108 protein-coding genes, 1 tRNA gene, 1 pseudogene and 1 riboswitch (1 of these 111 cut by a window edge) are annotated in these 112,270 nt (G+C 62.7%); of the genes and pseudogenes, 55 read left to right on the forward strand and 55 right to left on the reverse strand.

All coding sequences use genetic code 11. The features are described 5' to 3' along the window. Positions 1-277: 277 nt before the first annotated feature. Positions 278-1,234: a phosphoribosylaminoimidazolesuccinocarboxamide synthase gene (locus IB279_RS09115; protein ID WP_181529480.1), complete on the forward strand. Its 957-nt coding sequence runs from the start codon at positions 278-280 to the stop codon at positions 1,232-1,234. Positions 1,235-1,266: 32 nt separating this feature from the next. On the opposite strand, the gene IB279_RS09120 is transcribed toward IB279_RS09115, so the two are convergent. The 3 genes from IB279_RS09120 to metG are packed head-to-tail and all read right to left on the reverse strand — an operon-like array spanning position 1,267 to position 4,447. Beyond that, positions 1,267-2,100 carry an MBL fold metallo-hydrolase gene (locus IB279_RS09120; RefSeq protein WP_112770782.1) on the reverse strand — a complete coding sequence of 278 codons (834 nt, stop codon included), beginning with the start codon at positions 2,098-2,100 and terminating at the stop codon, positions 1,267-1,269. 1 nt (position 2,101) lies between these two features. Then, on the reverse strand, positions 2,102-2,881 hold the full coding sequence (locus tag IB279_RS09125) for a TatD family hydrolase (RefSeq protein ID WP_060517162.1): 780 nt from the start codon (positions 2,879-2,881) through the stop codon (positions 2,102-2,104). Between the two features lie 12 nt (positions 2,882-2,893). Next, a complete protein-coding gene (gene metG / locus IB279_RS09130; protein ID WP_034803485.1) occupies positions 2,894-4,447 on the reverse strand; it encodes a methionine--tRNA ligase in 1,554 nt (517 codons plus the stop codon). 176 nt (positions 4,448-4,623) lie between these two features. Here metG and IB279_RS09135 point away from each other — a divergent pair, with 176 nt between their 5' ends. Then, positions 4,624-4,929, forward strand: a complete 306-nt coding sequence (locus IB279_RS09135; protein WP_034803487.1) for a pyrophosphatase — start codon at positions 4,624-4,626, stop codon at positions 4,927-4,929. Here IB279_RS09135 and IB279_RS09140 read toward each other — a convergent pair. The 4 genes from IB279_RS09140 to IB279_RS09155 form a co-directional block, all read right to left on the reverse strand. Beyond that, a complete protein-coding gene (locus tag IB279_RS09140) occupies positions 4,924-5,952 on the reverse strand; it encodes a DNA polymerase III subunit delta' (RefSeq protein WP_034803488.1) in 1,029 nt (342 codons plus the stop codon). The two genes, IB279_RS09135 and IB279_RS09140, sit on opposite strands and share 6 nt — an antisense overlap. Continuing rightward, the gene (tmk, locus tag IB279_RS09145; RefSeq protein ID WP_246801903.1) at positions 5,949-6,632 is read right to left on the reverse strand and encodes a dTMP kinase; all 684 of its coding nucleotides are present in this window, start codon (positions 6,630-6,632) and stop codon (positions 5,949-5,951) included. The genes IB279_RS09140 and tmk overlap by 4 nt, the downstream gene beginning before the upstream one ends. Positions 6,633-6,733: 101 nt before the next feature. Further along, the gene (locus tag IB279_RS09150; RefSeq protein WP_034803492.1) at positions 6,734-7,894 is read right to left on the reverse strand and encodes a D-alanyl-D-alanine carboxypeptidase family protein; all 1,161 of its coding nucleotides are present in this window, start codon (positions 7,892-7,894) and stop codon (positions 6,734-6,736) included. A gap of 63 nt (positions 7,895-7,957) precedes the next feature. Continuing rightward, positions 7,958-8,992, reverse strand: coding sequence for a septal ring lytic transglycosylase RlpA family protein (locus IB279_RS09155; RefSeq protein WP_060517172.1), 1,035 nt, complete (start codon positions 8,990-8,992; stop codon positions 7,958-7,960). A 311-nt stretch (positions 8,993-9,303) separates the two neighbouring features. Between IB279_RS09155 and IB279_RS09160 the strand changes: the two genes are divergently transcribed. From IB279_RS09160 to IB279_RS09180, 5 genes are all read left to right on the forward strand, one after another. Beyond that, positions 9,304-9,393, forward strand: a tRNA-Ser gene (locus IB279_RS09160). 98 nt (positions 9,394-9,491) lie between these two features. Next, positions 9,492-10,157, forward strand: coding sequence for a CBS domain-containing protein (locus tag IB279_RS09165; RefSeq protein ID WP_060600651.1), 666 nt, complete (start codon positions 9,492-9,494; stop codon positions 10,155-10,157). Positions 10,158-10,362: 205 nt separating this feature from the next. Next, positions 10,363-12,819, forward strand: a complete 2,457-nt coding sequence (locus tag IB279_RS09170) for a phosphoketolase (protein ID WP_192339172.1) — start codon at positions 10,363-10,365, stop codon at positions 12,817-12,819. Between the two features lie 124 nt (positions 12,820-12,943). Further along, complete coding sequence (locus tag IB279_RS09175; RefSeq protein ID WP_060600654.1) at positions 12,944-14,263, forward strand: glucoamylase family protein; 1,320 nt, start codon at positions 12,944-12,946, stop codon at positions 14,261-14,263. Positions 14,264-14,288: 25 nt separating this feature from the next. Then, a complete protein-coding gene (locus IB279_RS09180; protein WP_060600657.1) occupies positions 14,289-15,962 on the forward strand; it encodes an SbmA/BacA-like family transporter in 1,674 nt (557 codons plus the stop codon). 91 nt (positions 15,963-16,053) lie between these two features. On the opposite strand, the gene IB279_RS37625 is transcribed toward IB279_RS09180, so the two are convergent. Both IB279_RS37625 and IB279_RS09185 read right to left on the reverse strand, forming a co-directional pair. Further along, entirely contained in the window at positions 16,054-16,179 is a 126-nt protein-coding gene (locus IB279_RS37625; protein WP_255380881.1) for a hypothetical protein, read from the reverse strand. Positions 16,180-16,372: 193 nt separating this feature from the next. Then, complete coding sequence (locus IB279_RS09185; RefSeq protein WP_060520773.1) at positions 16,373-16,615, reverse strand: hypothetical protein; 243 nt, start codon at positions 16,613-16,615, stop codon at positions 16,373-16,375. A 227-nt stretch (positions 16,616-16,842) separates the two neighbouring features. On the opposite strand from IB279_RS09185, the gene IB279_RS09190 reads away from it, so the two are divergent. Both IB279_RS09190 and IB279_RS09195 read left to right on the forward strand, forming a co-directional pair. Beyond that, complete coding sequence (locus tag IB279_RS09190) at positions 16,843-17,757, forward strand: DnaJ C-terminal domain-containing protein (protein ID WP_112770828.1); 915 nt, start codon at positions 16,843-16,845, stop codon at positions 17,755-17,757. A 3-nt stretch (positions 17,758-17,760) separates the two neighbouring features. Next, positions 17,761-18,075, forward strand: a complete 315-nt coding sequence (locus tag IB279_RS09195) for a chaperone modulator CbpM (RefSeq protein WP_112770829.1) — start codon at positions 17,761-17,763, stop codon at positions 18,073-18,075. Here IB279_RS09195 and IB279_RS09200 read toward each other — a convergent pair. Continuing rightward, positions 18,072-18,500: a nuclear transport factor 2 family protein gene (locus tag IB279_RS09200; protein ID WP_060600667.1), complete on the reverse strand. Its 429-nt coding sequence runs from the start codon at positions 18,498-18,500 to the stop codon at positions 18,072-18,074. The two genes, IB279_RS09195 and IB279_RS09200, sit on opposite strands and share 4 nt — an antisense overlap. Positions 18,501-18,699: 199 nt before the next feature. Between IB279_RS09200 and IB279_RS09205 the strand changes: the two genes are divergently transcribed. Then, positions 18,700-19,056 (forward strand): hypothetical protein, encoded by a 357-nt coding sequence (locus IB279_RS09205; RefSeq protein ID WP_112770830.1) that lies wholly within the window; start codon positions 18,700-18,702, stop codon positions 19,054-19,056. Positions 19,057-19,078: 22 nt separating this feature from the next. Here the strand turns inward: IB279_RS09205 and IB279_RS09210 are convergent, their stop codons facing one another. Together IB279_RS09210 and IB279_RS09215 are read right to left on the reverse strand one after the other, a co-directional pair. Then, positions 19,079-20,065: a copper chaperone PCu(A)C gene (locus IB279_RS09210; RefSeq protein ID WP_192339173.1), complete on the reverse strand. Its 987-nt coding sequence runs from the start codon at positions 20,063-20,065 to the stop codon at positions 19,079-19,081. A gap of 95 nt (positions 20,066-20,160) precedes the next feature. Continuing rightward, positions 20,161-20,550 carry a hypothetical protein gene (locus tag IB279_RS09215; protein WP_192339174.1) on the reverse strand — a complete coding sequence of 130 codons (390 nt, stop codon included), beginning with the start codon at positions 20,548-20,550 and terminating at the stop codon, positions 20,161-20,163. A gap of 162 nt (positions 20,551-20,712) precedes the next feature. Next, positions 20,713-20,800: riboswitch (glycine riboswitch) on the forward strand. A gap of 140 nt (positions 20,801-20,940) precedes the next feature. On the opposite strand from IB279_RS09215, the gene gcvT reads away from it, so the two are divergent. From gcvT to gcvP, 3 genes are read left to right on the forward strand one after another with little or no spacing between them, the layout of a single operon-like run. Further along, positions 20,941-22,080, forward strand: coding sequence for a glycine cleavage system aminomethyltransferase GcvT (gcvT, locus tag IB279_RS09220; RefSeq protein ID WP_060520768.1), 1,140 nt, complete (start codon positions 20,941-20,943; stop codon positions 22,078-22,080). Between the two features lie 16 nt (positions 22,081-22,096). Then, positions 22,097-22,459, forward strand: coding sequence for a glycine cleavage system protein GcvH (gcvH, locus tag IB279_RS09225; protein WP_034794310.1), 363 nt, complete (start codon positions 22,097-22,099; stop codon positions 22,457-22,459). Next, positions 22,459-25,323: an aminomethyl-transferring glycine dehydrogenase gene (gene gcvP, locus IB279_RS09230; RefSeq protein ID WP_112770833.1), complete on the forward strand. Its 2,865-nt coding sequence runs from the start codon at positions 22,459-22,461 to the stop codon at positions 25,321-25,323. The genes gcvH and gcvP overlap by 1 nt, the downstream gene beginning before the upstream one ends. Before the next feature lie 141 nt (positions 25,324-25,464). Here the strand turns inward: gcvP and IB279_RS09235 are convergent, their stop codons facing one another. The 9 genes from IB279_RS09235 to IB279_RS09275 all read right to left on the reverse strand — a co-directional run bounded on the left by IB279_RS09235 (position 25,465) and on the right by IB279_RS09275 (position 34,734). Next, on the reverse strand, positions 25,465-25,893 hold the full coding sequence (locus IB279_RS09235) for a response regulator (protein ID WP_146749508.1): 429 nt from the start codon (positions 25,891-25,893) through the stop codon (positions 25,465-25,467). A gap of 11 nt (positions 25,894-25,904) precedes the next feature. After that, positions 25,905-27,410 carry an ATP-binding protein gene (locus tag IB279_RS09240; protein WP_112770835.1) on the reverse strand — a complete coding sequence of 502 codons (1,506 nt, stop codon included), beginning with the start codon at positions 27,408-27,410 and terminating at the stop codon, positions 25,905-25,907. A 92-nt stretch (positions 27,411-27,502) separates the two neighbouring features. Continuing rightward, entirely contained in the window at positions 27,503-27,895 is a 393-nt protein-coding gene (gene sufA / locus IB279_RS09245; RefSeq protein WP_034794319.1) for a Fe-S cluster assembly scaffold SufA, read from the reverse strand. Between the two features lie 93 nt (positions 27,896-27,988). Then, positions 27,989-28,369: an SUF system Fe-S cluster assembly protein gene (locus IB279_RS09250; protein ID WP_034794321.1), complete on the reverse strand. Its 381-nt coding sequence runs from the start codon at positions 28,367-28,369 to the stop codon at positions 27,989-27,991. A 69-nt stretch (positions 28,370-28,438) separates the two neighbouring features. Further along, the gene (locus tag IB279_RS09255) at positions 28,439-29,680 is read right to left on the reverse strand and encodes a cysteine desulfurase (protein WP_034794323.1); all 1,242 of its coding nucleotides are present in this window, start codon (positions 29,678-29,680) and stop codon (positions 28,439-28,441) included. Between the two features lie 129 nt (positions 29,681-29,809). Beyond that, positions 29,810-31,090 (reverse strand): Fe-S cluster assembly protein SufD, encoded by a 1,281-nt coding sequence (gene sufD / locus IB279_RS09260; protein WP_034794325.1) that lies wholly within the window; start codon positions 31,088-31,090, stop codon positions 29,810-29,812. Positions 31,091-31,112: 22 nt separating this feature from the next. Further along, a complete protein-coding gene (sufC, locus tag IB279_RS09265; RefSeq protein WP_192339175.1) occupies positions 31,113-31,868 on the reverse strand; it encodes a Fe-S cluster assembly ATPase SufC in 756 nt (251 codons plus the stop codon). 80 nt (positions 31,869-31,948) lie between these two features. Beyond that, a complete protein-coding gene (sufB, locus tag IB279_RS09270) occupies positions 31,949-33,418 on the reverse strand; it encodes a Fe-S cluster assembly protein SufB (RefSeq protein WP_060585120.1) in 1,470 nt (489 codons plus the stop codon). Between the two features lie 149 nt (positions 33,419-33,567). Beyond that, the gene (locus tag IB279_RS09275) at positions 33,568-34,734 is read right to left on the reverse strand and encodes a cysteine desulfurase family protein (RefSeq protein ID WP_089044090.1); all 1,167 of its coding nucleotides are present in this window, start codon (positions 34,732-34,734) and stop codon (positions 33,568-33,570) included. Between the two features lie 224 nt (positions 34,735-34,958). Here IB279_RS09275 and IB279_RS09280 point away from each other — a divergent pair, with 224 nt between their 5' ends. Together IB279_RS09280 and IB279_RS09285 are read left to right on the forward strand one after the other, a co-directional pair. Beyond that, a complete protein-coding gene (locus tag IB279_RS09280) occupies positions 34,959-35,636 on the forward strand; it encodes an alpha/beta hydrolase (protein WP_034794344.1) in 678 nt (225 codons plus the stop codon). Positions 35,637-35,841: 205 nt separating this feature from the next. Further along, positions 35,842-36,660 carry an alpha/beta fold hydrolase gene (locus tag IB279_RS09285; RefSeq protein ID WP_112770836.1) on the forward strand — a complete coding sequence of 273 codons (819 nt, stop codon included), beginning with the start codon at positions 35,842-35,844 and terminating at the stop codon, positions 36,658-36,660. 11 nt (positions 36,661-36,671) lie between these two features. Here the strand turns inward: IB279_RS09285 and IB279_RS09290 are convergent, their stop codons facing one another. Both IB279_RS09290 and IB279_RS09295 read right to left on the reverse strand, forming a co-directional pair. Next, positions 36,672-37,871: a diguanylate cyclase gene (locus tag IB279_RS09290; RefSeq protein WP_060585115.1), complete on the reverse strand. Its 1,200-nt coding sequence runs from the start codon at positions 37,869-37,871 to the stop codon at positions 36,672-36,674. A gap of 140 nt (positions 37,872-38,011) precedes the next feature. Next, a complete protein-coding gene (locus IB279_RS09295; protein ID WP_112770837.1) occupies positions 38,012-39,133 on the reverse strand; it encodes an anhydro-N-acetylmuramic acid kinase in 1,122 nt (373 codons plus the stop codon). A 100-nt stretch (positions 39,134-39,233) separates the two neighbouring features. On the opposite strand from IB279_RS09295, the gene tyrS reads away from it, so the two are divergent. Beyond that, entirely contained in the window at positions 39,234-40,487 is a 1,254-nt protein-coding gene (gene tyrS, locus IB279_RS09300) for a tyrosine--tRNA ligase (RefSeq protein WP_112770838.1), read from the forward strand. A 150-nt stretch (positions 40,488-40,637) separates the two neighbouring features. Here the strand turns inward: tyrS and IB279_RS09305 are convergent, their stop codons facing one another. Then, positions 40,638-44,030 carry a DUF3971 domain-containing protein gene (locus tag IB279_RS09305; RefSeq protein ID WP_112770839.1) on the reverse strand — a complete coding sequence of 1,131 codons (3,393 nt, stop codon included), beginning with the start codon at positions 44,028-44,030 and terminating at the stop codon, positions 40,638-40,640. 128 nt (positions 44,031-44,158) lie between these two features. Here IB279_RS09305 and IB279_RS09310 point away from each other — a divergent pair, with 128 nt between their 5' ends. The 6 genes from IB279_RS09310 (at position 44,159) to IB279_RS09335 (ending at position 49,319) form a co-directional block, all read left to right on the forward strand. Further along, positions 44,159-44,386 carry a hypothetical protein gene (locus IB279_RS09310; protein ID WP_143034188.1) on the forward strand — a complete coding sequence of 76 codons (228 nt, stop codon included), beginning with the start codon at positions 44,159-44,161 and terminating at the stop codon, positions 44,384-44,386. A gap of 55 nt (positions 44,387-44,441) precedes the next feature. After that, complete coding sequence (locus IB279_RS09315) at positions 44,442-44,909, forward strand: peroxiredoxin (RefSeq protein ID WP_034794362.1); 468 nt, start codon at positions 44,442-44,444, stop codon at positions 44,907-44,909. A gap of 8 nt (positions 44,910-44,917) precedes the next feature. Continuing rightward, positions 44,918-45,745: a ferritin-like domain-containing protein gene (locus tag IB279_RS09320; protein WP_060600703.1), complete on the forward strand. Its 828-nt coding sequence runs from the start codon at positions 44,918-44,920 to the stop codon at positions 45,743-45,745. Positions 45,746-45,849: 104 nt separating this feature from the next. Beyond that, on the forward strand, positions 45,850-47,184 hold the full coding sequence (locus tag IB279_RS09325) for a M23 family metallopeptidase (RefSeq protein ID WP_234824405.1): 1,335 nt from the start codon (positions 45,850-45,852) through the stop codon (positions 47,182-47,184). Between the two features lie 185 nt (positions 47,185-47,369). Then, positions 47,370-48,878, forward strand: coding sequence for a DEAD/DEAH box helicase (locus tag IB279_RS09330; protein WP_034794369.1), 1,509 nt, complete (start codon positions 47,370-47,372; stop codon positions 48,876-48,878). Positions 48,879-48,887: 9 nt separating this feature from the next. Further along, the gene (locus IB279_RS09335) at positions 48,888-49,319 is read left to right on the forward strand and encodes an NUDIX domain-containing protein (protein ID WP_112770841.1); all 432 of its coding nucleotides are present in this window, start codon (positions 48,888-48,890) and stop codon (positions 49,317-49,319) included. 188 nt (positions 49,320-49,507) lie between these two features. On the opposite strand, the gene IB279_RS09340 is transcribed toward IB279_RS09335, so the two are convergent. The 7 genes and pseudogenes from IB279_RS09340 to IB279_RS09370 all read right to left on the reverse strand — a co-directional run bounded on the left by IB279_RS09340 (position 49,508) and on the right by IB279_RS09370 (position 55,352). Then, the gene (locus IB279_RS09340; protein ID WP_034794374.1) at positions 49,508-49,825 is read right to left on the reverse strand and encodes a TfoX/Sxy family protein; all 318 of its coding nucleotides are present in this window, start codon (positions 49,823-49,825) and stop codon (positions 49,508-49,510) included. Beyond that, on the reverse strand, positions 49,818-51,446 hold the full coding sequence (locus IB279_RS09345; RefSeq protein WP_112770842.1) for an NTP transferase domain-containing protein: 1,629 nt from the start codon (positions 51,444-51,446) through the stop codon (positions 49,818-49,820). Before IB279_RS09345 ends, IB279_RS09340 begins: the two co-directional genes overlap by 8 nt. Beyond that, positions 51,443-52,144, reverse strand: coding sequence for an XdhC family protein (locus IB279_RS09350; RefSeq protein WP_112770843.1), 702 nt, complete (start codon positions 52,142-52,144; stop codon positions 51,443-51,445). The genes IB279_RS09345 and IB279_RS09350 overlap by 4 nt, the downstream gene beginning before the upstream one ends. Before the next feature lie 2 nt (positions 52,145-52,146). Then, the gene (locus IB279_RS09355; RefSeq protein WP_112770844.1) at positions 52,147-52,479 is read right to left on the reverse strand and encodes an XdhC family protein; all 333 of its coding nucleotides are present in this window, start codon (positions 52,477-52,479) and stop codon (positions 52,147-52,149) included. Then, positions 52,476-53,771, reverse strand: a complete 1,296-nt coding sequence (locus IB279_RS09360; RefSeq protein ID WP_112770845.1) for a VWA domain-containing protein — start codon at positions 53,769-53,771, stop codon at positions 52,476-52,478. Before IB279_RS09360 ends, IB279_RS09355 begins: the two co-directional genes overlap by 4 nt. Further along, complete coding sequence (locus IB279_RS09365; protein WP_112770846.1) at positions 53,771-54,700, reverse strand: MoxR family ATPase; 930 nt, start codon at positions 54,698-54,700, stop codon at positions 53,771-53,773. The genes IB279_RS09360 and IB279_RS09365 overlap by 1 nt, the downstream gene beginning before the upstream one ends. Before the next feature lie 125 nt (positions 54,701-54,825). After that, positions 54,826-55,352: pseudogene (locus tag IB279_RS09370) on the reverse strand (flavin reductase family protein). A gap of 261 nt (positions 55,353-55,613) precedes the next feature. Between IB279_RS09370 and IB279_RS09375 the strand changes: the two are divergent. From IB279_RS09375 to IB279_RS09405, 7 genes are all read left to right on the forward strand, one after another. Next, complete coding sequence (locus IB279_RS09375) at positions 55,614-56,705, forward strand: branched-chain amino acid ABC transporter substrate-binding protein (protein ID WP_112770847.1); 1,092 nt, start codon at positions 55,614-55,616, stop codon at positions 56,703-56,705. Next, the gene (locus IB279_RS09380) at positions 56,702-57,709 is read left to right on the forward strand and encodes a P1 family peptidase (RefSeq protein ID WP_181529490.1); all 1,008 of its coding nucleotides are present in this window, start codon (positions 56,702-56,704) and stop codon (positions 57,707-57,709) included. Before IB279_RS09375 ends, IB279_RS09380 begins: the two co-directional genes overlap by 4 nt. 76 nt (positions 57,710-57,785) lie before the next feature. Next, a complete protein-coding gene (gene rpe, locus IB279_RS09385) occupies positions 57,786-58,463 on the forward strand; it encodes a ribulose-phosphate 3-epimerase (protein WP_034794395.1) in 678 nt (225 codons plus the stop codon). Then, positions 58,460-59,203: a DUF2259 domain-containing protein gene (locus IB279_RS09390; protein WP_060520748.1), complete on the forward strand. Its 744-nt coding sequence runs from the start codon at positions 58,460-58,462 to the stop codon at positions 59,201-59,203. The genes rpe and IB279_RS09390 overlap by 4 nt, the downstream gene beginning before the upstream one ends. Further along, positions 59,200-59,760, forward strand: coding sequence for a hypothetical protein (locus tag IB279_RS09395; protein ID WP_112770848.1), 561 nt, complete (start codon positions 59,200-59,202; stop codon positions 59,758-59,760). The genes IB279_RS09390 and IB279_RS09395 overlap by 4 nt, the downstream gene beginning before the upstream one ends. 63 nt (positions 59,761-59,823) lie before the next feature. Next, positions 59,824-61,125 carry an adenylosuccinate lyase gene (gene purB / locus IB279_RS09400; RefSeq protein WP_060585098.1) on the forward strand — a complete coding sequence of 434 codons (1,302 nt, stop codon included), beginning with the start codon at positions 59,824-59,826 and terminating at the stop codon, positions 61,123-61,125. Between the two features lie 153 nt (positions 61,126-61,278). Next, positions 61,279-61,584 carry a PilZ domain-containing protein gene (locus IB279_RS09405; RefSeq protein ID WP_034794416.1) on the forward strand — a complete coding sequence of 102 codons (306 nt, stop codon included), beginning with the start codon at positions 61,279-61,281 and terminating at the stop codon, positions 61,582-61,584. Positions 61,585-61,680: 96 nt separating this feature from the next. Here IB279_RS09405 and IB279_RS09410 read toward each other — a convergent pair whose 3' ends face one another. Beyond that, positions 61,681-62,496 (reverse strand): DUF2189 domain-containing protein, encoded by an 816-nt coding sequence (locus IB279_RS09410; RefSeq protein WP_034794419.1) that lies wholly within the window; start codon positions 62,494-62,496, stop codon positions 61,681-61,683. A 260-nt stretch (positions 62,497-62,756) separates the two neighbouring features. Here IB279_RS09410 and IB279_RS09415 point away from each other — a divergent pair, with 260 nt between their 5' ends. Both IB279_RS09415 and IB279_RS09420 read left to right on the forward strand, forming a co-directional pair. Continuing rightward, positions 62,757-63,311 (forward strand): alpha/beta hydrolase, encoded by a 555-nt coding sequence (locus tag IB279_RS09415; RefSeq protein WP_034794640.1) that lies wholly within the window; start codon positions 62,757-62,759, stop codon positions 63,309-63,311. 178 nt (positions 63,312-63,489) lie between these two features. Further along, a complete protein-coding gene (locus tag IB279_RS09420; RefSeq protein WP_112770850.1) occupies positions 63,490-66,012 on the forward strand; it encodes an EAL domain-containing protein in 2,523 nt (840 codons plus the stop codon). 59 nt (positions 66,013-66,071) lie between these two features. Here IB279_RS09420 and IB279_RS09425 read toward each other — a convergent pair whose 3' ends face one another. Continuing rightward, positions 66,072-66,386 (reverse strand): ATPase inhibitor subunit zeta, encoded by a 315-nt coding sequence (locus tag IB279_RS09425; protein ID WP_034794424.1) that lies wholly within the window; start codon positions 66,384-66,386, stop codon positions 66,072-66,074. A 332-nt stretch (positions 66,387-66,718) separates the two neighbouring features. Here IB279_RS09425 and purC point away from each other — a divergent pair, with 332 nt between their 5' ends. The 4 genes from purC (at position 66,719) to IB279_RS09445 (ending at position 69,045) form a co-directional block, all read left to right on the forward strand. After that, the gene (purC, locus tag IB279_RS09430; RefSeq protein WP_034794646.1) at positions 66,719-67,483 is read left to right on the forward strand and encodes a phosphoribosylaminoimidazolesuccinocarboxamide synthase; all 765 of its coding nucleotides are present in this window, start codon (positions 66,719-66,721) and stop codon (positions 67,481-67,483) included. 17 nt (positions 67,484-67,500) lie between these two features. Next, entirely contained in the window at positions 67,501-67,743 is a 243-nt protein-coding gene (gene purS, locus IB279_RS09435) for a phosphoribosylformylglycinamidine synthase subunit PurS (protein WP_034794427.1), read from the forward strand. A gap of 168 nt (positions 67,744-67,911) precedes the next feature. Next, a complete protein-coding gene (gene purQ / locus IB279_RS09440) occupies positions 67,912-68,583 on the forward strand; it encodes a phosphoribosylformylglycinamidine synthase subunit PurQ (RefSeq protein ID WP_112770851.1) in 672 nt (223 codons plus the stop codon). A gap of 54 nt (positions 68,584-68,637) precedes the next feature. Beyond that, positions 68,638-69,045, forward strand: a complete 408-nt coding sequence (locus IB279_RS09445) for a hypothetical protein (RefSeq protein ID WP_192339176.1) — start codon at positions 68,638-68,640, stop codon at positions 69,043-69,045. 93 nt (positions 69,046-69,138) lie between these two features. Here the strand turns inward: IB279_RS09445 and IB279_RS09450 are convergent, their stop codons facing one another. Continuing rightward, positions 69,139-69,393: a DUF1127 domain-containing protein gene (locus IB279_RS09450; RefSeq protein ID WP_246801890.1), complete on the reverse strand. Its 255-nt coding sequence runs from the start codon at positions 69,391-69,393 to the stop codon at positions 69,139-69,141. A gap of 82 nt (positions 69,394-69,475) precedes the next feature. Here IB279_RS09450 and IB279_RS09455 point away from each other — a divergent pair, with 82 nt between their 5' ends. Both IB279_RS09455 and IB279_RS09460 read left to right on the forward strand, forming a co-directional pair. Continuing rightward, positions 69,476-70,894, forward strand: coding sequence for a PLP-dependent aminotransferase family protein (locus IB279_RS09455; RefSeq protein ID WP_112770853.1), 1,419 nt, complete (start codon positions 69,476-69,478; stop codon positions 70,892-70,894). 92 nt (positions 70,895-70,986) lie between these two features. Beyond that, positions 70,987-71,568: an acyloxyacyl hydrolase gene (locus tag IB279_RS09460; RefSeq protein ID WP_034794442.1), complete on the forward strand. Its 582-nt coding sequence runs from the start codon at positions 70,987-70,989 to the stop codon at positions 71,566-71,568. Between the two features lie 43 nt (positions 71,569-71,611). On the opposite strand, the gene IB279_RS09465 is transcribed toward IB279_RS09460, so the two are convergent. Continuing rightward, positions 71,612-71,779 (reverse strand): hypothetical protein, encoded by a 168-nt coding sequence (locus IB279_RS09465; protein WP_156400741.1) that lies wholly within the window; start codon positions 71,777-71,779, stop codon positions 71,612-71,614. On the opposite strand from IB279_RS09465, the gene purL reads away from it, so the two are divergent. The 6 genes from purL (at position 71,766) to IB279_RS09495 (ending at position 78,266) form a co-directional block, all read left to right on the forward strand. After that, entirely contained in the window at positions 71,766-73,997 is a 2,232-nt protein-coding gene (gene purL, locus IB279_RS09470; protein ID WP_112770854.1) for a phosphoribosylformylglycinamidine synthase subunit PurL, read from the forward strand. The two genes, IB279_RS09465 and purL, sit on opposite strands and share 14 nt — an antisense overlap. Positions 73,998-74,222: 225 nt before the next feature. Further along, complete coding sequence (locus IB279_RS09475; protein ID WP_034794447.1) at positions 74,223-74,456, forward strand: BolA family protein; 234 nt, start codon at positions 74,223-74,225, stop codon at positions 74,454-74,456. A gap of 6 nt (positions 74,457-74,462) precedes the next feature. Beyond that, a complete protein-coding gene (locus IB279_RS09480; RefSeq protein ID WP_060600739.1) occupies positions 74,463-74,708 on the forward strand; it encodes a hypothetical protein in 246 nt (81 codons plus the stop codon). 131 nt (positions 74,709-74,839) lie between these two features. Continuing rightward, the gene (grxD, locus tag IB279_RS09485; RefSeq protein WP_192339177.1) at positions 74,840-75,178 is read left to right on the forward strand and encodes a Grx4 family monothiol glutaredoxin; all 339 of its coding nucleotides are present in this window, start codon (positions 74,840-74,842) and stop codon (positions 75,176-75,178) included. A gap of 475 nt (positions 75,179-75,653) precedes the next feature. Further along, complete coding sequence (locus tag IB279_RS09490; RefSeq protein ID WP_060600742.1) at positions 75,654-76,892, forward strand: multidrug effflux MFS transporter; 1,239 nt, start codon at positions 75,654-75,656, stop codon at positions 76,890-76,892. A gap of 81 nt (positions 76,893-76,973) precedes the next feature. Next, positions 76,974-78,266: a multidrug effflux MFS transporter gene (locus IB279_RS09495; RefSeq protein ID WP_034794494.1), complete on the forward strand. Its 1,293-nt coding sequence runs from the start codon at positions 76,974-76,976 to the stop codon at positions 78,264-78,266. 78 nt (positions 78,267-78,344) lie between these two features. Here the strand turns inward: IB279_RS09495 and IB279_RS09500 are convergent, their stop codons facing one another. The 5 genes from IB279_RS09500 to IB279_RS09520 all read right to left on the reverse strand — a co-directional run bounded on the left by IB279_RS09500 (position 78,345) and on the right by IB279_RS09520 (position 82,650). Further along, complete coding sequence (locus tag IB279_RS09500) at positions 78,345-79,169, reverse strand: inositol monophosphatase family protein (RefSeq protein ID WP_034794509.1); 825 nt, start codon at positions 79,167-79,169, stop codon at positions 78,345-78,347. After that, positions 79,166-80,047, reverse strand: coding sequence for a tRNA 2-thiocytidine(32) synthetase TtcA (ttcA, locus tag IB279_RS09505; protein WP_034794511.1), 882 nt, complete (start codon positions 80,045-80,047; stop codon positions 79,166-79,168). Before ttcA ends, IB279_RS09500 begins: the two co-directional genes overlap by 4 nt. Positions 80,048-80,176: 129 nt before the next feature. Further along, positions 80,177-81,124: a glutaminase gene (locus tag IB279_RS09510; protein ID WP_034794526.1), complete on the reverse strand. Its 948-nt coding sequence runs from the start codon at positions 81,122-81,124 to the stop codon at positions 80,177-80,179. A 153-nt stretch (positions 81,125-81,277) separates the two neighbouring features. Beyond that, the gene (gene rpsD, locus IB279_RS09515) at positions 81,278-81,895 is read right to left on the reverse strand and encodes a 30S ribosomal protein S4 (protein WP_034794529.1); all 618 of its coding nucleotides are present in this window, start codon (positions 81,893-81,895) and stop codon (positions 81,278-81,280) included. A gap of 227 nt (positions 81,896-82,122) precedes the next feature. Continuing rightward, on the reverse strand, positions 82,123-82,650 hold the full coding sequence (locus tag IB279_RS09520; RefSeq protein ID WP_060585083.1) for a MarR family winged helix-turn-helix transcriptional regulator: 528 nt from the start codon (positions 82,648-82,650) through the stop codon (positions 82,123-82,125). 117 nt (positions 82,651-82,767) lie between these two features. Here IB279_RS09520 and IB279_RS09525 point away from each other — a divergent pair, with 117 nt between their 5' ends. Next, a complete protein-coding gene (locus tag IB279_RS09525) occupies positions 82,768-83,103 on the forward strand; it encodes a cupin domain-containing protein (protein ID WP_034794649.1) in 336 nt (111 codons plus the stop codon). 77 nt (positions 83,104-83,180) lie between these two features. On the opposite strand, the gene IB279_RS09530 is transcribed toward IB279_RS09525, so the two are convergent. Continuing rightward, entirely contained in the window at positions 83,181-84,698 is a 1,518-nt protein-coding gene (locus tag IB279_RS09530) for an ATP-binding protein (protein WP_060585081.1), read from the reverse strand. A gap of 304 nt (positions 84,699-85,002) precedes the next feature. On the opposite strand from IB279_RS09530, the gene IB279_RS09535 reads away from it, so the two are divergent. Next, positions 85,003-85,188, forward strand: coding sequence for a hypothetical protein (locus IB279_RS09535; protein ID WP_112770856.1), 186 nt, complete (start codon positions 85,003-85,005; stop codon positions 85,186-85,188). A gap of 37 nt (positions 85,189-85,225) precedes the next feature. On the opposite strand, the gene murI is transcribed toward IB279_RS09535, so the two are convergent. The 3 genes from murI to IB279_RS09550 form a co-directional block, all read right to left on the reverse strand. Continuing rightward, complete coding sequence (gene murI / locus IB279_RS09540; protein WP_060600753.1) at positions 85,226-86,071, reverse strand: glutamate racemase; 846 nt, start codon at positions 86,069-86,071, stop codon at positions 85,226-85,228. Then, positions 86,058-86,888 (reverse strand): RNA methyltransferase, encoded by an 831-nt coding sequence (locus tag IB279_RS09545; protein ID WP_060520734.1) that lies wholly within the window; start codon positions 86,886-86,888, stop codon positions 86,058-86,060. Before IB279_RS09545 ends, murI begins: the two co-directional genes overlap by 14 nt. Positions 86,889-86,952: 64 nt before the next feature. Further along, positions 86,953-88,929, reverse strand: coding sequence for an FUSC family protein (locus tag IB279_RS09550; protein ID WP_034794651.1), 1,977 nt, complete (start codon positions 88,927-88,929; stop codon positions 86,953-86,955). A 278-nt stretch (positions 88,930-89,207) separates the two neighbouring features. On the opposite strand from IB279_RS09550, the gene IB279_RS09555 reads away from it, so the two are divergent. After that, a complete protein-coding gene (locus IB279_RS09555) occupies positions 89,208-90,422 on the forward strand; it encodes an NADP-dependent isocitrate dehydrogenase (RefSeq protein WP_090293862.1) in 1,215 nt (404 codons plus the stop codon). A gap of 151 nt (positions 90,423-90,573) precedes the next feature. Here IB279_RS09555 and IB279_RS09560 read toward each other — a convergent pair whose 3' ends face one another. The 4 genes from IB279_RS09560 to recA all read right to left on the reverse strand — a co-directional run bounded on the left by IB279_RS09560 (position 90,574) and on the right by recA (position 96,946). Then, positions 90,574-91,569: a carbon-nitrogen hydrolase family protein gene (locus tag IB279_RS09560; protein WP_112770857.1), complete on the reverse strand. Its 996-nt coding sequence runs from the start codon at positions 91,567-91,569 to the stop codon at positions 90,574-90,576. Between the two features lie 209 nt (positions 91,570-91,778). Further along, complete coding sequence (locus IB279_RS09565; RefSeq protein ID WP_060585072.1) at positions 91,779-92,630, reverse strand: GyrI-like domain-containing protein; 852 nt, start codon at positions 92,628-92,630, stop codon at positions 91,779-91,781. 332 nt (positions 92,631-92,962) lie between these two features. Continuing rightward, positions 92,963-95,626, reverse strand: coding sequence for an alanine--tRNA ligase (gene alaS / locus IB279_RS09570; RefSeq protein WP_034794561.1), 2,664 nt, complete (start codon positions 95,624-95,626; stop codon positions 92,963-92,965). Between the two features lie 231 nt (positions 95,627-95,857). Next, positions 95,858-96,946, reverse strand: a complete 1,089-nt coding sequence (gene recA, locus IB279_RS09575) for a recombinase RecA (protein ID WP_043614579.1) — start codon at positions 96,944-96,946, stop codon at positions 95,858-95,860. Positions 96,947-97,265: 319 nt separating this feature from the next. Here recA and IB279_RS09580 point away from each other — a divergent pair, with 319 nt between their 5' ends. The 3 genes from IB279_RS09580 (at position 97,266) to IB279_RS09590 (ending at position 99,478) form a co-directional block, all read left to right on the forward strand. Further along, positions 97,266-98,213: a carbohydrate kinase family protein gene (locus IB279_RS09580; RefSeq protein WP_089044110.1), complete on the forward strand. Its 948-nt coding sequence runs from the start codon at positions 97,266-97,268 to the stop codon at positions 98,211-98,213. Between the two features lie 31 nt (positions 98,214-98,244). After that, positions 98,245-99,174, forward strand: a complete 930-nt coding sequence (locus tag IB279_RS09585) for a pseudouridine-5'-phosphate glycosidase (protein WP_034794581.1) — start codon at positions 98,245-98,247, stop codon at positions 99,172-99,174. 163 nt (positions 99,175-99,337) lie between these two features. Beyond that, a complete protein-coding gene (locus tag IB279_RS09590) occupies positions 99,338-99,478 on the forward strand; it encodes a hypothetical protein (RefSeq protein WP_181529491.1) in 141 nt (46 codons plus the stop codon). A 62-nt stretch (positions 99,479-99,540) separates the two neighbouring features. Here the strand turns inward: IB279_RS09590 and cckA are convergent, their stop codons facing one another. Beyond that, entirely contained in the window at positions 99,541-102,159 is a 2,619-nt protein-coding gene (gene cckA, locus IB279_RS09595; protein ID WP_090293870.1) for a cell cycle histidine kinase CckA, read from the reverse strand. 267 nt (positions 102,160-102,426) lie between these two features. Here cckA and IB279_RS09600 point away from each other — a divergent pair, with 267 nt between their 5' ends. Then, positions 102,427-103,428 carry a flagellar biosynthetic protein FliO gene (locus IB279_RS09600; RefSeq protein WP_192339178.1) on the forward strand — a complete coding sequence of 334 codons (1,002 nt, stop codon included), beginning with the start codon at positions 102,427-102,429 and terminating at the stop codon, positions 103,426-103,428. Between the two features lie 174 nt (positions 103,429-103,602). Here IB279_RS09600 and dksA read toward each other — a convergent pair whose 3' ends face one another. After that, on the reverse strand, positions 103,603-104,022 hold the full coding sequence (gene dksA / locus IB279_RS09605) for an RNA polymerase-binding protein DksA (protein WP_034794589.1): 420 nt from the start codon (positions 104,020-104,022) through the stop codon (positions 103,603-103,605). A gap of 403 nt (positions 104,023-104,425) precedes the next feature. Between dksA and IB279_RS09610 the strand changes: the two genes are divergently transcribed. The 3 genes from IB279_RS09610 to IB279_RS09620 all read left to right on the forward strand — a co-directional run bounded on the left by IB279_RS09610 (position 104,426) and on the right by IB279_RS09620 (position 107,655). Then, the gene (locus tag IB279_RS09610; protein ID WP_112770860.1) at positions 104,426-104,929 is read left to right on the forward strand and encodes a histidine phosphatase family protein; all 504 of its coding nucleotides are present in this window, start codon (positions 104,426-104,428) and stop codon (positions 104,927-104,929) included. 147 nt (positions 104,930-105,076) lie between these two features. Beyond that, positions 105,077-106,573 (forward strand): YcjX family protein, encoded by a 1,497-nt coding sequence (locus IB279_RS09615; protein WP_112770861.1) that lies wholly within the window; start codon positions 105,077-105,079, stop codon positions 106,571-106,573. Next, the gene (locus tag IB279_RS09620; RefSeq protein ID WP_112984275.1) at positions 106,570-107,655 is read left to right on the forward strand and encodes a YcjF family protein; all 1,086 of its coding nucleotides are present in this window, start codon (positions 106,570-106,572) and stop codon (positions 107,653-107,655) included. The genes IB279_RS09615 and IB279_RS09620 overlap by 4 nt, the downstream gene beginning before the upstream one ends. Before the next feature lie 15 nt (positions 107,656-107,670). On the opposite strand, the gene IB279_RS09625 is transcribed toward IB279_RS09620, so the two are convergent. Further along, a complete protein-coding gene (locus tag IB279_RS09625) occupies positions 107,671-108,462 on the reverse strand; it encodes a molybdopterin-binding protein (protein ID WP_112770863.1) in 792 nt (263 codons plus the stop codon). Further along, the gene (locus IB279_RS09630; RefSeq protein WP_112770864.1) at positions 108,459-109,322 is read right to left on the reverse strand and encodes a cytochrome b/b6 domain-containing protein; all 864 of its coding nucleotides are present in this window, start codon (positions 109,320-109,322) and stop codon (positions 108,459-108,461) included. The genes IB279_RS09625 and IB279_RS09630 overlap by 4 nt, the downstream gene beginning before the upstream one ends. 237 nt (positions 109,323-109,559) lie before the next feature. On the opposite strand from IB279_RS09630, the gene IB279_RS09635 reads away from it, so the two are divergent. After that, a complete protein-coding gene (locus tag IB279_RS09635; protein ID WP_034794604.1) occupies positions 109,560-110,111 on the forward strand; it encodes a hypothetical protein in 552 nt (183 codons plus the stop codon). A 78-nt stretch (positions 110,112-110,189) separates the two neighbouring features. Here the strand turns inward: IB279_RS09635 and folK are convergent, their stop codons facing one another. The 3 genes from folK to folP all read right to left on the reverse strand — a co-directional run bounded on the left by folK (position 110,190) and on the right by folP (position 112,038). Then, positions 110,190-110,714: a 2-amino-4-hydroxy-6-hydroxymethyldihydropteridine diphosphokinase gene (gene folK, locus IB279_RS09640; RefSeq protein ID WP_090293878.1), complete on the reverse strand. Its 525-nt coding sequence runs from the start codon at positions 110,712-110,714 to the stop codon at positions 110,190-110,192. Continuing rightward, complete coding sequence (gene folB, locus IB279_RS09645) at positions 110,704-111,072, reverse strand: dihydroneopterin aldolase (RefSeq protein ID WP_034794609.1); 369 nt, start codon at positions 111,070-111,072, stop codon at positions 110,704-110,706. Before folB ends, folK begins: the two co-directional genes overlap by 11 nt. A gap of 114 nt (positions 111,073-111,186) precedes the next feature. Continuing rightward, positions 111,187-112,038 carry a dihydropteroate synthase gene (gene folP / locus IB279_RS09650; protein WP_034794612.1) on the reverse strand — a complete coding sequence of 284 codons (852 nt, stop codon included), beginning with the start codon at positions 112,036-112,038 and terminating at the stop codon, positions 111,187-111,189. A gap of 107 nt (positions 112,039-112,145) precedes the next feature. Here folP and IB279_RS09655 point away from each other — a divergent pair, with 107 nt between their 5' ends. Next, positions 112,146-112,270, forward strand: partial view of a DUF922 domain-containing Zn-dependent protease gene (locus IB279_RS09655; protein ID WP_034794616.1) — the 5' end (the start) only. 505 nt of this gene lie beyond the right edge of the window; the window shows 125 of its 630 coding nt (coding positions 1-125); the start codon lies at positions 112,146-112,148; its stop codon lies off the right edge, out of view.

Below are 112,270 nucleotides of genomic sequence, written 5' to 3' on the forward strand. Positions count from 1 at the left end.
TCAATCCGCTGCAGGTCACGCTCGCTCATCGCAATCAATCCCATCCGCAATCTCCCAGGTCATCAAAACCCGGGGAGAGTGACATTCCAACTTTGCAGGATCAGGACACTTTAACTTTGCGGCTACATGCAAAGATCACATAAGATAGATTATGGAACTAACGTATATGCCGGAAAGCATGGATTGCGGCTGAACGTTGCCTTGGCGAGCTTGACCCGGCCTTTCCAGCCTGCTTAGCGTTCCCGAACCAAACACCTCATTTTCAAGGCCAGATGTGATGAGCGAATTGCGCGTTCTTTCAGATGCTTTCATTCCGGAACTGCCAAACCGCTACAAAGGCAAAGTTCGCGAAAACTACGACCTGCCCGATGGCAACCGCATCATAGTCGCGACGGACCGCCTCAGCGCCTTCGACGTCATTCTGACGTCGATCCCGAACAAGGGTCACGTGCTGACGCAGACGGCGCGCTACTGGTTTGAGGAAACCGCCGACATCTGCCCGAACCATGTGGTCAGCTATCCGGACCCCAATGTCGTCATCGGCAAGCGGCTCGACATCCTGCCGGTAGAGGTCGTCGTGCGCGGTTATCTCGCCGGAACGACCAGCACCTCGATCCTGACGAAATACCGCAACGGCGAGCGCGAGATGTACGGCATCACCTTGCCGGACGGCATGCGCGACAATGAGAAGCTTCCCCAGGCAATTATCACGCCCACCAGCAAGGCTTTCGACGGCGGCCATGACGAGCCGCTTTCGGTCGAAGCGATCCTCGAGCAAGGACTGCTGACAAAGGAACAGCTCGATACCGTCTGGCAATATGCGCTTGCGCTGTTTGCCCGCGGTCAAGAGCGCGCCGCCGAGCGCGGCCTGATCCTCGTCGACACCAAATACGAGTTCGGAACCGACGAAAACGGCACGATCATTCTCGCCGACGAGATCCACACACCGGACAGCAGCCGCTACTGGATCGCCGACAGCTACCAGGAAAGCTTCGAGCGCGGCGAACGTCCCAGGAGTTTCGACAAGGATTTCGTCCGTGCCTGGGTCACTGCGCGCTGCGATCCCTACAAGGATCCGATCCCGGAAATTCCACTTGATCTCATCGAGCAGACCTCGGCAGTCTATATCGAAGCCTTCGAAAAGATCACCGGCCAGCGCTTCGTTCCGGATCTGTCGGGTGCGACGGTTCTGGATCGCATTCGCGCCAACCTGACGCCATATTTCTCGAAATAAATCAGTATATTAGAGATTTATTCTAATCTGATTTAGGCGCTGAGCGTTGGATCATCGACATCGAATTCGAGCCGCATCAGGTCGTATGCCGGTTCGATATGATCAGGCGTCTCGCCTTGCACCGTGTCGTAATCCAGCGGCACGTGCATGTGTGTCAGCACCGCCCGCTTCGGCTTGAGGCGCTCGATCCAGCCGAGCGATTGCACCAGCGACAGATGGCTCGGGTGGAACTTGTACTGCAGCGTATCGATCACCAGCAGATCGAGGTCGCCGAGCTTGGCAATGGTCTCGGCCGGAAAATCGCTGACATCGCTGCAATAGGCAAAGTCGCCGATGCGGAAGCCCAGAGAATGAATATTGCCGTGAAACTGCATCAGCGGCCGGAAGGCGATCGGCCCGCCGGCGCCTGATATCACCACCGGCGACAGATCATCGGCAATGATGTGCGGCTCGACGATCGGTGGATAGCCGCTGCCTGGCGGTGATTCCAGGCAATAGCCAAACCCCTCGCGAATACGGCCCATCGTATAGGCATCGGCCCAGATCGGCACCCGCCTGCGGTTTTCGATGACGTAACCGCGCAAGTCGTCGATCCCGTGCAGATGGTCGGCATGGGAATGGGTATAGATCACCGCATCGATGTGGCGCACGTTCGTTGCGACCATCTGCGCACGAAAATCCGGCCCGGTGTCGATGACGACGGTCGTCTTGCCGCCGTCGGGCGCGATTTGCTCGACGAGCAAGGCCGCGCGCATGCGCCGGTTTTTCGGATTGTCAGGATTGCAGGCGCCCCAGTCCCCGGTAATGCGCGGCACGCCTGGTGACGAGCCGCAGCCGAGGATGGTGAACGTGCGCCGGAACGCCACGTCAGAGCCTCGGCATCTTGGAGAAGACGCGGAAGGCATTCTCCGTGGTGATCCTTGCAATCTCCTCAGTGGTCACGCCGATCGTCTCGGCAAGCACGGCTGCCGTATGGGCAACGTAAGCCGGCTCGTTGCGCTTGCCGCGGAACGGCTTCGGCGCGAGGTACGGCGCGTCGGTTTCGACGATCATCCGGTCATGCGGCACGGTCTTGGCGATTTCACGCAGCTCTTCGGATTTCGGGAAAGTCAGGATGCCCGAAAAGGACACGTAGCCGCCGAGCTCCACGCCGACACGGGCGAGCTCCGGACCGGAAGAGAAGCAGTGCAGAAGGAAAGGGAAGGCCCCCTTCCCGGTTTCCTCGGTCAGGATCGCCGCCATGTCCTCATCGGCCGAGCGGCTGTGAATGACGAGCGGCAGGCCGGTCTCGCGGGCAGCCGCAATGTGACGACGCAGGCCCTCGACCTGGGCCTCGCGCGGCGCATTGTCATAGAAGTAATCAAGACCCGCCTCGCCGATCGCCACCACCTTCGGATGGGCCGAAAGCCGCACCAGATCCTCGGTGGTGATATCAAGCTCCTCGTCCGCATTGTGCGGATGAGTGCCGACGGAACAGAAGACGTTCGGATAGGCCTCGGCGATCGCAAGGATCGTCTCGAACCGCTTCACGCGGGTCGAGATCGTGATCATCTGCTCGACACCGGCCTCGCGCGCCCGCGCGACGATTGCGTCGCGCTCCGCTTCGAAATCGGGGAAGTCCAGATGGCAATGGGTATCGATCAGCATGCTCAAGATGCCTTACTGCGCTTCGGGTGCCACATAGCGCGGGAAGACCGGCTTCGGCGCCTCGAGCGGCGTGCCCGAGGCGAGACGTCCGGCCTCGCCGAGCGCTGCGAAGTCGCGCTTGTCGGCGGGTGCAGCCACCAGGTCGAGCAGCTTCGCCGAGGATTCCGGCATGAACGGCTGAAGCAGGATTGCGATCTGGCGCACGACTTCGGCGGTCACGTAGAGCACTGTGCCCATGCGCGCTGGATCGGTCTTTTTCAGCGCCCAGGGCTCCTGGCCGGCGAAGTAGCGGTCGGTCTCGGAGACGACGGCGATGATCGCCGCCAGCGCCCGGTGGATCATCTGCTTACCCATCTCGTCGCGCGTGATCTCGTGCAGCGCGTCGGCGGCGGCCAGCATCGCTTTGTCTTCGTCGGTCAGGGGGCCGCACACGGGCACCTGGCCGTCGCAGTTCTTGACGATCATCGACAGCGAGCGGCTCGCCAGGTTGCCGATGCCGTTGGCAAGGTCGGAATTGATGCGGGTCGCGATCCCTTCCTCGCTATAGCTGCCGTCCTGGCCGAACGACACCTCGCGCAGGAAGAAATAGCGGATCTGGTCGAGACCGAAATGTTCGACGAGGTTGAACGGGTCGACGACGTTGCCGAGCGACTTCGACATCTTCTCGCCCTTGTTGAGCAGGAAGCCGTGCGCGAAGACGCGCTTGGGCAGCGGCAGGCCGGCCGACATCAGGAACGCCGGCCAATAGACCGCGTGGAAGCGGATAATGTCCTTGCCGATCACATGGATGTTCGCTGGCCAGAACTTGGCGCGCGGGCCCTTGGGATCGTCGAGATAACCGGTCGCGGTGATGTAGTTCGTCAGCGCGTCGACCCAGACATACATGACATGCGCCGGATCGTTCGGCACCTTGATGCCCCAGTCGAAGGTGGTGCGCGAAACCGAGAGGTCCTTGAGGCCGGACTTCACGAAGGAGATCACTTCGTTGCGGCGCTCGGCCGGGCCGATGAAATCCGGATTCTCTTCGTAGTGCTTCAGCAGCTTGTCCTGGTATTCGGACAGCTTGAAGAAGTAGCTCTGCTCCTCGACCCACTCGACCGGCGTCCCCTGCGGGCCGTAGCGCACGCCGTCGGCGCGCAGCTCGGTCTCGTTCTCCTGATAATAGGCTTCGTCGCGCACCGAATACCAGCCGGCGTAGGAGTCCTTGTAGAGGTCGCCTGCCTCGCCCATGCGGATCCAGATGTCCTGCGACGCCTGATGGTGGCGCTGCTCGGTCGTGCGGATGAAATCGTCGTTGGACGCGTTCAGGGCCACGGCCATCTTCTGGAATTCGGCCGAATTGCGGTCGGCAAGTTCCTGCGGCGTCACGCCTTCCTTGCGCGCCGTCTGCTGCATCTTCTGCCCGTGCTCGTCCGTGCCGGTCAGGAAGAAAACCTCACGTCCGTCGAGGCGCTGGTAGCGCGCCATGGCATCCGTCGCGATCAGTTCATAGGCATGGCCGATGTGCGGCTTGCCGTTCGGGTAGGAAATCGCTGTCGTGATGTAGAAGGGGGACGTGTCTCTCATAGGCGGATTCGATCTATCTCGGATTAAGCTACGCACGCTCTTAGCGCATACGCTGTTAGGAAGAAACATGCGATCCATGAAAAGCCCGGCCGAAGCGGCCGCCGCCACCGCCCTCCTCCTTGCGCGCCCCGCGTGCAAGATTTAGAACAAACAGGAAACAAATGAAGGGGTGAGTCGTGCTGGATCAACTTGGCAGCCAATTTGAAACCGCGTCGGCGGGCTATGCCGCCGCGCACGGGATCGAGCGCGACCCCGACTGGTTCATTTTGAAGATGCAGGAGGAAATGGGGGAACTGACCCAGGCCTGGAACAAGCTGAGCGGTCGCGGGCGGTCCCAGGGGAAATCGCCGGACGACCTCCGGGCACAGATGGCCGACGAGACCGCAGACCTTCTTGGGCACGTCCTGCTCTTCGCGCAACACCACAAGCTGGACCTCCAGGCGGCGATCGAGCGAAAATGGCGTTTTCAGCCGGCGCTATAGCGCCGCTTTCATATCGTCGAGCAGCGACAGAATGGTCTGCTTTCGGTCGAGATTATAGGCATCGCTGACCGTCAGTCGCTCGGTCACGGAGGCTGACAGTCGGGCGAAGCGTTCGGCGCGCATGATATCGCCCGAAACGGCCGCCTCCCGCGCCTCGCGCATGATGCGATCGCTGGCAAGGGCCTGGAAGAAATCGAAGATCGTTTCGCTGTCCTTGCCGGCGAGGGCATCGGCGAGCTTGTGCATGTTTTTCCGGACAGACGGTCCCTGCCCTGCAAGGATGCCCTCGAAGGTTGCCGCGATTTCCAGTCCGCCATAGTTGATCAGCTTCAGCGCCTCGGCGACGCTGCCGCTGGCGGCTGCGATGATGCGCCCGGCATTCTCGCCCTCGAGATCGAAACCGAGATGGGCCAATGCCTGGCCGAGCGGTGCTGCGTCGAGCGGCTTCAGTCGCAGCGGCAGGCAGCGCGAGCGGATCGTCGGCAGCAGTTTTCCGGGTGCATGCGTCAGCACCAGGAACAGCGAGCGGCGCGGCGGTTCCTCGAGGATCTTCAGGATGGCGTTGGCCGCATTGCGATTGAGATCGTCGGCCGGATCGATGATGACGATGCGCCAATTGCCCGTGCCGGAGGTCTGGCTGAAGAACTTGCCCGCGCGCCGGACCTCGTCGACGGTGATCGCCCCCTTCGCCCTTCCCGTCTTTTCATCGATCGGGCGGGCCAGGTGCAGGAGATTGTGTGAGGCGCCGGAGGCAAGCTGCCTGCCGATCGCAGAGGTCGGGTCCGGGTCGGCAAGCGTTTCAGGCGCATCGGCCGGTTCAGGATTTTTTAGGATGTGATGGGCAAAGCGGAAGGCAAGCGTCGCCTTGCCGATCCCTTCCGGCCCTTCGATCAGGATCGCGTGGTGCCCCTTGCCGGAGCGATAGCTCTGCGCCAGGAAGGCTTCCGCCTGCTCATGGCCGAACAGGCGATTGTTCTCAGCGGGCGCAATGGCGCCATCAAGGACCCCGGCTCTTTCGCTCATGACACGGCTTCCTCGGCGGACGTGTCCGTGCCGTCGCCATGCGGCAGAAGTGCTTCGACAAGCGAAAGCACCTCGGCGGCGATGGCCTCAACCGGCTGCGTCGCATCCACCACCCGGCACCGCTCGGAATCGCGTCTGGAAATGTCGAGAAAGGCGTCGCGCCGCTTCTCGTGGGTCTCTAGCTGTTCCTTTTCGAAACGATCGGGATTGTCGTCGCCGGCGCGGCGTTGCGCCCGCTCGAGGCCGACGCTGGCGGGCAGGTCGAAGATCACGGTGCGGTCCGGCACGACACCGTTGATTGCTACGCGCTCCAGGCTTTCGACGAAGCTTTGTTCGAGATTGCCGGTGATGCCCTGGTAGACGCGCGAAGAATCCATGAAGCGATCGCAAAGCACGATGATGCCCTTGTCGAGCGATGGCCGGATGACCTGCTCGACATGGTCGCTGCGGGCTGCGGCAAAGAGAATCGCCTCCATCCGCACTCCGAAGGATTCCGCAGCCCCCGAAAGCAGCACGTGACGCACCGCCTCGGCGCCGGGAGAACCACCCGGCTCGCGCGTCGTCAGCACCTCGTAGCCGCGGGCGCGCAGGGAATCGGCTAGCAGGCGGAGCTGCGTCGACTTGCCGGCACCTTCCCCGCCTTCGAATGTTACGAATAGACCTTTTTTCAGCGACACCATGCTTTCCCGTATCGGCATGCGATTTGGCCCTGTTTAGCCGATTGGTCCTCCGGGCGAAACCGTCAGGTGACGATTTGAAGAGGCATTCCAGTGAGCGCGGCTCAGAGCCAGAAGAAAAGCAGTTCCTGCAGGGCGTCGACCGCGCGGCTCGTCAGGGTTCCCTGCCCCACCGCGCCGGCCGTCTTGACTGGGACCTCGCGCAACAGTTTCTCGCCGTTCCACAGCTTGACGACGCCGACTTCCGTGCCGGCCGTCACCGGCGCCCGCAAGGGCCACTTGTAGACGATGCGCGCCGTCAGCCGCTCGGGATTGTTGACCGGCAGCAGCACGTCGACTGGACCGCCGGCCACCAACGCGACGTGAGATGCATCGCCGCCATAGACGGCCGCCTCGCCGATCGATTCTCCGTCGGCGAAGATCCGCTTCTTCTCGAAGGCGGTCATCGCCCAGTCGAGAACCTTGCGGCTCTCCTCGATGCGTTCCTTGTCGGTTTCAAGGCCGCCCATCGCGAGATAAACGCGGCGGTCACCGCGTTGCAGCGACGCGGCGAGCGAAAAGCCGAAACCTTCGGCAAAGCCCGTTGCCAGGCCGTCCACGCCGATATTGGCGGAGATCAGCGGGTTCTTGTTGCGTTGGAGGATCTTGTTCCATTCGAATTCCGGCTGCGAATAGAGCCGGTAGAGATCGGGATGCGCTTCGTGCAGGTGGCGGACGAGCGTCACCAGTTCGCTCATTGTGATCTTGTTGCCGGGATCGGGCAGCCCGGTCGCGTTGCGGAAGGTCGCGACCGGCATGCCGAGTTCGCGCGCGCGCGCCGTCATGCGCTCGGCAAATGCACCTTCGCTGCCGGTCATGCCCTCGGCGAGAATGATGCAGGCGTCGTTGGCCAGTTGAACGGCTACGCCCTGCAGGAGATCGGCGACCCGGATGCGCGACTTCAGAGCGGCAAACATCGTCGAGGTGCCGGCCGGCGCGCCGCCGGTCCGCCACGCATGCTCCGATACGTCGTAGAGGGTTTCGGGCGAGACTTCGCCCTTGCCGAGCGCCTCGGCGACGACCTCCATGGTCATCAGCTTGGCAAGCGAGGCTGGCGGGATCGGGTCGTTTTCGGCACGCGAGAAAAGCACCGTGCCGGTTTCTGCATCGACCAGCAGGATCTGCTTTGCCTTGGTGTCGAAGGCGGGTGCCGGCGTTTGCGCGAACGCGGCGCCGGCAAACAACGCAAGGCCAAGGAAAGCGGCCGAAAGCATCTTCATGCGCATGGGAAACTCCGGTTTCCCCTCGGGCATAGCAGCGTGGTCATTTTGGCACAACGCCGAGAACTGTTAACGGGCCGAACCGTTCGTTTTCTGGCGCTTGGCGTAGTCGACGATGACTTGCGGCGTTAGCTGCTTCTTGTCGACCATGATCGCTTCGAAGGGCGATTCGGCGTCGCTGACGCGAACTTCGTAATAGGCAGCCGCATAGGCCATGTTGCCGTCGGGCATCGGAATGTACTCCGGCCGCTCGCGCGGGATCGGGCCGATTTCCGGCAGCATGACGAATTCGTTGAACGACGCCGGCTGCTGGGCAAACTGCGGCACGGGCGCGGCCATCGCGGTGACCGGTTCGCTGACGTCGAGCGACGCCTTGGCCGGCACGGTGATGGTGCCGAGGCTTTGCTTGCGGAACGGTTCGTTCGAGGCAACCATCACGCCGGTTGCAATCTGCCCTTCGGGCATGATGCTCGGGCCGCGCTGGCCCTTCTCGACATAGGACGCCATCAGGTAAGGCATGTCGTTACCTTCGAGCGGTGCGCGGCCAACATATTGCACCTTCACCTGTGCGCTGCCCTTGCGCTTGATGTCGAGCAGGTCTGCCGTTTTCGAGGAAACGTCGATGATGCGGCCGTATTCGTAGGGGCCGCGGTCGTTGACGCGCACGATGACCGAGGTGCCATTTTCCATGTTGGTGACGCGGGCGTAGCTCGGCAGCGGAAACGTCGGATGGGCGGCCGACAGATGCGCCTTGTCGTAGACTTCGCCGTTGGCGGTCAGGCGTCCGTGGAAGGCGGAGCCGTACCAGGATGCCATACCCGTCTTGTTATAGCCGAAGTCTTCCTTGGGCTGGTACCACTTGCCCTTGACCTGATAGGCCTTGCCGACCTGAAAGCGTCCGCCGCCCTTCGGGATGTTGTTGCCGGTGGCAACGCGCGGGCTCGCCTTTACGCCATAGACGGATTCAGGAAAGTACTCCTTGCTCCGCGCAGTTTTCTTGACATTCGACGTGGAGCCGCAGGCGGCAAGCGTTACGCACAGTGCCGGGATCGCCGCAAGGCGCAGTCCCTTGACCAGATATGCCGCATTTTTATTGGAGGTCATCTGTCCCACAACATCGATCGATAAAGCCGTACTCGAAACCTTCCGCTTACCCCCAGCGGAAATCTCGACGTCCCGAAACGGAACAGGTGTGTATTCATGACATCATCAAGGCAAAAATGCGAACTCATCCACAGGCCGGCTCCGCATTTCGTGAGTTATGGTTTACGGCTGGTTAACGTGATCGGGCCCGGTGCCTGCTCTTCAAAGCGGTCGAGAAAATCTTGCAGCGACGCATGTTAATTCTTGCAAAGCGCCAAGGCTTCGCGCAATAACGCCGTGCCCGGCACGCAGTCGCGCGGTGCTTCAGGCAAGGACAGGTGGCCGAGTGGTTTAAGGCTCTGGTCTTGAAAACCAGCGTACGGGAAACCGTACCGTGGGTTCGAATCCCACCCTGTCCGCCATTTCTCTTTTCTCCACCCATTAGTTGTCGAACCGACGAGATGGGACTACCTTACGAAGCGTAATGACGGTGCCAAGTCCTTTGGGGAGCGGGATCGACATGCGCGTTAAAGATGTGATGACGACGTCGGTCGTCAAGCTGTCCCCTGACAACAGCGTCAGGCAGGCAGCCCGGATTATGCTCGACAACCATGTAAGTGGCCTTCCCGTGGTCGACGGTGATGGAGCCCTGGTGGGCGTCATCAGCGAAGGCGATCTCATTCGCCGGAGCGAGCTTGGCGGCGGCATTCCGGTCGCCGACCCGACCGGGGCCGCGGACGAGCGGGCGAGCGCCTATGTGCGCCGATCCTCCTGGAGGGTCGGTGATGCCATGACGGCCAATCCCGTGACCATCGATGAGGATGCCTCGGTCGCGCGCGTCGCGTCTCTGATGCGGGAGCGCGGCATCAAGCGTGTACCGGTGCTTAGAAACGGCCTTGTTGTCGGTATCGTCAGTCGCGCCGATCTGCTGCAGGCGATCTTGTCCGCAAAGCAAGACGAGACGGCGGCCGGCGACGAAGCCATCCGGCGCAGTATCCTGGTGCGCATCGGCGAAAATACCGGTCTTGAAGGCCTGGACATAAAGGTCGCCGTGACCGACGGCATCGTGCACCTCTGGGGCAACGTGGATACCGCCGATTGCCGTAAGGCGGCCCGCATCCTCGCTGAGAACGTGCGCGGCGTTCGCGGCGTGGTCGAGCACTACGCCGAGCCCTATCCGCAATAAGATATGCGTCGAGACCGCCGCGGCCTGTGTCCGCGGCGCTGCAAGCGTATTCCTGCTGCTGTCGTTCGAACTTCAAGCGTTCCACCATCCTGCCCGCCGCAGAAAAAACAGCAACGACCGTAGCGAATTCGAGAGACTGCGATGGCTTGCGCGACGGCAAGCTGGAGGGAATTTCAGCATAGGTCCTTTTGACCGGGAGGCTCAGATGGTTTCGCCTGAAACAGCATCGATGAAAGAGACGGCATCCGGAAAATCAGCAGCACCGTTATCGGCCGACGAACTCCGCCTGATGGACGCCTATTGGCGCGCTTCGAACTATCTGTCGGTCGGGCAGATCTACCTGCTCGACAATCCGCTTCTGCGCGAGCCGCTGAAGCGCGAGCACATCAAGCCGCGCCTGCTCGGCCATTGGGGCACGTCGCCGGGCATCAACATGCTCTACGTGCACCTCAATCGCGTCATCAAACGCGACGACCTCGACATGATCTATATCATCGGTCCCGGCCATGGCGGGCCGTCTCTTGTGGCGCATGCCTATCTGGAAGGGACCTATACGGAGTTTTATCCGAACATCGCCGAAGACGCCGAAGGCATGCAGCGGCTGTTCAAGCAGTTCAGCTTTCCCGGCGGCATCCCGAGCCATGTGGCGCCGGAAACGCCCGGCAGCATCCATGAGGGCGGCGAGCTTGGTTATGCGCTCAGCCACGCCTATGGCGCCGCCTTCGACAATCCCAATCTGGTCGTTGCTTGCATCGTCGGCGATGGCGAGGCCGAGACCGGGCCGCTTGCGACGGGCTGGCAGAGCAACAAGTTCCTCAACCCTGCCCGCGACGGCTGTGTTCTGCCGATCCTGCACCTGAACGGCTACAAGATCGCCAATCCCTGCTTCCTCGCCCGCATTCCGCACGACGAGTTGAAGAAGTTCTTCGAGGGCATGGGCTACAAACCCTATTTCGTCGAAGGGCATGATCCGGCAAAGGTCCACCAGCAACTGGCAGACGTGCTCGATACGGCGACGGCCGAAATCCGGCAGATTTGGGACGATGCCCGCATCAGGGGCAATCTGAAGCGCCCGGCCTGGCCGATGATCATCTTCCGCACGCCAAAGGGCTGGACCTGCCCGCCGGAAATCGACGGCAAGAAATGCGAGGACTACTGGCGCGCGCACCAGGTGCCGATGGGCGAGATGGATAAGCCCGAGCACATCCGCATCCTCGAACAATGGATGAAGAGCTATCGCCCGGAAGAACTCTTCACTGACGAGGGCCGGCTGAAGCCCGAGATCGCGGCGCTCGCCCCATCGGGACATCGCCGCATGAGCGACAATCCGCATGCAAACGGCGGCCTGCTGTTGCGCGACCTGAAAATGCCGGGCTTCCGGGACTACGCCGTCGACGTTCCGAGCCCGGGTGCCACGACCGTGGAAGCGGCGCGCGTGATGGGCAAGTTCCTGCGCGACGTGATGAAGAACAACATCGACGCGAAGAACTTCCGGCTGTTCAGCCCGGACGAAAACAACTCCAACCGATGGCAGGATGTGCTCGAGGTCACCGACCGCTGCTACATGGCCGAGATCTATCCCGAGGACGATCACCTCTCACCGGATGGCCGCATCATGGAAGTCTTGAGCGAGCATCAATGCCAGGGTTGGCTTGAAGGCTATCTCTTGACCGGGCGCCACGGCTTCTTCTCCTGCTACGAAGCCTTCATCCACATCATCGATTCCATGTTCAACCAGCACGCCAAGTGGCTGAAGGTCTGCAACGAGATCCCCTGGCGCCGGCCGGTCGCGTCGCTCAATTATTTCCTGAGCTCCCATGTCTGGCGGCAGGATCACAACGGTTTCAGCCATCAGGATCCGGGCTTCATCGATCATGTCGTCAACAAAAAGGCTGAGGTCGTCCGCGTCTACCTGCCGCCGGATGCCAATACGCTGCTGTCGGTCACCGACCATTGCCTGCGCAGCCGCAACTACGTCAACGTCGTCGTCGCCGGCAAGCAGCCGGGCCCGCAATGGCTGACGATGGAACAGGCCGTGCGCCATTGCAGCATGGGTGTGAGCATCTGGGACTGGGCCAGCAACGACGCCAACAGTGAGCCGGACGTCGTCATGGCCTGCTGCGGCGACACTCCGACGCTGGAAACCCTCGCCGCCGTCCAGCTGCTGCGCGAGCATCTGCCTGAAGTGAAGGTCCGGGTCGTCAACGTCGTCAACCTGATGAAACTGCAACCGGCGGAAGAACACCCGCATGGCCTTTCGGACAGCGACTTTGATGGCATCTTCACAAGGGACAAGCCGATTATCTTTGCCTTCCACGGTTATCCCTGGCTGATCCATCGCCTCACCTATCGCCGCACCAATCACGGCAACCTGCATGTTCGCGGCTACAAGGAAGAAGGCACGACCACGACACCGTTCGACATGGTGGTGCTGAACGAACTCGACCGCTTCCACCTGGCCGGCGATGCCATCGATCGCCTGCCGCAGCTCGGCGCGCGGGCGGCCTACTTCAAGCAGGCGATCCAGGCCAAGCTGATCGAGCACCGGGAGTATATCGAGAAGCATGGCGACGACATGCCCTCGATCAGCGGCTGGAAATGGGGCGTTAACGGGGCGCAGCCTGCCAAGGCTGGGACATCGACCGAAGGGGACAATGTCTAAGGCCCGCGCACGGCTGGATTGACGATCACCCTGCCCGGCTTGCCCGAGCTTGCGAGCCGCTCCGCAAGGAGCGTCTCGCGCACACGACACGAACGAACCCTCATCGTCATTGCGGCTGGCTGCCATGTCGGAATTGCTGTCGACAGATCCCGAACTGAACCGCATGCCGACCGAGCAGGATCTTGCCCGGTTGCAGTTCACGACGCTGCTCTACTATCTCCACTGCACCAACCCGGACAACGGCCTGGTCCGTGACAAGACGCAGGAAGACGCGCCCGCAAGCATCGCCGCGGTCGGCATGGCGCTCGCGACGATCCCGGTGTTGGTCGAGCGCGGCATCGTCATCCGCAAGTTTGCCGCAAAGATCGCGCGTCGGCGCTTGCAGTTTCTCCTGGAGTGCCCGCAGGGACCGGAACCCGACGCCTCCGGCTACAAGGGCTTCTTCTACCACTTCCTCGACATCGAGACCGGCAGACGTGTTTGGGAGTGCGAGCTTTCGACGATCGACTCCGCCTTTCTTTTCGCGGGTGCTCTGACAGTGGCCGCCTATTTCGACGGCGATGGCGCCGAGGAAGTTGAAATCCGCAGGGTGGCAAACGCGCTCTATGAACGGGCCGACTGGAACTGGGCCTGCGATCACGGGCTGACGCTCACCCACGGCTGGCGGCCGGAAAACGGCTTCATCCCCTATCGCTGGCGCGGCTACGACGAGGGCCTGCTCCTCTACATCCTCGGCCTCGGCTCACCGACCCACCCGCTCCCGCCGGAAGCCTATGCGGCTTACACCGCAAGCTACGACTGGCGGAACCTTTACGGGCGCGAATTGCTCTATTCGGGACCGCTCTTCACCCACCAACTCTCGCATATGTGGGTCGATTTCCGCGGCATCCGCGACGAATTCATGCGCGAGCACAACAGCGACTATTTCCAGAACAGTCGCCACGCGACCTTCGTCCAGCAGGAATATGCCATCCGCAACCCGCTGAATTTCGTCGGCTACGGCGAGCATTGCTGGGGCTTCACCGCAAGCGACGGTCCCGGCTGGACCAAGCGCACGGTGAACGGTGTCGAGCGGGAGTTCTTCGACTACATCGCCCGCGGCGCCCCCTTCGGTCCTGACGATGGGACCGTGTCGCCCTGGGCAGTCGTCGCCTCCCTGCCCTTCGCGCCGGAAATCGTCATTCCGACGGTCTGGAATTGTGCCCGTATGAATCTCGGCATGACCAGGCTTTACGGCTTCAGGCCCTCCTTCAACCGCAGCTTTCCGGCGGAAGGAACCGAATCCGGCTGGTGGGTCAGCCCCTATCATTTCGGCATCGACCAAGGCCCCGTGGTGCTGATGATCGAGAACTACAGGACCGGCCTGCTGTGGAACATCATGCGCCGCTGCGAGCCGATGGTGGTGGGATTGCGACGGGCAGGCTTCTCCGGCGGCTGGCTCTGACGGCCAAAGCAACAAAGGTACTCTGATGGACAGCCAGCCAGTGCCGATCAGAACAACCGCACTTCGCTTCGCACGGGCTGTCCGGATGCTGCTGACCTCCGAGGTCGGAGGCCGTGCCAAGGTGATGTTGGCCGGGCTTATTGCGCTGCTTTTCGGTCTGAACGGCCTCAACGTCGTCAACAACTACGTCGGCCGAAACTTTATGACGGCGATCGCCGAGCGCCAGATGAACGAGTTCATTCGGCAAGCGGTTTTCTACGTCTGCGTCTTTGCCGTTCTCACCGTCACCGGTGTTATCGCACGTTTTGTCGAAGAACGGCTGGCGCTGCTGTGGCGTGAATTCATGACGAGACGCGCCGTCGATCTCTATTTGGAGGAGGAGACCTATTATCGCGTGGAAGTCTCGGGGACGCTAAGCAATCCCGACCAGCGGATATCGGAGGACATCCAGGCGTTCACCGTCACCACGCTTTCCTACATCATCATGCTGTTCAGCAGCACGCTGACGGTGGTGACGTTCTCAGGCGTGCTCTGGTCGATCAGCCCGCTGCTGTTTGTCGTCGCTGTTTTCTATGCCGCCTGCGGCTCGTATATGACGATCGTGCTCGGTCGGCCGCTGATCGGCCTGAACTATGAGCGGCTCGACAGGGAGGCGAACTTGAGGTCGAGCCTCATGCACCTGCGCGAAAACGCAGAAGCGGTGATGGTGACCAGCGTCGAGGGGCAGCAGAAGACGCGATTGCTAGATCGCCTCGATGCCTTGGTCGTCAACATCCTGACGATTACCGCCGTCAATCGCAACCTGGCCTTTTTTACCAGCGGCTACAACTGGATGATCCAGATCATCCCGGATTTGATCATCGCTCCGGCTTTCATGCGCGGCGAAATCGAGTTTGGGGTGATTACCCAATCAGGTGCAGCCTTCGCCATGCTTGTCGGCGCATTCTCGCTGATCGTCAGGCAGTTCAACTCGATCTCGAATTTCGCCGTCGTCGTTTCTCGACTGAGCGCCTTGCTGGAGGCGATAGAGGAAAGCCGAAAAAGCAGCGTCTCGAGCATCGAACTGGTGAAGCAAGACGGCGATCTGGCCTTTGACCAGGTAACGCTGGGATCGGCAGTCACCCACCCATTGCTTCGCGATCTGTCGCTGTCGATCCCGATGGGAACGCCGGTGCTGATCTCAGGGCCGCATGCGGCCGCGGGGGCTGCGCTCTTCCGAGCCACCGCGGGAATTCCGACCCCCGGCACCGGGCGGATCGAGCGCCCGGAAAGTCTGATGTTTCTGCCGCAACGACCCTATCTGCCGCCGGGTCCTCTTCGGCAATATCTTCTGCCGCCTGGAAGTTCCGAAGGCATCTCCGATAGCCAGGTGCTCAATGTCTTGCGCAGCCTCGGTCTCGATGGGCTCGCCGATGGCGCCGAGAGGCTGGAGAAGGAACAGGATCGGGATATGTCCTTGGGCGACCAGCAGCTCCTGGCCCTCGCCAAGGTGCTTCTCGCCAGGCCACGGTATGTGTTTCTCGACCGGATCGAGGCAACGCTTGGTCGTGAGGCCTTGCGCAACACCCTGAGCCTTCTCCGCCAGAGTTCGATCACCTGCATCAACAACGGCGAGGAAGGCGATACACGCGACCTTTACGGCGCCTTCCTGGATTGCCGGGAGGATGGCAGCTGGACGTGGAAAGACGATCGGACTTGATCAGCCCCATCCCGGCACGCACTCAAGGCCGAGACCTGACCGGCATGCCCCGCCTGAGCGATCGCCCGATGACCGATTCTGACGCCGGCACCTACCGCGGCGCGACGATGCCCTGGTAGTAGTCGCCATCACCGCCGACGACCCGCGGCGGACCATTGTAGGTTTGTGAACAGGCGGCCAGCGTGGTGAGCGCAAGCAACAATACGATCGTTCTCATGAAGTCCCCTTCTGGCCTGCATGCCGGCTATGTCCTTGAGACTTGGGAGAATCTGAGGCGGAGCCGGTTAGAAAACAAGTACTAAAATGGTGGTATAACAAAATCTATGATCGTTGAAGATGCAATCTTCAACGATTGCCGCCCGCTATGGGGCGGCAATCCGGACACGGTCAACAATGGATGAATAGGTCGCCTAGATCGGGCGCTGCCGGTTGGTCTGTTCGCGCTCTCTCCAGTACTGCAGCCGAAGTCGCGGCGCCATGATCCAGGCGATGAACGGCGTGACGAGGAAACAGCTGACGACCACGATCGGGATCGCATATTTGGCGTTGGCCGTGAGGGCCGGTACCGACAGAACGATCAGGATCCCGATGGCGAACAGGATGGCGTTGATCATCAGGCCGACCATGATCGCGAGTTGCAGGCGGACGGACATTTCGACCTCCCGAAGCTTCGGGGCGCTACGCCCCTTAAGCGTGCATTTGCGCGGCGGATTGTAGCAGACCGCTCTCATTCGCGAAATGGTGGAGTTCGCGCGGCGTCTCGCCCCTGTCGCGGGCGCAAATCTGCTCTATGCTTTTAGGCGAGCGATTGAAGACGCACGCGCCGGCCCGGCAAGGCTCGGGGAACGTGGTCGATCCGCGCTCGCCCAAAGGAGATCGCATGACGAGCCCATACGAAACGCTCGGTGTCAGCCGCGACGCGACGCAAAAGGACATCCAGAGCGCCTATCGCAAGCTTGCCAAGAAGCTGCACCCGGATCTCAATCCGGGAGACAAGGGCGCGGAGGACCGCTTCAAGGCGGTTTCAGCGGCCTATTCCTTGCTTGGAGACGAAGACAAACGCGGAAAATACGATCGCGGAGAGATCGACGAGACCGGAGCGGAAACGCCGCCCCGGCACTACTACCGCGACTATGCCCAATCAGGCGATGCGGGGGCACGTTACGAAAGCGCGCATGGCTTTTCTGATTTTGCCGAAGCGGACGATATCTTTTCGAGCTTCTTTTCACGGCGCGCGGGCGGGCAGCAGCAGCGCCAGCGCGGTCGCGATACCCATTTCTCGATGGAGATCGCATTTCTCGACGCGGCGAACGGCACCAAGACCCAGATCACCCTGCCCGGCGGCGGACCGGCGCTCGACCTGACCATTCCGCCCGGCACGCGCGATGGCCAGACGCTGAGGCTGCGCGGCAAGGGAGAACCGGGGCGCGACGGCGTACCGGCCGGCGACGCGCTGATCGACATTCGCGTCCGCCCGCATCCGCTCTTTGCCACGGATGGTGACGACGTGCGCTACGAGGTGCCGATATCGCTGAGCGAGGCCGTGCTCGGCGGCAAAATCCGCGTTCCGACGATCGATGGTGCCGTGAACGTTTCGATCGCTCCGCACACCAACACGGGCAAGACGCTGCGGCTGAAGGGCAAGGGACTGCACAAGCCGGGCGGTGGCCATGGCGATGCCTATGTCAGCCTGAAGATCGTGCTGCCGCAGGCCCCCGACCCGGCGCTTTCCGCCTTCGTCGAAGGCTGGGCCGCCGGCAAGACGGAAGATCCGCGCAAGGGCATGGGAGGATGACCTATGAACGACCGTGAATTTTGCGAACATCTCGATATCGAGGTCAAGGTTCTGCGCATCTGGGTCGAGCAGCGCTGGCTGATGCCCCAGGAGGCTGACGCCGGCTGGCTGTTCGAGGATGCCGACCTTGCGCGCGCGCGTCTGATCCAGGATCTGACGGGCCCCATGGGGGTCAATGACGACGGCGTCGACGTGGCCATGCAACTGCTCGACCAGGTCCACAGCCTACGGGGTCGCCTAGCGGTGTTGATGAACGCCATTCGCTCCCAGGAGCCGGCGGTTCAAAAGCTCATCTTATCGAGCGCCGAGGAGGATTAGGCAACGGCCGCCTCGTTCAGCAGCCCGATCGTTTCGGCGACAAACAGGGTATCGACGAACTCCGTAAGGTCGACGATCCGATCGTCCCGGAACGTGAACTTGTCGATGATCTCGGTTCGCTCGCGGGTCTGCGACGGGATGAAGCGAACAAAGCCGGCGCGGTGGACGATGACGGTATCGCCATCGGCATAGCAGCCGACCATCTCCATCTCGCTCAGGTCCCAGTTCTTGACGAGCGTCGAGAAACTGTCGCGCACTGTTTCCGGCGTGTTGACGGCCAGTGCCAACGTGCCGAGCCTGCCGCTTCCCACGATGCGGAAGCTGAAGTCCGGATCAAGTTGCGCCATCATGGTGTCGAGGTCGTTGACATCGCGGGCGAGATAAAGGGCCCGCACCCTGAATTCCAGCATGCTTCGCTCAGTCATGACAGCCTCCCCGTTTCTATTAGAACGAGTGTGTTTTAACTTTAGCGATCGCGCAAGTATTAGTGGTGTTCCGGCCCGCTTCGCACCGGTCGCAGTGACCATCGTTAGAGTTTTCCTAAAATGCAACCACCAGTTTTTACCCGCCTTCAGGTGAAACTGAGCGACAAGAATGGATTGCTAACGGGAAGGCAGAGAAAACGTGACACAGGTCGTCACAGTATCCGCAACGACGGCGGCTTATGCGGCAGAAGCGCTGAAGCCGTCTGCACGTGTGCGTGGCGACGGTCCGACCGATGAAGCGATCACGTTGCTCTCGGCGCGGCGCACCGAAGAGCCCAAGTTGACGCCGGTCTCGATCCCGAAGACCAAAGGCGCCCTGCCCCTCTCCTTCATGCTGGCCACGGCCGACGGCCGTCTGCCGGAGCGCTCGGAAGCCGAAGCCCTGCGCCGCTATCTCGAATTCATGCGCGATGACGACGGTGGTTCCGAGAAGCAGGAAAACGGAGGCCGGCAGGATGAGCCCGCCGGCCAGGAGGATGAAAGCGACGCCGCCTGAGGCGGTATCGCAATTTCTCGGGTCAATGATGCTTTTGGCCGCCGGCTGCCTCACCGCCCTTGGCCGAGCCGACCGGGAACGTTGCATCGACCTTGCCGGCCTTTTCGAAGACGAGCGTGACGGGAACCGTATCGCCTTCCTTGAAGGGCGTCTTCACGTCCATGAACATCAGGTGCAGGCCGCCGGCCTTGAGCTCCACCGTTTCGCCGGCCGGCAATGCCACGCCGTCGTCGAGCTTGCGCATCCGCATCACGTCGTTTTCCATCTTCATCTCGTGGATCTCGACACGCGCGGCCGCAGGGCTCTCGACAGCAACGAGCCGGTCTTCACCTGCCCCACCGTTCTTGATCGTCAGGAAGCCGCCGCCGACCTTGGCGCCCGGCAGCATGGCCTTCACCGAGCCACCGGAGATATCGAGATCGCCGACCTTCGCCGAGCCGCCGGCCGCAGCCATATGTCCGCCATGGCCGGCGTGCGGATCGGCGGCATCGGCCATCGTCACCGTTACGGTCGGTGCCGGGCTTTTCAGGTCATGTGCGTTCTGGCCCTCGGCAGCCACCTGGTCCCAGACGACCTTGCCTTCGGTGCCGCAAAGCTGCGTGGTCGGGAAGGCCAGCACTGTCTCCTTGTCGAAGCCCGAGACTTTGCCGCGCACGACAAAGGTGTCGTAGTATTCGTTGGGAAGATTGCCGCCCTTCCATCGGATCTCCAGTGGGCCGGACGAGACCTTCTTGCCGTGATTGTCATAGGTCTTCTGGTAATCGCCCTTGATGATCTCGATTTCCCAGCCGGGCTTCGGCTGCGGTTGGGCGAAAACGAAGCCTTCCGGCAGCTTGATCTGTACTTCCGTCGTCGGCTTGCCGTCGCAGCCATGCGGAATCTGCAGCACCGCCTTGAAGGTGGTCTCCACCGGCGCCGTGTCTTTCTCGAAGGTGGCATGGGCGTGGGCGATGCCGCTTGCGGCAAGGGTAAGGCCGAGCGAAAGCGAAACGATCCTGGTCTTTGTCATGTCGTAATCTCCTGACCACGCGCCGGGCTTTGCCCGATGTCCGGTGGTCCAAGCCGCTTGAATGCGGCAAATTGTATTGGGATGCGAGAGGAGAATTACGAACGCGCTGGAGGCCCGCGCGAAGGCGGCAGCAACCGCAGATGCTGATGGGGCGTCGCGTATTCAGCGACAGCTGCCGAAACCTGCCACGCGCCCGTTTCGGCGCGAACGCTCTCAGTTGGTGGAGCCGGCAGCAGGATAGAGCCCGAAAGACGGCAGGCCTCGCAGACCGGGGCCATCGCCTGGCCCTTGCCGCTTTCGTGGTCGACGCCATCCATGCCGAAGCAGATTTCGGCGATCGTTCCGTCAGGCAATTGATAGGCGGAAATTTCGCCCGGGCTGAGCGTCTTGGCGCTGAGCGGCTTGTGGGCAAAGGTCAGGAAAACGAGCGCAAAGACGGCGATCAGCCGCACTGCTATCCCGAATTTTCCGTCGCGCCCTGTCATGGTTATCCCCGGTATCTGTCTTGGGTTATCCTCAACCGGAGAAGAATGCAAAGGCAGAATTGCCGCACCCTGCCCGGCTGCGTCTTTTGGTCATGCGACAAAAATGTGTTTCGGCGCGACACCGCCCCCTTGCCAAGCTCTGGCCTTCGCCGTTATCTGGAGACGATCTTGTTGGGAGAAGCCGGTTCACTCCGGTGCCGAAGGAGCAACCGCCCCGGAAACTCTCAGGCCAAAGGACCAGCAAGGTGCCGGTAGGACTCTGGAGAGAAGCGTTTTACGCTCGCCGAAGGGATAACAATCTCAGGCAAAGGGACAGAGGGGGCTCGAATCGACGGCGATTGACGCCGGAAGTGTGAGCCGGCGCGGGAGCGCCAGACCTGGAGGCCGGATTTGGAAAACAATCCTCATTTGAAACAGACGCCGCTGCATGCGCTGCACCTTTCGCTGGGCGCCCGCATGGTACCCTTTGCCGGTTACGACATGCCGGTGCAGTACCCCGATGGCGTGATGAAGGAACACCAGCACACCCGTGTTGCTGCCGGTCTCTTCGATGTATCGCATATGGGCCAGGTCATCGTTCGGCCGAAGTCCGGCAAGATCGAGGACGCGGCCCTGGCGCTCGAAAAGCTGGTGCCGGTCGATGTGCTCGGCCTTGCCGAGGGCCGCCAGCGTTATGGCCTCTTCACCAATGCCGAAGGCGGTATCCTCGACGACCTGATGATCACCAACCGCGGCGACCATCTCTTCCTCGTCGTCAACGCCGCCTGCAAGGACGCCGACTTCGAGCTCCTGAAGGCCGGTCTCTCCGATACTTGCGACGTGACGATGCTCGACGATCGCGCGCTGATTGCGCTTCAGGGCCCGCACGCCGAAGCCGTGCTCGGAGAACTCTGGGCTGATGTCTCCGCCATGCGCTTCATGGACGTCGCCGAAGCCGACCTGCATGACGTCACCTGCATCATTTCCCGCTCGGGCTATACCGGCGAAGACGGTTTCGAGATCTCCATTCCCGTTGCCTCCGCCGTCGATGTTACCCAGCGCCTGCTCGAACATCCCGATGTGAAGCCGATCGGCCTTGGCGCCCGCGATTCGCTGCGCCTTGAAGCCGGTCTTTGTCTCTATGGCAACGACATCGACACCACCACGACCCCGGTCGAAGGGGCGCTCGAATGGGCACTGCAGAAGGCGCGCCGCGCCGGTGGCGCCCGCGAAGGTGGTTTCCCCGGTGCCGATCGTATCCTCGGCCAGTTCGCCGCTGGCGCCTCGCGCCGCCGCGTCGGCCTGAAGCCCGAGGGACGCGCGCCGGTTCGCGGCGGCGCTAACCTCTTTGCCGATGCCGAGGGCAAGACCCCGGTCGGCCAGGTGACCTCGGGTGGCTTCGGCCCCTCGGTCGATGGCCCGGTCGCCATGGGCTATGTCGATGCCGGCCATATCGAGAACGGCACCACCCTTTTTGCGGAAGTGCGCGGCAAGTACCTGCCGGTGGCGGTCGCCGCCCTTCCCTTCGTCAAACAAACCTACAAACGCTGATCAGGAGAGAGCGCACATGTTGAAGTTCACTGAGGAACACGAGTGGCTGAAGATCGAAGCTGGTGTCGCAACCGTCGGCATCACCGAGCATGCCGCCGGCCAGCTCGGCGATCTCGTCTTCGTTGAACTGCCGGAAACCGGCTCGAACTTTGCCAAGGGCGATAGCGCCGCCACCGTCGAATCCGTCAAGGCAGCTTCCGACGTCTATTGTCCGCTTGACGGCGAAATCGTCGAAGTGAACCAGGCGATCGTCGACGACCCGTCGCTCGTCAACAGCGACCCGCAGGGTGCTGCCTGGTTCTTCAAGCTGAAGCTTGCCAACCCCAGCGATGCCGATGCCCTCCTCGAGGAAGCGGCCTACAAGGAGCTCGTCGCCTGATGAGCATGCCCAAGGATTTCACGTTTACGGACTACAAGCCGTATGATTTCGCCAATCGGCGTCATATCGGCCCGTCGCCGGCCGAAATGGACGAGATGCTGAAGGTCATCGGTTACCCGACGCTCGATGCGCTGATCGACGACACCGTGCCGCCGTCGATCCGCCAGAAAACGCCGCTTGCCTGGGGCGCGCCGATGACCGAGCGCGAGGCGCTCGACAAGATGCGCGAAACGGCCAACCGCAACCAGAAGCTCGTGTCGCTGATCGGCCAGGGCTACTACGGCACGATCACGCCGCCGGTCATCCAGCGCAACATCCTGGAAAACCCGGCCTGGTACACGGCCTATACGCCCTACCAGCCGGAAATCAGCCAGGGCCGCCTCGAAGCGCTGCTCAACTACCAGACCATGGTCTGCGACCTGACTGGCCTCGACGTTGCCAACGCGTCGCTTCTCGATGAAGCGACCGCAGCCGCTGAAGCGATGGCGATGGCCGAGCGCGTTTCGAAGTCGAAGGCCAAGTCCTTCTTCGTCGACGAAAATTGCCATCCGCAGACGATCGCGCTTCTGAAGACCCGCGCCGAGCCGCTCGGCTGGCAGATCGTCATCGGCAATCCCTTCACCGATCTCGATCCGGTCGACGTCTTCGGCGCGATCTTCCAGTATCCGGGCACCTATGGCCATGTGAACGACTTCACCGGCCTGATTGCCCGCCTGCACCAGACCGGCGCGATCGCGACCGTTGCCGCCGATCCGCTGGCGCTGGCGCTTCTGAAGTCGCCTGGCGAAATGGGCGCCGATATCGCCATCGGCTGCACCCAGCGCTTCGGCGTTCCGGTCGGCTATGGGGGTCCGCATGCGGCCTATATGGCCGTCAAGGATGCACACAAGCGCTCGATGCCCGGCCGTCTCGTCGGCGTCTCGGTCGATGCGCGCGGCAACCGCGCCTATCGCCTGTCGCTGCAGACCCGCGAACAGCACATCCGCCGCGAAAAGGCGACGTCGAACATCTGCACCGCGCAGGTTCTGCTCGCCGTCATGGCCTCGATGTATGCCGTCTTCCATGGACCGAAGGGCATCAAGGCGATCGCCCAGAGCGTTCACCAGAAGACCGTTCGTCTCGCCATGGGCCTCGAAAAGCTCGGCTACACGGTCGAGCCCGATGTGTTTTTCGACACGATCACCGTCGAAGTCGGCAAGCTGCAGGGCATCATCCTCAAGACCGCGGTCGCCGAGGAAGTGAACCTGCGCAAGATCGGCGAGACCAAGATCGGCATCAGCCTCGACGAGCGCTCGCGCCCCGTCACGCTCGAAGCCGTCTGGCGCGCCTTCGGTGGCGACTTCAAGGTGGAAGAGTTCGAGCCGGGTTACCGCCTGCCGCAGCCGCTGCTGCGCACCAGCGAATACCTGATGCACCCGATCTTCCACATGAACCGCGCCGAAAGTGAGATGACGCGCTACATCCGCCGTCTGTCGGACCGCGACCTGGCGCTCGATCGGGCGATGATCCCGCTCGGCTCGTGCACGATGAAGCTGAACGCGACCGCCGAGATGCTGCCGATCACCTGGCCGGAATTCTCGGAGATCCATCCCTTCGTGCCGAAGGATCAGGCGGCTGGCTACCAGCACATGATCGAGGATCTGTCGGAGAAGCTCTGCGCCGTCACCGGCTATGACGCGATCTCCATGCAGCCGAACTCCGGTGCACAGGGCGAATATGCCGGTCTCCTGACGATCCGTGCATACCACCTTGCGCAGGGCAACGCCCATCGCGACGTCTGCCTGATCCCGACCTCGGCGCACGGCACCAACCCTGCGTCGGCCCAGATGGCCGGCATGAAGGTCGTCGTCATTAAGGTCAGCGAGAACGGCGACATCGACATGGAAGATTTCCGTGCGAAAGCCGAGCAGTATGCCGAAAATCTCTCGTGCTGCATGATCACCTATCCTTCGACGCACGGTGTGTTCGAGGAGAATGTGCGCGAGGTCTGCGAAATCGTGCACAAGCACGGCGGCCAGGTCTACATGGACGGCGCCAACATGAACGCCATGGTCGGCCTTGCCCGCCCCGGCGACATCGGTTCCGACGTCAGCCATCTCAACCTGCACAAGACCTTCTGCATTCCGCATGGCGGCGGCGGTCCCGGCATGGGCCCGATCGGCGTCAAGGCGCATTTGGCGCCATACCTGCCCGGCCACCCGGAAACGGACGGCCAGGGCGGCGCGGTTTCGGCTGCTCCCTTCGGTTCGGCCTCGATCCTGCCGATCTCCTGGAGCTACTGCCTGATGATGGGCGGCGAAGGCCTGACCCAGGCGACGAAGGTGGCGATCCTCAACGCCAACTACATCGCCGCGCGGCTGAAGGGCGCCTACGAGGTGCTCTACAAGTCGTCGAAGGGGCGTGTCGCGCATGAATGCATCATCGACACCCGTCCGCTGGTCGAAAGCGCCGGCGTGACCGTTGACGACGTCGCCAAGCGCCTGATCGACTGCGGTTTTCACGCCCCGACCATGAGCTGGCCGGTTGCCGGAACTCTGATGATCGAGCCGACCGAATCGGAAACCAAGGCCGAGATCGACCGATTCTGCGAGGCAATGCTTGCCATCCGCGAGGAAGCCCGTGCGATCGAGGAAGGTCGCATGGACAAGACCAATAACCCGCTGAAGAACGCTCCGCACACGGTCGAAGACCTGGTTGGCGAATGGGATCGCCCCTATTCGCGCGAGCAGGCCTGCTACCCGCCGGGCGCCTTCCGGGTCGACAAGTACTGGTCGCCGGTCAATCGTGTCGACAACGTCTTCGGTGACCGCAACCTCGTCTGCACCTGCCCGCCGCTCGAAAGCTACGCGGAAGCCGCAGAGTAACGACATCGACCGGCGGAGCAGCAATGCTCCGCCGGTTGTTTTCTCCGGCGTGGCCGCGCCCGGACGGATGCGCGCCTGTGCGCTCGACCCCATTCCCCAAAAAAAGTGGCGTGTAATACCGATCGCGTGAAGACAACTGGCCTATCGGCGCGCGCTCATGCCCGGTGGCAGGATTGTGCTTTCGACCCAGAAGCGAATGAACGCTTCGGCGAAGCGACGATATTCGATGACCGAAGACGGCTTTGCCGCATAAGCATTGGCGCCGGCACCGTAGCAGTGAAGCACGTCGGCCGGATTGATCGAGGACGTCAGCACGATGATTGGGATGAGCGCAGTGGCACGGCTCTTGCGCACGCGCCTTAGGAGCTCGACCCCATCGCTGCCGGGCAGCTTGATATCCATCAGCATGTAGTCGAAGTGCCCGCTGGAGAGCTGTTCCACGGCCTCGTCCGCGTCGGTCACCAGGACGAGTTCGATCGATTTGTCGATCTGGGCAAAGGCGCGCATCACGAAACGCGCATCGTGCGCGTCGTCTTCCACCAAGAGCAATCGCTTTGGCGTCGAGGTCACCTTGTTCCGCCCTACTTCGCCTTCCTCAGCCACCTCGGAAGCAACACGATGAAACGTGCGCCTTCTCGGAAGCTCGTGTCAAGGCAGATCGAACCGCCATGGCTTTCGGCGATGCGTTTGGCGAGCGACAAGCCGATTCCCGTGCCGCCATAGACCGTCTCATCCTTGTGCAGCCGCTGGAACACTTCGAAGATGCGCGTCGCAAACCGCGGATCGATGCCGATGCCGTTGTCCTCGACGACCAGTTCCACCGTTTGGTGCAAAACGCTGCCGTGGATGCGGATGACCGGGGGGCGGTCGGCGTGCCGGTACTTGATTGCATTGCCGACGAGGTTCTGGACCAGGCGGCGCAGCAGCTCGGGATCCCCTTCCAGTTCCGGCAGTGGGCCTACCTCGAAGGTTGCGTTTGCGTCGTTTGCGTCACCGGCGAGAATCGTCAGCGTCTCCGAGACGACGTCGCTCAGCCGCACCTGGGTCCAGTCGGTGATGCGATGCGCGATCTGCGCATAGTCGAGCAGGCTGTCGACCACGCGGTTCATGCGGCGGACGCTGTCGCGCAGGTGCCGGGCATTTTCCGCAAGTTCGGACTGATTGCCTGCCTTGAGGTCGTCTTCGATCATCTCGGAGAACATCGAGATGTGCCGAAGCGGCGCCTTGAGATCGTGGGAAACGGTGGCGGTGAACTGATCGAGCGCCTCGTTCTTGTGTTCCAGTTCCTGCCGTTGCCGCTCGAGCGCGAGCTCGGCGCGCTTCAGATCCGTGACATCGACACGCGCGACGACCGTGTTGCCATCCTTGGCCTTGATGTTCTCCACCCTCAGCCAGCGGTCGTCGGCATAGCGGTGGATCTTCGGCTTTCCGTCCGGATAGCGGAAATCGCGCAGACGGGAGGCGATCCATTCGTTGCCTTCGCGCGTCCCCGGCAAGGCGTCCGGGTAGTGACCGCCCTGGCGCGCCAAGAGCAGGATTTCCTCGGCGGTGATGCCGGGCTTGAGTGCCGGACCGGCAGGCCCGCAGATCGCCTGATAGGCCCTGTTATAGACGACCAGCCGTTCCTCCCTGTCGAAGATGGCAAAGCCTTCAGGCATTGCTTCGAGGGCTGCATTCAGCATCTCGGAAGCCTTCTGCCGTTCGCTCACCGCTTCGGTCAGGTCCGAAACGTCTCTGATGATACCGATAAGCGCCAGTTCCTCGCCTTGGTCGTTGATCAGGGGCGTGGTGCGCAGATGCCCGGAAAATGTCGATCCGTCACGCCTGATATAAAGATAGTTCGAAGTCCGGGGGGCGGTTTCGTCCACGCGCGCCGCCCGGTTCTGCAGGCGCTTGGCATATTCCGCATCGGTCGCGTAGATCAGGCGCACGGATCTGTCGATGAACTCCGCGGACGGATAACCGAACTGGCGAAGTGCTGCATTGTTCGCGGAACGGATGATACGCTCGGCGTCGATGATGATCACGGGATCGGGAAACGTTTCGTAGAGCGCCTTGAAGACGAGATCTTCGTTCAACGCCGCCATGTCCCTCTCCCTATTCCATAGATGTGTATCTCAGCAGAAAAAAGGCCCGGCGAAAACCGGGCCGACCTATTCAATTGAAGGAATGGTAAAACTCAGTTGGCGCGCACTACGGCGTCACCCTGTGCCGCAAGTGCGGCCAGATCGGCCGGCTTCAGCTCGACCGATTCGCCACATCCGCAGGCGGATGTCTGGTTGGGATTGTGGAAGGTGAATCCGGAGCGCAGCGTTGTCACTTCGAAATCCATCTGCGTGCCGAGCAGATAGAGCACGGCTTCCGGCGCAATCCAGACCTTGGCGCCCTGATGCTCGATCAGGTCGTCCTTGGGGTTCGGCTCGGTCACGAGATCGACGGCATATTCCATGCCGGCGCAGCCACCCTTCTTGATGCCGACGCGAATGCCCTTGGCATCGGCGCCGGAATTCTCGACGATCGCGCGCACGCGGCCGGCAGCGGCATCGGTCAGGCTCATCACGGCAAAGCCCATGGGCTCATTCTCCTTGTCGTCACCGGGGTAAAGGCCCGGCGCCTTACAGAATCAAATGTAGTATCCGTGCCTTAACGGATCAATACGCGAGGCTCAGTACCACCCGACGGCGACCTGTGCTTCCTCGGACATGCGGTCCGGCGTCCACGGCGGATCGAAGGTCATTTTGACTTCCACACCCGAGACGCCCTCGACGGCGCCGACGGCGTTCTCGACCCAGCCCGGCATCTCGCCCGCCACCGGGCAGCCGGGTGCTGTCAGCGTCATGTCGATCTTGACCATGCGGTCGTCTTCGATGTCGATCTTGTAGATGAGACCGAGTTCGAAGATGTCGGCCGGGATTTCCGGGTCGTAGACGGTCTTCAGCGCCGCGATGATGTCGTCGCTGAGGCGCGCAATCTCTTCGGTTGGGATCGCCGAATGCACGATGCCCTCGCGGACGTCGACCTTTTCTTCCGTTGCATCAAGGCTCATGTCGGCCTCCTGGACTTTCTCTAGTGGTTCAGCAGATTGGGATAAGTCCCTGAACCTTTTACAAACTTCTTAGGCGAAGAACTTTCGTGCATGCTCCAGCGCGTCGACCAGCGCATCGACCTCGGCCCGTGTGTTGTAGAGCCCGAAGGATGCACGACATGTGGAGGTCACGCCGAAACGTTTCAAGAGCGGCTGGGCGCAATGGGTACCGGCGCGAACAGCGACACCGGCACGGTCGATCACCATCGACACATCATGCGAATGAATGCCGGCAAGCTCGAAGGCGAAAATGCTGCCCTTGTCGGGCGTGTTGCCGAAGACCCGCAGCGAATTGACCGACGAGAGGCGCTCGCGCGCATAGGCCGTCAGATCGGCTTCATGCGCCTGGATCGCTGCACGACCAAGCTTGTCCATGTAATCGAGCGCATAGCCAAGGCCGATTGCCTGCACGATCGGGGGCGTGCCGGCCTCGAACCGGTGCGGCGGATCGTTGTAGGTAACATAATCCTCGGTCACCACCTCGATCATCTCACCGCCGCCGAGGAACGGTCGCATCTCCTTCAGCCGGTCCGTCTTGCCGTAGAGCACACCGACACCGGAGGGGCCGTAGAGCTTGTGGCCGGTCATCACGTACCAGTCGCAGTCGATGTCCTGGACATCGACCGGCATGTGCACGGCGCCCTGGCTGCCATCGACCAGAACCGGAATCCCGCGCTCGCGGGCGATGCGGCAGATTTCCTTGACCGGAACAACGGTTCCGAGCGCATTCGACATATGAGTGATGGCGATGAGCTTGGTCTTGTCCGTCAGGCACTTGACGAAATCTTCGACGTGCAACGCGCCGTCGTCATCGACGGGGATCCAGACGAGCTTGGCGCCCTGGCGTTCGCGGATGAAATGCCAGGGAACGATGTTGGAGTGGTGCTCCATGATCGACAGCACGATCTCGTCGCCCTCGCCGAGCTTCGGCATGCCGTAGCCATAGGCGACCGTGTTGATCGCCTCGGTCGAGGACTTGGTGAAGATGACGTTGTCGACCGACGGGGCATTGAGGAAGCGGCGCACCTTTTCGCGTGCCGCCTCATAGGCTTCCGTCGCGGCATTCGACAGGAAATGCAGGCCGCGATGGACGTTGGCGTATTCGTTGGAATAGGCATGGGAGATCGCATCGATCACGACCTGTGGCTTCTGTGCCGATGCGCCGTTGTCGAGATAGACGAGCGGCTTGCCGTAGACGGTTTTCGACAGGATCGGAAAATCCTTGCGGATCGTTTCGACGTCGTAGGCGGGCACCGGTACAGAGTGTTCCATGTCTTCAATCCAATTTCGCCACGTCGCCGCGCGTCCCTGAGGACGCGCTAAGCGCACTGCAACATGTTGAAGTCCTGCGCAATTTTACCCCAAATCGACGCCGATTTAAGGAATTACGCAGACAGCCCGTCAGGCGTGCTTGTCGAGCCAGGTCGAGATGACCTCTTCCAGCGCCTCGACCAGCGCCTCGTCATCTTCCAGCTCTTCGACGATCTCGGCAACAAAGGCATTCACGAGCATGGCCCGAGCCTTGTTTTCCGGAACACCGCGCGCCATCAGGTAGAAGAGCTGCGTGTGGTCGATATCGGCAACCGTCGCACCGTGGCCGCACTGCACGTCGTCGGCGAAGATCTCCAGCTCAGGCTTCGCCGAGAGATCGGCGTCGTCGGACAGAAGCAGCGTGTTGCATGCCATCTTCGCGTCGGTCTTCTGCGCGTCCTTGGCAACCAGGATCTTGCCCTGGAACACGCCCTTGGCACGATCGAACACGACGTTGCGGATGATCTCCGTCGACGTGGTGTGCGGTACGTTGTGGCCGAGCGTGAAGGTCACGTCCGTGTGGCTCTCGCCGCCGAGCAGGTTGATGCCGCGCAGTTTGAAATCCGCACCCTCGCCGCTCGTCTTGCCATGGATCTCCTGGCGCACCAGCTTGCCGCCGGCGTTGATCACGAAGAGATGCAGCTTGGCATTCTTGCCGAGGTCGAAGCGGATCTGGCCGAGATGGGTATCGGCAGCGCCCTGCTGCTGCAGGATGATCCAGATGACATCGGCACCGTCGGCGAGCGTAATGTCGCTAACGGAGGAGACGAAGCTCTCGCCGTCTTTGGTCGACAGATGCCGCTCGATCACGGTTGCCTTGGCGTTGGCGCCGAACGTCACCGGGAAGCGCGTATGCGCCTGGCCGACACTCTGTACCAGCTGAATTTCCAGCGGATTTTCGACCGTTGCATCATCGCCGACGGCGATTTCGAGACCGCCGCGCACGAGACCGCCGTTGATGCGGCCGATCGCGTCGTCAAAGCCGAGCACAGCGAGGCCAGCCGTGGCCGAACCGTCGAGCAGGCTGTCGACATAGGAACGGACCGTCACGCCCTCGGGAAGGTTGCCCTTGACCTCGGCCTGGCCGTTTCGGACCGAAAACACCGTCGAGCCCGGAACCAGCGCGTCGACGCGATCGGCAAAAGCCGTCGGATCGGTAGCCGGCACCGCGCGCAGCAGCGTGCGCAGGTCGGTGTAGTGCCAGGATTCGACACGGCGGGTCGGCAGACCCGCAGTCCTCAGTTCGTGCACCAGCGTGTCGCGAACCGAAAGCACCGAACCGTCACCCGGCAGATCGCCGATCTGCGCGGTATAGGCGTCGACGAGCGCCGTCTCGGCCGCCGTCATCTTGATTGCCTGTTGCATATTCATTCGAACACTCCTTCAACAGGCTCTAAGCTGCGGCCTCGATGATATCCGCGTAGCCGTTGGCTTCGAGTTCGTGCGCCAGCGTCTTGTCGCCCGACTTGATCACCTGGCCCTTGTAGAGGACGTGCACCGTGTCGGGCACGATGTAGTCGAGCAGGCGCTGGTAGTGGGTGATGACGACGACGGCGCGATCCGGCGAACGCAGGGCGTTGACGCCGTCGGCGACGATCTTCAGCGCATCGATGTCGAGGCCGGAGTCGGTTTCGTCGAGCACGCAAAGCTTCGGCTGGAGCAGCGACATCTGCAGGATTTCGGCGCGCTTCTTCTCACCGCCGGAGAAGCCGACGTTGAGCGGGCGACGCAGCATTTCCGGTGCGATCTTCAGCTCGGCAGCGGCTTCCTTGACGCGGCGCATGAATTCCGGCGTCGTCAGCTCGTCTTCACCGCGATACTTGCGCTGTTCGTTCATCGCCACCTTCAGGAACTGCATGGTGGCAACGCCCGGGATTTCGACCGGGTACTGGAAGGCAAGGAAGATGCCCTTGGCCGCACGCTCGGACGCGTCGAGTTCCAGGATGCTTTCGCCGTTGTAGAGGATGTCGCCTTCGGTGACTTCGTAATCTTCGCGGCCCGACAGGATGTAGGAGAGCGTCGACTTGCCGGAGCCGTTCGGGCCCATGATGGCGGCAACTTCGCCGGCCTTCACGGTCAGGTTCAGGCCACAGATGATCTCGGTGCCGTCTTCGGCGATGCGGGCGTGCAGGTTCTTGATTTCAAGCATTTCTATCGTCCTCTTGGGAAACGAACGTTCGTTCGCGCGCAAACTCTCGGTGCGCGCCATTCAATTTTCAGTCCAGGGCCTTAGCCCACCGAGCCTTCAAGCGAGATGCCGATCAGCTTCTGCGCTTCGACGGCGAATTCCATCGGCAGTTCCTGGATGACTTCCTTGACGAAGCCGTTGACGATCAGCGCGATCGCCGCTTCGGTCGGGATGCCGCGCTGCAGGCAGTAGAACAGCTGGTCCTCGGAAATCTTCGACGTCGTGGCTTCGTGCTCGAACTGTGCCGTCGAGTTCTTCGCCTCGATGTAAGGAACGGTATGCGCGCCGCACTTGTCGCCGATCAGCAGCGAATCGCACTGGGTGAAGTTGCGGGCATTCTCGGCCTTGCGGTGGGCCGAAACCTGGCCGCGATAGGTGTTTTCCGAGACGCCGGCAGCAATACCCTTGGAGACGATGCGGCTCGACGTGTTCTTGCCGAGGTGGATCATCTTGGTGCCACTGTCGATCTGCTGGTGACCGTTGGACACCGCGATCGAGTAGAACTCGCCGCGCGAACCGTCGCCGCGCAGGATGCAGGACGGATACTTCCAGGTGATCGCCGAACCGGTTTCGACCTGCGTCCAGGAGATCTTGGAGTTCTTGCCACGGCAATCGCCACGCTTGGTGACAAAGTTGTAGATGCCGCCCTTGCCTTCCTTGTCGCCCGGATACCAGTTCTGGACCGTCGAGTACTTGATCTCTGCGTCATCGAGCGCAACGAGTTCGACGACGGCGGCATGAAGCTGGTTCTCGTCGCGCTGCGGTGCGGTGCAGCCTTCGAGATAGGACACGTAGGCGCCCTCTTCGCAGATGATCAGCGTGCGCTCGAACTGGCCGGTGTTCTTCTCGTTGATACGGAAGTAGGTGGACAGTTCCATCGGGCAACGAACGCCCTTCGGCACGTAGACGAAGGAGCCATCGGTAAAGACCGCTGAGTTCAGCGTCGCATAGTAGTTGTCGGTCGTCGGGACGACGGAGCCGAGATACTTCTTGACGAGATCAGGGTGCTCGCGGATCGCCTCGGAGATCGACATGAAGATCACGCCGGCCTTCTTCAGCTCTTCCTTGAAGGTGGTGACGACCGAGACGCTGTCGAAGACGGCGTCGACGGCGATCTTCGACTTCTGTACGCCGGCGAGGATCTCCTGTTCCTTCAGCGGAATGCCGAGCTTCTCGTAGACCTTGAGGATTTCGGGATCGACTTCGTCGAGCGACTTCGGGCCCGTCACGCCCTTGGGAGCGGCGTAATAGTAGATCTCGTTGAAGTCGATCTTCGGATAGCTGACGCGCGCCCAGGTCGGCTCGTCGAGCGTCAGCCAGCGGCGATAGGCCTCAAGACGCCATTCCAGCATCCATTCCGGCTCGTTTTTCTTCTCGGAGATGAAGCGAATGATGTCTTCCGAGAGACCCTTCGGGGCCTTCTCGACTTCGATGGTCGTCTCAAAACCGTATTTGTACTGGTCAACGTCGATCTGACGGACCTGATCAATGGTCTCCTGCACGGCAGGCATGTCGTTCTCCAATCTTGCCGGATCCAAGGTCCGGCAGCTTGTCAACACGATGCGCTTGGCACACCGCTTATGTAATGGCTAAAAGGCGCTTTTCACCCTGTTTGCCAAGCGGAAAATTGCTTTTCCGCAATTTCGTCCGGTCGTTCCGCTCAGGCTGCTTGCCCGGGCGCTCGTCTTCTTGCTGCTACCTTTGCAAAGACCGCGGCGCAACGGTCGATATCAGCCTGCGTCGTGCTTTCGCCGATCGAGATCCGAAGTGCGCCCTGGCGCGGATCGTAACCCATCGCCGTCAGCACGTGGCTCTGCCCGACCTTGCCCGAGGAGCAGGCGGAACCCGCCGACAACGCCACACCTTCGAGATCGAAGGCAATCTGCCCGGTCTCGGCCTTGAGGCCAGGAAGCGTGAAGAAGATCGTGTTGCCAACGCGCGAAACGTCGCGGCCGTGAATAACCACGTCGGTTGCCGCGGCCAGCATCTCGCCTTCGAGCATGTCGCGCAACGCGCTGACCACGCCCATTCGTTGGCCGACATCTTCGCCGACCTTCCGGGCGGCCGCTGCAAAGCCGGCAATCGCCACCGGATTTTCAGTCCCGGAACGGTGCCCCTTTTCCTGTCCGCCGCCGCGGATCAGCGGTGCGGGCATCATAACCTCGCCGCGCGCCACCAGCGCGCCGGCGCCCTTCGGGCCGCCGATCTTGTGCGAAGAGACGATCAGGAAATCGGCGCCGAGGTCTTCAATCGAAAGCGGCACGCGGCCGGCGGCCTGCACCGCGTCGACGACGAGAATGCCGCCATGGGCGCGAACGATCTCGGTGATCTCGGCGATCGGCTGGATGATGCCCGTCTCGTTGTTGACCAGCATGACGGCAACCATCGGCAAGCCGAGCTGGCGATCATGCGCGGATAACAGCTCCCTCAGCACCGGGAGATCGACGACGCCGTCTGAAATCACCGGGATTTCGCTGAGGGCTTCGCGCGGAAAGCGTCCGCCTTCGCGCACAGCCGGGTGCTCGATCGCCGAGGCATAGAGCCGGCCGATCTTCAGCGGCGTGCGGCCCATGCGGAAATCGGGCGTAAGCACCAGGTTGGCCGCTTCCGTGGCGCCGCTGGTAAAGATGACGCTGCCAGGCTTGGCGCCGCAGAGCGCTGCCACGTCGCGACGGGCGTTTTCGATCAGCGTGCGCAACGCGCGGCCCTCTCCGTGAACGGAAGAAGGGTTGCCAAGGAGGTCGAGCGCCGACAGGCAAGCCTCGCGCGCTTCGGGCAGAAGCGGCGCCGTGGCGTTCCAGTCCATATAGATGCGCGAACTCGACATGATTTCCTTCGCTAGATCAACAGGACACAGGCCCGCAACCTCTGGCGATGCATTTTCCTTGAATTTTCCGCGCCGCTTGCCTTATGAGACGAAGCACAAGGCGGAATGCCCGCACAGAAGTTTTGAACGGTTCTAAACTAGGTTTTAGAAAAGCTGACTGCTTTCGTCAAGACTCATCGCGATCTGAACCCAAGATTCGAACCAGGAACACTCCCGGAGAGCCAATGCCCGAAATCATCTTCAACGGACCCGCCGGCCGCCTCGAAGGCCGTTATCAGCCTTCGAAGCAGAAGAGCGCGCCGATCGCCATCATCCTGCACCCGCACCCGCAGTTCGGCGGCACGATGAACAACCAGATCGTCTACCAGCTCTTCTATATGTTCCAGAAGCGCGGCTTCACCACGCTCCGGTTCAACTTCCGCGGCATCGGTCGCAGCCAGGGCGAATTCGACCACGGCGCCGGCGAGCTTTCGGATGCGGCATCCGCGCTCGACTGGGTGCAGAGCCTGCATCCGGATTCGAAGAGCTGCTGGGTTGCCGGCTATTCCTTCGGTGCCTGGATTGGTATGCAGCTCCTGATGCGCCGCCCGGAAATCGAAGGCTTCATGGCCGTCGCGCCACAGCCGAACATCTACGACTTCTCGTTCCTCGCGCCCTGCCCGTCCTCGGGCCTGATCATCAATGGTGATTCCGACAAGGTCGCGCCGGAAAAGGACGTCAACGGCCTCGTCGAGAAGCTGAAGGCGCAGAAGGGCATTCTCATCACCCACAAGACGGTGCCCGGCGCCAACCACTTCTTCAACGGTCAGGTCGAAGGCCTGATGACGGAATGCGAGGACTACCTCGACCGTCGCCTCAACGGCGAACTGACACCGGAGCCGGCCGCCAAGCGTATTCGCTGAAAACCCGGGCCACGTACAGGAGCGCCGCGTACCCCTTCGGGTGCGCGGCGTTTTTTATGGACAAATGCGCCCCATGGTCGTGCGCCCGAAGGCTGCAACAACTCTCACCCGATAGGATGAGTTTCAGCGCCGTGTGATCGGCGTATAGTGCAAGTCTAGGCTGTCTGGGTGGGGCAGAGCCGAGCAGCATTCACGGGAGGGAGCCATGTCGCAGGTGTCGAATGTGTCGGCATGCGAGCCGAGGTGGCTAACCCTGCCCGCCACTCCGCAGCTTCCGGCTGGCGGACGTGAGGGTGTTGTCGAGCTCGCGGACGCCAGGATCTGGCACGCGGTGTGTGGTTCGGGTGCTCCCGTCATTTTGCTACACGGCGGGCTCGGCAATTCCGACTATTGGGGGCTTCAGGTCGCGGAGCTCGCCAAAACCTGTCAGGTCATCGTGATGGACAGCCGGGGTCACGGACGCAGCTCCCGAGGTAGTGGGAGCATGAGCTATGATCTCATGGCAGGCGATGTCATGGCACTGATGGCTCACCTGAGGTTGCCAAAGGCGGTCATCATCGGTTGGAGCGACGGCGCGATTATCGGGCTCCTGCTGGCGATGCGGCATCCCGATCTCATAGCCGGTGTCTTTTCCTTCGGGGCAAACAGCAATCCATCCGGAACACACGATTTTACCAAGAGCGTCGTCTTCAACGCCTATATCGCGCGAACGGGCGAAGAGTACGCCCTGCTGTCGTCGACGCCAGGGGGATTTAAGCGCTTCTTCGACGAGATGATGGCGATGTGGACTTCGCAGCCGAACATCACGGCCGACGACCTTCAGAAAATCCGGGTCCCTGTCTGGGTGGTGGATGGCGACCATGAGGAAGCCATCAAACGGGACGACACGCTGTTCATCGCCGACAACATTCCGGGGGCCGGCCTGTTGATCCAGCCTGAGGTCAGCCATTTTTCGATACTGCAGAACCCGCACCAGTTCACCGAAGACATCCTCCGGTTTCTCCGAGAGAAATGCATCGCCTAGACGCCGGTCGTCTATGACCGCCCGATCCAGTGTGGAACGCTTGGGTTGACGACCGTGGTCGGTGCTTCGGCACATTCGACACGGTTGCGACCGTTGGCCTTGGCTGTATAGAGCGCCTCGTCGGCGCGCTGTATCACCGGATCGAGCGCCTCGCCGATGCCGACGGCCGTGACGCCGAAGCTCGCCGTCACCCTTGCTGCTTCCGGAAGTCCGCCGATCTGCTGGGACATGATCGCCGCACGCATGCCGTGGGCGACGACGCGCGCTTCGGATAGATCCGTGCAGGGCAGAAACACCGCGAACTCTTCGCCGCCGAGACGGCCGGCGACGGCGCGGTTGGGCATCACGTCCATCAGCACCCGGGCGAATCGGCGAATGACTTCGTCGCCCGTGAGGTGGCCATAGGTGTCGTTGACCAACTTGAAGCGATCGAGGTCGGCGAGAATGACTGTTCCCGGCGTCTGGGTGGTGCGGGCGTGCAGGAGCGGCATGACCCGTTCGATGAAGCCACGGCGATTGTAGAGGCCGGAGAGCAGGTCGATTTCCGAGCGCGCCTGCGCGTCGTCGACAATCTCCTTGACCATCACGCCGAGCATGGCAAGGCCGGCGCCGACGATGAGGATCGCACCGAGCGCCTGCGAGATGAGCGCAAACGGGCTGGAAACATAGTCCTGGGCCGTTACGCCCGAGCCTGCGACGACCGCGGCATAGATCTTTACGAGGTAGTAGGCGGCCGAGAGCGCCAGCAGGCCGAACAACAGCCAGTCAAAGAAGGTGCGACGGCCGGAGCGAAGGACGACCGATGCCGTCCACGCCTGGATCACGACAAAGGGCGCCTGGTACGGGATCGCATGCTCCCAGGTGCCTCTCGGCAGGTCGTAGATCGCCAGGTCCAGGGAAACGCCGGCGACGAAGAAGGCGCCGAGCAACGGCACGCGCACCGGCACTTGATAGAAAAGGCCGAGGCCAAAACGCAGAAGACAGAAGCCGCCGAGCACGCAGGCAAAGGCGCTGACGGCAAAGAGCCGCGGGGTCGAGGAAAAGGGAACGATCGTTTCGCAGACGGCTGCAAGCGAGGCGACGGCAAATCCGGCAGCGCACCAGAGCGCCGCACGCCGCTGCCGGCTCTTTGCGGCAATGATGAGAAATGCGGCCGTGAAGATCTGCGCGATGATGAAATTCACGGCCAGCAGAGAAATCGCACCACCCATCGACGAACCCGAAACCCTCGTGCGGCACCAAGCCGCTCCTCGCCACCTCCAGTGGCAGCGGCTGAGATCCTAATTCGCTGTTGCGAAAATTTGATTAATCCGTTGGGATGACGGACTTATGGCGAAACGCGAGATCAACTTCAAGTTCTTGCCGCGCGCCGGCCGCCGCTGACCGGTTGCCGCACGCCCGTCGTTCCCGGATAGGTAAGCGGCAGGCCTCGCAAGGCACGCACGGCGAGGTAGGCCCAGGCCTCGGCCTCCATCGAATCGCCGTTGAAGCCCACCGCCTCCGCCGCAAGCACTGTCGCGCCCTCTACTTCGGCAAGCGAAGCGAGGTCACGCATGATCACCGGATTGAGCCGGCCGCCGCCGCAGACGACATAGGTGACTGGCCGCTGTGGCAAGTGCCCCGCCGATTTGATGATCGCTGCCGCCGTGACATGGGCAAGCGTACGTGCGCCGTCGGCAAGGCCGGCATCGCTTCCGGCCGGTGGTGCAAAATCGTTCCGGTCCAGCGAGCGGCGCGTGGCCGCGGTGAAGAAGGCATTGGTGAGATAGCGTTCGGCAAGCGCCGGCAGCACCGTTCCCTCGCTGGCGATCATGCCGCCCTGGTCGAAGGGGATGCCGGCATGCGCTTCGACCCACTGGTCGATCAGCGTGTTGCCGGGACCGCTGTCATAGGCAATGAGCGTCTCGCCTTCGCCAATGAAGGTCAGGTTGGAAATGCCGCCGATGTTGACGAAGACAACCGGTGCTGGAAGGCCGGCCGCGCCTCGCGCCAGTGCTGCGTGGTAGGCGGGGATCAGCGGCGCGCCCTGCCCTCCATGTTCCATGTCGTTGGCGCGCATGTCGTAGACGACATCGATGCCCGTTTCTCCGGCAAGGAGCGCGCCGTCGCCGATCTGCACCGTCAGGGCCTCGTCTGGGCGGTGCAGCACGGTCTGTCCGTGAAAGCCGAGCACGTCGATATCAGCCGCCGACAGGTTGTTCTGTTTGAGGAAGGTCTTGACCGCTTCTGCGTGTCGCAGCGTCAGATCGCGCTCAAGCGCATCAAGGGCGCCCGGCCTTTGGTCGCGTTGCGTGATCGCCTTCGCTTCGACCAGTCCCTGCTTCAAACGATCCCGAAATTGCGCGTCGTAGGGAAAGCTGGCAGATGGTCCGCGCTCGACGACGGTCTCCCCGTCGGTTCGCAACAGGGCCACGTCGATGCCGTCCATGCTCGTGCCACTCATCAGGCCGATTGCGGTTCTTGTCTGTGTCATGCGGGTCAATATTTCCAGAATCACTTTTGAAGTGATTATGCGCAAAAACAGTGCTAAACGCCCGTTCGTTCAAAAACTCCCCCCGCAAGAGAGACAGATCATGTCCGGTTTCAAGTCCGATTTCCTTCACACCCTCAGCGAGCGTGGCTTCATCCACCAGATCTCCGACGAGACTGGCCTGGACGAACTGTTCCGGAAGGAAACCGTGACGGCCTATATCGGCTTCGACCCGACGGCGCCGAGCCTGCATGCCGGCGGCCTGATCCAGATCATGATGCTGCACTGGATGCAGGCGACCGGCCACCGGCCGATCTCGCTGATGGGCGGCGGCACCGGCATGGTCGGCGACCCGTCCTTCAAGGACGAGGCTCGCCAGCTGATGACGCCGGCGACGATCGACGCCAACATCGCCAGCATCAAGACGGTGTTCTCCAACTACCTCAGCTATGGCGAAGGCCCCAAGGACGCGTTGATGATCAACAACGCCGACTGGCTGCTCGGCATCAACTACCTCGAATTCCTGCGCGACGTCGGCCGTCATTTCTCGGTCAACCGCATGCTGTCCTTCGACAGCGTCAAGACGCGGCTTGATCGTGAGCAGTCGCTGTCCTTCCTCGAATTCAACTACATGATCCTGCAGGCCTACGACTTCGTCGAGCTGCACAAGCGCACCGGCTGCCGCCTGCAGATGGGCGGCTCGGACCAGTGGGGCAACATCATCAACGGCATCGACCTCGGCCACCGCATGGGCACCGAGCAGCTCTATGCCCTGACCTCGCCGCTTCTGATCACCTCGTCGGGCGCAAAGATGGGCAAGTCGGTCAACGGCGCCATCTGGCTGAACCCGGACATGCTGTCGGCCTATGACTTCTGGCAGTACTGGCGCAACACCGAGGATGCGGACGTCACCCGCTTCCTGAAGCTCTACACGACCCTGCCTATGGCCGAGATCGATCGGCTCTCCGAGCTTGGCGGCTCTGAGATCAACGAGGTCAAGAAGATCCTGGCAACCGAGATCACCGCCATGCTGCACGGCCGACCGGCCGCCGAGCAGGCGGCGGAGACCGCTCGGAAGACTTTCGAGGAAGGCGCGCTTGCCGCCGACCTGCCTTCGGTCGAGATCCCGACGGCTGAGCTTGAAGCCGGCCTCGGCCTGCTGACGCTGATCGTACGCGCCGGTCTTGCCGCTTCCAACGGCGAGGCGCGTCGCCATGTCCAGGGCGGTGCCGTCAGGATCAACGACGAGGCCGTCAGCGACGAGCGTCGGATCATCGGCACCGGCGACGTGACCGCCGACAATGTCGTCAAGCTGTCGCTCGGCAAGAAGAAGCACATTCTGGTGCGCCCGGCCTGAACCGGAGCGCCACTCAAGAATTTGAAGGGCCGGCCCGACAGCGCCGCGCGTCTGTTAAGACGCGCAAAGGTCGCTGTAGAACTTTGAAGTGCTGCATGTTTTGTCCTTAAATCGGCGACGATTTAAGGACATGCAGTGCGTCGGCCTTCTTCATTGGAACTCGAAGATGCTGCGGAAGACGCCCGGCGCGATGATCGACAAAGGATTGATCGTCAGCTTCGGCTGGTTGAACGGGCCGTTGAGCTTGAAGGTGATGCCGAGCAGGCCGCGGTCGCGGCCGTTGCCGAGCAGCACGCCGATCAGCGGCAGTTCGCCGAAGATGCGGTTCAGCCCATAGGCCGGCATGAAAGTGCCAGTCATGTCCATGATGCCATTGTTGTCGCGCACCGTTCCCTGGAAGGTCGCGCCGACATCGGTGCCGCGCAGTACACCGCCTTCGACGCGAATCGCGCCGCGATCGAGCGCCAGTTGCGCGAAGCCGCGTTCGAAGCGGGCCGAACTGACGTCGATGTCACGGCGCACGGCCTGGTTCAGGCTTCGGCCGTCGGCACCGGTGGGTGTCGACACCATCGATTGCAGGCGCTGCTCGCCGACCAGCTGGAACTTTCGGATATCGACGCTGCCCCGCCAGGAGCGCCCGCCACGGTCACGCAGTTTGAGATTGAGCAGGCCGCCGCGCATGTTCTGGTAAATGTCGGCAAACCGCGCCAGCGCGCCGGCATCGCCCGTGGTCAGCTCTAGCGTGTTGTCGGCACCGGCCTTGGCGAGCCGGGCAACCAGCGCCTGACCGCTGCTCGTCACGGCCGAGAGGTTCACGTCCTCGATCTGACGTCCGCGCTCGCCGTAGACCAGATTGACGTTCGAGAGCGATTCGCCATTGAAACCGGTGACGCGATCGAGCTGGGCCTTGATGGCAATGTCGTCGCCACCACCCTGGTTCTGGTCGCTTCCGGTCTTCAATTGCGCCAGGATCGGCCTGATATCGGCTGCAGCGCCGCTGAGCGACGCCGTGTAGCCGCCCCTGGTGCGGTCGATGGAGACCTTGAAGTCGTCGCCCTGCGCCAGGCGGACATTGTCGAGATCCGCCGAGAGCAGACCGCCATCGTCGATCTGCAGCTTGCCGCGCGCACCAAAGCCGTCGCCGGCAACCGCGAAATTGCTGATTGTTGCGATCTTGCCGTCCATCGAGGACGTGAACTGCGCCTCGGCCGGAATCCCGACGCCCTTGCTCCAGCCGATCCAGGGAAGCCAGAGCTGGGCTTTCGTGAGGTCGATCTCTGCCGTCTGCCGGCTCGCCTCGTCGATTGCAACGTCGATCGTGATCGGTCCGGAAACGATCCGAGAAAGCCCAGGTATCAGTTTCTGCCAGACACCCTGCTCCAGCGAGCCCGAAATCTCGCGCGAACGCTTGACGGTCGAACCGGAATCGACCGGTTCCGTCAGCGCGACCTTGACCTTCGCGCCTTCGATACGGGCATCCGCATCGAGGACCGCCTGCTGATTGTCGACCCGAAATGTGCCGACGAGATCCTCTACGGCGCGCCCGAACATGGCCTTCTGGACGGTGACCTTGTCGAGCTGCATCTGTACCTGATAGAGCGGTTTCGGCGGCTTCTGATCCGAGATCAGGCCGAAACGGGCGCCCACGACGGCGGTCAGAGGACCGCTGAAATCTTCCGGCAGCAGCGGGGTCTTTTGCAGCGCCTGAATCGGCTTGTAGCTCACGAGCTCGGCGATCGCATCGGCATCGCCGCCAACCTCGATCTTCATCTCCGCCATCAGTGGTTTCGTGTAGACGTCGGGAAGGATGAAGTCGCCGCCGTTGAGCGCGACCGCGCGTCCAGACGGGAAGAAGGCGGTCCCCTTCTCGATCTCGGCTGTCATGCGCTGGCCGCTCAGCTTGAACTTGCCGGAGGTGTCGCGCAGCGGGGGTATCTCGCCGGTGATGTTGATGCGCGTGTCGTCGATATCGAAGTTGATATTGAGCTCCTGCTCGTTGAGCTTGAGCTCGCCTTCGTTGGTGGCGATCCGCCCCTCGGCGACCGATACTTCGATGCGGGCATTGGTGACCGTGCCGCCGAAGAGGTTGGCGATGGCCCAGCGCCGCGCGCCTTTGGCCAACCACCACGGCCACAATTGCTTGACGGCGGTCGCCTCCATGCGATCGCTGACCGAGGCGAAGCTGATCTGCGGTGATGTCTTGCCGAAGGCGACGGAAAGCGATCCGAACATCGAACCGAGCGGGGTCGACACGGCGAGCTGGTCGAAGATCAGTTGGCGCTTGTCCGACACAAACCGGCCATTTGCCTTGGCATCGAAGATCAGTGGCGCGTCGGCGACGTCTTCCGGGGCGGAGCTTGCGTTCTTGAGCAGGAGGTCGATGGCAAACCCCTTCTCCGTTGCGCCGGCAATCTTGTCGAGGTCGATAATCGCCCCGGTAAACGGAAAGGTCGAACGGCCGATCTTGACGGCCGACGGCAGAATTTCGACGGACGAGCGCTCGAAGTCATAGGCGACGTCCATTTGCGAGGCATTGAGCGTCGAGACGAGGTTGCCTGCGTGGAACTCGCCCTTGGACGTGCGCACTGTCACGCGCAGATCCGGTTTCGCATTGCCCGCGGCCCGCGTCGCCTTCAGCGACAGCCCGGCCGATGCGACGACGCCGAAGGGCGGCTCCGAGCCGACTTTACCGTGGTAGAAGAACGGTGCGAGCGGCAGATTGGTGATCGACGCTTCGAAGCCGGTCATGTGCCCCTTGTCGCCAAGGGCGTCGGCGCTGAGATCGACGTCCACCCCGTCGACGGTGACGCTGCCCTTGACGCTCATCGAGCCGCCGGCGTCACGGTTGAACTCGAGCGCGTTGGCGACGACGGGCACGACGCGATCGCGGGAGCCGATGACGGAGAAGCTGAAATCCGACAGCGTGACCTTCTGGCTGCCGCGGCCGGCCGCCATCTGCGATATGCGGTCGACGTGGGAGAAGATTGCCTCCAGCGTATCGCCAACGTCGGCAATGCGGATCTTGGTGAGATCGAGCGGTTCGCCGCGCGGCAGCAACCCGGAATCGAAATCGCCGCCTTCCGCTTCGAGGTTGGAGACGGCGATGCGTCCGGTCATCAACGCCAGCGGGTCGAGCGCGATCGAGATCGCGCGGAGCTTGGCGACCGGCTGGCCTGAGGACGCTTCGCTGAGCGCCACTTCGCGGGCTCTGAGCGCAATCGCGCCGCTCGCGGTCATGCGCACCACAGTGCTGCCGACCTCTACGCGGTAGGCATCGCCGAGCGCTGCATTGAGTGCGGTGCGGGCGCGCGCGTTAAGCGTGCTGTCCATCACCCCGCTTTCGATGACGACAATGAGGATCGCCGCGATGGAAAGCGCGAGCAGCGATGTCAGCAGTGCGATCTTGGCACAGAAGCGCGCGGCTCTGTTCTTGCGCGGCGCGTGCACGATCATGGGTTCGTGCGCCTGCGCCGAAGGCAACGCATGCAACGCGACGATGTCTTTCTTGCGAAAGCCGACTTTTTCGCCGCGGATCTCACTCATCAGCGCGGGCGTCCTCCATACGATACGAGCTTCGTCGTCGCCCTCCGTCTCTGTCATTTCGGGGCGACCACTTCTCGCTTCTTGTAGACCACATGTCATCGTGCCGAGTCACCAAGGGACGCGGGACCATGCTGTGGAAAGCGACCACCTGCGATGGAATTCGCGCGCGCAGGCGACTGCAACGTTTCGTAGCGGCCCATGCCGTCCGAAACCTGTCGAATCTAGCACAAATGCGCTGGACGGCAGTCGACGATTTTCGCTATGCCCAAGAGCGCCGCGCGCCTTGTGGCGCGCAAATGTCGCTCGACTACCTTGAGCACTGCACGTTTTGCCCTCTGGTCGGCAAAGACCAATGAAAACATGCAGTAGCGCCCGATTGTCTGCAAAACTTGGCGGAAGGAAGGTTTAATCATGGCAAGACCCGGTCCCGGAGATGTCGCTCCCGACTTCACCCTGCCGCGTGACGGCGGCGGTACGATTTCGCTCTCGGCCCTGCGCGGCCGCCCGGTTGTTCTGTTCTTCTATCCGAAGGACGATACGCAGGCCTGCACGCTTGAGGCGATCTCGTTTTCGGAACTTGCCGACGACTTCGCCGCAGCCGGCATCGCCCTGATCGGGCTTTCGCCCGATTCGGTGAAGAAGCACGACCGCTTCGCCAAGAAGCACAACCTGACGGTGCCGCTCGCTGCCGACGAGGAGAAATCGGTCGTCGAAGCCTATGGCGTCTGGGTCGAGAAGATGATGTACGGGCGCAAGTACATGGGTGTCGAGCGCAGCACCTTCCTGATCGGCGCCGACGGCGTCGTCGTCAGGGTTTGGGAAAAGGTGAAGGTGGACGGCCACGCCCGCGAGGTCCTTGACGCCGCAAAGGCGATCTGAGCGCGCCGATGACCGAGTTGCCCGTGTTCCACAGCCTGCGGGGCGGTGCCATCGAAGCGATCCGCGCCGCCGACCTCGAGGTCAAGACGGCGCTCGCGCAGGAAGCCGCCCGGCGCTGGCAGCGCCGCACGCTGTCGCTGCGCTCGCCGCTCGACCGGCCGGTGCCGGTGCGCCCGGGCCGACCGGACAAGCCGGTGCTGACGCCACCGACGCAGGTCAAGCGCCGGTCTCTCGGTTCGCTGAAGGGCCGAATCGCACTTCTGCACTCCATCGCCCATATCGAATTGAACGCCGTCGATCTCGCCCTTGATATCGTCGCCCGCTTTGCAACCGAGCCGGTGCCCAACTCCTTCTTCGACGGCTGGATGCGTGTCGCCTTCGAAGAGGCGAAGCACTTCCGCATGGTCCGCCAGCGCCTGAACGACCTCGGCGCCGACTATGGCGACCTGCCTGCCCATGATGGCCTCTGGCAGGCGGCGCACGATACGCGCAACGACCTGACGGCGCGGCTCGCCGTCGTGCCGCTCATTCTCGAAGCGCGCGGTCTCGACGTGACGCCAGCGCTTCAGGCCAAGATGCGCGAAACCGGCGACTTCGAGAGTGCGGCCGTGCTCGACGTTATCTACGAGGACGAGAAGGGCCACGTCGCCGTTGGCGCCAAATGGTTCCGCTTTCTCTGCGCCCGCGAGAAGAAGGACCCGGCAGCGACCTTCCAGCAGCTGGTGCGCGCCAATTTCCGCGGTCCCCTGAAGGCGCCGTTCAACGATATCGCCCGCGCCGAGGCCGGCCTGACGCCGTCGTTCTACCGCTCGATGACCGCTTCGACCAATCGATAGCGGACATCACCTTCCCGCAATCTTGCTTACCGATTGTTAACCCTAACAAAGTGTAATGATCCCCAGGTGATGCGAGGCAACGCGCACATGGCGGGAGAGAACGGGTGTCTGGACATCAGGCAAATCGTACCTTTGGAAAACGCAAGCAGAATCACGTCCTGATCCTGGCCAGCGGCGACAAGGTCCGGCACATGACCGTGCGCCCGTGGATGGCGGCGATCGCTGTCTCCTTTGCAGGCGTCTGCAGCATCGGCTATCTCGCGGCCACTTCCTATCTGGTTTTGCGCGACGACCTGATCGGCGGCACGATTGCCCGCCAGGCCCGCATGCAGCATGAATACGAGGATCGGATCACCGCGCTGCGGGCGCAGGTCGATCGGGTCACCAGCCGGCAACTGCTCGACCAGCAAGTGGTCGAGGAAAAGGTCGAGAAGCTGCTGCGCCAGCAGATGGCGCTGACCTCGCGCAACGGAAAGCTCGGCGCCCTGGTCGAAAGGGCCGAAAATTCCGGCGTCACGACCGCAACCGATGCGCCTGCGGCCGTCGAGCCGCTTGCCTATGAAAAACGCGCCGATGCGAGCAGCAGCGGCAGTGTCAAGGCAATTGAGAAGCTGATGGGACTGACCGTTGCGCCGGTCAGTGCTGCGGCTGTCCCCGCCCTCGCCTATGCAGCACCCGATGCCGGCGAATCAAGTTCCGACCGCGCCGACCGGATTTTCTCAAAAGTGACGCTCTCGCTGAAGGATGTCGAGCGCGAGCAGATGACGCGGGTCCAGCGACTGACGGACGGTGCGGCGAAGACGTCGGATGCGATTCGTTCGATCGTCGGGCGCACCGGTGTCGACCTGCCCGTTGACGATGTCGCCGAGTTGATTCCGGCCAACGACATATCCGGCTCCGCCGAGACGGCGATCGGCGGCCCCTTCGTCGAGCCTGTGAACGATGACGATTTCGGCCGTTCGCTTGCCGCACTCGATACCGCACTCCTGGAGCTCGACCGCACGCGCGCCGAGGTCCGCAAGCTGCCCTTCGGCAACCCCTCGCCGGCCAGCGACATCACCAGCGATTTCGGCAACCGGCTTGATCCGTTTCTCGGGCGTCTGGCGCTGCATGCCGGCATCGACTTTCGCGCAACGGTCGGCACGCGCATCCGCTCGGCAGCGCCTGGAACGGTGACCAATGCAGGGTTGACGGGCGGCTATGGAAACATGGTCGAGATCGACCACGGCAACGGTGTCGCGACGCGCTACGCCCACCTTTCCACCGTGCTGGTGAAAGCCGGCGACCGGGTGAAGGCTGGCGAAGTCATTGCCAAGTCCGGCAACACCGGGCGCTCCACCGGACCGCACCTGCACTATGAAATCCGGCTGAACGGCAATGCCGTGGATCCCATGCGGTTTCTGGATGCGAGCACCAAGCTTGCAAGCTATATGAACTGACGCTACCGCGCGGTTCCGCTTGACAAGAAATGCGACAGATTCGCCACTATTTACCTTTTACTGCTTCAACGTGCTGGATTTCTTGACTTTCGGCGGCGTTCAGCTTAAGAGCGCGGCCACGTGCTCGTGCGTTTTCCATCGATCGATCAGTGTTCTATTGAACCGGAACGGAAACAGATTTCCCTTTGACCAATTTTGCTGACCTTGGCCTGAGCCAAAAAGTTCTCTCCGCTGTCACCGATGCGGGCTACACAATCCCGACCCCGATCCAGACAGGCGCTATCCCGCCGGCGCTGCAGCGTCGTGATATTCTGGGCATCGCCCAGACGGGCACGGGCAAGACCGCTTCGTTCGTGCTGCCGATGCTGACGCTGCTCGAAAAGGGCCGCGCCCGCGCGCGCATGCCGCGTACGCTCATTCTGGAGCCGACGCGCGAACTCGCCGCACAGGTCGCAGAGAACTTCGACAAGTACGGCAAGAACCACAAACTCAACATCGCGCTTCTGATCGGCGGCGTGTCCTTCGACGAGCAGGACCGCAAGCTTGAGCGTGGCGCTGACGTGCTGATCTGCACGCCCGGCCGCCTGCTCGACCACTTCGAGCGCGGCAAGCTGCTGATGAGCGGCGTGGAAATCCTGGTCATCGATGAAGCCGACCGTATGCTCGACATGGGCTTCATTCCCGATATCGAGCGCATCGCCAAGCTGATCCCGTTCACGCGCCAGACGTTGTTCTTCTCGGCGACGATGCCGCCGGAAATCCAGAAGCTTGCCGACCGCTTCCTGCAGAACCCGGAGCGCGTCGAAGTCGCCCGCCCGGCTTCCACGGCTCAGACGGTGACGCAGCGCTTCGTTGCAGCGCATGCCAAGGATTACGAGAAGCGCGCGGTACTGCGTGATCTGATTCGCGCCCAGGACGAACTGAAGAACGCGATCATCTTCTGCAATCGCAAGAAGGATGTCGCCGACCTCTTCCGTTCGCTCGACCGCCACGGCTTCTCCGTCGGTGCGCTGCATGGCGACATGGACCAGCGGTCGCGCATGACGATGCTGGCCAACTTCAAGGACGGCAACATCAAGCTGCTCGTCGCCTCCGACGTTGCGGCCCGCGGCCTCGATATCCCTGATGTCAGCCACGTCTTCAACTTCGACGTTCCGATCCATGCGGAAGACTACGTCCACCGCATCGGCCGTACCGGCCGTGCCGGCCGCTCGGGCGCGTCCTTCACGCTGGTGACCAAGCGCGACACGAAATTCTCCGACGCCATCGAAAAGCTGATCGGCCAGAAGGTCGAATGGCTGAACGGCGACCTTTCCAATCTGCCTGAGCCGATGGAAAGCCACGATACCGGCCGCCGTGAACGCGGTCGTGATGGCCGCAAGGACCGGAAAAAAGATGGGGATCGCGGCTCCAAGGCCCGTTCCGATCATAAATCCGATACCGTACGCGCCGATAGTGAGGCCGAAATTGAAACAGTCGTGGAAAGGGCGGAATCGGTGAAACCGGCACGCAGCGCAGAGAACAAGCAGGCACAGAACAACCGTGGCGATCGTCCGGTGCGTGCATCGAACCCTGCCAACGACGACAATCGCGACCGCCGCAACCGTCACCGCCGCGACTATGACGACGGCCCGACGCCCGTCGGCTTCGGCGACGAAATCCCTGCCTTCATGCTGATTGCCGGCAAGGCCTGATCCGAACGGATGGGCCAGCCGGGCATCGATTTTCCGGGCTTCGGCTGCGGACTTGTCATCGTGCGCGATGGCAAGATTCTGCTCTACAGGCGCGTCAATGCGCCTGAGGCCGGGCATTGGAACATCGTCGGCGGCAAGGTAGATCACATGGAGCGTTCGCAGGCTGCGGCCTGCCGCGAGGCCGAAGAAGAATCCGGCCTCAAGATTGGCTCGACCGAATTCCTCTGCCTCAGCGAACAGGTGATCGACGCCGACCGCCAGCACTGGATCTCTATGATCTATGTGACCCGGGATTTCTCAGGTGAACCTCAACTCACCGAACCGGACAAGCTTTCCGAATTCGGCTGGTTTAGCATCGACGCCCTGCCCCAACCGCTATCCCGCTTTACCGCCGATGCCGCCGAAGCCTTGCGCAGGCATGAACAGGGCGTCGCCGCATAGCAGCCGCCCACCGGGGGGCGGTGTTCTTCGTACGTCCCTCGTTCTGTGCATTGCTGGTGCCGCTGTCGGCGGCGTTCCGCGGGCACCAACGGATCCGGCCGATGTCACTTAGGCGCGCCGATGGGAAACGTGGTGATCGTGTCAATATTTTCATCTGACGCGCAGCTGCCGCGCATAGGCTGGACGGCCTACTTCCTGGAGCGTAGCGCCGCCTCATAGGCAAGCCGCACCCACCGCGCCATCTCGTCGGGATCGTCGAATGCGTCGTCCGGAATGCTCCAATAGGGCATCTTCACCGGCTTGCCCTTGCCGTCATAGGCCCATTGCCGCGAACCGGCCGCTTCCAGCGCCGGCGCTGTTTGCTCGTCGCCCTTCAGCAGAATTTCGCCATCGACCTCAAGGGCGAAGATCACACCCTGGCAATAAATGCCCTTGCCGCCGAACATCCGCTTGATGGTCACCGGCCCGAGGACCGCGAACATGTCTTCGATTGCGGCATTATCCACGCGTCTGTTCCTCCAAGATACCGCCGGCGGCGACGATCTGTTCCGGCGTGTCGAGATCGAGGCGCGCCGCCGCGCCGAGTTCGACATCGATGACCGGCAGCCCGCTCTTTTCAATAATGTGCCTTGCACCAACGTCTCCGACCAGTTGCTTGATCGCCGAAAATGTCTGTCGCGGCAGGATCACCGGATTGCCGCGCTGTCCGCCTGCGGTCGCGCGGATGATGGAGCGGCCACCTTCGGCGACGAAACGTTCGATGAGCCGGCGCAGATCGTCGCCGGTTATCCCGGGCATGTCTGCAAGCATCACCAGCATGCCCGGCGCCCGCGCCCCGACTGCCGAAAGCCCGGCCGTCAGCGAAGAGGCCATGCCCGAAATGTAGTCGGGGTTGGAAACGAACGTCACCGGCAGCCCTTGCAGCGCGTGGCGGATATCGGCCTCGCGGTGGCCGGTCACGACGCTGACCTTGCCCGGAGCGGCCTTAAGCGCGGCTTCGACGCTGCGGCGCACGAGCGGCACGCCATCGAAAGTTGCGAGAAGTTTGTGCCCGCCGTCAGCGCCCATACGGCTGGCCCGGCCAGCGGCCAGAACGACGACTGAAACCGAGCCGGATGACAACTCCGTTGCATGTTCGCGTGGCTGCGGCCGGGTCGGGATCTCACTCAACAAGCCGCCGACGCCAAGTCCGGTAATATCGTCGAAGCTCGGCCACTCGCCGGCAAGGATACGGTCGAGGATCCAGTCGAAACCATTCTCGCGCGGGCTGCGGGCGCAGCCGGGTGCACCGATAACCGGCGTTTCGCCGACGCGGCCGAGAACGAGAAGATTACCGGGGTCAACAGGCATTCCCACATGATCGACCACGCCGCCAGCCCGCCGGATCGCCGCCGGAATGACGTCTTCGGGATCGGCAACCGCCGAAGCGCCGAAGACGATCAGCAGGTCGTGCGTTGATCGCATTTCGGCGATCGCCGCCCCCACGGCGTCTTCCCTATGCGCGACGCGCCGTTCGGTGAAGAGTTCGCTTCCGGCCTGTCGCAGCCGCGCCGCGAGGATGGCATGGGTCTTGTCCATGACCTGGGATTTGAGGTTCGGCAACTCCGTTGCTATCAAGGCCGCGCGGCGCGGCGCAAACGGCTTGACCTCGAAGGCGCGATGGTCGCGCAGAAGCCTCTCCGCCTGCTCGACGAAGGCGCCGGCGACCGCAAGCGGGATGATCTTGATCGTTGCGACCATATCGCCGGGCTGCACCGGCATATGGTCGTCGAGACAGGCGAAGGTGATGGAGGGATCTAGGCGGTTCAAGCGATCGACAATTTCGCGGCTCGCAACGAAGAGGCCGGCGACCTCGGAATAGACGTTGACGCGGCCGGTCGCTGCCCGCGAAAACCGGAGATGATCGGGGGCCACGGCCGCGGCAATGCGCGTGGCCGCCTCGTCTTCCGGGAGGTCGCCGGCATCAAGGCGGGCGGCCACCACCTCCACGACACCTGCAGCGGTCAAAGCGACGATGTCGGCGGCTGTGACCCGGTGCCCCTTCGGCAGCCTGGCATCACCGATCTTCACCGCATGCGCGAGCATCGCGCCCTCTGCTTCTGCGACCTTGATCGGGCCGAACCTCATACTCCACTCCCTGCGGAAGCAACGTCCCGCCGTCGCAGCGCCTCGATGATTTCGGCGAGGATCGCAACCGCGATTTCGGCGGGACTTGCCGCGCCGATATCGAGACCGATCGGCGCACGGATGCGGGCCATGTCGGCATCGGCGACACCCGCACGCCGCAGTCTTTCGATCCGTGTGGCATGTGTCTTGCGGCTGCCGAGCGCACCGACATAGAAGCAACCGGCCGACAGTGCCGCCCGGATCGGTTCGTCGTCGATCTTCGGGTCATGCGTCACGGCTGCAAGTGCCGTGAAGCGGTCGAGCGGTCTGAGTTTCAGGGCGTCCTCCGGCCAATCGGCGATGAGGTCGACGCCGGCAAAACGTTCCGGCGTGGCAAAGGCCGTACGCGGATCGATGATGGTCATGTCGAAGCCGGCAACGGGCGCAAGCTGCGCCAGGGCTTGTGAAATATGCACCGCGCCGATGACGAGGATGCGCGGCGGCGGCAGGTAGACATTGAGGAAGAAGGAGCCCTGCCCGGTCTCGACGATCCCGGCCCGGCCGGACCGCAAGGCACGAGCAACGGCTTCGCGCCAGGGTTCTGGACAGTCGTCGCCTTCGAGGTAGACGCGGACACCACCGGTAAGATCGCTGACGGTGACGGCGGCGCGGCGGGCCGCGCGCGCAAGATTGAGTGTTTCCAGGATCGCCCGTTCCATCGTCAGCCGTTAACCCGTTCCACGAGGACCTGGATCCGGCCGCCGCAGGAAAGCCCGACGCGCCAGGCGGTCTCGTCCGCGACGCCGAAGTCGAGAACGCGCGAGGTGCCAGAGGCGATCACGTCGGCCGCTTCGGTGATGACCGCGCCCTCGACGCATCCGCCCGAAACAGAGCCCTGAAAATTGCCGTCACTATCGATCACCAGATGGCTGCCGACCGGCCGTGGTGCCGAGCCCCAGGTCTCGATCACCGTTGCGATCGCCACCCGGCGTCCTTCCTTCAGCCAGGCCTCGGCGATGTCGAGCGGATCGAGAACATTGACTGCCTGCCTCATGCCTGCCACCTCCCATGCGCGCCGGTCACCGTGGCCCGGCCAGGATCAAGGAACCGCCGCGGGTCCGCCTGGCGGGAGCGCTGCCCGGACAGCGCCTTCACCAGTTCGCCAATCGATTCAAGATTGTGCACGGCCCGGAATTCGTCAACATGCGGCAGCATCGCCCGCACACCGCGCGCCCGCGCCTCGAAGCCGTCGAAGCGCAGCAGCGGGTTCAGCCAGATCAGCCGCCGACAGGATCGGTGCAGGCGGTCGATTTCGATTTCGAGATCGGCGACGTCATCGCGCTCCAGACCGTCGGTGATCAGAAGCACGATCGCGCCCTGCCCGAGCACGCGCCGCGACCAGCGCCGGTTGAACTCATGCAAGGTCTCGCCGATGCGCGTGCCGCCGGACCAGTCCTTGACCGCAGCGACGCAGTCGTCGATCGCCGCATCAGGATCACGATTGCGCAATTGGCGCGAGACATTGGTCAGCCGGGTTCCGAAGAGGAAGATATGAACGCGCCGCCGTTCCTCGGTCAGCGCATGCAGAAAGTGCAGAAAGATGCGGGTGTACTGGCTCATCGAGCCGGAGATGTCGGCGAGGACGACAAGCGGCGGACGGACGACGCGCCGCTCCCGAAACCGCGGCAGGATCAGTTCGCCGCCAAAGCGCATGGCGTCGCGCATGGTGGCGCGCGGGTCGATGCGGATCTGACGCTTCGAGGGGCGGAAGCGGCGCGTGACGACGCGGTCCATCGGTAGCGTAAATGCCGAAAGCGCGCGCTTGGCCTCGGCAAGCTCGGCAGCGCTCATCTGCGCGAAGTCGGCCCGGCGCAAAAGCTCGCGACCGGAGACCGTGAAACGTGCATCGACTTCGATCTCCGGCTCGTCGCGCGGCGGTCGATCGGGCTCGTGGCCAGAAAGCAGCGCGTCGCTGACGCGGGTCTCGCCTGCCCGGCGCTGCTGCCGTTCGCTCTCGCGTTCCGGCGCCAGCGGCGACATCATCGCGATCATTTTTTCGACGAGACCGCGCGACCGCCAGAACAAGCGAAACGCCTCGTCGAAGACCGGCTGGTCCTCGTGACGTTTGACGAAGACGCATTGCAGCGCGGCGTAGAACGCGTCCCGTCCACCGATCCCGATCAGCGCCACCGCATCGATGGCGTCGGCGATGGCGCCTGGCCCGATCTTGATGCCGGCGCGCCGGAGCGCGCGCGCGAAGAAGACAATATTGTCGGCAAGCCGTCCGTCGCCTGCCGCGATTGGCGGGGGAACATCGTCCCTGTGCTGTTCCCGCGCCTCCGTCATCAGCTTGCCGCCAGCAATTCCGCCTTGACCTCGGAGAGCAGCTTTCGCCCCTCTGCCCCCTCTATCCTGGCGATGTCGTCCTGGTATTTGAGTAGGGTGCCAAGCGTATCGGCGATCGTCTCTGGATCGAGCGCCAGCCGGTCGAGTTCCGTCAGCGCCGTTGCCCAGTCGATGGTTTCGGCAACGCCCGGGTTCTTGAAGAGGTCGATCGTGCGCAGCCGCTGCACATAGGCGATGACTTCCCGTGACAAGGTGGCATTGCAGCCGGGAACCTTGCGGCGAATGATCTCCAGTTCCTGCGCCGCCTTGGGATAATCGACCCAATGATAGAGGCAGCGGCGCTTCAGTGCGTCATGGATCTCGCGGGTGCGATTGGTGGTGATGATGACAACAGGCGGTTCGTCCGCCCGGATCGTACCAAGTTCCGGAATTGTCACCTGGAAATCGGACAAAACTTCCAGCAGGAACGCCTCGAAGGCTTCATCTGTCCGGTCGAGCTCGTCGATCAGGAAAACGGGCGCGCGTCCCGAATTGGAGGAAATGGCCTGCAGAACAGGACGGCGGATCAGGAAACGTTCGGAGAAGATGTCGCTTTCGACCCGCTTGCGGTCGACCTTGCCGGATGCTTCCGACAGGCGGATTTCGAGCATCTGCGCCGGATAGTTCCACTCGTAGACGGCCGAGGCGACGTCGAGACCTTCGTAGCATTGCAGCCGGATCAACCGCCGGTCGAGCGCTTTGGCCAAAACCTTGGCGATCTCCGTCTTGCCGACGCCGGCTTCGCCCTCAAGAAAAAGCGGGCGCTTCATCCGGAGTGCAAGAAACAGCACCGTCGCCAGCGCCGTGCCGGCGAGATAATCATGTGCCTCCAGCAGTGCCATCGTCTCTTCGATGGACTGTGGCAGGCCCGTTGCCGCCTGTGTCGCCATGTCTCCTCCACCACGGCCCGAATCGATCGCTGTTTGCTGGAAGGGGGCAAAATCCACCGGCCAACTCAACGACTTAGAGCGATCTTCTCATGTTGCGATGAGCAGTCGACCGCTGAGCAAAAAACTTATAGCGAGTGGTATCCGCGGTCCACATAAATGAGCGGCGGGCGGGACGGCCCGATCGCGACGTCGACGACCTCGCCAAATAGCACCAGATGCGTGGCGATCGTCTTCACCTCGACCAGACGGCAATCGAAAGCGGCGGTGGCATTGACGAGGATTGGCGCACCGGTCCTAAGCCGCGTCCACTGTCCGAGCGCAAAACGCAGATCCATGTCGAGCTGGTCGCGGCCAGAGAAGCCATGGGCAAGCGCCCGGTGCTCGTCGCCGAGCAGGTTGAGTGCAAAGCTGTCGCTGCGCGTGAAGATATCGTTGCGCGGATTGGCGCCGTTCAGGCAGACGAGAACCGTCGGCGGGCTATCGGAAACCGAGCAGGCCGCAGTCACAGTGACGCCGCGCCGCTCGCTGCCGTCAGCGGCGGTGATGATCTGCACGTGACCGGCCAGGCGGCTCATCGCGTCGCGATAACTGATAGGGTCCAGCCGGGTCTTCTCCAACACATCTTTCTCCGGGCGATGTCAGGCACATACATAGACGCTGGCGGAAAATATGAAACCCGCCGGAGGGAGAATCTTGCACATCTGCGACGTGGCCGTGACGCAGATTGAACCTTCTTCGCCAGGAGCGGCATCTTTTCCTTTGACGCCGGGAGGCACATCCTTAAAACATGCGGCAACGACCGTGCCTCGCGTCTGACGCGAGCGGCAACGGAACAGGAAGCTGTGGTGGCTCGCCGTAGGACTTTGCCCCGGATCGGTTCGGTCGGGAAAGCTTGCGGCGGCGGAGTAAGTGAATGCGTCGATCCATTGTCAGCAGCCTTATCCTTGCCGGACTGGTACAGGCAACGCCGGCTTTGGCGGCCGGCATCAAGGTGGCGGTCGTGGCGCCTGTGGAAGGTCCGTTCGCGCCGCTCGGCAAGCAGATTGTCGACGGCGCCGGCTTCAAGGCCGGTGATCGTGGCAGCGAGATCGTCGTCATTCCCGAGACCTGCGATACCGCCGGCAGCGAGGCACTGACCAAAGCGCTGCTTGCCGCAGGTGCCGAGGCCGCAGTCGGCTTTCTCTGCACCGAAAGCCTGGATGCGGCGCTTCCGGCACTGACCGAGGCGGGCTTGCCGGCGATCACGCTCAGCGTGCGCTCCGATATCCTGATGGAAGACGCGCTCAAGAACAAATGGCCGCTCTTCCGCCTCGCACCGAGCGGCAATGCCGAGGCTACGGCGATCGTCGATGCCATCGTCAACCGCTGGAAGGACAAGCCCATCGCGCTCGTCGACGATGGCACAATCCACAGCCGGGAACTGGTCGAGGCGGTGCGCGCAGCACTCGCCGAAATCGGCATGACGCCGGTCTTCAGCGACACCTACCGGCCGGCGCAGGAGCAGCAGATCAACCTCGTGCGGCGCCTGGTGAAAAGCGGTGCAACCCACGTCTTCACCGGCGGCGACCGGCAGGATACCGCCGTGATCGCCCGCGATGCCATTGGCGAAGGCGCGAGCCTTACCTTGCTCGGCGGCGATGCCTTGAATGCGGTCGATCTCACTGTCCCGCTTGCCGATGGCGTGCTTGCGGTAACGCTGCCGGATGCGGCGCAGTCGCCGGAGGGCAAGCCCTTTGCCGACGAAATGCGCGCCGCCGGCATCGAGCCGGAAGGCTATGTGATGCCGGCCTTCGCCGTGATGGCGTTGCTGGAGGAAGCCAAGGATCGGGCAGCACAGGACGACAAGTCGCTGATCGAAGCGATCGCCGGCAAGGGGCCCTACCCGACCGTTCTCGGCCTCACCGCCTTCAACGCTGGGCACGAGCGCGCCGACAATCCCTATCGTTTGATGCAGTGGCAAGGCGGCCATTTCGCACCCGCGGCCTCTGAAGGAGCCGCCCCATGATGCGTCCCGGACCGCTGAACCTGATCACCGATGTCAAAGGTCTGACGGTCGGCAACGCCGAAGACCATCGCCTGAAATCGGGCGTCACCGCGATCGTCTGCAACCCCCCGGCGACGGCTGCGGTCCAGGTCCTGGGCGGTGCGCCGGGAACCCGGGAGACCGACCTGCTCGATCCGCACAATACGGTACAGACGGTCGATGCGCTCGTTCTTTCCGGCGGTTCGGCCTTCGGGCTCGATGCGGCGTCCGGTGCTCAGGCGGCGCTCAGGGAAATGGGTCGCGGCTTCGCCGTCGGCCCACACCGGATACCGATCGTACCGACGGCGATCCTCTTCGACCTCATCAACGGTGGCGACAAGGATTGGGGCCGCTTCCCGCCCTATCGCGAACTCGGCTTCGAGGCCGTCGGGCGGGCCGGCGCGACATTTTCGACCGGTTCGGCAGGCGCCGGCACAGGCGCGCTGACCGCGAGCCTGAAGGGCGGTCTCGGTTCGGCATCCACGGTTCTGCCGAACGGTTTCACCATCGGCGCCCTCGTCGCCGTCAATGCGCTCGGATCCGCCACCGTCGGCGACACCGGGCATTTCTGGTCTGCGCCCTTCGAACTGGAGAGCGAGTTCGGCGGACTTGGCCTGCCCCACCCGATGCCGGCCGATGCGGCCGACATCCGCATCAAGTTCCGCGACCGCCAGGCCGCCGTGGCCAATACAACGATCGCGGTCATTGCGACGGATGCGGTGCTGACGAAGGCCGAAGCCAAGCGCCTGGCGATTGCCGCCCATGACGGCTTCGCCCGCGGGCTCTGGCCGGCGCACACGCCGCTCGACGGCGATCTGATCTTCGCGCTTGCGACCGGCGCCAGCGGCAAGACGCCGACAACAGAGGATTTCATCGATCTCGGCGCCGTTGCAGCCTCGACCATGGCGCGCGCGATCGCCCGCGGCGTCCACGACGCAACGCCGGCGGAAAACGATCTCATGCCCTGTTGGTCAGAGCGTAGCTGACGCAGCTTTGATCGCAGGCATGTTGTTTGCGGGGCTCGGCGGTGCTATTCCCGCGGAAAACACGCTGGAGTGCGCCATGACCCACCCTATCCGCATTGCCCCGTCGATCCTGGCGGCCGATTTCTCCAAGCTCGGCCAGGAGGTTCGCGATGTCGTCGATGCCGGCGCGGACTGGATCCATCTCGATGTCATGGACGGTCATTTCGTGCCGAACATCACTTTCGGCCCGGATGTCATCAAGTCTCTGCGCCGCTACACCGATGCGACGTTCGACTGCCACCTGATGATTTCGCCGGCCGACCCGTTCCTCGAAGCCTTCGCCAAGGCCGGCTGCGATATCCTGACGGTTCACGCGGAAGCCGGTCCGCACCTGCACCGCTCGCTGCAGACGGTCCGTTCGCTCGGCAAGAAGGCCGGCGTGTCGCTCAATCCGGCAACGCCAGAAAGCGCGATCGAATACGTGCTCGATCAGCTTGACCTGATCCTCGTCATGACCGTCAATCCGGGCTTCGGTGGGCAGAAGTTCATCGACGCCACCGCGGAAAAGATCCGTCGCATCAAGGCGATGATCGGCGATCGACCGATCGAGATCGAAGTCGACGGCGGCATTGCGCCTGAAACGGCAGCCATTGCCACCGGCGCCGGCGCCAATGTTCTCGTTGCCGGCTCGGCGATCTTCAAGGGCGGTTCGGTCGAGGCCTATCGCTCGGCGATCGAAGCGATCCGTGCGCCGGCCGAGAAGGCTTATCGATGACGACACGCGCGGCAATTTCCGGCCTTTGTTGCCTGGCCGCGGCCGCCACTGCGTCGCCGGCGCTTGCTGGCGACTATGCCGCGCTTCAGCCGATCGGCTTTTCCGCTGATGGCAATGTCTTTGCCTTCGAGGAATATGGCGTTCAGGACGGCTCCGGCTTTCCCTATTCGACCATCTATGTGATCGACACGCGCAATGACAGCTTCCTGCCGGGTGCACCGGTGCGCGCTGTCAGTCGCGAAGATGGCAGCCCGCTGTCGAAGGCGCGCCATGAAGCCCGCCGTCGGGCTGCGCCCCTGATCGATGCCTATCGCCTGGCCGATGCGCCCGGGCTGCTCGCAGCCTTCAACCCGATCACGGAAGCCAACGCCAAGCCGCACTCGCTGACCTACGATGCCTTTGCAGCCGATGAGGCGTTCCGCGAGACCTATACGGTAACGCTCGAGGAAAAGACCTTCGAGCCGGACGGCATCTGCAAAGACTTCCTGAAGGAAGCCAAGGGTTTCCGTCTGTCGATGACGATGAAGGCGGGCGCACCGGCAAGCGACATGCTTCAGGACGACAGTCGCATACCGGAAAGCCGCCGTTGCCCCACCGGCTACCAGGTGGGTGGCGCCATCACCCACCGCAACGACGACGGTTCGGAAACCCATGTGATCATGGTGCTTGTGAAGTCGCTCGGCTTTGAAGGCACGACGGACGGGCGCTGGATCGCGGTCCCGACGCGGATCGCGAAATGAACGAAGCGGCCGCCAGCGTCGAAGCGAAAGCAGGGCGTGCGGCGGTCGGTGCCCGGAAGCGGACCCGCCTTGCCCGGTCCGTGCCGAGCGTTCCGTTGCTGCTCCTTGGCGCACCCTTGTGGAGCGCGTCAATGACGCTATCGGCGTGGTTTGCGCTGTGGCTGCGGGAACGGGACGTGACCTTTCATCTGGCCGAACTTCTTTGGGTCTTCGGGGCCGGCGCTTTGCTCGCCTGGCCGCCGGCGCTGTTTCTCGCCCGCTTCGCGGCGATCGGACGCGGAGTAGAAACGCGTTTCGCCGCCTATCTCTTCTTCCTTTCGCTCGGCACGATCGGGATGACGGCATTGCTCTTTGCGCTCGACTACCGCGAGTTCTATGCGCAGTGGCACGCCCCGATCGGAACCACGACCTGGCTCTTCCAGTTCGCCTTTACGACGCTGATCGCCTTCTACCAGTTTCTCGTCATGGGCCTTCGCCTCTATTTGCCGATCGGCGGTGTTATACTGTTCGCCGTCTGCCTGTGGCTGGCAAGCGGTCGCCGTGCGCAACGGCGTTGAGCTTCGCGGCTATCTTTGCTAGAGGCACGACCATCCCTCCACTGACGACGAAAGCTTAAGCCCATGATCCCCCGTTACTCCCGACCGGAAATGGTGGCCATCTGGTCGCCGGAAACGAAATTCCGCATCTGGTTCGAGATCGAGGCCCACGCCTGCGATGCGCTTGCCGAAATCGGCGTGATCCCGAAGGATGCTGCGCGCACGATCTGGGAAAAAGGCGGCGCTGCCACTTTCGACGTCGCCCGCATCGACGAGATCGAGGCCGTCACCAAGCATGACGTCATTGCCTTCCTGACGCATCTCGCCGAATTCGTCGGCCCGGACAGCCGCTTCATCCACCAGGGCATGACCTCGTCCGACGTTCTGGATACCTGCTTCAACGTGCAGCTGGTCCGCGCGACCGACCTGCTGCTGGCCGACCTCGACAAGCTGCTCGAAGCGCTGAAACGCCGCGCTTTTGAACACAAGGATACTGTGACGATCGGCCGTTCGCATGGCATCCATGCCGAGCCGACCACCTTCGGCGTCAAGCTGGCGCTCGCCTATGCCGAGTTCGACCGCTGCAAGCAGCGCCTGCTGGCCGCACGCGAAGAAGTCGCCACCTGCGCGATCTCCGGCGCCGTCGGCACTTTCGCCAACATCGACCCGCGCGTTGAAGAACACGTAGCCGAGGCGCTCGGGCTGAAGCCGGAACCGGTTTCGACCCAGGTCATCCCGCGCGACCGCCATGCCATGTACTTCGCCACCCTCGGCGTCATTGCCTCGTCGATCGAGCGCCTGGCGACGGAAGTCCGTCACCTGCAGCGCACCGAAGTGCTCGAAGCGGAGGAGTATTTCTCGCCGGGCCAGAAGGGCTCGTCGGCGATGCCGCACAAGCGGAACCCGGTTCTGACCGAAAACCTCACGGGTCTCGCCCGTATGGTTCGCGCCTTCTCGATCCCGGCCATGGAAAACGTTGCGCTTTGGCATGAGCGCGACATCTCGCACTCCTCGGTCGAGCGCATGATCGGCCCGGATGCGACGGTGACGCTCGACTTCGCGCTCGCTCGTCTGACCAGCGTCATCGACAAGCTGCTCGTCTACCCCGAGAACATGATCAACAACATGAACAAGTTCCGTGGGCTCGTGCATTCGCAGCGCGTGCTGCTGGCACTGACGCAGGCCGGCGTGTCGCGTGAGGACGCCTACCGCCTCGTGCAGCGCAACGCCATGAAGGTCTGGGAACAGGGCAAGGACTTCCTCGAAGAACTGCTCGCCGACGCGGAAGTTCGCGCGGCCCTTTCCGAGGAAGATATCCGCGAAAAGTTCGATCTCGGCTATCACACCAAGCACGTCGACACGATCTTCAAGCGCGTCTTCGGCTGAGGTTCCGCGCTGAGCGGACGGCCGTAGGCCTTTGGTTTTGTTGCCATGCCCGCATTTGGAGCACCTCGCTCAAATGCGGGCATTTGCGTTAGCAGGAAATTCACGCATTGCGTGCAAAGCTCAGGGTCTGTCAATCCAGGTTCTGAGGATCACATGGCCTACAAGGACAGTGTCGAGCGGGCGACGCAGCGCACGCAAACGAAAATTACAGGTACGGTGACCGTCAAGTCCGGCTCCAGCAGCGGCATCGTCAAGGACCTTTCAGCCGAGGGCATCTGCTTTCAGCTGCTCTTCGACATCGGCGCCAAGACGGGACAGGAAGTGACGATCAGAAGCGAGGAACTCGGCTTCCTGACCGGCATGGTGCGCTGGTATCGCGGCGACAAGATCGGCATCAAGCTCAACCTGTCGTCCAACACCGCGGCGCAGATCTCATCTTACTACAAGCATTTTCGCTAGGCCGGACTTCTCGGCGACACGCCACAAGCGCCGCAGGTCGATCGACATGCGGCGCTTTTTTTATGAGCGGTTACATTCGCCTTCGGCTGTCGGCGATCAGTGTGAACGCGCGCGCGGACCGGGCTCCACCATCTTGCGATAAAGGTGCCAGGTGGCGTGTCCGAAGATCGGCATGATGACGGCGAGGCCGACGAAGACCGGGATCGAGCCGATAACCAGACCGGCGGCGATAATGAAGCCCCAGACGGCGACGGGCACCGGGTTGACGAGCGTTGCGCGAATGGAGGTCTCGACCGCCGACACAGCGCCGACGTCCCGATCGATCAGCAACGGAAACGACACGACGGATGTCGCCAGAACGATGACGGCGAAGACGAAGCCGACGGCGTTGCCGACGAGGATCAGGTTCCAGCCCTGGTCAGTGCCGATGATACCGTTCCAGAAGGCTGCAATTGAATCCGGCGGTTCCGCCCCGAAGATCTGCACATAGAGCGCCTGGGCGACCAGCAGCCAGATGATGAAGACAACGAACAGCATGGCGGCGACAGCCATTATCGACGGCAGCGCCGGAGAGCGGTGCAGGCGAAGGGCGTGCGGCCAGGAGTAGTCCATGCCGAGTTCTCGCCGTCGGCTGATTTCATAAAGCCCGATCGCAGCGACTGGGCCGATCAGAGCGAAGCCGGAGACAAGAGGATAAAGCAGCGGCAGCATGTTGGCGCCCGCGCTCCAGGTGATCAGAACGACACCGGCGATCGGGTAGATCAGGCAAAGAAAGACGTAGTGCGATGGTTTCTCGCGAAAATCGTCAAAGCCCAAGCGTAAGGCGTCGAATACATCCGCGACGCCAATCTTTTTTATTCCGGGATGGGCGACACTCGCGTCCGCTCCCGACAGGACATGGAATGTTGTCATGGCTCACACTCCTCAACGAACCAGAGCGGCCACGGAACAAAGATGCGACGAACCAAGCCGCACCATCCGCGACCGTCCCTTCGATTATACAGAAAATGCGACCGCTGTCGCCTGCCGCCTCTCGCCACGTTAAGCGGCCTATTGGAGCGCGAACATCGGGCTCGTCGGGCAGGCTCCCATAGGTGGCTTCGAGGCCCTGACGCACGGGTAATGCTGAAGGTCTTGACTTCCGCGCCTTTCAGCGCCACATCGCGGCCACCATGAAAGTATCCGACGCTCATATCCTCATCGTTCCAGGCTACACCAACTCCGGACCGGAGCACTGGCAGACCCGCTGGGAGCGCAAGATGTCGACCGCACGCCGCGTCGAGCAGGCGGAGTGGGCAAAGCCTGTCCGCGAGGATTGGGTGGCGCGCATGATCGAAGAGGTCAATGCGGCGGAAAAGCCTGTGGTCATCGTCGCCCATTCGCTTGGCGTCGCAACCGCCGTGCACGCCCTACCCCATTTCACCAAGCCGATCGCCGGCGCCTTCCTGGTGGCACCTCCTGATGTTGCCAACCCGGCGATCCGTCCGAAGCATCTGATGACCTTCGGTCCCTACCCGCGCGATCCGCTTCCGTTCCCGTCGCTGATGGTCGCCAGCCGCAACGATCCGTTCGGTTCCTACGAGCATGCGGACGACATCGCCAACGCCTGGGGTTCGCTGCTCGTCGATGCCGGAGAGTCCGGCCACATCAACACCGAGTCCGGCCACGGGCCGTGGCCGGAGGGAACGATGGTGTTCGCCCAGTTCTTGAGCCGGCTTAAACCCTGACGCGCCCGATCAACCTGTCGACGCCTTATTAATCCGACGTTCATTGTCCGCGGTCATCATCGCCGGCACGACGCGACTCGTCTCATGATGGTGCCGAGCGCTGTCGAACCTTGATCTGCGCCGGCATTGACCGGATCGTTCCGCTTGGTTGCCCGGCCGCAGATACTGGACATGGGAAGTGGCCGTAAACGAACGTCTCACCAAAGGTGCGCAAGGCGCACCTTCGCATCCGGATGCTCTGACGCAGGCCACCCTGGAACGGTTGCCGGCAGGCGCGGTCGTTGTCGATGCGCACGGACGGATCCTGGCCGCCAACGTCCTTGCCGGCGAAGTGTTCGGCCGCACGCTTGTACAATTGCGACACGCCTTTCTGAATGACTTCGTGGCGGAAGAGGACCGGTCGCGCGTGCCGCCGCGGGCCACATCGACGGTCGCCGAGACGATCCATTTCCTTGGTCCCGACCGCTCCGTGCCGATGCTCGTTGCCTGTTCGCCGGTACGGTTCGCGGATGAAGCCGCCTGGCTGCTGCTGATGTTGCCGGCCGATGACTTCGTCAACGAGATCGCCGGATTGCGCAACGACGAGACCCGCTGGAAATATGCCCTGGACGGCGCGCTTGAGGGTGTCTGGGATCACGACTTCGAAACCGGAGACCTGTTTTACTCGGCCACCTGGAGGCGGCTTCGTGGGTTGTCCGAAGACGCCCAGGTGGATGGTACCCTTGAAAACTGGATCCAGAACGTTCACCCCGACGATCATGCGCATGTGCGCGCCGCGATCGAGCGGCAGGATTCCGGCGAGGCGATCTTCAACACTTTCGAGTATCGAGAGCGTCACGCCGACGGTCACTGGATCTGGATCGAAAGCCGCGGCGCCTCGGTTGCCTACTGGCCGGATGGCAGGCCGAGCCGCATCATCGGGACGGATACCGACATCACCGCCCGCAAGGAGGCAGAGGCCCGGCTCGAGGAGGTCTCCCGCCGACTGAGGCTGGCGCTCGGCGTCTCGAAGATCGGCGTGTTTGACTTCAATCTCGATGCACTGCGCGACGACTGGGACGAGCGCATGTTCGAGATTTATGGTCTCGACCCCGCCGATGGCGCACCAAGCTCTGAGACCTGGGAAAACTCCCTTCACCCCGACGATCGCGATGCCGTGGTCCTCAGAACCAACGAAGGCATCGCCTCGGGTAAACCCTACAGCAATGCTTTCCGTATCGTGCGCCCGGACGGTTCCGTCCGCCACATCCGCTCCAATGCCGCGACCTATGTCGATCATCTCGGAACGCGCAAGCTCATCGGCGCCAACTGGGACGTTACCGAGGACATCGCGCTGCAGGAAGAACTGCGCCAGGCGAAAGCCTCGGCCGAAGCGCGCAACCGTGAACTCGAGCAGGCGCGGATCAGGATCGAGTACAACGCGCTGCACGATTACCTGACCGACCTGCCCAACCGTCGCTACCTGGATCAGATGCTGACGGAGAATGTCGCAGTCAACGCGATCCTGCATATCGATCTCGACCGCTTCAAGCAGATCAACGATACGCTTGGACACCAGGCCGGAGACGCGATGTTGACGCATGCAGCCGCGATCCTGCGTGCCCACGCCCGCCACGACGATTTTATCGCCCGCATCGGCGGCGACGAGTTCGTCATCCTCTGCCGCCGGGACCGCGACCTGCCGCAGCTGACCGAGCTTGCCGAGCGCATCGTCCATGCCTTCCGCCGCCCCATTCCCTATGACGGTCAGCTCTGCCGCCTGGGCGCTAGCATCGGCATCGCCTTCAAGGGGGGCGAAGACATCGACGCCAAACAGCTGCTGATGAATGCCGACATCGCCCTCTATCGGGCAAAGAGCGTCGGGCGCGATCGCGTCGAAGTGTTCTCCGAGCTCATTCAAACCCAGATCCTCAACGCCAAGCGCATCGGCGACGATATTCGCCAGGCGATCGAGGAAGGGCAGTTCACCGTCTATTACCAGCCGCAGTTCCATGCGCGCTCGCTGGAGATATCCGGTGTCGAGGCGTTGGTGCGGTGGAACCACCCGGAGCGCGGCATCCTCACCCCCTTCCATTTCCTGAAGGTGGCCGAAGAGATCAACGTCCTGCCGGCGATCGACAGGAAGGTGGTCGAGCTCGCCTATCGCGACTTTCAGTCCTGGCAAAAGGAAGGGCTCGGCGTTCCCAAGATCTCGGTCAACATGTCGTCGCCGCGGCTGCGCGACCCAGGATTGATCGCCGATCTGCGCGACATGCGGATCCCGCCGGGCATCCTTTCCTTCGAGCTGCTCGAGTCCATCTTCCTCGATGACCCGGAAGACGAAATCGCCGGGACCATTTCAGCTCTCGGCGACCTCGGCATCGAAATCGAGATTGACGATTTCGGCACCGGGCATGCCTCGATCATCGGCCTGCTCAACCTCAATCCGGCCCGGCTCAAGATCGACCGGGCGCTCGTTGGACCGATGACCGAAGGTGCCAAGCAGGCAAAGCTGGTGCGGGCGATCGTCGACATCGGCCACTCGCTCAACATCGCTGTCGTCGGCGAAGGCGTGGAGACCTGGGAGCACGCGGCGATGCTGCGGGATCTCGGCTGCGACGTGCTGCAGGGCTATGCGCTTGCGCGGCCGATGGATCGGCTGGAGCTGGTGCAGCGTTTGCGTCGCGGCTGGAAGCCGGTGTTCGGCGGTCCGGACAAATAAAAACCGCCCGGCCAGATGGACGGGCGGCGCTTCAATGAATGCGGCAACAGCCTTTCGGCTTACTTGCTCTGGAGCTGCTGGACGGCTTCGCCGAGCAGTTCGAGCATCCGCACGCGGATCTGCTCTTCGGTCTGGGCAACGCCTGCCGCGTCGAAATCCGCCTTGATCTTGCGAACGACGTCTTCATGGCCGGCTTCTTCGAAATCGGCAGCCACCACTTCGCTGGCATAGGCGTCGGCGTCGGCCTTGCCGAGCAGGCCGGCGGCCCACAGACCGAGCAGCTTGTTGCGACGCGCTTCAGCCTTGAACCTAAGCTCTTCGTCCATCGCAAACTTTGCTTCGAAGGCCTTTTCGCGATCCTGCATCGACGTCATCAATCAATCTCCCTGAGAATTCCATGTCTGAAATCAGTTTATCGCCATAAATCAAAACGCGGGTCAAACTGCAATGTGAACTTTTCCGGTTTGATGACTTTCATGTTACCCTTTGTGCGGTTCCTCAGATCGCATTTGATCAAGGATCAGGACATCGCCGCTTCGTGAGGCGGCAGCAACCTTGGCGCACTTTGAGAAGGCGCGCGGCGCCCCATGCAAATCAGGGGAACGGGCAGATACGCCGATTGTGAAATCGGTTCTTTTCGGCTATGGACCCCGAGAGATGTTCCACGCGCGTCCCGAGAGCGCCAACAACTACAGAGACAAAATCCATGAATCGTCGCCGCCGTATCTACGAGGGCAAGGCCAAGATCCTCTATGAGGGTCCAGAGCCGGGCACTCTCATCCAGTTTTTCAAGGACGACGCGACCGCCTTCAACAAGAAAAAGCACGACGTCATTGACGGCAAGGGTGTGCTGAACAACCGGATTTCCGAGTACATATTCACGCACCTCAACAAGATCGGCATCCCCACGCACTTCATCCGCCGCCTCAACATGCGCGAGCAGTTGATCAAGGAAGTCGAGATCATCCCGCTTGAGATCGTCGTGCGCAACGTCGCCGCCGGCTCGCTGGCCAAGCGTCTCGGCATTGAGGAAGGCACGGTCCTTCCCCGCTCGATCATCGAGTTCTACTACAAGGCCGATGCGCTCGAAGACCCGATGGTCTCCGAAGAGCACATCACCGCGTTTGGCTGGGCAAGCCCGCAGGAACTCGACGATATCATGGCGCTCGCCATCCGCATCAACGACTTCCTCTCGGGCCTGTTCCTCGGCGTCGGCATCCAGCTCGTCGATTTCAAAATCGAGTGCGGCCGGCTGTTCGAAGGCGACATGATGCGCATCGTGCTTGCCGACGAGATCTCGCCGGACAGCTGCCGTCTCTGGGACATCGAGACGCGCGAGAAGCTCGACAAGGATCGTTTCCGCCGCGACCTCGGCGGCCTCGTCGAGGCCTACCAGGAAGTCGCCCGCCGTCTCGGCATCATGAATGAGAACGAACCCGTGCGCGGCACCGGTCCGGTTCTCGTGAAGTAACTTCGGGGAAAATCAAAGTGATAAAGGCACGTGTAACCGTGACGCTGAAGAACGGCGTTCTCGATCCGCAGGGCAAGGCAATCGAAGGTGCGCTCGGCGCACTCGGCTTCGACGGCATCGGCCAGGTTCGCCAGGGCAAGGTCTTCGACCTGCAGATCGAATCCGCAGACAAGGCCAAGGCCGAGGAAGACCTCAAGGCCATGTGCGAAAAGCTGCTCGCCAACACGGTGATCGAGAACTACAGCATCTCCTTCGCCTGATCCTGCAGGCGACGGAATCGTTCCGCGTCTTCGGGCGCGGAACCAGACGTTACGAAATGCCGGAGCAGCCGCTGGTCCCACCGGGAACGCCGCTGCCATCGTCGCAGCAGATGCCAGCTCTTCGGAGCGCGCCATCAAGATTGATCTCGCCGTATCGGAGACAGAGATATGAAGTCAGCCGTCGTCCAGCTTCCGGGCCTCAACCGCGACCGCGACATGATCGCGGCCCTCACCAAGATCTCCGGCAAGGCGCCTGTCACCGTCTGGCAGACCGAGACCGATATTCCGGATGTCGACCTGATCGTCATTCCCGGCGGTTTCTCCTATGGCGACTACCTTCGCTGCGGTGCGATCGCTGCACGCATGCCGGTCATGCAGGCGATCAAGGCCAAGGCGGAAAAGGGCGTGAAGGTTCTCGGCGTCTGCAACGGCTTCCAGATCCTCGTCGAGGCCGGCCTCCTGCCCGGCGCGCTGATGCGCAATGCCTCGCTGAAATTCGTCTGCCGCGAGATCAAGCTCGAAGTTGTCAACGCCGACACCGACTTTACCCGCGCCTATTCCAAGGGCCAGGTCATCCGTTCGCCGGTCGCCCATCACGACGGCAACTACTTTGCCGATGCCGAGACGCTGAAGACGATCGAAGGCATGGGCCAGGTGGTGTTCCGTTACGCCGAAGGCACCAATCCGAACGGTTCGATGAACGATATCGCCGGCGTCATGAACGCTGCGGGCAACGTTCTCGGCATGATGCCTCATCCGGAAAACCTGATCGAAGCCGCCCATGGCGGTTCCGACGGCCGCGGCCTCTTCGCGTCTGCGCTCGAAGTAATCGCCGCTTAACCATCCGGCTGTAGAAGGCATCCGACCCATCCCCATTTGCGAGCGAGACCGTCGATGCCTTCATTTGCCCCTGCACGCCTGACCGGCCTTGCCTGCGCGGCCTTCGGCCTAATGCTTCTGGCCTCGTGCCAATCGCCGAAGCCGCCGGCCCCGAGCCCGAACACGGCGGCGCTGCCGACCATGGAGCGCGTGGCGCTCGGCGCCAACAGCTGCTGGTTCAAGTCGGGCGATGCGGAATTCAAGTCTTATCGCCTGGCGCCCGAGCTCAATTCCTTCTCCGGCCGTCCGCGCATCTTGATCGTGCCGCGCAAGTCGCCGGAGGCACGCCCCCTCGCCGTCGTTCAGGCCGAGGGCAATCCGGCCCGCCTGCAGGCCTTCGGGCCGCTGATGAGCGAGCCGACGGGAACGCGCATGGCCGCAGACATCAAGCGCTGGGCCGCTGGCGGACAGGGCTGCAAATAGCCCCAAGCTGAACTTGTCGAATTGATTAAAGGGCCGGTTGACCTCAAGGTTGCCGGCCCTTTGCATTTCGGACAGTCGGTCCGATCCGATCGGTTAACGCCAGAACGGTACAGTCGATTCCTGACGCGCGTCCTTTTCCGAAACGCCGATATCCTTGAGCTGCCACTCGCTCATCTCCTCGAGCGCCAGGCGGCCGCGTCGCTTCGCCGCCAGCTCGCAATAGCGGGTCCAAAGCCGCTTCAGCAGACCCTCGCGTTCGTCCGAATAGTCGCCGCCCATTAATGTGCCGGTGCAGCCCACGGACGTCGCTTCCGGGCGGGACAAACAAAGTGTATCTATTGTACTCATTGACAACCCCAATGCAGCGATTGCTATCGTTGTCTTGGTGATAATTGACATATTTTCCGCTGTAATCTAAAGAATTGTCACTATGACAAATTGGCTCCCCGACATTCAGCAGGGTCACGGTCCGCTCTACGCACGGATCGCTGATCAAATCGAATTGGCAATTGGCAACGGGGCCTTGCCCGTCGGCGCCAAATTGCCACCGCAACGCAACCTCGCCTACGATATCGGGGTGACAATCGGCACGATCGGGCGCGCCTACAATATTGTCCGCGAGCGCGGGCTTGTGAGCGGCGAAGTCGGGCGCGGCACCTATGTGCTCGACCATCCCGAAAGCCGGCCGCCGGAGCAGGCGGACCCGCTGACGACGTCCCTTGCCGGCACCCGGCCCCTGGTCGCGCCCGTTGGCAAGCTCAGGTTCGACAGCACCGCCGCGCCGGATATCGGCCAGGGAACGGTGCTGAGCGAAGTGTTGAGCGAAATCAGTCACGAGCATCACGCCGATATTGCCAGCTACGCGCGGAACTTCCCGGATCACTGGTTCGAGGCAGGCTGCCAATGGCTGGCGCGCGGAGGGTTTCGTCCTAAGCCCGAAAACATCGTGCCGACGCTCGGTGCGCATGCGGCCGTCGTTGCCGTAATCGCGGCGGTGACGGCCCCAGGCGACCGCATCGCCTTCGAGACGCTCACCTATTCGCAGGTCAGCCGCAGCGCCGGCCTGATTGGTCGCCGCACGACGCTGGTCGAATCCGACGCCTTCGGCATGATCCCCGACGACTTCGAGCGCGTCTGCGCGCAGCAGCATCCGAAGCTCGCCTTCCTGATGCCGAGCGCGCAGAACCCGACAGTGGCCGTCATGCCGCTCGCCCGCCGCCAGGCGATCGCCGATATCGCCCGCAAATACGGCGTCTGGCTGGTGGAGGATGATCTTTACGGCGCCATGACCGGCGATCAAACGCCGCTGCTCGCCGAGCTTGCGCCCGAACGTACCTTCCTCGTCGGCGGTCTTTCGAAGTCGGTTGCCGCAGGCGTTCGCGGTGGCTGGGTCGCCTGCCCTCCGCATTTCGGCCAGCGCATCCGCATCGCCCACAAGATGGTCAGCGGCGGCCTGCCGTTCATCCTGGCGGAACTCTGCGCCCGGCTGGTGCTCTCCGGCTCGGCTGCAGCCTTGCGCAGCCAGGGCATTGAGGAGGTTCGCGGCCGCGAAGCAATGGCGCGCGAGGTCTTTGAGGGTATCGAGTTCGCGTCCCATCCCTGCATTCCGTTCCTCTGGATGAAGTTGCCTGACCCCTGGCTGTCAGGAACCTTCAAGCAGGCGGCTCTTCAGGAAGGCGTGCTCGTCGACGACGAGGACGAGTTCAAGGCCGGCCGTACCGATCGCGTCTTCCATCGGATCCGCATCGGCTTTTCCTCGCCACCGCAGCGCGCCGAGGTGAGAGCCGGATTCCAGACACTGAAGCGGCTGCTCGACAGCGGCCGAGCCGGCTACGACAGTTTCGAGTGACTATCGAAATCGACGGGGTGACTTTCGCGCAAGCTTCCGCATCATACTGTTTTAGCAGTCTTGCGTAGATGATTCGCCCTCAAGGATTTCGCATGCCGCTATCGCTTCGCCCGGTTCCGTCCCGCCTGATTGCATCCCTTCTTTTCGTCACGACCACCTCCGTCATCGCCGCGCCGGCGGCGGCTCAAGATGGTGTCTTCGACGAAATGCGCTTCGGCGTGACGACATCGATCGCCAGCGGCGGCAAGCAGGAAGACGGCGTGTTTCCGTCGTTCACGCTCTACTTCGATCCGTTCAATGCGGACGGCGCCGCGGATCTCGGCGAAAAGCTGCTGCGTCCACGCGTCTATACCGGTGCTGCCGTGGCCACGTCGTCGAACGGCGTCAACCAGGCCTATGCCGGCCTGAGCTGGACCTTCGACATGACGCAACGCCTCTTCGTGGAGTTCGGCGCGGGCGGCACGGTTCACGACGGCGATCTCGACGATCCCAACGGTTCCGGTCCGCAACTCGGCTGCCGCGTCCTCTTCCGCGAATACGCCGCCGCGGGCGTGCGCCTCGACGAACACTGGAACGTCTCGGCGACCGTTGAACATGCGTCGCATGCCAATCTCTGCGACGGTCCCAACAACGGCCTGACACGCGCAGGCCTCGCCCTCGGCTACAAGTTCTGACGCAGGCCTGCGCAGTCGCGCTCAACAAAGCTTCATACGGGCATCAACCGCTGTTGATCGCCCGTATTTTTCTGTCGCGCCGCGCCGCAGCATAGGTTAAAGAAGCCGCAAAGCGCCCCCTGTTTCTGTTGCGGTTCGCACGCGCCATATTCCTCATTAGTGGATTGCGCGCCGCCCGAAGGATTTGACGGTCGACGATGACGATTTCCAACACCCGCCCCATCACCCCGGACCTCATCGCATCGCACGGGCTGAAGCCTGACGAATACGAGCGCATCCTCGGCCTGATCGGGCGCGAGCCGACCTTCACCGAGCTCGGCATCTTCTCGGCCATGTGGAACGAGCACTGCTCCTACAAGTCTTCCAAGAAGTGGCTGCGCACGCTGCCGACCAAGGGGCCGCGCGTCATCCAGGGCCCGGGCGAAAACGCCGGCGTGGTCGATATCGATGACGGCGACTGCGTCGTCTTCAAGATGGAAAGCCACAACCACCCGTCCTATATCGAGCCCTACCAGGGCGCGGCAACGGGCGTCGGCGGCATCCTGCGCGACGTCTTCACCATGGGCGCCCGTCCCGTCGCAGCGATGAACGCGCTGCGCTTCGGTTCGCCCGACCACCCGAAGACCCGCCACCTCGTTTCCGGCGTCGTTGCCGGTGTCGGCGGCTACGGCAATTCCTTCGGCGTTCCGACCGTCGGCGGAGAAGTCGAGTTTGATGCCCGCTACAACGGCAACATCCTCGTCAACGCCTTTGCCGCCGGCCTCGCCAAGAGCGATGCCATCTTCTACTCCAAGGCCGAAGGCGTCGGCCTTCCCGTCGTTTATCTCGGTGCCAAGACCGGCCGCGACGGCGTCGGTGGCGCGACCATGGCGTCCGCCGAGTTCGACGAGTCGATCGAAGAGAAGCGCCCGACCGTTCAGGTCGGCGACCCCTTCACCGAAAAGTGCCTGCTCGAAGCCTGCCTCGAGCTGATGACGACCGGCGCCGTCATCGCCATCCAGGACATGGGTGCAGCCGGCCTCACCTGCTCGGCCGTCGAAATGGGCGCCAAGGGCGACCTCGGCATCGAGCTCGACCTCGACACCGTTCCGGTGCGCGAAGAGCGCATGACCGCCTATGAAATGATGCTGTCGGAAAGCCAGGAGCGCATGCTCATGGTGCTCGAGCCCGCCAAGGAAGAGGTCGCCAAAGCGATCTTCGTCAAGTGGGGCCTCGATTTCGCAATCGTCGGCAAGACGACCGACGACCTGCGCTTCCGTATCCTGCACCAAGGCGAAGAGGTTGCGAACCTGCCGATCAAGGAACTGGGCGACGAAGCGCCGGAATATGATCGTCCCTGGACCCCGGCCAAGACCGCGGCACCGCTCGCAACCAACGACATTCCGGCAGCCGACGTCGCCGACGCGCTCGTCAAGCTCGTCGGTTCGGCCAACAATTCGTCGCGCCGTTGGGTTTACGAGCAGTACGACACGCTGATCCAGGGCAACTCGCTGCAGCTGCCGGGCGGCGACGCCGGTGTCGTGCGCGTCGAAGGTCATGCCTCCAAGGCGCTTGCCTTCTCCTCCGACGTGACGCCGCGCTACGTCGAAGCCGATCCTTACGAAGGCGGCAAGCAGGCGGTCGCCGAATGCTGGCGCAACCTGACGGCAACCGGATCGCTGCCGCTGGCAGCCACCGACAACCTCAATTTCGGCAACCCGGAACGCCCTGAGATCATGAGCCAGCTGGTTCATGCCATCAAGGGCATCGGAGAAGCCTGCACCGCACTCGACTTCCCGATCGTGTCGGGCAACGTCTCGCTCTACAACGAAACCAACGGCCAGGCGATCCTGCCGACCCCGACCATCGGCGGTGTCGGCCTGATCAAGGACTGGTCGAAGATGGCGCGCATCCGCTTTGCCGCTGAAGGCGAAACGATCCTCGTCGCCGGCGCGCCGGCCGGTCTCGGCTCGCACATCGCCCAGTCGGTCTATATGCGCGACGTTCACGGCCGCACCGATGGCCCGGCGCCCCATGTCGATCTGGCGCATGAGCGCAAGGTTGGCGACTTCGTCCGCGGCCTGATCGTCGACGGTCTTGTAACCGCCGTGCACGATTGCTCGTCGGGCGGCCTGGCACTTGCCGTTGCCGAAATGGCGATGGCTTCGGGCATCGGCGCCTCGGTCGACGCTGTTGCCGGCCATGATCCGATCGCGACCTTCTACGGCGAAGACCAGGGTCGCTACGTCGTGACGGTTGCCGCCGGCGCGCTCGACACGGTTGCCGCTCGTGCCAAGGCTGCCGGCGTCTCGCTCCCCGTCATCGGCAAGACCGGCGGCGACGCCGTCAAGCTTGGCGACGCCAAGGCCGTCTCGGTTGCGGATCTCCGCGCCGCCCATGAAGGCTGGTTCCCGGACTTCATGCAGGGCGACCTCGCGCCTGAAAACTGAGAGATCGATGACGGGAGCCGCACTTTCTGCGGCTCCCGTCATCCCTATTGCGTGCCTGCTTGCAGGCGCTGCCGACGGCGATCATTTGATCGTGTCGGCGCTGGCAACTACCCTCCCTCACCCAATTCAGCAATTGCGTTCCGCCCCTGAATCGTGGTTCCCTTGTTTCATGGACAACGTCGGCAGGCTGCTGACGTTGCAGAATAAAAAGGGAGTTGGCGTATCATGCCCATGACACCAGGCGACATCGAAGACATGATCAAGGCGGGGATTCCCGGAGCCAAGGTCACGATCCGCGATCTGGCCGGTGACGGCGACCACTATGCCGCCGAAGTCGTGGCCGAGGCGTTTCGTGGCAAAAGCCGCGTGCAGCAGCACCAGATGGTCTACAACGCACTGAAGGGCAATATGGGCGGCGTGCTGCATGCCCTGGCACTTCAGACGAGCGCGCCGGAGTAAGCTGGCGTGGCTGACCTGATCAAGGAACTCGTCAGCGGCGTCGTTGACAGCGCGCTCAAGGAAATTCTGAGGAAGACCGGCGTCAAGCGCACGGCCACCAAGCGGACGAAGCGCCGGACGCGGCCGGCGGCCTCTGGCGGCGGCATCCTCGCGGATATCCTTGAAGCCGCCATCCGCAAGCCGGCGAAGAAACAGGTCAGCCGGCGGAAAACCTCGGCGGCGCGCAGCAAGACGCGGCGCCGCACGGCTTGAGTGGTATTAAAACCACATCTTGAGGCCCATCAATATTTGTTGCGATTGGGTGGTGAAAATCACCAATATGCATGCTATCTAAGACCCAATCGATATCCGGCCCTTGAAGCCGGCGCAGGAAGGAAGACAGGATGAGCGGAATTCACGAATTCATCGACAACGAAGTCAAGACGAACGATGTGGTGCTCTTCATGAAGGGTACGCCGCAGTTCCCGCAGTGTGGCTTCTCCGGTCAGGTGGTCCAGATTCTCGACTACATCGGCGTCGACTACAAGGGCATCAACGTGCTCGCCGACGCGGACCTGCGCCAGGGCATCAAGGACTATTCCAACTGGCCGACGATCCCGCAGCTCTACGTCAAGGGCGAATTCGTCGGCGGTTGCGACATCGTGCGTGAGATGTTCCAGGCCGGCGAACTTCATTCCCACCTTTCGGAGCAGGGTATCGCCGTGAAGGGCGCTGTCGCCTAACTCAAGGACGCCTTGTCCCGATCCATCGGAGAAGGCGGGCAACCGCCTTTTTTGATTCGGACGTCTCGTCCGGATCTCGATTTTCGTTGTCTTCCCAAAGGCTTTGCGCGCTTGGTTCGCGCAATGACCGTTTGAATGTTTGTGAAAGCAGGCTTCCTTCCTGAAACGTTTCCGGCGTTCTGCAGCGAGGCCTGGGGCCGCATTTTCGGCCTGTCATGAAGCAGTCGCGATCGTTCGGCATAAGCAGCAGCGGTTCCCGCTCCGGCCTCCCGGCACGGAAATGACCCTGTCGCTGCCGATCGATGCTCCCGCCGCTTCCTGCAGGCCCGGTCCATGTGGTGCGGCTTCCCGGTCGCTCCCGCCTGACATCCCTGTGCCGACCGGCATTTAGCCAGCCGACATCCTTCTTTTTCCGGAGCGGTCCGGACCCAGACCTGTTTCGCTTGGCGCCCACCGCGCCGCTAGGACTTTTGAAATGACAAGCACGACCAACGACGATGCCCTGCCCGGCCTCACGAAATTCCAGTTCATCGCGCTGATGGCCACACTGATGGCGACGAACGCGATTTCGATCGACATCATGCTGCCGGGCCTCCAGGAAATCGGGGCCAGCCTGGGCGTGGCGTCGGAAAACGAGCGGCAATACATCATCACCGCCTACCTGCTCGGCATGGGCGTAGCGCAGCTGTTCTTCGGCCCACTGTCGGACCGGTTCGGGCGCAAGCCGCCGCTTCTGGCGGGCCTTGCCCTTTATGCCGTCTGTGCGGTGGCAATTGCCATGGTGCCGACCTTCGGCCTCATGCTCGCCCTTCGCTTCATGCAGGGCGCGGGTGCGGCTGCCACGCGCGTCATCACCATCTCGATCGTCCGCGACGTCTATGGCGGCCGGCAGATGGCCGAGGTGATGTCGCTGGTCATGATGGTGTTCATGATCGTGCCTGTGATCGCCCCGTCGATCGGCCAGCTCATCATCAGCTTTGCCGAATGGCATATGATCTTTGTCATCGTCGCGCTTTATGCGGTTATGAACATCGCGATCGTGCTGTCGAAGCTCGGCGAAACGCTTGATCCGGCCCACCGCCGCGCCTTCACGCCGTCGGTAATCCTCAGCGGTTTCCGCATCGTGCTGACCAACCGGTTGTCGCTGCTTTATACGCTCGCGACCTCGGTTATCCTTGGCGCGCTCTTCGGCTTCATCAACTCGGCGCAGCAGGTGCTGGTCGGCGTCTACGATCTGGGCGTGTGGTTTCCGCTTGTCTTTGCGGCTTTCGCGAGTATGATGGCGGTCGCTTCCTTTACCAACTCCCGCCTCGTCCGCCGCTTCGGCATGCGGCCGTTGTCCCATGCGGCCCTCTGCGGCTTTACGCTCGCAAGCTTCATCTGGATGTCGGCCTCGCTCTATGCGCCGCTGCCCTTCCCGGTCTTCGTGGTCCTCTATTGCGCCACGATGTTCCAGTTCGGGCTGATCGCGCCAAACTTCAACGCCATGGCCATGGAGCCGCTCGGCCATGTCGCCGGCACGGCGTCCTCGGTTCTCGGCTTCATGCAGACGATCGGCGGGAGCGTGATCGGAGCCTTCATCGGCCAGTCCTTCGACGGAACGGCCACCCCGCTTGCCACCGGCTACTTCACCGTCGCGGCCATCGGCCTCGTCTTCGTGCTCATCGCCGAACGCGGCAAGCTGTTCAAACCGCACCATCAGCCGGCCGGCTGATCTCTAAAGCGCCAACTGTCGCTGTCGCGCTCTAAACGGCCGGCCAGCCTTTTCCAAAGATTGAATTTACGGGTTTTCCCAATGTCCACCATCACCAATCAATCCGAACATGTCGACGGGGTCTCGGGGGCCGAGCGCCTCAACATGGGCATCGTCGAATTCATCATCACCATCGCCGTCATGACGGCGAGCGTCGCCATCGCCATCGACAGCATGCTGCCGGCTCTGCCGGCAATCGGCCAGTCGCTGAACGTCGCCAACACCAACGACAGCCAGCTGGTGATCGGCGTCTTCTTCCTCGGCTTCGGCATCTCGCAGATCTTCTTCGGCAGCCTGTCTGATGCCTTCGGCCGCCGCAAGGTGCTGCTCGGCGGCCTCGCCTTCTTCACGGTGTCGATGTTTGCCGCCGCCCTCACCCAGAGCTTCGAGACGCTGCTGATCCTGCGCTTCATCCAGGGCATCGGTGCTGCGGCCATCCGCATCACCACCATGGCGATCGTGCGCGACTGCTTCGGCGGCCGCGAGATGGCGCGCGTCATGTCCTATGTGATGATCGTCTTCATGATCGTACCGATCGTCGCTCCGTCGATCGGCCAGCTCGTCATCCTCTATGCCAACTGGCACTGGATCTTCATCCTGATCGGCGTCATCGGCGCAATCCTCTTCGTCTGGGCCTTTTCCCGCATGAAGGAGTCCCTGCCGCGCGAAGAGCGCATGCCGCTCTCCGTCGGTGCGGTCGCGTCGGGTTTCAAGACCGTTCTCACCAACCGCATCACTTGCGGCTACATGATCGGCATGACGATGTTTACCGCCGTCATCTGCGCCTACATCGTCACGGTCCAGCAGATCTTCGGCGAGGTCTACGGCCTCGGTGACTGGCTGCCGATCGCCTTTGCAGGTACGGCAGGCGGGATTGCTGTCGCCAACTTCGCCAACGGCTTCTTCGTCCGCAGCTTCGGCATGCGCCGCATCTCGCATGTCTCGATGATCCTGTTTACGCTGATCTCGGTCGCGGGCTTCGTGATGTCGCTCTCCGGCACGCCGGCCTTCGTCGTCAGCTATCTGATGTTCTCGGTGCTCCTGATGTTTTTCGCGGTCATCGCGACGAACTTCACCGCGATCAGCCTGGAGCCGATGGGTCACCTTGCCGGCACCGCTACGGCGATCACCGGCTTCGTCTCGACGACCGGTGGCGCGCTCATCGGCGGCGCCGTCGGCCAGCTCTTCAACGGCACGCTGCAGCCGCTGTTCGGCGGCTTCGCCCTCTTCGGGGCCCTGACCATCCTGGCAACGCTCTGGGCCGAGAAGGGCAAGCTCTTCACCCATCCCGGCGACAAGGACGTCAGCATGGATCACGGCGGCGGCCATATGTAACCGGCCGCCGTAAGGCAAACAAAAAGCCCGCCCGGAGCGATCCGGGCGGGCTTTTTATTTTGGGCTGCTTCGTACGGCTCAGACCGTGAAGACCTCGCGGCGCAGCGTCTCCCAGCTCTCCTTGTCGGTGGCAAGCAGCAGGCCGCCATTGAGATGCGACGGCAGATAGGGCGAGCCGTCGAAGCGGGCGGCATAGGCGCCGGCTTCCTGCGAAATCAGCGTGCCGGCCAGGTGGTCCCACGGCATCAGCTTCTGGTACATCAGGAAGTGGATGTGACCGCCGGCAAGCATGCGATATTCATGCGCGGCGCAGCGGTAGCTGGTGGCAATGCGAACCTTGGCCATGTTGGCCATGACTTCGCGGCGTGCTTCCTGCTTGTAAAAACCGGTCGAGGCACCGCCGACCATGGCCTCGAGCGGCACGCCTGCGGTGACCGACAGGCGCTCCTGCGATCCATTGGCGCGGCACATCCAGGCGCCGGAGCCCTTCTCGGCGATCACCCAGTCGTTGCCGAGCGGATCGTAGATGATGCCGGCAACCGTCTCGCCCTTGGCGACGACGCTTGCCATAACGCCGAAGAGCGGCACGCCGGCGGCGAAATTGAAGGTGCCGTCGATCGGGTCGACGACGACGGCGAGATCGGCATCGGCGAGCTTGTCGAGCAGCGCCGGGTCGGCCGCAACCGATTCTTCGCCGACGAAAAGTGCGCCCGGCGCGACGTCTTCGATGCGTGCCTTGATCAGCCGTTCGGCCGCCTCGTCGCCCTCGGTCACGAGGTCGATCGCTTCCGATTTCACCCTGACGTCGCCGGCTTCAAGATTGCGGAACCGCGGCAGGATCTCTTTGACCGCCGCTTCCTGCAGCAGATTGGCAAGGCCGGCAATGTCGACGGAATGGCTCATTCTTTGGGCTCCGGTGTGAGGGACTGGAAATCGAACAGCTTGGGATCGAGCAGGTGCGACGGGTTCACGTGGCCAAGCGCCCGCAGCATCGTGTCCTTGCGGCCCGGCATGCGTCGCTCGATATCGGCCAGCATCGCCTTCATCGCATTGCGCTCGAGGCCGTCCTGCGAGCCGCAGAGGTCGCACGGGATGATCGGAAACTCCATGGCCGCCGCGAACTTGGCGAGATCGTCCTCGGCCGCATAGGCGAGTGGCCGAAGCAGCATCAGGTCGCCCTCGTCGTTCAAGAGCTTTGCCGGCATCGAAGCCAGCCGGCCGCCGTGGAAGAAGTTCATGAAGAAGGTTTCGAGAATGTCCTCGCGGTGGTGGCCGAGCACCAGCGCGTCGCAGCCCTCTTCACGGGCGATGCGATAGAGGTTGCCGCGGCGCAGCCGCGAACAGAGCGAACAGTAGGTCGCCCCCGTCGGCACCTTCTCTTTCACGATCGAGTAGGTGTCGCGATACTCGATGCGGTGCTTGACGCCGATCGATGCCAGGTATTCCGGCAGGATGTGCTTGGGGAAGTTCGGCTGGCCCTGGTCGAGGTTGCAGGCAATGAGCTCCACCGGCAGCAGCCCGCGCCATTGCAGGTCCATGAGCAGCGCCAGCAGGCTGTAGCTGTCCTTGCCGCCGGAAAGGCCGATCAGCCAGCGCTTGGCGCCCTTCAGCATGCCGAAGTCGTCGAGCGCCTGGCGGGTCTGGCGAAGAAGGCGCTTGCGCAGCTTGTTAAACGAGACGGAGGACGGCATACGGCTGAACAACGGATGCGCGCCGGCGTCGATTTCGGTCTCAAAAATGGTTTCGGCCTGGTCTTGCGACGCGTTGAGCGAAAGGTCCATGGCGGGGATCCTGTGCGGCAGGCAGGCGCAACCGGCGCCCGGCTAATCTTGGGCCAGCACTTGCCTGCTCCAGCCGTCAAGATCAAGGGAAATCGGCCGCACCGTGCAGATCGCCCTAGTCGGAGGAGTTCAGGGACCGAAGACCGACCAGCCAGTGCGCGCCGCGAGCATTTCGAGCGCCAGCGATCCGAGCAGCGAATTGCCGTTTTCGTTGAGGCCAGGCGACCAGACGGCAACCGACGCCTTGCCAGGCGCCACCGCCAGAATGCCGCCGCCAACGCCGCTCTTTCCCGGCAGGCCGACGCGATAGGCAAAATCGCCCGAGCCGTCATAGTGGCCGCAGGTCAGCATCAGTGCGTTGATGCGCCGCGCCCGCTGGCGCGAGACGACGTTATGGCCGGTCAGCGGATTGCTGCCGCCGGCGGCCAGAAACAGCCCGGCCTTCGCAAGCTGGCTGCAGGTCATGGAAAGCGCGCAGTGATGGAAATAGACGCCGAGTACGTGGTCGACGGGGTGGTCGAGCTTGCCGAAGGAGCGCATGAAATTGGCAAGCGCGAAGTTCCGGTAACCGGTGGCCGTCTCCGAACGCGCGACCTCATGGTCGATGACGATCTGGTCGTCGTCGGCGAGATAACGGACGAACTGCACGATCTCGCCGATCAGTTCCCGCGGCGTATGGCCGGCAAGGATCAGGTCGCTGATTGTGATGGCGCCGGCATTGATGAAGGGGTTGCGCGGCTTTCCGCCCTCTTGCTCGAGCTGGACGATCGAGTTGAAGGCGGAGCCTGAGGGCTCGCGACCGACACGGTGCCAGATGTTCTCGCCGTGTTTGCCGAGCGCCAGCGTCAGCGTGAAGACCTTGGAAACGCTCTGGATCGAGAACGGCACCTCGGCATCGCCGACGCGATAGATCTGGCCGCCTGTGGTCACGATCGCCATGCCGAAATGCTTGGCGTCCACGCGCGCGAGCTGCGGAATGTAGTCGGCGACCTTGCCCTGGCCGAACCGGGGGCTCAGCTCCCGATGAATGTCGTCGATGATCGCCTGCAGATCCTGCGGCTTCTGCTCTTCGGGCATCGGGCTTCCCTCTTGGTCATCGCTTTCGGATCGAGGCGACGATAAGGCGCTTATTCGCTGGGGTCCGCGGTAGCGCGGATGCTGATCGGCACTGACAAAAAAGCCGCCCGTTTCCGGGCGGCTTTCGAAGTATCACAAGGCGAGAGCCTCGGATTAACGCGAATAGAATTCGACGACCAGGTGCGGTTCCATGACGACGGCGTAAGGCACGTCGGAGAGAACCGGTACGCGGACGAAGGTCGCGACCATCTTGTTGTGATCAGCTTCGATGTAATCCGGAACGTCGCGTTCAGCGAGCGAAACCGATTCGAGAACGGTTACGAGCTGCTTGGACTTTTCCTTGACTTCGATGACGTCGCCCGGCTTGCAACGGTAGGAACCGATGTTGACGCGGACGCCGTTGACCTTGACGTGGCCGTGGTTGACGAACTGACGGGCAGCAAAGACCGTCGGAACGAACTTGGCGCGGTAGACGATCGCGTCGAGGCGCGATTCGAGCAGGCCGATCAGGTTTTCCGGGGTGTCACCCTTGCGGCGGTCAGCTTCGGCGAAGATCGCGCGGAACTGCTTCTCGCGGATGTCGCCGTAGTAGCCCTTGAGCTTCTGCTTGGCGCGCAGCTGTACACCGAAGTCCGAGAGCTTGGACTTGCGGCGCTGGCCGTGCTGGCCCGGGCCGTATTCGCGGCGGTTTACCGGGGACTTCGGACGGCCCCAGATGTTTTCGCCCATACGGCGGTCAATTTTGTACTTGGACGATTCGCGCTTGCTCATCGCATTTCCTTTCAAACAGTTACACCGGCCTGTTTCCAAACCGGATCAAGGAAACACGCCCTCCTCTGAACCCATTTTCGGGGCTCTGACAGGTTTCTCACGATCACGCAGACGGAGAAGCCACGGGACATGTCAAATGAAACACCGGACATTTCTGCCCGGCGTTGGGGCGGCTTTAGTGGGTCCAGCCCCTGTTGTCAAACAAAATCGTGACAAACAGCCGTTGATCAGGCCGGACCACTCGGTGGCGCTTGCTCCAACGAAATCAGCAGTTTCCTGAGGAGCGCCGCCAGCGCCGTGCGGTCTTGCTTGCTCAGCACCTCGAGGTAGCGCGACTCGCTCGCCATGTCGGCGCGAAAGGCGGTTTCCGCAAGGGCTATTCCCTTTTCCGTCAGCCCGACGACGCTGCTGCGGCCGTCGGACGCCGAGCGTTCCCGCTGGATCAATCCTGCCTTCTGCAGCCGGTCGAGCCGGTGCGTCAGTCCACCGGACGAAATCATCAGCAGCGTATAGAGATCCGTCGGCGTCAGCCGGTAAGGCGGGCCGGATCGCCGCAGCGTCGAGATCACGTCGAACTCGCCGCGGTCGATGCCGAAAGAGGCGAAGGTCTCCTCGATCGAGGGGCGCACCAGATTGGAAAGCCGGTAGGCGCGCCCGAGGATGGCCATAGGCTCGGTATTCAGGTCGGGCAGTTCGGCCGCCCACTGCGCTTGCAGACGGTCCACATGGTCCCTTCCCTCATTCTCATTCTGCATCGTTCACCTCGGCATCGGTCAATATATCTTGACGAGAAGATAGTTTCGGGTAATATCTTCTCGTGAAGATAATTCATTCCCATTGGGAAGCCAACCCGGACGACGATGGAGGCCAGCATGTTTCATGTCATTCCCCTTACAGAACAGAAGCAGAGCCCAAACCGCACGATCCTGTTTGAAGGTGGGCAATTCGGCACGCCGATCTCGCTGTTCCTGATGGATGCCGAGCCTGGCCAGGGGCCTGCCCTTCACGTTCATCCCTATCCGGAAACATGGATCGTGCACTCGGGCGAAGCGGAGTTCACCGTCGGAGAGCAGAAGATCATGGGTAAGGCCGGCGATATCATCGTCGTCGATCCGGAGACGCCGCACCGCTTCGTCAATACCGGCACCGGCCGCCTGCAGATGACCTGCATCCACGCGTCCGATCACGTCATCCAGGAATGGGTCTGACGCCACGACACCGTAACGCGCCAGCGCCGTCTGAGCGTGGTCGGAATAGCTGATGCCTTTACGCGAAAGGTCGAGGTTCACTCAGCCGCAGCGGCAGCCGCAGCCGTCACATCCGGCCCGTTGGCGTCGCCTGGAGCGGTCTCGCTGCCAAGGTCCGGGAACGCGACGATGCGCTTTCCAGCAAAATCCGCATGGATGACGATCAACCCATGCTCCTCGAAGTAGCCGAGCAGACGGCGGGCCCGCCTTGCGGAGTGCGTGCCATAGGCGCGCGCGATCATCGCGTCGGAAGGGCACGGCAGGCCGCGGACGGCCGCCTGCGCCATCATCAGGAACACGGCCTGCAAGTCCTCGGTAACGCGATCGGCAAGCTGCAAGGCCTGCGCCCAGGATTCTGTTCCCGCCGTCTCCGCGTCGATGCCGGAGCGCGCGACGGCCATCTTGCGGCGGAAGGCGCTCAGCGACAGGGCTGCACCGGATGGCAGCCGGCGAATGCGGCATCGCACCAGAAAATCCTGGAACAGTTCTGCATCGGGGCGGAAGGCTGCTTCCGGATTGCTGAGGATTTCGACAAAGACGCTGTCGAGCAGGCTCTCTTTTTCCTCGGCGGAAAGTTCCGGCTGCGCCTGCCTTGCCTCGACCGGCGCGGCAGGCTCGGGCCGCGGGCGGGAGAGCTCGGCCAGGATGTCGGTCGTCGGGCGCGGCGGCGCAACGGCGCGGCGCATGATCGGCCGCGTCAGCTCCTCCGGATCCGGCGTGAAGATCAGATCCTCGACGTCCTGCGGCGCCTCGGGCAGCGGCATCAGCTTCGGGCTCGTCGAGCGCGCCGAGGTCTCGACCGCGCCGATCGTCACCTTGAGCGGCCGGCGCGACAGCGCCGGGCCAAGCGCCACGAAAGAACCGCGCTTGAGGTCGCGGAACATTTCCGCCGTGCGCCGGTCCATACCGAGCAGATCGGCTGCGCGCAGCATGTCGATGTCGAGGAAGGTGCGGCCCATCAGGAAGTTCGAGGCTTCCGCCGCCACGTTCTTGGCGAGCTTCGCCAGGCGCTGCGTGGCGATCACTCCGGCAAGGCCGCGTTTGCGGCCGCGGCACATCAGGTTGGTCATGGCGCCGAGCGAAATCTTGCGCACCTCTTCGGTGACGTCGCCGGCAACCGACGGCGCAAACATCTGCGCCTCGTCGACGACGACCAGCACCGGATACCAGAACTCGCGATCCGCATCGAACATGGCGTTCAGGAACACGCCGGCATTACGCATCTGCTGCTCGATATCGAGACCTTCAAGCGAGAGCACGCAGGAAACACGATGCTGGCGGATGCGGTTGGCAATGCCGATCAGCTCGGCGTCGGTGCGCTCACCCTCGACAACCACATGGCCGAACTTGTCGGCGAGCGTGACGAAGTCGCCCTCGGGATCGATGATGCATTGCTGCACCCAGGGTGCGGACTGTTCCAGCAGCCGGCGCAACAGATGCGACTTGCCCGAACCGGAATTGCCCTGCACCAAGAGACGGGTGGCCAGAAGCTCCTCGATATCGAGCGAGGCCGATGTCCCTTCGGACGTCGCTCCCATGTCGATGCCGACCTTCATTTCCACCTCGTCATGTTAAATCTTACGCAGGTCCGGATGCGATACCGTTGCGCACTGTGCCTGAATACTCTTGATTGATTCGCGATCACGCGGAGACCGCCTATCGGGCGACACCTAGCACGGATTTCCCGGAAATCCTGCCGTCGGCGCACATAACCCACAGGGAATACGCTTTGGAAAGTCTCCTCGGAAAAGAACAAGTTGTATACTCTGGATGTCACAATATAAAGTTGAATGTCGTACTTTTGCGAGAAGGCACGGACGCCCATATGCGATTTGGTCGAAGCGATTTGCCGGGGCAGGAATGCAGCACCACGAAACAGCGCAGCAGATGGAACTGAACAATCTCGATCGCCGTATGCGCGATGCTTACAAGGACACGCTACGGGTCGCCTCGAAAGACGACGCCGAACGCGCCAGCCGCATGCGCTTTCGCGCCGCCTGCGTGCTAGCTGTTCTGATCGGCCTGTTGCTGGCGATCTTCTTTTAAAGCGCCGTGCCGGCCATAGGAACGCATGAACAGGGCACTACCCGATCGCTTCGGCATGCCCTGCTCGCTTTTCCCCGATGGCATCAAGTGCCACCGTCAGGCCAAAGCCCTGCATCAGCCGCCGGGTGGCGAAATCCGGTCTGCCGGAGGTGAAGATCGCCGGGTCCTGGCCGTTCAGCGGCTCGAAGCCGTTCGGTTGCGGCACGAGCGAGCGCGCGCGCCGGGCAATCGCTTCGGCCGGATCCAGCCAGTCGACCGGCCAGGGTGCCAGCCTGCGGAAGACGTTCGCCATGAAGGGATAGTGCGTGCAGGCAAGCACGACGATATCGGTCTTCCTGCCGTCCATCTCGACGAAACACGGTGCGATCTCGGCTAGTACCGTTTCGTCGTCCAGTTTCTCGCCGCGGATATAGGCCTCCGCCATCTTGGCGAGGTTCTCGGAGCCGACGAGCCGCACATGGCATTGGCTGGCGAAGGACTGGATGAGATCGCGCGTATAGGCCCGCTTGACGGTACCCGGGGTCGCCAGCACCGAAACGAGGCCGGAGCGTGTGCGCTCTGCCGCCGGCTTGATCGCGGGCACCGTGCCGACAAAGGTCATCTGAGGAAAGGCCGCGCGCAGATCGGCGCCGACCAGCGTGAAGGCGGTGTTGCAGGCGATCACGCAGATTTCCGGATCATGCTCGGAAAGCAGCCGGCCGAAGAGCGCGATCACGCGCTCTTTCAGCGCCGCCTCTTCCCAGCCGCCATAGGGAAAGCCGGCATCGTCGGCGACATAGATGAAATGCCGCTCGGGCATCAGCACCCTCGCCTCACGCAGCACGGTCAAGCCACCGATGCCGCTGTCGAAGACGAGGATGGGTTTCAGTTCACTCGCTGTCACCTTTGTCTCGCGCTTTCCTGCTGTGTTCACCCGGAGCGCCGGAGCCGCGCGGGTTTTCCCGCGTGAACCGGTCGAGCGAAGAAATGACGCCGCGCAGCACCTGGATTTCGGATTCGGTAAAGGACGGCCTGGTCAGAACCGCGCGCAGGTTCTCGACCAATTTCGGCTTTTTGTCGGCGGAGCGGAAGTAGTTGCGCGCCTCAAGCGCTTCCTCGACATGCTCGAACAGACCCTGCAGGTGTTCCTTGGTCGCCGGCCGCTGCTCGATCGCCTGGAACGAGGTCTGGTCCTCAGACTCCATGCCGGTCTTCAGCCACTCATAGGACATCAGAAGCACGGCCTGGGCGAGATTGAGCGAGGCGAAAGCTGGATTGACCGGAAAGGTCACGATCTCGTCGGCCAGAGCCACCTCTTCGTTGGTGAGGCCCGTGCGCTCGCGTCCGAACAGGATGCCGGTTTTCTCTCCGGTCTGGAAGCGCTGGCGGAGCGTGCGCGCCGCGACGATCGGCGAACGCACCGGCTTGTAGCCATCGCGGTCGCGGGCGGTCGTCGCATAGACGAAGTTGAGATCGGCGATCGCCTCTTCGACCGAACCATAGAGCTTGGCAGCGTCGATCACGTGGTCGGCACGGCTTGCGGCTGATCGTGCCTTTTCGCTCGGCCAGCCGTCGCGCGGATTGACGAGCCGAAGCTCCGCCAGGCCGAAATTCGCCATCGCGCGGGCGACCATACCGATGTTTTCGCCGAGCTGCGGATAGGCGAGAATGATCGCCGGTCCTTCCGCCAGAAGTTCGCGCTCGCTGTTCGTTCCTGCCATTTCCTTAGCCTTCGCCTTTCGTTCGGCGTTTCCCTTGCACAAATGCCGGCGAAATTAAAGTCCACTACAAATGAAGCCGGTTGAGAGACACCCCGATCATTTCCAGACCAAGCTCCGCATCGTCCTTCGAAATCGGCAGGTGGCGATCGACCGGCGCACCGATCCGGCCGACCTGGTAGAAATAGGCCGAGGCCTTGTCGCGCACCGTCTGGACGAGCGCGAGATTGGCGTCGATGTCCGCCTTGAAATCGGTTCCTTCCAGCGCCGCATCCGTGCCGACACGCCGCGCGAAAACCCGTGCCCAGTAGGTGCAGGCCATGAAGATCGCCAGCGCCTGGCGCACATGACCGGGACGCGTCACCAACTGCCAGGGAAGCCCGAGCGGCTTTGCGGCGGCGGCCAGGTCACGATAGGCGCGGTCGAGCGCCTGCGAGCGGGTAATGAGCACCAGACCCGATGCCCCGTCCCGCGCCGCCTGCAGCAGGCCCTTGAGTTCGTCGCACCAGGTTGCGACGGCGGCATCGAGCGTCGTGCGGGTGCGCGTCGGAAACACGACGAAGGCGACCGCCGCACCGGCGATCGAGCCGATCATGGTTTCCTCCAGGCGCAGTTGCAGCAGATGCGGGCTCAGCACGCCCATCAGGCTATAGACCAGCGACAGAACGACGGAGATGAAGAAGGTCATCGTCGCATAGGAGACGGCGAGGAAATAGAAGGCGAGAAAGACGCAAAGTGCGCTGAGCGGCAGCACCAGGTAGATATTGCCGGCTACCAGCGTGCCGACGATGATGCCGACAACAATGCCAAACAGGGTGCCGGCCGAGCGCTGCAGCGCCTTGACCGCCGTATCGCCGCGCGAGCGCGTGTTGGTGAAGACGAGAAACGCCGCAAGCACCGCCCAGAACCAACGTTCCCGCGACAGCATCAACCCGAACACCATGGCGATACCCGAAGCGAGCGTGATCTGGATCGCCGCCTTCAAGGCGGGATCGTTCAGCGACGGCCTCCAGCGGGCGGCAACGCCGCTCAAGTGCAGTGGCGGCTCTTCCAGATCGGCCGGCGTCAGCTTTGCAAGGCTTCGGGCGAGCCTTTGCCGGACGTTGCGCAGCCACAGCAGCGCCTTCACCGTTTCTTCGCGGCGCGGAGCGGCATCGCCGAGCCGCGCGATCTCCGCGTCGATCCGTTCGCCGTCGCGCGCCACCATCGCCTCCACCAGTGCCGGCGGCGGCATCGATTGGAAGCTGACGACCATCACGCTTTCGGCCGCAAGATGCAGGTCGAAGAGGTTGATGACGAGGTCGGAGGTCGTAAGGCCGGGCTGCGGTTCCGGCCGCCGGTTTTCCGTCGGAATGAAGCTTTCCGCCATCAGCACCGCTTCCTTCAGCCGCTCTTCGGCCGCATGCAGCTGACGACGATCGGCCGGTGACAGAACGGGCTTGCGGGCGATCTCCGCCAGTTGCAGCAGCATCTGGTCTACGCGACGCTGCACGCTTGCGGTGGCGCGCAGGAGGTCGCGATAGCGATCATCCGGCAACAGCCGCGTGCGGACGAGATGCGCGACGGTGGCCGAGACGGCCGCTCCGAAGAACAGGGCTGGCAACTGGTCGAGCGTGGGCCTCAGATAGGCGCCGGTGAAATAGGACATGAAGGCGAACATGCCGACGGCAAAACCGCGGGGGCCGAAGGAGCGGCCATAGACCGCGAGAAAGATGATCAGCAGGAAGACGACGTCGGAAACGTAGCGGTGATTCTCGAGAACCGACGCAAGCCCCACCATCGAAACGCCGACGAGGACGGCGATGATGCGGGTGAGCCGCTGGCCGGCAATGGTGCGATCGCGCACCGCCAGTCCCCCTTCGATCGACAGCGACGCCGCAAGCCCGAAGGCGGCCGGCGGCAGCGGTGCGACGAGGTAATGAAACGCCATCAGCAGCAGGATGGAAACGACGATCGTCGCGGTGATGCGCGAGGCCTGCCGCAGGCGGGAGAAGGCCGGATCGTTGGCAAGAAGCCAATCGCGCATACGGGAACGAAGTGCCATCGGAAGCCTTTGCCTGTCCCGCGGCCGCCTGTGGACGCGCGCCGCTTTCGCCGGTTCTTCCTGCATAGCGGCAGATGCGATCTTTGCAAGGCCGGCGCGACGAAAGCAGGCGTCGAAAAGCGGTGGCGAAGAGCCGTCCGAGGTCCGTCTCCACCTCCATCCAAAGTTTCAGCCAAGCATGCTTTGCCTTGTCGGTTCTGAGTGCTATAGGGCACAGGATTTTTCAGAGAGGAAGGGACATCGCTCCCGCTGTCCCGCATAAGCTACGAGGCATATTCATGGCAAAGATCAAGGTCGCCAATCCGGTCGTCGAACTCGACGGCGATGAGATGACCCGCATCATCTGGCAGTTCATCAAGGACAAGCTGATCCATCCCTACCTCGACGTCGATCTGGAATATTACGACCTCAGCGTCGAAAACCGCGATGCTACTGAAGACCAGGTAACGATCGACGCCGCCAACGCGATCAAGAAGCACGGCGTCGGCGTCAAGTGCGCCACGATCACGCCGGATGAAGCCCGCGTCGAGGAGTTCAAGCTGAAGAAGATGTGGAAGTCGCCGAACGGCACGATCCGCAACATCCTCGGCGGCGTCATCTTCCGCGAGCCGATCATCTGCAAGAACGTTCCGCGCCTGGTTCCGGGCTGGACCAAGCCGATCATCGTCGGCCGTCACGCCTTCGGCGACCAGTACCGCGCCACCGACTTCAAGTTCCCGGGCAAGGGCAAGCTGACGATGAAGTTCGTCGGCGAAGACGGCAAGGAAATCGAATACGACGTCTTCGACGCACCGTCGGCCGGCGTTGCCATGGGTATGTACAACCTGGACGATTCGATCACCGAATTCGCGCGCGCTTCGTTCAACTACGGTATCCAGCGCAAGGTTCCGGTGTACCTGTCGACCAAGAACACCATCCTCAAGGTCTATGACGGTCGCTTCAAGGACATCTTCCAGCAGGTCTTCGACGCCGAATTCGCCGAGAAGTTCAAGGAACTGAAGATCTGGTACGAACACCGCCTGATCGACGACATGGTCGCCTCGGCCCTGAAGTGGTCCGGCGGCTACGTCTGGGCATGCAAGAACTACGACGGCGACGTGCAGTCGGACATCGTCGCCCAGGGCTTCGGCTCGCTCGGCCTGATGACCTCGGTCCTGATGACGCCGGATGGCAAGACGGTTGAAGCCGAAGCCGCGCACGGCACGGTTACCCGCCACTACCGCCAGCACCAGAAGGGCGAAGAAACCTCGACCAACTCGATCGCCTCGATCTTTGCCTGGACCCGTGGTCTCGCTCATCGCGCGAAGCTCGACGGCAATTCCGAACTCGCAAAGTTCTCCGAAACGCTTGAGAAGGTCTGCGTCGACACCGTCGAAGCCGGCTTCATGACCAAGGACCTGGCGCTCCTCATCGGTCCCGATCAGCCGTGGCTCTCGACCACCGGCTTCCTCGACAAGATCGACGAGAACCTGCAGAAGGCCATGGCTGCCTGATAGGCTCCAGTCCCAGAGACAACGAAACCCGGCCTCGCGCCGGGTTTCTTTTTTGGACCAATGAAAATTCCGGAACGCGGATCGGCGCCGGACTGCAGCCGGTACTCGCACGACTTCAAGGCGAGCGCGGCCATGCTACCGGCAGCGACTGCTAGAACATGTCGCGGCTGCTGCTGCGCGGATCGTCGCTGACGATATGCGGGTCGTAGATCCCGCCTCTCGCGCTCCGGCGCCATGGCCGGGCCGGATCGACGGGGTCCCTGCCGATATCCGCCACGACGATCGATGGTCCATCCCCGCTGCATCGGACCGCCCATTGCCCGTCGGGCGAAACAATCCCTGAAGGAGCCGTCAGGCCGGGCTGCGCGAGAACCGCAAAACTCGCCCAATAGCGATTGATTGAAGCATGCCCCTGCACCTCGGCGGCAAAGGCAATGTCGTTCGCCAGAGCGCCGCCGGAGGTCGAAAACAGCACGCAATCGACGTTCAGCTGTTCGTATTCGATGAAAAGCTCGGGAAAGTGGCACTCGATGCCGAGCGCGCAGCCGAAGCGGACGCCGTCGACCTCGAACGCCAAAGGGATCGTTCCGGGCGTGTACATGAACGAGACCTTGGTGTTCGACAGCATGCGCTCGTCGTAGCGTGTCGCGACCGCCCCCTTATCCGAGATCACATAGAGGCTGTTGTGCGGGCGATGCGGTTCGGTGAGCTTGTGAACGGATCCAAGGACCGTCCATAGGCCGAGGTCCCGCGCCAACGTCCGTATGGCATCAAGCTCTTTGCGCAGAACCGTCCACTCGAAACGGCGCCAATCGGACGGGCCTATTTCGCGCGGACCGATCGTCGACATGATGCGCTTGTTCGGAAAGCACGTCGCGCCCTCGGGGAAATGCAGCACCCGCGCCCCGGCCCGATGCGCCTCCCGCATCAGGTGTCGGATCCCTTCGCCGGCATGGTGAAGGGCCGCCGCATCGCGGGGATCGTCGAAATAGCCGGATTGCGCCACGGCCAGGCGCAGCAATCTTGGTTGCGCCACCAAGTCTTCCGCCGACGCCTGGCGAAGATGCATGAGTGCAGTTGTATAGGATTCGCCGGTCTTGGCGGCACGGGCGCGAACGCGCCGTTTGAAATTTCGGTTTTCAGTCATCACAGGGCCTTTCGCGTCTCGGGCAAGTTTCCCAGCAACCGGACCCGAAACGGTGGGACCGAGATTGCGACCCGAGACTGAAGTCCCTTTGCCTCCGTGAAAGGATCGTGCTGGGGACGATCTTTGGAGGTTCGGCGCAGGCCACGCCGAACCAAAAGGTGCCGCTCGGACACTGATTCGTCAATTGCGGGTGTGTGCTCGGGTGTCTGTCACTTCAAAGGCAGATAGATTTCGCTCAAGAGTTCGGTCGGCGCAACTTCGCGGGGATTGTTGAGATATTTCTCGAACATCAGGCTGTCGCGGATATCGCGGCCGGACTGCGGCAGCCATGTGCCGTAGAGCCATTGGTAGGCCTTCGGCATATCCGCGTAAGGGCCTTTGTGGCGAAGCACCGCATAGCGGCCGCCGTCGAGATGCTGCGGGGTCAACGGCGCCTCCGCCGGCATCGGTCCGCGCGCGCTGACGCAGGCAAAGGAGCGCAGTTTTTCCGCCGGCACCAGTTCCGGATCGTCGAGGTAGATGCCGATCATCTCCATGTCCGGCCGGAACAATTGCCGTGAAAAGAGGGTGCCATAGAGCGTCTCGAACGCCTTGCCGATCTCCATATAGGAGCCGGTGTGGGCGACGCCGACGAGGTCGAAGGCTTCGACGTCCTTCAGGGTGACTTCATACATGTCTGGAATTCCTTCCGTTGAAGCGGTTTCAAAGGCGACATGGCTCCCCTCCTTGCGGTATCGCGCCGGCGGCAGCCCATAGGCGGCCTTGAAGGTGCGGTTGAAGGATTGCAGATTGGGATAGCCAGAGCGCTGCGCGATCGTTTCGACAGGAAGATCGGTCTGGGCGAGATCGGCCGCTGCCCGCTGCAGCCGCAGCCGCTTCACCGTTCCTGCCAGCGTCTCGCGGTGAACGGCCCGGTAGATCCGGTGCCAATGGTGCGGCGACAGACAGGCGATCTCGGAAAGGCGATCAAGGTCGAGATCGCCGTCGAGATGACCGTAGATGTAGTCGCTGACCCGGTGCAGACGCCGTTCATAGGTCGCCCACGCTACCCGCTCTTCCATGTCCAGCCTTTCGCGCTTTGCTCACGGATGGGTAGACCATAGATCAATTTGACAAATCCTGCGGAGTTGCGGGCGTGCTTCGACTGAGATTTGTACGAGCCTTCCGCGCTATAGGACCCCAGAACGGTGCCCTGGCCAGCAATCACGTTTCGGTTTGACCGTCCGAGGCGCCGAGGCTCTGTTCGTGTGGGCTGGTGATCCGGCGGGTTATGACACGCACGAGCGGAGTAGGCTTGCAGGACCGCGAGCGTGAAGTTGCGCCAGCCTTGCCTGATGCAAACAAAAAGGGCGCCGCAACGGACGCCCCTTTCCTATTCTGCTGTGGGTACCAATCAGCCGGCGAGTGCGACGGCCACGGCTTCGATCGCTTCGGCCGCCTTGTCGCCATCCGGACCGCCGGCCTGGGCCATGTCGGGACGGCCGCCGCCGCCCTTTCCGCCGAGAGCGGCGGATGCGACGCGAACGAGGTCAACGGCGCTGAGCTTCGAGGTCAAGTCGTCGGTCACGGCAACGACCGCGCTTGCCTTGCCATCGCCGGAAACGCCGACGAAGGCAACGACGCCGGAGCCGAGGCTCTTCTTGCCGTCATCGGCCAGGCTCTTCAGATCCTTGGGCTCGACGCCCGAAACGACCTTGCCGAGGAAGCGAACGCCGGCGATTTCGCGGGCGGCATCGGCCGAACCCGCTTCGCCGCCACCACCGAGTGCCAGCTTCTTCTTGGCCTCAGTCAGCTCGCGTTCCAGCTTGCGGCGCTCGTCGAGCAGCGCCTCGACGCGGCCGAGCACGTCGCCCGGCTGAACCTTCAGCGTGTTGGCGAGCGTCTTCACGCGCTCGTCCTGCTCGTTCAGATAAGCGCGTGCCGCTTCACCGGTCAGCGCCTCGAGGCGACGAACGCCGGCGCCGACGGCGCTTTCCGAGACGACGCGCACCAGGCCGATGTCACCGGTGGCAGACACGTGCGTGCCGCCGCAGAGTTCGACGGAGTAAGCGCGGTTGGCCTTGGAGCCGTGGATGCCGCGGCCCATCGAGACGACGCGAACCTCGTCGCCGTACTTCTCGCCGAAGAGCGCCATCGCACCTTCGGCAATCGCATCATCGACGCTCATCAGACGCGTGGTCACCGGCGTGTTCTGGACGATGATCTCGTTGGCCATCTCTTCAACGACCTTCAGCTCCTCGGCCGTCATCGGCTTCGGATGAGAAACGTCGAAGCGCAGGCGTTCCGGCGCTACCAGAGAGCCCTTCTGGGCCACGTGGGTGCCGAGCACTTCGCGAAGCGCCTCATGCAGGAGGTGCGTTGCCGAATGGTTGGCGCGCAGGCGCGAGCGGCGGGCGTGATCGACGTCGAGCTGGGCGGCGTCGCCGGTCTTGACCGTGCCTTCGGCAACGGTCGCGAAGTGGACGAAGAGCCCCTCGCCGCGCTTCTGCGTGTCGGTGACGGTGAGCTTGCCGCTTTCCGTCGTGATCGTGCCGGTATCGCCCATCTGGCCGCCCGACTCGCCGTAGAACGGCGTCTGGTTGAGCACCACCTGGACGGTGTCGCCCTTGGCGGCGGTTGCTACGACAGCGCCATCGCGCACGATCGCCTGGATCACGCCCTCGGCGGTCTCGGTGTCATAGCCGAGGAAATCGGTCGCGCCGTGCTTTTCCTTGAGCTCGAACCAGATGGTCTCGGTCGCAGCTTCACCGGAACCGGCCCAGTTGGCGCGGGCTTCGGCCTTCTGGCGCTCCATGGCAACCGAGAAGGCGTCGGTGTCGACGGTGATGCCCTTGGCGCGCAGCGCGTCCTGGGTCAGGTCGAGCGGGAAGCCGTAGGTGTCGTAGAGCTTGAAGGCGGTTTCACCGTTGAACTGGTCGCCTTCAGACAGATCGGCAGATGCGTCGGACAGCAGATTGAGACCGCGCTCCAGCGTCTTGCGGAAACGGGTTTCCTCAAGCTTCAGCGTCTCGGAGATCAGCGCTTCGGCGCGCACCAGTTCCGGATAGGCGCGGCCCATCTGGCCGACGAGTGCCGGCAAGAGCTTCCACATCAACGGATCCTGGGCGCCCAGCAGCTGCGCGTGACGCATCGCACGACGCATGATGCGGCGAAGCACGTAGCCGCGGCCTTCGTTCGACGGCAGCACGCCGTCGGCGATCAGGAAGGCGGACGAACGCAGGTGGTCGGCAATGACGCGATGGCTGGCGCGACGGTCGCCCTCAGCCTTGACGCCGGTCGCTTCTTCCGAAGCCGCGATCAGCGCGCGGAAGAGGTCGATGTCGTAGTTGTCGTGTTCGCCCTGGAGAACGGCTGCGAGACGCTCGAGGCCCATGCCGGTATCGATCGACGGACGCGGCAGGTTGACCCGCTCTTCCTTGGTGATCTGCTCGTACTGCATGAAGACGAGGTTCCAGATCTCGATGAAGCGGTCGCCGTCTTCGTCGGCCGAGCCCGGAGGTCCGCCCCAGATATGGTCGCCGTGGTCGTAGAAGATTTCCGAGCACGGGCCGCAGGGGCCGGTATCGCCCATGGCCCAGAAGTTGTCACTGGTCGGGATGCGGATGATGCGGTCGTCGGAGAAACCGGCGATCTTCTTCCAGAGATCGAAGGCCTCGTCGTCGGTGTGGTAAACCGTGACCAGCAGGCGCTTGGCGTCGAGGCCATACTCCTTGGTGATCAGGTTCCAGGCGAGCTCGATCGCGTTCTCCTTGAAGTAATCGCCGAAGGAGAAGTTGCCGAGCATTTCGAAGAAGGTGTGGTGACGCGCGGTGTAGCCGACATTGTCGAGGTCGTTGTGCTTGCCGCCGGCGCGAACGCACTTCTGCGCCGTAACGGCCGTCGAATAGGGACGCTGCTCCAGGCCGGTGAAGACGTTCTTGAACTGCACCATGCCGGCATTGGTGAACATCAATGTCGGGTCGTTGCGCGGCACCAACGGGCTCGACGACACGACCTCGTGACCGTTCCTGCGGAAATAGTCGAGAAAGGTCGACCGGATTTCATTCACGCCGCTCATCTTGCGTCCTATTCTTAAGCACCGATTCCGGCCCGGGTACGGCCCACGCCGCGCCACTAAGCCATTGTCCCTAAACCCTGCGGCCACCCGTGGTGACCGCACCCTCCAACGCGCTGGGTCGCCGGAACCAAAGGCTTTTATCGCTCACATATCCGACTGTCCAGACGCCAGCAAAAAACCGGCCGCCCACGGGACGACCGGTTTTCTGGTAACCTCAGTGGACCGAGCGGCTTATGCTTCCGGCGGCTCGTCACCGTCGTCCGCTTCCGGACCGCCATTCTCGAGGAACCGATCAGCGATCAGGCCGGCGTTCTGGCGCAGCGCCGTCTCGATTTCGCGCGCGAGATCCGGATTGTCGCGCAGGAACGTCTTGGCGTTCTCGCGGCCCTGGCCGAGACGCTGGCTGTTGTAGGAGAACCAGGCGCCAGACTTTTCGACGATGCCGGCCTTGACGCCGAGGTCGACCAGTTCGCCGGTCTTCGATACGCCCTCGCCATACATGATGTCGAATTCGACCTGCTTGAAGGGAGGCGCCATCTTGTTCTTGACGACCTTGACGCGGGTCTGGTTGCCGACGACCTCTTCGCGCTCCTTGACCGAGCCGATGCGGCGGATGTCGAGGCGAACCGAGGCGTAGAACTTCAGCGCGTTGCCGCCGGTGGTGGTTTCGGGCGAGCCGAACATCACGCCGATCTTCATGCGGATCTGGTTGATGAAGATGACCATGCAGTTCGACTTGGAGATCGACGCCGTCAGCTTGCGCAGCGCCTGGCTCATCAGGCGGGCCTGCATGCCCGGCAGGCTGTCGCCCATTTCGCCTTCGATTTCGGCGCGCGGCACGAGCGCTGCAACCGAGTCGACGACGAGAACGTCGATCGCGCCGGAGCGCACCAGCGTGTCGGTGATCTCAAGCGCCTGTTCGCCGGTGTCGGGCTGCGAGATCAAGAGGTTTTCGAGATCGACGCCGAGCTTGCGGGCATAAACCGGGTCGAGCGCGTGTTCAGCATCGACGAAGGCGCAGATGCCGCCCTTCTTCTGTGCTTCGGCGACGGTCTGCAGCGCCAGCGTCGTCTTACCCGAGCTTTCAGGGCCGTAAATTTCAACGATGCGGCCCTTCGGCAGGCCGCCAATGCCGAGCGCGATGTCGAGGCTGAGAGAGCCGGTCGAAACCGTCTCGATCTCAATGATGCTGTCCTTCCCACCGAGCTTCATGATCGATCCCTTACCGAACGAACGTTCGATCTGGGAAAGTGCCGCTTCAAGTGCCTTGCTTTTATCCACCGATTTGTCCTCTACGAGCCGCAAAGAGTTTTGTGCCATTTGGTCCACCTTTAGGTTATTGAAGCTACCGAGGCAATGAAGCCGCCGCAGGAGTTTTTGTACATGTTTTGTTCCATATTTGCAAGAGCGCGACAACACATTGAAAAACAATAGCTTTCCACGATACGTTCGATTCTTGTTCACGGAACGAAACCAGAGTTTTCGAATGTTGGCGCCAGCCCTTCGAACCTGCCCGGCAAGGCTCGGCCGATTCGCCTGCGCATGAGACTTTGGACAGGTTGGGCGCGTGGCGCTTCGCGACGCGGCATTGCAGGATGCCAACAGATATTCGGCCGAGCGGCCAAGCAGAGGAACATTCATGACGCAAGCTGACATCGCCGTTTTCGGTGGCGCGCATATCGACAGGCGCGGCCGTATATCGGGAACGACAGCGCCCGGATCGAGCAATCCGGGAAGCTGGTTCGAAGAAGCGGGCGGCGGTGGTTTCAATGCCGCGCGCAACCTGGCGCGGCTTGGCCACAGCGTGCGCATGATCAGCACCCGCGGCGGTGATGCGGCCGGCGAGATGGTGACCGCAGCCGCGGCCGCCGCTGGCGTCATCGACAGTCCCCTCACCTTTCTTGACCGCCAGACGCCGAGCTATACGGCGATCCTCGAAAACGACGGCAATCTGGTGATTGCGCTTGCCGACATGGAGCTCTACCGGCTGTTCTCGCCACGGCAGTTGCAGCGGCGGGCGCTCCGCGAGGTCATCGCCGCGAGCAAGCTGGTGCTGACCGACGCCAACCTGCCGGAAGAAACGATCGCCGCACTTGCCCAGTCGGCTGCCGGCAACGGCCGCCTCGTCGCCGGCATCGCTGTTTCGCCGGCCAAGGTCATCCGCTACCGGCCGTGCCTCTCGCATCTCTCGTTCCTGTTCATGAACGAATCCGAGGCGCGGGCGCTGACCGGCAAGGAGGCGGCCGAGGCGGAAGAATGGCCGGCCCTTTTGCGCGGTCTCGGCATCAACGGCGGCGTCGTGACCCGGGGCGGCCGTACGGTCGTTGCCTTCGAGGGCGACAGCGCCTGTGTCGTCGTGCCGCCGGCCCTGCCCGCCCTTGCCGACGTCACCGGCGCCGGCGACGCGCTCGCCTCCGGCTTCCTTTCCGCCCGCCTTGCCGGCCGCGATATCGCCGATTGCCTGCGGCACGGCATCGCAGCCGCCGGTTTAACGTTGCGTTCTCCCTTGGCCGCATCCGAAGAGATGTCCGCGGCCAATCTCGAACAGGCGCTGGCCCTTGTGCCCACGCCCCAAATGCTGTCATGACATTTGCCAGCAGAACTCCCAAGGAAAGACCATGACCAAACCCGCTTCCCCCTTCCTGCCGATGGAATATTCCGACGAGGTCGCAGCCGCCAAGGCGCGTGGCGCGCCGATCGTGGCGCTGGAATCGACCATCATCACCCATGGCATGCCCTACCCGGGCAACCTGAACATGGCCCGCAGCGTTGAAGCGATCATCCGCGAACAGGGTGCCGTGCCGGCGACCATCGCCGTCATTCATGGCGTACTGCACATCGGCCTTGACGATGCCAAGCTCGAAGAACTGGCCAAGACCCAGGGCGCGATGAAGGTCTCGCGCGCCGATCTCGCCTTCGCGATCGCCGAGCGCCGCACCGGCGCGACCACCGTCGCCGCGACGATGATCGCTGCTGCCCGCGCCGGCATCCGCGTCTTTGCGACCGGCGGCATCGGCGGCGTGCACCGTGGCGCCGAGCTCTCCTTTGACATCTCCGCCGACCTCGATGAACTCGCCCGCACCGGTGTCATCGTCGTCTGCGCCGGCGCGAAGGCGATCCTCGACATTCCGAAGACGCTCGAAGTGCTCGAGACCCGCGGCGTTCCGGTCGTCACCTATGACAGCGAAATCTTCCCGGCCTTCTGGTCGCGCGACAGCGGCCTCAAGAGCCCGCTGATGCTGAACAGCCCGGCCGCGATCGCCAACTTCCAGACCATGCGCGAGCTGCTCGGCGTCGAAGGCGGCATGCTGGTCGCCAATCCGGTTCCGGAAGCTGCCGAGATCCCGCGCGAAGAGATGGAGATCTACATCGCCCGGGCGCTCGACAATGCCGAGAACGACGAGATCACCGGCAAGGCGGTCACGCCCTATCTGCTCAGCAACCTCTTCGAAATGACCGAGGGCCGCAGCCTCGAGACCAACATCGCGCTGGTCGAGAACAATGCCCGGCTTGCCGGCGAGATCGCCGTCGCGTTGAACGTGAAGTAATCCGGTAAGAAACGGCGAGAAATTGAGAAGCCCGGCCCGCAAGCGCCGGGCTTTTTACATTGGCGAAGGCTGACGATGCGTTGGAAGTTTGATCAAGCACCTGATGTTGCCTGCGTTACCTGCCGCTCGGTGCTCGCGGGGCACCCGGTTCTCGTCGCAACACATGGCTAAAGCGCTCGTGGTCGCGATGGCGGAGGTCGTCGAGCGCCACACCGACCTCGACGAGATCGCCGATCTTCCTCCCGGCTGGTCGGCAACGCGCGCCTCGGCCAACGGGCCTTGGTCAAGGCAGCAGAACAACTAGGGGCGGAAGCCTAACGTACCCAGCGCCGGACCCCGGTCGATATTCCCTGGCGTTTAAAGGTCCTAGGAATCGAGCATTTCGCGCACGGATACCGCCAGCTGCTTCAGCGAGAACGGTTTGGGCAGGAAGCCGAACTTGGCATCCGCCGGCAGGTTGCGGGCAAAGGCGTCTTCGGCATAGCCCGAGACGAAGATGAACTTCAGGTCCGGGTACTTCTTGCGCAGTTCGGTCAGGAGCGTCGGTCCGTCCATTTCCGGCATCACCACGTCGGATACGACGATATCGACGGCGCCGTTGAGCTCGTCCATGATGTCGAGCGCCTCGACGCCGGAGCCCGCTTCGTAGACGGTGTAGCCGCGCGTTTCCAGCATGCGCTTGCCGCCGCGGCGAACAGCCTCCTCGTCCTCGACGAGCAGCACGACTGCCGAATCTCCGGTGAGATCGGTCGGCTCCTCGGTCTTGACCACGGGAGCCGCTATCGTCTGCACCACCGGCGCAGCAACGGTTCCGGTGCCTGCCTGCGCGGGCTCCTCGGGCGCAACCGGCACCTCGATATGGCGCGGCAAGAGGATGCGGAAGGTCGTGCCCTTGCCCACTTCCGATTCCGGATAGATGTAGCCGCCCGACTGCTTGACGATGCCATAGACCATCGACAGGCCGAGACCGGTGCCCTTGCCCACTTCCTTGGTCGTGAAGAACGGCTCGAAGATTTTGTCGAGGATTTCGGGCGCAATACCTGTTCCCTGGTCGGAAACTTCCACCATCACGAAGTCTTCGTCCGGCAGCTCACGGCGTCCGAAGGCCGAAACCTCCGCCGCCGGCAGATTGCGGGTGCGAAGTGTAATGATGCCGCCTTGGGGCATGGCGTCGCGGGCGTTGACCGCGAGGTTCAAAAGCACCTGTTCGAACTGGCCGAGATCGGTCCGGACCGGCCAGAGATCGCGGCCATAGTCGACCTCGACCTTGACGTTCGTTCCGGTCATGCGGTCGACCAGCATGCGCAGGTCGCCGATCACGTCGGTCATGTTGAGCACCGTCGGCCGCATCGTCTGCTTGCGCGAGAAAGCAAGCAGCTGCCGCACGAGAACAGCGGCACGGTTGGCGTTGCGCTTGATCTCCATCAGGTCGGCGAAGCTCGGGTCGGCCGGCCGGGCAGACAGAAGCAGGTGGTCGGACGACAGCAGGATCGCCGTCAGCACGTTGTTGAAGTCGTGCGCGATGCCGCCGGCAAGCGTGCCCACGGCGTTCATCTTCTGCGTCTGCGCCATCTGGTTTTCGAGCGCTTTCTGCTCGGTAATCTCCAGCGCATAGATGATCGCCGCTTCCTCCGGCGCCTGATCGGTCTGGTCGATCACGGCATTGACGTAGAAGCGGAAATGGCGCTCGCCATCGGTCGGGTGCAGCGCGTCGATCGGCGCGATGTCGCCCTGCCGGTCCTTGGCGGCCGCCAGCGCGTCGTGCAGGCGAAGCTTCTCGGTTTCGTGCACCACTGCATCGATCAGCGCGCCGCGCTCGACGTCGTCCTGCGAGACGAGACCGGAAAACAGCTTCAGGAACGGCGCGTTGGTGCGCAGGATCCGGCCATTGCCGTCGACCGAGGCGATCGCCATCGGCGTATTGTTGAAGAAGCGGGTAAAGCGCATCGCTGCGCTCGACGCCGACTGGTCGCTGTCCTCGCCGCCCTCGCGCGACATGACGATGGTGCGGCTTTCGCCGGGCGCGCCGTCGCGGGTCGAGGAGACACGGTGGATCATGCGCACCGGCAGGCTCTGGCCGTTCAACTTGCGCAGGTCGAGGTCGAGCATCTTGGTCTTCTTCAGACCCGGTTCGGCCTGCACCGCCTGGACGAGCGTCAGCCCCTCACCGGCCACCAGATCGCCAATACTTATCGAGCCCGGCTGGAACTTGGTGAGATCGATGCCGAGCCAGTCGGCAAGCGTGGCGTTGATATAGAAGATCTCGCCCTTGCGGCCGGCGGAGAAGAAGCCGGCGGGTGCGTGATCAAGATAATCAATCGCGTTCTGCAATTCCTTGAAGAAGCGCTCCTGGTCATCGCGTTCGGCGGTGATGTCGGCGATCTGCCAGAGATAGAGCGGATTGCGCTCGCTGTCTTCGAGCGGCAGCACGCGTGCCTTCAGCCGGAACCAATGGGCGCCGGAGCCGGTGGCCGCACCGGTCGCAAGCGGCTTCAGCAGGCGGAATTCCTCATGCCCCTGCTTGCCCTCGTGCAGGCCGTTGGTCAGCCGGTAGATTGCTTCCGTCGCCTCGCGATTGCGCGACAGGATCGTTTCGAGCGATTGGATGCCGGCAGCGTTCCTCGCGCCCGTGAGCGCGCCATAGGCGGCGTTGGCGTAGATGATCCGGCCCTTCCGGTCCGTGACGATCGTGCCGTCCTCATGCGCATCGAGAAAGGCACGCGCCAGTTCGTCCGGGCGCGATTGCGGCATCACCTCGATGAAGCCGATGACCGAGGACACGAGAAAGAAGATGCCGACCATGGCGAGAACGCCGAGGATGCCGAGCACGATCTCATTTTCCATCTGGTTCCGGAAGATCACGAAGGCGATGGCCGAGACGGTGAGGACGATCGCCAGCAGCACGATCCGCAGCACGGTTCCGGGCCTGACGCCACGGTCAACAACCGGCATCTGGTAGTCGCCTGACTGCCGCAATTTCGTCATCGGGTCCTCTTACGCGGCCGGCGCCGCGCGCGGCGCGGCCCAGCCCTTCCGGCCGGCATCCGCTCAAACCGCCGGGCAAAATCGGCCATAGCCGACACGCCCTCGATCATTCGGACAAGAATCATCTTTAACAATCAGAGATAACAGCAAAAAGCACCTGTGCGGAAGCATTCGAGCCAATTCACAGGGAATGTCGGCGAAGTGCTTGTCCGAGCCCGAAAAAAGCCGTCAAATACTGCCACTCGAAAGGCAGAAGGAGTTCACCCTATGATGGAAACGATCATCGCCGACAACGGCAGCCGGTTCGTCGTCGCCGCTGCAGCGGTCGCGATTGGACTTTTGTGCCTCGTGGCTGTGCTCTGGATCATGCGCAACCGTCCTTCCTCGCCATTCATCCGTGGCGGCAAGAACCGCCAGCCGCGCCTGGCCGTGCTCGATGCTGCCGCTGTGGACACCCGGCGCCGTCTCGTGCTCGTGCGCCGCGACGATGTCGAGCACCTGATCATGATTGGCGGGCCGACGGATATCGTCATCGAAAGCCGGATCGTCGCCGGCGGCGACGAGCGCCCGTCCGTCAGCGAACGCTCTGCTGTCATCGAACGCAAGGTGACCGAACCAGTGGGTGAAAGCCGTCCGGCAGTCAGGGAACCCGTTCAGCAGCCCGCGCCGACAATGCAGGCCGAACCCGTCGTCGCGACGCCAGTTCGCCCCATCACCCGGACAGAGGAACAGCCCGTCGCTCGCGTCGAGCCGGTGGCGCCCATGCGCGTTACGGCCGAACAGCGCCCGGTGGCAGCACCTGCCCTTGCTGCAGAGCAGCGCCCTCTCGCTCGCCCTGTCGCCCAGCCCGCACCCGAGAGCCCGTCTATCACCTCCGTCGCAGCACCCGCGGTCAACGTCGATGCAGCCATGAACCGCCCTGTGGCAATGGCGCAGACTGTACAGCCGCAACCCATTCAGATGCAGCCGGCCCAGCAGCTTCAGCGCCCCGCAGCGATCATCCAGTCGCAGCCTCAGCCCCAACCGCAGCCGGCTCCTGCGACCGCCCTTTCTGATTTCGAGCGCCTTCTCGACGCGGAGATCACCGGCGACCTGCAGCGCCTGGGTCCGGCAACATCGGTCACTCCGGAAAACCGTGCGCCGGCCCATTCCGGCCGTCAGGAGCCGACGCTTGGCGCGCCTGTCGCCGACGGCGGTCATAAGGAGCCGACAATCGAAGAAGAGATGAACCGCATGCTGGCCGACATTTCCGCCGGGCGGAAGCCCTGATTGCCGCATTGGCCTGGCGGCGACGTCAGGCATCGCGACGGCAGCGAGATACTTGTCTGAGCCCAGGCATCGAAGCGAAGAGCCGCTTCGTTGCTTCGGAATAAATTCGGGACAACGGAAAAAGGCGCGGTTTGACCCGCGCCTTTTTTCAGACTGTTACGAAAGCCCGAAAGCTTATTCGTCCCGGTAGACCTTTTCCCGCCGCTCGTGGCGCTCCTGCGCCTCGATCGAGAGGGTCGCGATCGGACGGGCGTCCAGTCGCTTCAGGCCGATCGGCTCGCCTGTTTCTTCGCAGTAGCCGTAGGTACCTTCGTCGAGACGCTGCAACGCCGCATCGATCTTGGAGATCAGCTTGCGCTGGCGGTCCCTGGCTCTGAGCTCGATTGCCCGATCAGTTTCGGAAGAAGCCCTGTCTGCGAGATCCGGATGATTGGCGCTCTCCTCTGCCAAGTGATCCAGTGTCTCGCGTGCCTCGCGAAGGATGTCGTTTTTCCAAGCGTTCAACTTGGCCCGGAAGTACGCCCGGTGGTTGGCATTCATGAATTCATCGTCCTCGGAAAGGACGAAGGTACTAAGATCGATCTTCTCACTCAACGCGATTCTCCTGAAGAACATCTCATTGCGGCGGTGTATAGACCTATGGAAGCTGTGATTCAAGCCTCGCAACAGACACTCAACCGTATTTTAATGTTGCTAGCGTTTCAGGCTAACTGACGAATATTTCATCAAAATTACACATCGGATCTTGATTTCCAACTTGCGCCCACCGAAGCCGCCGCCTCTGCTCGCTGAAAAGTGACAATGACGTGTTTGCGCCATTTTACCGTCCATTCACGACCGCGGCAAAGCGCAGCACCGGCAGTCCCCGAAAAAATCACGGCGGCCAGCTTGATCTTTATGGTGCGTGCGGGGAAAGGTGACGGTCTGCCGGCCGACATGAAAGCCGGCAAAATTCTACCCTGTCGCTGCAACCGGCAGGCAACGCCGGAACCGATCGATGCAAGACAGCGCCCCCAAGGCTCTCCGCCTCTACCTCCTGCGGCACGCCCGTTCCGGCTGGGCCCTGCCGGGCCAACGCGATTTCGATCGGTCGCTGGACGAGGTCGGCTACATCGATGCGGAGCGGCTTGCCCAGACGGCCGCAGACCAGGGCATCCGCCCCGACCGCATCCTCTGTTCGACGGCGGTGCGCTGCCGCGAAACGGCCGAGCCGTTCTTCCGCACGGTCAGCGAAGAGCTGGATATCCGCTACATCGATGCGCTCTACTCCGGTCCGACGAGCATCTATCTCGACCTCATCGATGCGCACCGGCATGTAAACGCGCTGATGCTCGTCGGCCACAATCCGATGATCGAACAATTGCTCTGCAACCTGGTGGGCGACGAGGCCGCCCGCGAGGCGCTTCCCGATGGATATCCGCCGGCTGGCCTGGCCATTCTGGATCTGCCGTCTGACGCTGCCTCCGCCCGCCTGGTATCGCTGCTGTTGCCGACGCCATGAAGGCGCACCGTAAGAAGAAATGACACGTGCGCGTTGCGGCGCCGCAATTAGTGCCTATATCGCGGAGGCAGCCCGCAGCCGATCGTCGTTCGGCGGGCCTGACGATGCGAACGACCCCGGGAAACACGCCGCAAGAAAGACCAAGACTTGGCGCCTAACCTGACCAGCTTCAAAGACGACGCGCTGATCGCGCTCGACAACCTCACCGACCGCGCCTCCGGCCTCGTCAATCCCTCGATCCGGCTCGGCGTCACCGGCCTGTCCCGTTCGGGAAAGACCGTCTTCATCTCGTCCCTGGTGCACAATCTGCTGAACGGCGGGCGCCTGCCGGTGTTCGAGGCGGTGCGTTCGGGCCGGGTCTCGAAGGTCAGGCTCGAGCCGCAGCCCGACGATGCCGTGCCGCGTTTCCAGTATGAGGATCATATCGCAGCCCTGGTGCGCGATCGCATCTGGCCAGACTCCACGCGCGCCATCTCGCAGCTGCGCATCACCCTTGAATATGAGAGCGCCAGCGGCTGGAACCGGCTGTTCTCGCCGGGCCGGCTGTCGCTCGACATCGTCGACTATCCCGGCGAATGGCTGCTCGACCTGCCCCTGCTCGCGCAGGACTTCCGCGAGTTCAGCAACAATTCGGTGGCGCGCGCCCGTGCACCTGGCCGTGCGAAGTTGTCGGCCGAATGGCTGACGCTTGCGTCGTCGGCTGGCTCGACGGCGACAGCCGACGAAAGCAGCGCCCGCCGGCTCGCCGAGAGCTTCACCGGCTATCTCAGGGCCTGCAAGGCGGACGAACGCTCGCCCTCGACCCTGCCGCCTGGACGTTTCCTGATGCCGGGCGACCTCGAAGGTTCGCCGGCGCTCACCTTCTCGCCGCTTCCGGACCTACCCGAGGGCCGCGCACCAAAGGGTTCGCTCTGGGCGATGATGGAGCGGCGCTACGAAGCCTATAAGAAACATGTCGTCAGCCCGTTCTTTCGCGAGCATTTCGCGCGCCTGGACCGGCAGATCGTGCTCGTCGATGCCCTGCAGGCGATCAACAACGGCCCGGAGGCGCTGCTCGATCTCGAGCAGGCGTTGGCCGACGTGCTTGCCTGCTTCCGTCCGGGGACCAACAGCTGGCTTTCGTCCTTGCTGACGCGACGGATCGACAAGGTGCTGATCGCAGCAACCAAGGCGGATCACCTGCATCACGAAAGCCACGACCGGCTGGAGCGCATCGCCGCGCGCCTCGTCGATCGCGCCGCCGAAAGCATCGGATTGAGCGGCGCCGGCCTCGAGGTCATGGCGCTCGCATCGGTCCGGGCCACCCGCGAAGCGACCGTCAACCACGACGGCCATGCGCTGCCGGTCATCGTCGGCACCCCGATTGCCGGCGAGAAGATCAACGGCGAAATCTTCGACGGAGAAAGGAAAACAGCGATATTTCCCGGTGACTTGCCGGAAGATCCTGAAGTTCTTTTCAAGACGATGGAGACCCGGTCCGGCGCGACGACCTATCTCGAAAGCGCTCATCCGCTGCCGGAACTCAGCTTTGTTCGCTTCCGCCCGCCACATCTTGAGGAAACCGGCGGCGGCTTGAAACTGTCGGTGCCGCATATCCGCCTCGACCGGGCCATGCAATTCCTGTTCGGAGACCGGCTCGCATGAGTGACGACAGCAACGGTCGCAGCCGCCGTCCCGGCGCCTTTTCAGTTGGCGAAGACAAGCCCGCCGAGGCCGGTCCGCAGCTGCGCGCGCGGCGCGCGCCCGCAAGTTTCGACGACAATGTGGTGCTGACACCCGATGCGGAAGACCCGTTCCGCGAGACCACGCTTGCGGTGGAGGCCCTCGCCTTGCCCGAAGCAAGTCCTCGCAAGCGCCGCCTGTCAGTTGGCAAGATCGCGACCGGCGCCCTCGGCATCATCCTGTCACTGGCTGCCGGCCTCTGGGTCGACCGCCTGCTTCGCGATCTCTTCGCGCGTGCCGATTGGCTCGGTTACGCCGCGCTTGCCGTCGTCGCGATCGGACTGCTGGCGCTGCTGATCGTCGTTGGCCGCGAATTTTCGGGGCTAATGCAGCTCACGGCGATCCAGAAGCTGAAAGCGGAAACGGAAGCGGCGGCCGCTTCGGCCAGTGCTAAACCCGCGCGCGCGGCGCAGGCAAAGCTCGTCCACCTGCTGGCCAGCAATCCGCGGACGGCGCGCGGGCGCACACGGCTGAAGGAAAGCGAAGGCGAGATCATCGACGGTCCGCACGTGATCGAACTCACCGAGCGCGAGCTGCTCAGCCCACTCGACCGCGAGGCGCGGCGCCTCATTCTCGCGGCTTCCAAGCGCGTGTCGATCGTCACGGCGGTCAGCCCGCGGGCGCTCGTCGACCTCGGCTACGTCCTCTACGAATCTGCCCGCCTGATCCGCGCCATGGCCGAACTTTACGGCGGTCGCCCCGGCACGCTCGGCCTCTTGCGGCTGATGCGCGACGTGATCGCTCATCTGGCCGTCACCGGCTCGATCGCCGCCGGCGACAGCCTGATCCAGCAGGTGCTCGGCCACGGGCTGGCTTCGAAGCTCTCGGCGCGCCTGGGCGAAGGCGTCATCAACGGCCTGATGACCGCACGCATCGGCATCGCCGCGATGGACCTTTGCCGCCCGATGCCGTTTCGCGCGCTGAAGCGTCCCGGGATCGGTGATTTTCTCGCCGACCTCAGCCCCGGCGCAGGACGCGTGATTGGCGAAAGCGGCGAGAAATAGCGCGGTCACGCGAAACTAGATCCCCGCATACCAGTCGTAGCCGAGATCTTCCCAATAGCCGCCGCGCCCTCGACCGAAGGGCGCGAGATCGGCAACGACTTCGATCGCCTTGATGTACTTCGCCATCTTGTAACCCAGCTGGCGCTCGACCCGGACGCGCAGTGGAGCACCGTTGGCGACCGGCAAAGCCGCGCCGTTCAGGCCATAAGCGAGGATCGTTTGCGGGTGATGCGCATCGAGCATATCGATCGATTCGTAATAGGCGACCGAGCCGCCAAGGCCGAGCGGCATGCTGTCGAAGCAATGAAAGACCACGTAACGCGCCTCGGGCTTCACCCGGGCTTCATCGAGGACGCGAGTAAGGGCAACGCCGCTCCACTTGGCGATGCAGCTCCAGCCCTCGACACAGTCGTGTCGAGTGATCTGGGTGCGCGACGGCATGTTTCGCAGCTCTGCAAGCGTCAGGTGAAGCGGTCGCTCGACCAGGCCGGAAACGCGAAGCTGGTATCCGGAAAAGCCGTCCTGCTTCAGCGCGAGATAGGTCGCATCACCCGGGTCGGTGGAGCCGTTCGGTCGTTGCCCCTGCCGGATCTCGCTCTCGGCAAATTCCGGCGCCAGCCGCTCAGCCGGCACCAGCAGCCGCTGTGCTCGGTAAGTAAGGCTGTTGGCGGATGCGAGAAAGTCGCGCACGCGACTGCCGCCGCCAACGAAGCCGTCGAGTGCGTCGCACCCGGCAAGCGGCAACGACGAGACCGTAGCCCCCGCCGCCGCCAGGAAGCGCCGGCGACTGAGGAGGAACGTGCTCATGTTCTTCCTCCCCGGTCCATCGAACGCCTGATGCGATAACGCCCAGTAATCATCGACCGCATCTCGTTGATCGGACCGGCGGCAAAAACCATGGCGATGTGCACAGTGAAGAAGCCGACGAGCAGAAGCATCATGACGAAATGGATCGTGCGGGCCGACTGCCTGCCGCCAAAGAGTTGAACCAGCCAGGGCCAGCCGGCGTCCATGCCCGGCGACATCGTCAGCCCTGTCGCGATCATGAGAGGAAAAAAGACCAGGAGAACAATGCCGTAGGAGAGTTTCTGCAAGCTGTTGTAACGCCCGTGATGTTCGAAGCGAAACTGCAGATGCGCGATGAAGGTCGCGGGCAAGGCGCGGATGTCGGCCAAAGCGGGAAGAATGTCCCGCCGCAGGTGACCGTTGATCGCGCTTGCGACCAGCCAGATGGAATAGACGACGGCAAACATCCAGGCGAAGAAGAAGTGCACGACGCGGCCGGTGGCGAGGTCCTGGTAGGACGGCAAGGTCAACCAGGCCGGAAAAGCCCGATAGGCCCGCTCCTGTTCCGGCCCGCTGACGCCCAGGACACCAGTGGTGTCAACGCTCAGCCCCAAGACTGTCGTCAGGCCGCGAACCTCGCCGCTTCGTTCACGCACAGGCCCAATCGACAGGATGCTGTTGTCGAAGGCAAAACCCGACTGCTGCCCGACATAGAGTGCCGGGTGCGCGTTGAAGATCTGCAGGCCGCTGAGAAACAGAAAGAACAGCGCGCCGGCCCATCCCCAATGGGTAAGCCGGGTTGTCAGCCGGTGCCGCGATATCACCAGGCTCTGATGTGCGTCTGATGCGGTCGATTCGGAATCATGTCCTGCTGTAACCATGGGAAATCTCCCGTTTCCCATGGTTATACGTAGCGCGATTGGGGCAAGTTTCATGTCCCCGCACAATGCTCGCCGAAATCCGCCAACCCACTGTATTTCCTAAGCCAAAAATGCTGTGGTCAATCCGCTTTTCGGCCACAAAGAAGCCGCGCACCGCACCGCGCAGAAACCGTCCGTTAACCATTTGCGCGCAAATGTGGCTTTCAGTTTCGGACGTTGACCCATCAAGGATCGTTTATGTTCTCGCGCCCTTCTTTGATCGCTCGCGGCGCTGCCGCCTTCGCGCTTGCAGCCACCGTCGGCCTTGCGACACCGGCTTTTTCCGGCGCCAAGGACAAGGTCTTTTTCGAGAAGGTCGCGGGCCAGTGGAAGGGCCCGGGCGAGATCGTCGCGGGCAAGTACAAGGGCACCAAGTTCACCTGCGATCTCTCGGGCGAACCGGTTGCGGGCGATGACACCGGCATCAAGCTCGACGGCTTCTGCCGCGTCGGCGTGTTCAAGCAGCCGATGTCGGCGCTGATCACACAGAAGGGCAACACCTATACCGGCAAGTTTCTTGACGGCGCCGAGGGCAAGGGCCTGGATATCATTTCCGGCAACGTCGCCAAGGACAAGGTCGTCGTCGGCATCAATCGCAAGAAGCTGAATGGCGCCATGATCGCCCGTCTGCAGGACGACCAGACGATGAACATTACCATTTCGGTCAAGGTCGAAGAAACGATGGTGCCGGTCATCGGCGTCAGCCTCAACCGCCAGATCGACGCGATCGCTGTCGGCTCCATCAAGTAACGTTCAACATCCGAATAAACGACAAAGCCCCGGCATCGACCGGGGCTTTGTCGTTTGTGGATTATGTTGCGGTCCTGTTCAGGCGCCTGCGCGCCACCAGCTCATGTCACCATCCGCAACCTCGATGCCTGCGACGTCAGCCTGCTGCAGCCAGTCGCCGACCGGACGGCCGCCGACAGCCATGTCGGCGGCGAAATCGGCAAGCGGCATCAGTACGAAACCGCGCTCGGTCATCCTCGGATGCGGCAACTCCAGTCGCCCGCCCGCTTGCGCCATGCCCTCGAAGGTCAGCACATCGATGTCGAGCGTGCGCGGCCCCCAGCGCTCGTCGCGAACCCTCTTCATCGACCGTTCGATATCAAGGCAGGCGTCGAGCAGGGCTTCGGGCTCGAGCGTCGTGTCGACCTTGGCGCAGGCATTGTAGAACCAGGCCTGGTCCGTCTTGCCCCAGGGCGGCGTGCGATAAAGGCGCGAGACGGCCTTGACCACGCAGTCGTCGCGGGCATCGAGCAGGCGAAGCGCTTCGGCCATCGCCTTGCGGGGATCGCCGAGATTGCCGCCAAGCCCGAGTGTCGCTGCCCGCCAGTTCACCTCAGACGACATGCTCGACCGTCACTTCGACATAATCGAGCACACCCGGAACCGGCGCATTCGGCTTGCGGATCGACACCTTGGCGCGCTTGATCTGCGGGAAGCGCACGCAGAGCGTCTTGGCCACTTCCAGCGCCAGCGCCTCGATCAGATAGCGGCGGCGACCGGTGACGATGCGCTCGATCTCCTGGAAGGCGATGCCGTAATGCACGGTGTCTTCGATCGAGTCGTCGACCAGCGCCGTTCCCTGTTCGACTTCGAGCTCGGCATCGACGAAGAAGCGCTGACCGAGAAGCTCCTCCTCATCGAAGACGCCGTGGCGCGCGAAGAAGGCGCAGTTCTTGAGGGTGATGATATAGGTCGCGCTCATGCTTCTCAGTCCCATCGGCTTTCTTGGATCGCCATGATTGCGCGGTCGAGCCGCTCAGCAGTCATGCGCGTGATTGGTAGTCACAGGTTCAGGCGGAATGCGGACGAGAAAATCTCACCTCGCTCTGGCGTGCAGCATAGCATCCGCCATCGCCAGTGCATCCTTGCTGTTTGCGACATCGTGTACGCGGAAAATTGAGGCGCCGGCAACGCGCAAAAGCGCCGTTGTCGCGGCCGTCGCCATGTCGCGATCGGCCGCCTCTCGGCCGCTGACCGCGCCGACGAAGCGCTTGCGCGACGTTCCGACCAGGAATGGCAGCTCGAAACGGTGCAACTCTGCGAAGCGCGCCATCAATTCCAGGTTCTCATCCGTGTCCTTGGCGAAGCCGAAGCCCGGATCGAGAATGATGCGATCCCGCTCCACGCCGGCAGCAGCCGCGATCTCAAGCGACCGGTCGAGAAAATGAAACTGATCGGCGATCACGTCTGCGAGTTTTTCACGGCCCCGGCCCGTATGCATGACGCAGATGCCAGCGCCGCTCTTGGCGGCGACAGTGGCAATGTCGGGTTCGCGCTGAAGGCCGTGCACATCGTTGACGATATGCGCGCCGGCGTCGACCGCAAGCTGGGCGGTCGAGGCTCTGTAAGTGTCGACGGAAATCAGCGCATCGGTATCACGGGCAAGCGCTGCGATGACAGGCAGGATCCGCGCCTGTTCTTCCTCGGCGCTGACGGGCGCCGCATCGGGGCGTGTGGATTCACCGCCGATATCGAGGATCAAGGCGCCCTCCTCCAGGCAGCGCATCCCTTGCGCGACCGCGGCAACGGCATCGATAAAACGGCCGCCATCGGAAAAAGAATCCGGGGTAACATTGACGATCGCCATCAAAACGCCACGCGGCCCCAGTTCGAGGCTGCGTCCATGCGCCAGCTTCCAGCTAAATTTCTGAAATGGATTGTAAGTCATTTTCCCTCACCATCCGCATACGGCCGGGAGCCATCGTTTTGCTGTTGCGCCGGCGCTGGCTATGCCCCAAGCTTGATCGAAGTTCAACCGAAGAGAACCACGCATTGATGTCCCGAGTACGCGTCCCGTTCAAAGTCGCCCTTCTTGCTCTCCTGGTTGCCGCCCCGCTTGGCACGGCCTCGGGCGAAACCGTGGTGAACAAGAGCTTCTCCTATTTTTCGATCGGCGGCCG

The organism is Ensifer sp. ENS06 (assembly GCF_014852205.1).
Classification (GTDB): domain Bacteria; phylum Pseudomonadota; class Alphaproteobacteria; order Rhizobiales; family Rhizobiaceae; genus Ensifer; species Ensifer adhaerens.

What these genes read in the sequence shown, in the direction of transcription:
- IB279_RS09565 (WP_060585072.1), bottom strand. Translation starts at nt 92,630, where the DNA reads ATGGAAGAGCGGGTAGCGTGGGCGACCTATGAACGGCGTCTGCACCGG.
- IB279_RS09305 (WP_112770839.1), bottom strand. Translation starts at nt 44,030, where the DNA reads ATGAGTGAGATCCGCGGCGAAAAAGTCGGCTTTCGCAAGAAAGACATC.
- IB279_RS09175 (WP_060600654.1), top strand. Translation starts at nt 12,944, where the DNA reads ATGTCGGAATTGCTGTCGACAGATCCCGAACTGAACCGCATGCCGACC.
- IB279_RS09625 (WP_112770863.1), bottom strand. Translation starts at nt 108,462, where the DNA reads ATGAGCACGTTCCTCCTCAGTCGCCGGCGCTTCCTGGCGGCGGCGGGG.
- IB279_RS09525 (WP_034794649.1), top strand. Translation starts at nt 82,768, where the DNA reads ATGTTTCATGTCATTCCCCTTACAGAACAGAAGCAGAGCCCAAACCGC.
- IB279_RS09585 (WP_034794581.1), top strand. Translation starts at nt 98,245, where the DNA reads ATGACCAAACCCGCTTCCCCCTTCCTGCCGATGGAATATTCCGACGAG.
- IB279_RS09115 (WP_181529480.1), top strand. Translation starts at nt 278, where the DNA reads ATGAGCGAATTGCGCGTTCTTTCAGATGCTTTCATTCCGGAACTGCCA.
- IB279_RS09355 (WP_112770844.1), bottom strand. Translation starts at nt 52,479, where the DNA reads ATGAGGCAGGCAGTCAATGTTCTCGATCCGCTCGACATCGCCGAGGCC.
- IB279_RS09635 (WP_034794604.1), top strand. Translation starts at nt 109,560, where the DNA reads ATGTTCTCGCGCCCTTCTTTGATCGCTCGCGGCGCTGCCGCCTTCGCG.
- IB279_RS09185 (WP_060520773.1), bottom strand. Translation starts at nt 16,615, where the DNA reads ATGTCCGTCCGCCTGCAACTCGCGATCATGGTCGGCCTGATGATCAAC.
- purC (WP_034794646.1), top strand. Translation starts at nt 66,719, where the DNA reads ATGAATCGTCGCCGCCGTATCTACGAGGGCAAGGCCAAGATCCTCTAT.
- IB279_RS09285 (WP_112770836.1), top strand. Translation starts at nt 35,842, where the DNA reads ATGTCGCAGGTGTCGAATGTGTCGGCATGCGAGCCGAGGTGGCTAACC.
- IB279_RS09550 (WP_034794651.1), bottom strand. Translation starts at nt 88,929, where the DNA reads ATGGCACTTCGTTCCCGTATGCGCGATTGGCTTCTTGCCAACGATCCG.
- IB279_RS09490 (WP_060600742.1), top strand. Translation starts at nt 75,654, where the DNA reads ATGACAAGCACGACCAACGACGATGCCCTGCCCGGCCTCACGAAATTC.
- IB279_RS09545 (WP_060520734.1), bottom strand. Translation starts at nt 86,888, where the DNA reads ATGGCAGGAACGAACAGCGAGCGCGAACTTCTGGCGGAAGGACCGGCG.
- purB (WP_060585098.1), top strand. Translation starts at nt 59,824, where the DNA reads ATGATCCCCCGTTACTCCCGACCGGAAATGGTGGCCATCTGGTCGCCG.
- IB279_RS09255 (WP_034794323.1), bottom strand. Translation starts at nt 29,680, where the DNA reads ATGGAACACTCTGTACCGGTGCCCGCCTACGACGTCGAAACGATCCGC.
- IB279_RS09295 (WP_112770837.1), bottom strand. Translation starts at nt 39,133, where the DNA reads ATGACACAGACAAGAACCGCAATCGGCCTGATGAGTGGCACGAGCATG.
- IB279_RS09415 (WP_034794640.1), top strand. Translation starts at nt 62,757, where the DNA reads ATGAAAGTATCCGACGCTCATATCCTCATCGTTCCAGGCTACACCAAC.
- IB279_RS09310 (WP_143034188.1), top strand. Translation starts at nt 44,159, where the DNA reads ATGCTGTGGAAAGCGACCACCTGCGATGGAATTCGCGCGCGCAGGCGA.
- folB (WP_034794609.1), bottom strand. Translation starts at nt 111,072, where the DNA reads ATGAGCGCGACCTATATCATCACCCTCAAGAACTGCGCCTTCTTCGCG.
- cckA (WP_090293870.1), bottom strand. Translation starts at nt 102,159, where the DNA reads ATGACGAAATTGCGGCAGTCAGGCGACTACCAGATGCCGGTTGTTGAC.
- IB279_RS09320 (WP_060600703.1), top strand. Translation starts at nt 44,918, where the DNA reads ATGACCGAGTTGCCCGTGTTCCACAGCCTGCGGGGCGGTGCCATCGAA.
- IB279_RS09410 (WP_034794419.1), bottom strand. Translation starts at nt 62,496, where the DNA reads ATGACAACATTCCATGTCCTGTCGGGAGCGGACGCGAGTGTCGCCCAT.
- gcvH (WP_034794310.1), top strand. Translation starts at nt 22,097, where the DNA reads ATGTTGAAGTTCACTGAGGAACACGAGTGGCTGAAGATCGAAGCTGGT.
- IB279_RS09210 (WP_192339173.1), bottom strand. Translation starts at nt 20,065, where the DNA reads ATGACAAAGACCAGGATCGTTTCGCTTTCGCTCGGCCTTACCCTTGCC.
- IB279_RS09535 (WP_112770856.1), top strand. Translation starts at nt 85,003, where the DNA reads ATGCAGCACCACGAAACAGCGCAGCAGATGGAACTGAACAATCTCGAT.
- IB279_RS09365 (WP_112770846.1), bottom strand. Translation starts at nt 54,700, where the DNA reads ATGGCGACACAGGCGGCAACGGGCCTGCCACAGTCCATCGAAGAGACG.
- IB279_RS09395 (WP_112770848.1), top strand. Translation starts at nt 59,200, where the DNA reads ATGAACGAAGCGGCCGCCAGCGTCGAAGCGAAAGCAGGGCGTGCGGCG.
- IB279_RS09460 (WP_034794442.1), top strand. Translation starts at nt 70,987, where the DNA reads ATGCCGCTATCGCTTCGCCCGGTTCCGTCCCGCCTGATTGCATCCCTT.
- IB279_RS09240 (WP_112770835.1), bottom strand. Translation starts at nt 27,410, where the DNA reads ATGGCGGCGTTGAACGAAGATCTCGTCTTCAAGGCGCTCTACGAAACG.
- folK (WP_090293878.1), bottom strand. Translation starts at nt 110,714, where the DNA reads ATGTCGTCTGAGGTGAACTGGCGGGCAGCGACACTCGGGCTTGGCGGC.
- IB279_RS09390 (WP_060520748.1), top strand. Translation starts at nt 58,460, where the DNA reads ATGACGACACGCGCGGCAATTTCCGGCCTTTGTTGCCTGGCCGCGGCC.
- ttcA (WP_034794511.1), bottom strand. Translation starts at nt 80,047, where the DNA reads ATGGACCTTTCGCTCAACGCGTCGCAAGACCAGGCCGAAACCATTTTT.
- IB279_RS09530 (WP_060585081.1), bottom strand. Translation starts at nt 84,698, where the DNA reads ATGAAGGTCGGCATCGACATGGGAGCGACGTCCGAAGGGACATCGGCC.
- IB279_RS09350 (WP_112770843.1), bottom strand. Translation starts at nt 52,144, where the DNA reads ATGGAACGGGCGATCCTGGAAACACTCAATCTTGCGCGCGCGGCCCGC.
- IB279_RS09560 (WP_112770857.1), bottom strand. Translation starts at nt 91,569, where the DNA reads ATGACTGAAAACCGAAATTTCAAACGGCGCGTTCGCGCCCGTGCCGCC.
- recA (WP_043614579.1), bottom strand. Translation starts at nt 96,946, where the DNA reads ATGGCACAAAACTCTTTGCGGCTCGTAGAGGACAAATCGGTGGATAAA.
- tmk (WP_246801903.1), bottom strand. Translation starts at nt 6,632, where the DNA reads ATGGTGTCGCTGAAAAAAGGTCTATTCGTAACATTCGAAGGCGGGGAA.
- IB279_RS09445 (WP_192339176.1), top strand. Translation starts at nt 68,638, where the DNA reads ATGCCTTCATTTGCCCCTGCACGCCTGACCGGCCTTGCCTGCGCGGCC.
- IB279_RS09290 (WP_060585115.1), bottom strand. Translation starts at nt 37,871, where the DNA reads ATGGGTGGTGCGATTTCTCTGCTGGCCGTGAATTTCATCATCGCGCAG.
- IB279_RS09275 (WP_089044090.1), bottom strand. Translation starts at nt 34,734, where the DNA reads ATGTCGAGTTCGCGCATCTATATGGACTGGAACGCCACGGCGCCGCTT.
- IB279_RS09195 (WP_112770829.1), top strand. Translation starts at nt 17,761, where the DNA reads ATGAACGACCGTGAATTTTGCGAACATCTCGATATCGAGGTCAAGGTT.
- IB279_RS09250 (WP_034794321.1), bottom strand. Translation starts at nt 28,369, where the DNA reads ATGAGCCTTGATGCAACGGAAGAAAAGGTCGACGTCCGCGAGGGCATC.
- IB279_RS09375 (WP_112770847.1), top strand. Translation starts at nt 55,614, where the DNA reads ATGCGTCGATCCATTGTCAGCAGCCTTATCCTTGCCGGACTGGTACAG.
- sufD (WP_034794325.1), bottom strand. Translation starts at nt 31,090, where the DNA reads ATGAATATGCAACAGGCAATCAAGATGACGGCGGCCGAGACGGCGCTC.
- IB279_RS09170 (WP_192339172.1), top strand. Translation starts at nt 10,363, where the DNA reads ATGGTTTCGCCTGAAACAGCATCGATGAAAGAGACGGCATCCGGAAAA.
- IB279_RS09450 (WP_246801890.1), bottom strand. Translation starts at nt 69,393, where the DNA reads ATGAGTACAATAGATACACTTTGTTTGTCCCGCCCGGAAGCGACGTCC.
- IB279_RS09630 (WP_112770864.1), bottom strand. Translation starts at nt 109,322, where the DNA reads ATGGTTACAGCAGGACATGATTCCGAATCGACCGCATCAGACGCACAT.
- IB279_RS09500 (WP_034794509.1), bottom strand. Translation starts at nt 79,169, where the DNA reads ATGAGCCATTCCGTCGACATTGCCGGCCTTGCCAATCTGCTGCAGGAA.
- IB279_RS09190 (WP_112770828.1), top strand. Translation starts at nt 16,843, where the DNA reads ATGACGAGCCCATACGAAACGCTCGGTGTCAGCCGCGACGCGACGCAA.
- IB279_RS09600 (WP_192339178.1), top strand. Translation starts at nt 102,427, where the DNA reads ATGATGGAAACGATCATCGCCGACAACGGCAGCCGGTTCGTCGTCGCC.
- sufB (WP_060585120.1), bottom strand. Translation starts at nt 33,418, where the DNA reads ATGCCTGCCGTGCAGGAGACCATTGATCAGGTCCGTCAGATCGACGTT.
- IB279_RS09150 (WP_034803492.1), bottom strand. Translation starts at nt 7,894, where the DNA reads ATGCGCATGAAGATGCTTTCGGCCGCTTTCCTTGGCCTTGCGTTGTTT.
- gcvP (WP_112770833.1), top strand. Translation starts at nt 22,459, where the DNA reads ATGAGCATGCCCAAGGATTTCACGTTTACGGACTACAAGCCGTATGAT.
- IB279_RS09495 (WP_034794494.1), top strand. Translation starts at nt 76,974, where the DNA reads ATGTCCACCATCACCAATCAATCCGAACATGTCGACGGGGTCTCGGGG.
- IB279_RS09475 (WP_034794447.1), top strand. Translation starts at nt 74,223, where the DNA reads ATGCCCATGACACCAGGCGACATCGAAGACATGATCAAGGCGGGGATT.
- IB279_RS09425 (WP_034794424.1), bottom strand. Translation starts at nt 66,386, where the DNA reads ATGACGTCGATGCAGGATCGCGAAAAGGCCTTCGAAGCAAAGTTTGCG.
- IB279_RS09405 (WP_034794416.1), top strand. Translation starts at nt 61,279, where the DNA reads ATGGCCTACAAGGACAGTGTCGAGCGGGCGACGCAGCGCACGCAAACG.
- tyrS (WP_112770838.1), top strand. Translation starts at nt 39,234, where the DNA reads ATGTCCGGTTTCAAGTCCGATTTCCTTCACACCCTCAGCGAGCGTGGC.
- IB279_RS09315 (WP_034794362.1), top strand. Translation starts at nt 44,442, where the DNA reads ATGGCAAGACCCGGTCCCGGAGATGTCGCTCCCGACTTCACCCTGCCG.
- IB279_RS09380 (WP_181529490.1), top strand. Translation starts at nt 56,702, where the DNA reads ATGATGCGTCCCGGACCGCTGAACCTGATCACCGATGTCAAAGGTCTG.
- IB279_RS09180 (WP_060600657.1), top strand. Translation starts at nt 14,289, where the DNA reads ATGGACAGCCAGCCAGTGCCGATCAGAACAACCGCACTTCGCTTCGCA.
- IB279_RS09590 (WP_181529491.1), top strand. Translation starts at nt 99,338, where the DNA reads ATGGCTAAAGCGCTCGTGGTCGCGATGGCGGAGGTCGTCGAGCGCCAC.
- IB279_RS09455 (WP_112770853.1), top strand. Translation starts at nt 69,476, where the DNA reads ATGACAAATTGGCTCCCCGACATTCAGCAGGGTCACGGTCCGCTCTAC.
- purL (WP_112770854.1), top strand. Translation starts at nt 71,766, where the DNA reads ATGACGATTTCCAACACCCGCCCCATCACCCCGGACCTCATCGCATCG.
- IB279_RS09620 (WP_112984275.1), top strand. Translation starts at nt 106,570, where the DNA reads ATGAGTGACGACAGCAACGGTCGCAGCCGCCGTCCCGGCGCCTTTTCA.
- IB279_RS09335 (WP_112770841.1), top strand. Translation starts at nt 48,888, where the DNA reads ATGGGCCAGCCGGGCATCGATTTTCCGGGCTTCGGCTGCGGACTTGTC.
- IB279_RS09580 (WP_089044110.1), top strand. Translation starts at nt 97,266, where the DNA reads ATGACGCAAGCTGACATCGCCGTTTTCGGTGGCGCGCATATCGACAGG.
- IB279_RS09200 (WP_060600667.1), bottom strand. Translation starts at nt 18,500, where the DNA reads ATGACTGAGCGAAGCATGCTGGAATTCAGGGTGCGGGCCCTTTATCTC.
- IB279_RS09345 (WP_112770842.1), bottom strand. Translation starts at nt 51,446, where the DNA reads ATGAGGTTCGGCCCGATCAAGGTCGCAGAAGCAGAGGGCGCGATGCTC.
- sufA (WP_034794319.1), bottom strand. Translation starts at nt 27,895, where the DNA reads ATGGGCTTTGCCGTGATGAGCCTGACCGATGCCGCTGCCGGCCGCGTG.
- IB279_RS09125 (WP_060517162.1), bottom strand. Translation starts at nt 2,881, where the DNA reads ATGCTGATCGATACCCATTGCCATCTGGACTTCCCCGATTTCGAAGCG.
- IB279_RS09165 (WP_060600651.1), top strand. Translation starts at nt 9,492, where the DNA reads ATGCGCGTTAAAGATGTGATGACGACGTCGGTCGTCAAGCTGTCCCCT.
- IB279_RS37625 (WP_255380881.1), bottom strand. Translation starts at nt 16,179, where the DNA reads ATGAGAACGATCGTATTGTTGCTTGCGCTCACCACGCTGGCCGCCTGT.
- IB279_RS09155 (WP_060517172.1), bottom strand. Translation starts at nt 8,992, where the DNA reads ATGACCTCCAATAAAAATGCGGCATATCTGGTCAAGGGACTGCGCCTT.
- sufC (WP_192339175.1), bottom strand. Translation starts at nt 31,868, where the DNA reads ATGCTTGAAATCAAGAACCTGCACGCCCGCATCGCCGAAGACGGCACC.
- purQ (WP_112770851.1), top strand. Translation starts at nt 67,912, where the DNA reads ATGAAGTCAGCCGTCGTCCAGCTTCCGGGCCTCAACCGCGACCGCGAC.
- folP (WP_034794612.1), bottom strand. Translation starts at nt 112,038, where the DNA reads ATGACTTACAATCCATTTCAGAAATTTAGCTGGAAGCTGGCGCATGGA.
- IB279_RS09520 (WP_060585083.1), bottom strand. Translation starts at nt 82,650, where the DNA reads ATGCAGAATGAGAATGAGGGAAGGGACCATGTGGACCGTCTGCAAGCG.
- IB279_RS09360 (WP_112770845.1), bottom strand. Translation starts at nt 53,771, where the DNA reads ATGACGGAGGCGCGGGAACAGCACAGGGACGATGTTCCCCCGCCAATC.
- IB279_RS09610 (WP_112770860.1), top strand. Translation starts at nt 104,426, where the DNA reads ATGCAAGACAGCGCCCCCAAGGCTCTCCGCCTCTACCTCCTGCGGCAC.
- IB279_RS09510 (WP_034794526.1), bottom strand. Translation starts at nt 81,124, where the DNA reads ATGCCCGAAGAGCAGAAGCCGCAGGATCTGCAGGCGATCATCGACGAC.
- rpsD (WP_034794529.1), bottom strand. Translation starts at nt 81,895, where the DNA reads ATGAGCAAGCGCGAATCGTCCAAGTACAAAATTGACCGCCGTATGGGC.
- IB279_RS09215 (WP_192339174.1), bottom strand. Translation starts at nt 20,550, where the DNA reads ATGACAGGGCGCGACGGAAAATTCGGGATAGCAGTGCGGCTGATCGCC.
- grxD (WP_192339177.1), top strand. Translation starts at nt 74,840, where the DNA reads ATGAGCGGAATTCACGAATTCATCGACAACGAAGTCAAGACGAACGAT.
- IB279_RS09280 (WP_034794344.1), top strand. Translation starts at nt 34,959, where the DNA reads ATGCCCGAAATCATCTTCAACGGACCCGCCGGCCGCCTCGAAGGCCGT.
- rpe (WP_034794395.1), top strand. Translation starts at nt 57,786, where the DNA reads ATGACCCACCCTATCCGCATTGCCCCGTCGATCCTGGCGGCCGATTTC.
- IB279_RS09555 (WP_090293862.1), top strand. Translation starts at nt 89,208, where the DNA reads ATGGCAAAGATCAAGGTCGCCAATCCGGTCGTCGAACTCGACGGCGAT.
- metG (WP_034803485.1), bottom strand. Translation starts at nt 4,447, where the DNA reads ATGAGAGACACGTCCCCCTTCTACATCACGACAGCGATTTCCTACCCG.
- alaS (WP_034794561.1), bottom strand. Translation starts at nt 95,626, where the DNA reads ATGAGCGGCGTGAATGAAATCCGGTCGACCTTTCTCGACTATTTCCGC.
- IB279_RS09140 (WP_034803488.1), bottom strand. Translation starts at nt 5,952, where the DNA reads ATGAGCGAAAGAGCCGGGGTCCTTGATGGCGCCATTGCGCCCGCTGAG.